Source organism: Facklamia sp. P13055 (genome assembly GCF_050409445.1).
Lineage (GTDB): Bacteria > Bacillota > Bacilli > Lactobacillales > Aerococcaceae > Facklamia.
In genome coordinates this window covers 1-110,602 of record NZ_JBNUPL010000005.1, presented here as the reverse complement: position 1 = coordinate 110,602, position 110,602 = coordinate 1, and the positions used below count along the sequence as shown (strand labels likewise).

Sequence of the window (110,602 nt, the reverse complement as noted above, 5' to 3'; positions counted from 1 at the left end):
TGGTAATCGTAATGGTATGAGTACCATCGCCATTATCTACGACTTCTGCAGTTGGTGATTTTCCATCTTGACCATTTTGACCATTTTGTCCATCAGATCCATCTGGTATAAAGATAGTTTTATCAGATTCATAGACATCAGTGTTTGGATTGTAAATTTTAATGGTAACATAATTACCATTCCGCCCATCTTCTTCACCCGGAGTAATTTCCACAATTGGTTGGGATGGTAAAAGTGGTTTTTCAGGATCAGCAGGTTTTTCAGGCCCTGGTATCACGATAGTCGTTCCATCATTATAATGAATCTCTACCCCACCGTCTTCTTTTTTAATTGTTTCAGTAATCGTTACGAAATTATATTGGAAAATGTCTGGTCTGGCTTCTTGGATCGTCTCACGTGAAACTTCTTGCCAATATTTTCCATTTATTTCTACAAAGTTTTCATAAAAACTTCCATCTGAGTGTGTTGGTATTTCCTCTGGGTTAACATGCTTATATAAAACACGATATCTACCAGATCGACCCTCTTGAACCTTTTTGATAGTTCCAGGAGCTAAGTCTTTATTATATTGGAACACAGAACCAAAACCTTCATCTTCAACTGTCATCTCATAAAGTTCATCTTTGACACTCGGATTAGGATCGGGTTCAGGCGTTGGAGTTTCGTCTTTTTGATACACATAGGTTATTTCAATTGTCTTCTCTGGTTTATAACTTCCTGTAGCAGGGCTACCATCCTCATTATATTTTGGATTGTTAATTAAATTTTTTATCTCAACAAGTTGATAGCCCTCTTTATCTTGTTTTTGCGTTCGATAAAACTCGTTCCATTTACCAGTTTGAGCCGACTTATCATCTTTTAAATCAATCACAATCGAACCGTCTGATTTTTTTGTTTGATAAATATGATGTTCTATGAATGATCCGGTTTCTTCTGTACTTTCACCTGTAGAGGATACACTTGTTTTGCCTATAAATGAACCACCCTGAGCAATAGGGTTGCCGCTTGGATTAGCGTCCTTATGAAGATAAGTGGTTACTCTTGGTTTTTCAAGTACATCAGAAGCACCTGGCGCATCCTCTACAAAAGTCATAGTGACTATGTAACGTTCATTTGCTAACATTGTTCCTAAATGGATACGGCTTTTATTGCCGTCATTCAAAATGTTACCTTTTTCTTTAGTTACCCTATAATTCTCACTATCGCCATTAAGGTCAGGGATTAGGCTATCGCGCATAATTTGAGAAGGATAGGCTGAATTATTTGATTTCTTAGGTTTCACTTTGTGAACTTCCAACGAATCAGGGTCAATATGGAATTTATCAGCTAAAAGTCGAATATCTGAATACCTTCCAACTTCTTCCCCACCATTGTTTAGATAAATAGTATATTTAAATAACTTCCGACCCTGTGAATCTTTCCCTAATTCACTAATTGCTTGAACTACTTTTCTATTCTTATTATTTCCATAATCCACAATTATATCTTGACTCTTGGTTTGATTTCCAATAGTTACTGTAACAGGATACGATTTCTTATCAACTACAGCTGTATCTCGATTGGCCACCAGTTGATCATTAAAAGATCCTTTTATATCCTTGTTATGATCCACATATTGAGTGAATATGTAACGAGTGGTATTGGATTCCGGATCATAAAATGCTTGTGCAATTAAATTGCCTTGACTATCTAGCAAATGAACACTATTTCGAGGTACATCTATGCCTCCAGGCAATACATAATCGCCGTAGTTAACATCAAAAAAATCGCCTGCTTTAATAGCATTGTCTAATTGGTACTTACCAGTAAACGCAATTTTCCCCTGTGAAGTCGGTTGCAATTCATTTGGGTTATCCCCACCAAGTATTTTAAATTGCAAATCACTAAATTGGATTAAATCCTTTACATCTCTTCCTGTGGCATTTTGGATAGCAAACATTTGAAAGCCAGAGTGTTTTTCAGCATAATCAATCCCAGCTTGAGTAATTTTCTCCATCAAAACTTCTGCGGACGCATTTTGAAGGGTCTCTTTATCAACGCCTGAAAGGATTCCTTCAATTTCTTCAGCACTGTATATCTCTGCTAATTGTTGACGGATCACCGCCTCGCGATCAATTTCACCATCAATTAATTGATGAAGTTCACTTAAGTGACCATCTGATTCTCCCAAACTTTTTTCTTCTGAATTAACGATGGAGTCTGACTCATTGACTACACTTTCTTCAATCACAGCGGCTTCTTCATCAATGATTAGCTCTTCCTCTAAAACTATTTCTTCTTCAGCAGATATAGATTCTTCAGTAGAACTCTCAGTTGTCTCTTCAACTAAGCTGCTGACTGTTTCTGGGGTAGAAGTTGAGACGCTCTCCTGCTCTACTGTTTTCTCATCAGTTGATGATTCCACACTCATTTCGGTACTGTTAGTCTCTGCTAACACTTCTTCACTATGAATCTCGTTAGAATCAACTGATTCTACAGTTTCTACAATTGCTGTTGATAAACTATGATCAACAGCCGATATTTCTGCATCATCAATTTTAATGACTGCAGGGGTTTCAACTTGTTTTTTTACCTCAACTGACTTACTTAGAGGTTGAATACCTTGGTCCTTATCATCATATCCTAATTCTTCAATTTGGGAAGTTTCCGTAGTGTTTTCTGCTGCTAAAACACTATTCGAACCCAAAAAGAACATACTTGAAATAGCAACGGATGCTAAGCCTGCACTATATTTTCTTAAACTATAGATTTTTTTCTTTCTAGCATTTTTCTTTTGTAACTCTGTAACGTTATTCTTTCCTAACATATTATTCCTCCTTAAAACATAAAATTAAATAATTTATGTAATCTTATCTTACTCCTAACATTTGATAAAGTCCATATCATTATACTTAATAAAAAATAATATCTCTAAAATATTGAACAACACCGAACTTTTTTAACTTAAGAGAAGAAAAAATCGTTGGATACTTTCCCAAAGTCTTATGTTGCGATTGGATAAATGATAAAGACGCGCCTCTCAAATAAGTAAAATACATTACTTTAAGCGCCCTAACTAGTCCAATCTATCAACCACTTCCAGTCGATAAATCATTTATGAATGTGCGAACGACTGACTTCGTTAAAAGACTCTTTCGTCCTAATTCTCAAACTGCTGAATTAACAAGAACAATGATTGAATCTGCTTATCAAACCAATGTGATTGCCGATCACTCAAAAACTAATAATCAGACCCTATTCACTCATACAGCTACCCTCTTCTTTTGCTGGCTTCTTAGGCAGACTTTATCAAACCAAAAGACCCCCAACCGTTAGACAAAAAGCTAACGGTTGGGGGTCGGTTCCTATTTGCTAGACATAAAACTTATTGATCAGATCGAGCATAGGCATTCTTCATGCCATTGGAAGCAATATCTAATACCTTTTTAAGCGTCTGATGTGTTTCTTCTTGTAACATAGCGACCAGTTTATGATTGGCTTGCTCGCATACTTGCTGACTTTGAGAGCTAGGGCTTGTTGCAAGTTTTTGATCATAGGCTTTAATGATTGCTAAAGCTTGATGGTCCACCTTGGACTGATAAGACTCTATCACTGTTTGCGTTTGATAATAATGTGCGTCCGCTAAAGCAGCAATCATTCTAGCAGACCAATACAGACTGTCCGTTGTGATTTGATCATCTGTCTGAGTGAGATAAGCCGGAAATTCACTCGCTTGAGGATATAGAGGAATCATGGCATTAAAGACATTTGATCCAAAGGCCATCCATTGAAGACTGCGGTTGTTTTCCGGCATATAAGGCCGAATTTGAGTTAGGCCTAAAAAATTATTGCGATTGATTCCAATTGTCCGGTAAGCGCCTCGCATTTCGCTTGAGCCCTTAGTAAGATATGGATCATACGGGGTTCCTTGGTAATGATTGGAAAGGATCTCTTTTATTTCTTGGACAGTAATTTTATGTTCAGGCACAAAGGACCATGGGATATCAAAGGATTGTGGTGTGTAATCTGCCTCTGAGCCTTCCCACTTATAAGTTGTTGGATTGAAAAAGCGTCCCATTACCCAAGCTCGTGGCGTATTATATACTAAATCTGCAGCAGTTCTTGAGCCAAAGGCCAAACGTGGCTGAAATGGACCATCTTTTGATAAATCTAAGTGATTCTCTTGAATAAACTCTTTTAAATCAGCTGAACACATATGCTCTTTTTGTTGACCGAATGCATCTTCTAAATCAAAGGAATCTATTCCAAATTGATTAGGCATCACTACATAGGAATCATCTGGTACCCGTTTAGCTAACCAATGATGACCCCCTATTGTTTCCAACCACCAAATTTCATCGACATCTTGAAAAGCAATCCCATTCATCTCGGAAGTGCCGTATTCTTCTAACAAACTTGCCAACCGCTTTACCCCTTCACGAGCAGACCGTATAAAAGGTAAGACGAGCGATACCATATCTTCTTCTGAGATACCTCCAGGAATTTCTGCTTGATAATTATCGCTCCCCTGCTCACCCCTAGCTTCTTGGTAGGTTACCAATGGATCAGCAGCTAACACTCGCGCATTGGAAGTGATCGTTTCGGTCGCAGTCATGGCAACATTTGCGGCATTGACCCCACACGCTCCCCAAACTCCCTGGTCTCCTACAGCATCAGGGGTCATACTATAAGCTAATGGGTCACTTGGCAACTCAATTTCTAAGTGAGCTAACACCGACCGATAGTGAGACGGATGTCCTTGACTATCGACTTTGACCATTTTTTTAACATTAAATTGTCCCGAAACAGAGTCTTCGTTTCGTGCGACAAGCGTTGACCCATCATAAGAGGCTTTTTTACCTACTAAAATTGTTGTACATCCCATATTAATCCCTCACTTTCATACTCCTATCTTATGCTTCTTACTTCTAAAAATAAAGTCTGAATAATGTATTTATTCTTAAGTATTAAAAAACTCCTCATTAGTTAGGTCGCTGGCTAACTAATGAAGAGCTTATTACAGTGCTATTTTTAGCTTTTAATCTTATCGGAATATATTTTATCAATAAAAACTGCTATGGCATTATCTCCTGAAACATTCGCTGCAGTACCAAAAGAGTCTTGAGTTAAATACAGCGAAATCATTAATTGTTGCATAGCATCTCCAACAATTCCTACCATTGGTAAGAATGGTACAGCTGACATAATAGCTCCTCCAGGTGCTCCTGGAGCTGCTACCATCGCAATACCTAACATGCAGATAAAGCCAAAAATTATACTAAAGCTGTGCGGAAGATCATACATTAATAATAAGGCTGTCGCACAGGAAGTAATAGTAATCATCGAACCTGCTAAATGAATAGTTGCACATAGAGGGACAACGAAATTACGAATTTCTTCAGATACACCATTATTTTCTGCACAATCTAAGTTCACCGGAATAGTTGCAGCAGATGACTGGGTCCCAACTGCCGTCATATAACCTGGAATTTGATTTTTAATGAGTCGTAATGGGTTTTTCCCAGCATAGCTTCCTGCACCAATGAATAATAAACTAACATAAAGTAAATGCATAATGATGACAATAACGAATACTTTCCAGAAGATAGATAGTACTGCAAATACCGATCCAGAATAAGACATATTTGCAAAATTTCCTAGAATATAAATTGGCAACAAGGGAATAATTACCGTTTCTAATACTTTAACTACCACTTCTTCAAACTCAACAGTCAATTGGTAAAGTACCTGTCCAGAATTTCGATTAGCCCGTAACCACGAAATAACAAGCCCCATCATAAAAGCCAGCACAACCGCTGTTGTAACTTCTAAAATAGGCGTTATCGGAACCGTAAAGAATGGAGTAGCTCCTTCTCCTGCTTCAGTAATCTTATTGACTAAATCACTGGTAATAAAACTAGGAAAAATACTTGTTGCCACAAAGTAAGCAAAAGTCCCCCCTATAAGGGTTGATCCATAAGCTGTTAAAGCTGTCATACCTAGTAATTTGCCTGCTCCTTCTGTAAGATCTGCAATTCCTTTAGTTACTAAACCAATAATCATTAAAGGAATAAAGAAACCTAAAAAGGCTGAAAACAGGCTAGATAAAGTAACTAAAATTCTAATAAACCATTCAGGAACAAATGGCAAACGCCCAATCAAAATACCCATTGCAATAGCTATCAGCAACCGACCGACTAAACCCGTTTTGATTTTAATTCTGTCATTTTTATTCTCTGACATTTTTTCCCCTCCATTTGGAATTTTTTAGCAAACTCGAGTTATTACTATGCTTATATTATACACGAAAAAAAGTTATATGAAAGCGTTTTTTAAATTATCTTATTTTTTTACTGTATTTTGGTGAATAGTAATAATTGTAGCTCTTTTTAAGAAATTTTATTTTAAAAACAGTAATAAAATGCTCTTTTTAAAATGTTTCCTATCTCATAAAATTCTTTAAATTATTTTCGCTATTGACACGAACATCCGTTCGTATTAAACTGTTGCTTACAGGAGGAATTTGTAATGACTATTATTGATTATAGCCGTGAACCTAAATCTGATATTGCTTTTATCGATATGAAATCCTTCTATGCGAGCGTAGAGTGTGTTGAGCGTGGCTTGCATCCTCTAAGAACAAGCCTTTGTGTCATGAGTCAAACAGACACTTCTCAAGGTCTGATTTTGGCTTCTTCTCCCATTTTTAAGCAAGTTTTTGGGCGTAGCAATGTGGGACGAACTTATGATTTACCCTTCTCTCTTCATAATCGACGATTCAACTATCGCAACGCTCGACGTAATGGCTTACGAACGGATCCTGCCTATGTTCGTTATATTGAATCTTGGGCCAAACGTTCATTATTTGTGCCACCCAGGATGGACCTTTATATTAAAAAGAATATCGACCTTTTAAAGCTGTTAACCCAGTATGCTTCTGAAGAAGATATTCTCCCCTATTCAATTGATGAAAGCTTTATTGATTTAACGCATGTTTTGAACTACTTTATTCCTGATCGTCAGGTGTCACGTCGAGACAAATTAGAAATGTTAGCTAGTAAAATTCAACTGGATATCTGGCGTAAAACAGGAATCGCTTCAACCATTGGTCTTTCTAATGCCAATCCTTTATTAGCTAAGCTCGCTTTAGATAACGAGGCTAAAAAGAAGCCGACCATGCGAGCAAATTGGTCCTATGAAGATGTTGCAAGCAAAGTATGGGCCATTCCAAATTTAACTGATTTTTGGGGGATTGGTAAGCGCACAGCCAAACGACTCAATCAGTTAGGGATTCATTCCATTTATGATCTAGCCCATGCTAATCCTGAACAATTAAAAAAGGAGTTCGGTGTAATTGGCTTGCAATTATTCTTTCATGCCAATGGGGTCGACGAAAGTAAAGTTAGTGAGCCTTATCGTCCGAAGTCTAAAGCTATCGGTAATTCGCAAATTTTACCACATGATTATACTCAGCAAGCAGATATTGAATTGCTTTTAAGTGAAATGGCAGAACAAGTGGCCATTCGTTTAAGACGGGCTGGCAAAAAAGCACAGCTGGTCTCTGTCTCTGTCGGTTATTCCAAAGCAGTTGACCTATCTCCTCTTCGAGCTCAAACCAAAATCGATCCTAGCCAGCAAACAAAAGTCTTAACAGCCACTGTGATTGAGCTCTTTCGCTCTAAATATAAAAACGGACCCGTTCGCCATATTGGTGTTCGTTATTCGGGCTTGGTAGAAGAAAACATCCATTACTTTTCGCTTTTTGAAGAGCCAAGACAAATATCAAAAGAAGAGCGCCTCGATAAAACAGTAGATGCTATTCGAAAACGTTTTGGCTACGTCTCTGTTTTAAAAGCTAGCGCCTTACTAGAAAGTTCTCGTTCCATTGCTCGAAGCAAGTTGATGGGTGGTCATGCAGCAGGCGGAGCAGGCGGATTGGATGGTTTAGAGTGAGTGTAGATCGGTCTTACTTATCATCTAAAGCTGCACGTCAATATCAAGATCGCAAAATGGCTAAATGGATGGGCTTTTTCTTATCAGAACATAGCTCTGCTCTGTCACACAGCTTTACTGACTCAAGCCCGGCCAGACTGTCTCCTAAGGAGAAATTTCTTCTACTCAGCCAAGCCTATGTTCAAAAACTCTCCATTAGCCTTATTTATCAAGGCAATCATCCAAATAAAGCCCACCAATCATTTACCGGCACTCTTAAAGAGCTAAATCTAGACCATTGTGCGATTGAAGACCCCCTTTCTAGAAACTATCTCCTTTTAGCTTTTGAACAAATTATCGATATTACACTTGCTGAGGAGGTGGAATAATGAAAACCAATGGCTACCACCATAATCAAACACAATTTGATTATTTCAGTGAAAATTATCAACGATTTCAAGAGGATTTCTATCGTTATTCTAAGCTGAAAGTTCCTCTTGCTTTTCTAGAGGATGAGTTATTACGAATGATGTCGGCATCAACCATTAATTATTTTCGTATCCCTCAAAAACACAGTCTCGACCAACGTACTCACACTTTTGTTTTCAAGGTGCGTACCGATAAGCGCAACCATTTAATTCGCATTTACCAATATCAGTATCATTATGTTGATTAAAGTTCTACCCTCAATCCCAGCCTATCAAGCTAGGATTTTAGTGCTATCCATCTTTCTATTCAAAAAGCCCACTCATTTGAGTGAGCTTTTTTCTAAGCTTGATTAGCAAACTGACTTTAATAGCCGTCTGCATAACACCCATTAGCTACTTAAAGCAAATCATGTTTCCTTTTTCACTAATATTACCACTCTTCATCAACAAGATAATATCGGCATTACAAATAGTCGATAAGCGGTAAGGCATTACGAAGGAGGTCCCCCTCCCTTACCTTATCCATACCTTCTTCATTTAATCTTTCTAAAAAACTATCGACTGAAGAACGTACTTCATCCAATGCTAAGATGGCTGGATTAAAGAGCACAGCTCGATCAATGGTATCCATTGCTTTTGAAGCAGGGAAATATTATTAGCTTCTTTATTTATTTCCTTATGTAGCAAGATAAAAACTCGATTAAAAAGGGGCTTCACCTTTCAATCGAGTTCGTTAGATCAGTTAATTACTAATGGTTAATGGTATCTATTTTTGTGTGGACTTTCATAGGAAAAGAAGGTGAATCCTTCGCCAATCACTTGTTGAACGTCTGAAATAGTGACGAAGGCTTTGGGATCAATTTGAGTCACTAATCTTTGTAATTGAACAACCTGATTACGATTCACTATTGCCAGTAAGACTTCCCTTTCTTGCTTAGAATAGTAACCATATGCCCTAAATACAGTGATACCTCGCACCATCTCTTTAATTACTATATCCGCAATTTCTTCTTTCTTAGAGGAGAATATCATCACGGACTTTCGACGGTTGACCCCATCTGTCACAAAGTTTACGGTCTGACTCGCAATAAACATCATCATGATTGTCACAATCGTCATATCTACACCAATGATGAAGCTTGAAGCTAAAATGACTAGCATATCACACATTAACAAACCAGCAGAGAAACTGATTCCTAGATACTGCTGCATAATCATAGCAACAATATCCGTTCCGGCAGTAGTCCCGTTGCCTCTAAGAACTAAACCAATACCTGCTCCCAATAGCACACCACCTGCTACAGCAGGGATAATAATATTTGTTGCAATATAAGGATCGGGTTGGATAAGGTTCAAACAAAAACTTAAACAAGTTGAAGCATAAATTGTATAAAGCAAGGTTCGCCTACTTAGGTATTTCCATCCAACCACTAATAAAATGGCATTAACGATGAAGTTGCTTGTACCGGTTGGTATTTTAAGTAAATAATAGGCCAACATAGAAACACCCGTTACACCACCATTACCAAAATGATTAGGAATGAGGAAATAATTAACCCCATAGGCATAAACAATGCAACCTAAAGTCATTATCAAAACAGAATAAAGAATCCCTTTCGGTGTTATTTCAAAATAGTCCATTACTTTTTTTACCATTGCCACCACTCCTTTACTATCAAGGATATTATACCCTTTTTTGACAAGAATGTAATCACTTTCAAGTAGGTTTTTAAAATCTTAGTAAATTATAATCAATCATTAATTTATTTTATTGTTTCAATAGTTATTGACAGCGCTGAGTTACCATTCCTAATAATTTGCAAAAGTAATGATGGTATATTTTTTCTCTTGTTAAGACTTTTATTTAAGTTAAAAACAATAAATTTTTATAAAACAAATTTAATTATTTATATTTTTTAAAAAAAGGATTGTTATATCTGATTTTTTTGTGTATACTACCAACAATAAATTTTTGAAAGATGGTTGGTGTTGATGTGTGCAAAGAATAAGTTGAGTGTGATAGCAGTAAGTTTAATGATAATAGTAAGTTCTCTCTTTAATTTTGATGTTAATGCCCATGCAAGTACTTCAATAAAGGAAACAGCTAATGTTAATGATAATGTTGTAATGGATTTTTATAAAGAAAATTCAGAGTATTTTGACACTTCGGAAAATGGTGATGAGACAGTTGTAACTATCACAGATGATAAACTTATAAAGTATTTTAATGATCTAGGAATAGATACTTCTAAATTTTCAAATGATAGTACTAGCATGTTAAGAAGACAAAGTAACGGGGTAACAAAGTTGGTATGGCATGGAAAAGCATCAAAAGGTAATGTGGATGTATATAAGTGCGTCAACGTTTAGTATTCTAGGTGGAGCTGGTACGGGAGTTGCAACAAGATTTATACTTATGTTGTTACCTCCACAATTTAAACTTGCAGCAGCGGCTATAGGTGGAGCTATTGGTGCTATCGGTTTTTCTGACTATGCAAGAGTATTTGTTGTAAGAGGATTTCGTTATCAATACAATTATTTACAATAATCGTAACTTAAAAGGATCATTAGGTGAATTTTATGAAGAAACTAAACAAAATAATAAATGAGTTACTTTTTGTAGGAGTATATATTTTGGTAAGCGTATTAATAACATTTTTCCAAGGGAAATTAACGATTTCATATTTTTTTGATAACTTATTGTATAGAATAATAGGATTTGTGTTTGTGTATTCATTATTTTATTTTGTAGATAAAAAACATAGGAAGGAAAATAATTATGAAAAAAAATAATTATATAAAATCAATATTAATTCTAACTATATTTTTAGGTCTATCAACTATATCTGTTTCTGCTGAGGAAAACGATCTAACAAAAGAGGATTATATAACTACATAATCTGTTTCTGTTGAAGATAATGATCTAACAAAAGAGGATTATATTACTACACAATCTGTTTCTACTGAAGATACAGATGTAACAAAAGAGGATTATATATTCAGGTCGAAAGTTTGGCCTCCGCGTACTCTTTTTGTAGAAGTATGGAAAGTGGTACCAACTGTCCCGGGTCCGGTCCCTAGATCCTATAAACAATGGTATGTAGAGTATAGGAACGGCATAAAATATGAAGGATATATATCATGGACAGGTGCTAAAAAAATATATACTGTCGCTCCTGTTAAATTACAATTTTTATTTAGAGGTATCATAAGATTAGCAAAAATTTAGCAATACTAAAAAGCAAGATAAATTATTAATTTAATTCATCTTGCTTTTTTAATATTTATTTTTTCAAAAAATGGCTTTTCGAATTGATACTATATTAAATAGCTTTATTTTCGGTGTTACGACAAACTTCTTTTGTCATTTTTCCCTTTTAATAAATGTATCATAAGCTAATCATTCGTCTTAATCCACTTTTTTAGTTTTACATAATTAGTTTATTTGTTGGAAAAGCCCGCTTACATCGTTGACATCGATAGTAAAAAGGATTCCCTTACCCGGTTGGTCAATATCCATGGCTTTAGAAACTTTTTCAATGATTTCAGGCACTTTTTGTGTCTCAACAATCATTAAGACAAGCTCTTTTTCCGGTTCAATTTGAACATTAAAAATCTTAGGAGCTTTCTTCGAACCTAGTCCTCGACCATGGAGGATAGTTGCTCCACCTGCTCCTTCTTCACGAGCAGTTTCCACTACTTCATCCCCTGAATCACGATCAACAATTGTAGCTACTAATTGATACTTACTCATTTCTTGACCTCCCTCATTAAATTCATGCATTAACTGGTGACTGCCATAGACACTACTTGTATTAATTGAAAAGAGAATGCCCTTTCCTTTTTTAGGTAATTCACACTTTTCGGTTAAGACTTGATGAATTCTTTCTTCATTTGAATGATCAACCAACATCAATAAGGCTTCACGCTTGGAATCATTCAAACCTAATAAATCTAAGAAAGGATTGGCAACTGTTCCTTCTGCTTGAAAGATCGTTCCACCGGTGGCTCCTGCCAGGCGTGCCTGCTCAAGGTAATAGGAGGCTGTACCCTTCTTAACAATTGCAAAAAATAAGACTGTCTGCATAAATACCCTCCTATGCTATTTTTTCTTGTTTTAATTTCCACTTATAGATGATTCCGAGTAATAATATCATGACGATTGGCGCCATTGCAACCGTTGCGATGACACCAAAGCCATCCGTTACCACATCTGCCGTTGGAATCCGATCCGCTGCCCCTTGTGCAAAGGACAGGATGAAAGTTGCCGTCATTGGTCCGGAAGCTACGCCTCCCGCATCAAAAGCAATCCCTCCAAATAAATCATCTACAAAAAAGGATAAACAGATGGCTAAAAGAAAGCCAGGTAATAAATAATACCAGATTTGAATACTAGGCACTAGGATACGAACCAGTGACCCACTGACAGCTAGGCCTACTCCAATAGATAGAAAGACAAGTAAAAGTTTATTCTTAATAAAACCACCCGTTACCGCTTCAACTTGGTCTCCCAATACGTGAACGGCTGGCTCAGCCAAAACAATCACCAAGCCCATAATCAAACCAATTACGGGTAACCATGCCTGATAGTCACGCGCTAACATATTACCTAGAAAACGCCCCATATCCATAAAGCCTTGATTGACACCTATTAGAAAGAGAACCAGTCCAATCAAAGTGTAAGTAACCCCTTTGATAATCCGTTTGAGTTCACGCTTTTTGAGCTTAAATTGTTTCCAATTCATAATCGCAAACAAAATGGCTAAGGGAGCGAGGGCCATTAAAGACTCAAGCAAGGTGTGTCCAATAGCCAAAAAGAATGGGGCAATAATTCCCTCCGTATAACGATAAACTTCTGCTTGCCCTTGGAAACTTACTCCTGTAATAACTGATAATAAAATAACTGCTAAAATTGGCCCGACACTCATGGCACCTACTAAACCAAAAGAATCTTCCTCAGCCATGTGCCCCCCTTTACGAGATGAAACAGCCGCTGACAATGCTAAGATAAAAGGTGTGGTTAAGGCACCTGTCGTGGCACCTGACGCATCGAAAGCAATGGCTATAAAATCATTAGAAACCAATAAGGCCATTAAGGCGATCAACCCATAAGCAATTAAGAAAAAATACTTAATCGAAAAGGAAGACAAAATCCGCACGATACCAAAAGCAATTAAGAAGCCGACACCAAGTGAGACCATTGCAACAATCACCGTTGAAGTAAGAGCTCCTCCCATCGCATCAGCCACCTGTTGGCCTAAAATAAGTAAATCAGGTTCTGCGACCGTGACCGAAAAACCAATTACAAAGGCTAGCCCTGTAATGGCCCAAATATTGGGAGCATCTGCTACACTTTTCCCCATCAAATCTCCTATAGGACTCATACCAACTTCCACACCAAATAAGAAGATCGTTAAACCTATAATTAAAAAGACAGCCCCTATTAAAAAACGAATCATCATATCTGCCGACACATTGACCATGGTCAATGAAATGATCACAACTATAAGTATAATAGGCAGTACAGAAGCTAACACTTCTTTTAATTTATCGACTAATAAATCCATAACATTCCTCCTTCATAAATATTATTTCTCCTTCATCATACCATAGCTTAGCTTGACTTTTGCTTAAATCTTTATCACCATTCATTCCGTTCATCTTTTACTTGCATTTTTACCTTCATACCTTGACTTAAAAGTGTATGGCTCGTATAATACACTTAAACAAGCTGTATTATGATTGTGGGACACATCTTGGAATATAATAAAGCTTTAATGGAGGTAAAATAATGAAACTTGCACCCAATCTACCCATCTATACCCAAATTATTACTTGGGTAAAAGATCAGATCATCACAGGCAAATATACGCCGGGTTATCAATTGCCCTCAAGAAGACAATTAGCAAAGGAATGGAAAGTCAATCCCAATACCGTTCAAAAGGCATTTAAAGAAATGGAGGACTTAGGTATGATTGTTACTCAAGCTCAAAGACCTAGCACCATAACAACTGACACGCAATTAATTTCTCAACTTAAATATGAATCCATTGATCAAGCCATCGAAAACCTAGTCGATGTTTTAATTCCCATGGATTTGCAATTAGAAGATATCATCCAACGCCTTACCCATAGCTATCAAATTAAAAAGGAGACCATTAACCATGATTAAAATCGAAAACCTCAACAAGTCTTTCAGTAAGCATAAGGTCCTTAAAGACATCAATTTAGAAGTTAAACCAGGTGAAATCACTGGATTGATCGGCATTAATGGTACAGGAAAATCGACCCTCATTAACTGTATTGCCAGACTTTTGCCTTATCAAGGGGAAATTTATATTGATGAAATAAAATTGCGAGATGCTAAAGCTAGAATATGGCATGTTCCCGATTACCTCAACTTTCCCCCTTCGATGACGGTTAAAGCATGCAAAGAATTTATGTACAATCTCTATCCTGCTTGGAATCCTACTAGAGCACAAGATATCCAAGATTTTTTCCAATTAGAAGATAGTAAGCGCATTAAAGAACTATCCAAGGGGAATCAAGCAAAACTTAATTTAATGTTAGGCTTATCTTTAGAGGCAGATTATCTTCTGTTAGATGAACCCTTTGCTGGCATCGATGTCTTTAGCCGGGAAGAAATTCTTGAACTCTTTGGTTCATTTATCCAAAAAGACTGTGGTGTCTTAGTAACCACTCATGAACTTTACGATGTCGAACACTTTATCGACCGAGCCGTTTTAATGAGTGAGGGCCAAATCAAACACTCTATCTATTTAGAAGATATGCGTGAAAATGAAGAACTATCCTTAGTTGAATGGTTAAGAAAGGAGTTAAATTAAATGAAAGAAATATTAAGTTTAACTTATTTTGAAATACAAAGACAGAAACTTTACTGGTTATCCATCGCTTTAATCTATCTAATCCTATCCTTAATTTCTATTAATAATAATATACAAAGCAATTTTCAACAAAATATGGTTATTCAGCCAAGTATATTGCTGAATATCATAAATATCGCCTTTATTATCGGAGTTATTAGTACGGCCATTGCGACCCTTTTAGTCTGGTTAAAAGATTGGTTTAGCCAAGGTAAAATGATTTCTCGCTGGTTAGCTGGTCCTTTTAAACGCTCCAGCCTCTACCATGCAAAATTTCTAAGCCTCGTCTTTTATTTTTTCCTGAATATTTTATTCGTTTATTTTACGGTATATGTTTTTCATTTTCTCTTACAAATGATCTTACAAGAGCGGTATTCAAATGATATGCCCCTCTATCTCGTTTTCAACTTTTCTTATTTCACCAATCTTTTCACCGAATCCATCTGGGTATCGCTTGTTAATATCTTAGCCTGGCTTGCCTTGATTCCAATCACCCTTCTATTTGTACTGCTTGAACGCGCCTATTCCTGGAAATGGTCTGTCCTCTACTTGCTCATCCTAGTAGCAGGAACATATCTTACTGGAAAACTCATAGCTTTTGGTATGCTACCTACTAATCTCGAGTTTCATGCGTTTTATCCACTCAGTTTTATCCTTGTAGGAAGTATCACTTACTGGATTGGCAGTCAATATGTCGCAAAAGATCTGCATATTTAAAGGAGGTAGAAAGATGAATTATTATAAACAAATGATTAAATACTTTGCAATCATTGGCATGGGTTTAATCTTATTAGTAGGAAGTCTCTATGGTCTTAACTCGCCGATTATTGGGAAATTAACCTCAATAAAAGGAGATGAAAAACTAACCAATCTACCTGAAGAGTATGTCCGACTAAGTAGTCAAAACAGTTTCTTCTCTCTGCCAGAAGAAATGTTCCAAAATAAAAGTGGAGATTTTCAGTTGAGTCGTTCAAATCTTAGATTCAAAAGCCTTGATTTTGAGGGAAATAAAGAATTAAAAGCATTAGCTAAAGAAGCCCCCAACTTTTTCAAAGGAATAGATTCACTAGAACAAATCTATCAAGGAGATAAGCACTATTTCTGGATTGAAAGTGATTTATTTTCTAATGAAGAAAAACCCATCAAAGTTCACTTTTTAGACTTTACAAATAAAAAGGAGCTTATCAAAGATATTCCTACAATCAAAACTTCAATTAAGGACTCGAATAAAATCTATCTGCAAAATGTTCAAATCCGACAAGTTGATGGTAAATATTATCTAATGTGTCTTTACAATATCGAATCGGGAAACAGCAATAGCGACAAATTTTCCTTTAAAAACAAAATTACAATTTACCAACTTGATGAAGTCAACAAAGAAAACCAATTTAAACTCATTAATGAAGAAGACTATACTGTATATAGTGATGAGGAAACTCTAGCTAAAGATGTTTGGCTCAATAGTCCATTCTTAAGTAGTAACCTCTCTCTTGATGCTCCCTTTATTCAAACTAGCTATAATCTTGAAAATGACGAGAATGGTCCCTTCTTTCTGTTTGATTTTAAAGACCAATCATGGCAAGAAACTAAAGTAACCATTCCAAGTTCAAATAGCTTCGAAATCCTGACTGCTGACTCTAACCATATTTATATCATCGAATATCAAAAAAATAAGCCTCACTTTGGCCGCTACTCAATAAAGGAAGATAATTATATCGGTGAGATTCCGATTGAACATTTTGAATCTTTGGAAGTTGGGCTAGATATTCAAGTGATTGACTATAACAGTAAGGGGCCATCTCTTCTCTCCCTCAATGATTCTGGCAAGAAATATTATGGCTATTACGATTTAAACACCGGACAAAGCCAGTCACTCTTTAGAATCGATTTTCCTAAAGAGTATCAGAATTATTTAGATCTTTTAATTTGGAATTAAAGAATCATACGCACCCATATTGTACTTTAAAGGAGGCTGACTAATGTCACAGCCTCCTTTTATTTTAAAAAAGTTATGCCTTTATTTTTAAAAGAAAACCATTTCCTTTTTATTACTTAAAGTTACATTATAATTAGAAATTTATTTATGCTTCTTAGCTATATTCCCCATCGAATAGTCACTTTAAATTACTGGAAATATTTTAGCCATCAACTATTTAAAGAGGAAGTGAAATGAAAGAGGCTTTTACGGCTGGTGAGCATGATGACCTCGGGTGACACAACTGCTTTGCGCAAGGGAAAAAGAAAGCAGAAAACTAGAGGAAGAAATTTCAAAATTTGAGAAAATACTTCAATCAAAAAAGAGCAATTAAACAGTCAACAGAAGATGAGTTAATAGCCGATAAAAGCAAAGAATCAAAAAGTATTATTTTAATTGATAAGACAGACTTTTATAATATAGCATTCAAAGAAATTGAAATAAACGACCAATGATGACTACGGCTTAACTGTCACTTCAACAAATCATTAGACAAACAAAAAAGCAGTCTTAGTTTAACTAGGACTGCTTTTAAGATGTTAGGCATTTTAAAAACTTCGATTAAGCTTCAACAGCTACTGGGTAAACTGAAACTTTCTTAGCTTTTTTACCCTTGCGTTCGAATTTAACGATTCCATCAATTTTTGCAAATAATGTATCATCGCCACCACGGCCAACATTTTCGCCTGGATGGATTTTTGTTCCACGTTGACGGTAGATAATTGATCCACCTGTTACTTCTTCACCGTCGCCAACTTTAGCGCCTAAACGCTTAGCAATGGAATCACGACCGTTCTGAGTAGAACCTCCACCTTTTTTAGTAGCGAATAGTTGTAAGTCTAATTTCAACATAGAGAGCACCTCCTATAGTATAGTTTGTTTAATCTGGATATATTCGGGATAAGCTTGTTCTGTCACTTCTAAAGCTAAAATTAAATGACGCATCAAAAGTTGCACATCATGTTTTAACTTCTTTTGTTCAATCGATGGTAGTACGAGCTTGAGATAACCACCTTCCATTTCATTAACAGTGGTTTCTACAGGCACTTGCAAGAGTTGGTAAAGAGAGTTTTCTACTGAAATAACTTGGCTAGATACTGCGGCACAGACAATATCTTGTCCATGTTCACCATAACCAGCATGTCCTGTCATTTCGATTGCTTTAACTTCTTGACCCTCTTTTGAAAGGCTGATTTGTACTTGAATCATGATTAAGCCTTAATCGCGTTAACAGTTAATTTAGTGTATGGTTGACGGTGTCCTTGCTTACGGTGAGAATCTTTACGACGTAAATATTTGAAAGTAACCACTTTCTTTTCGCGTCCTTGTTTCTCAACAGTCGCTTCTACACTTGCTCCAGCAACTAATGGTGAACCTACCTTTGTTTCACCTTCACCACCTACTAAAACGACTTCATCAAAAGTCACTTTATCGCCTTCAGCAACGTCTAGCTTCTCAACGAAGATTGTTTGTCCTTCTTCTACCTTAATTTGCTTGCCGCCTGTTTTTATAATTGCGTACATTCAAGCACCTCCTATTATTAGATTTTCGGTATAAATACCTACACTTAGACTCGCCAACTTGAGTGGCTAATGCACTTAAACTCAAGGATGAGCGGTTGCAGTTGTGGTGCTACACAAATACAACATTAGTAGGATATCAGAATTGCTTTAGACTGTCAATAATTCTAAGGAAAGATATTTTTGGTAAATTACCAAATGCGAACGCGCTCCTCTGGAGCTAGCCACATGCCGTCCCCTTCTGACGTTTCAAATGTTTCATGAAATTCATCAAGATTCTTCACTTGGACATTGGCGCGTAATTCTGCCGGTGCATGAACATCTACTTGAAGCAACATTAATTCATACTCTGGACGCGCTTTTTGACACCAAATACGGGCCCAATTGATAAAGAACTCCTTATAATCTGTTTCTCCTTCATTTTTTAAGGCATTTAATGCAGCTGTCAAACCACCTCCATCTGCAATGTTTTCAGAAACGGTTAACTTGCCATTTACTTTCCCTTGGCCAAACGGCATACCATCCCATTGATCAACCATCGCTTGAGCTTTTTGGTTAAAAGCTTCAAAGTCTTGCTCAGCCCACCAGTTATTCAAGTTACCATTTTCATCAATTTTAGCGCCATTATTATCGAAAGCATGCGAAATCTCATGAGCTATGACAGCTCCAATTCCTCCATAATTCGCCGCTCTTGATTGATCCAGACTATAGAAAGGAGCTTGTAAAATAGCGGCTGGGAAACAAATATTGTTTAAAGTGGGATTGTAATAGGCGTTCACTCTATCTGCTGGCATCAACCATTTATCTCGGTCCACCGCTTGCTTGTATTGTGAAAAATGGTCTTTTTGATAAATCCTCTTTAACGATAAACAATTTTTAAAAAGAGAGCTCTCTGCATTCACTTTTAAGTCTTTATAATATTCTGGATAATCGTTTGGAAAGCCAATTAGATAGTTAAATTTTTCTAACTTTCTAATTGCTAATTGAATGGTTTCATCACTTAACCATTGGTTCTTTTCCAATCTTTTTTTGTAAACTTCAATCATCGCTTTGACCATGCTCTCTATATCGCTACGAGCTTCGAATCCTAGATATTTTTTGCCATAATAGGTGCCTATCACTTGATCAAACAGATCCCTTACTAGGTAAAAATAAAATTTTTTCGCTTTCATCGGTTCAGGCGTTCCCGATAGAGCCAATGAAAACTCACTGCCTTTTAAACGAAAATCTTCACCTAACACTCCGGATAGGTCATTAATTGTGCTTACTATTATCCAAGATTTAAGAAGTTCAATATTATCCGACTGAACAATTTCATCTAGATGTTCAAAAAAAGAAGGTTGAGTAACAATAATTTTTTCTGGCACTTCTTTGATAATCTGCTTAATAAAAGAATCAATTGCAATTTCTTGACAATAATCTTTCACTTCAGCAATGGATCGTGCATTATAATTTTGGGTATAGTCCGCTAATTCTTCTTGTGTTTTCTGATAGCTAGCTAATTTACGATCAAATTCTATACAGTTTTTTACCCATTGTTGACTTTGGTCCTTATTATAACCAAGACTTATTAATAATTCTTCGCTTTGTTTTTGGTATATGTTCAAAAGAAATTGTCCTTTTTCATTTTCTTCATCGTAATAAGGAGTGTCTGGCAAAATTAACCTTGGGACATCCATATAAAGGCAATTTTGTTCCGCATTTTTCATGTCTGGTTCAACGGATAAGTTAATTAACGAAGGTAATTTATAGTTTAATAGTTCCACCATTTTAGCTGTAATAGCTTGATAATCTGCTTGTGAAAGGATACTATTTAAAAAGTCTTTAGCTTCTGCCAAATTGTCTTTCTCTTGATGTTCAAAATCAAGTGCTTTTTTATAAAGCTTGATAAACTCTAACATTAAAGGATCCGTAGTAGTTAGTTTGCCTTCAACTAACGCGTTGATATCCTTCAAACAAACTTCTTCAACTTTCTCGGCTAATGACATAAATCCACCTGTAGCTGGTTTGTCTGAAGGAATCACCGCTTCTTCTAGCCATTCCCCATTTACCGCTTGATATAAATCATCTTTTAATAAAGAGTGATTGATCGCCATAATAATTCCTCCTCTTTTGTTGTTTTATTCTCTTAATTATAACATTTTATTTCAAATGCGTAAAAAAACCGGGAAATAGTTCCCGATCTTCTTTTAAAAGATAATATGATCATCATAACCTAACCAACGCACAAGCAACCGATTAGGAAGATACATGAAAAAGGTTAAGGCCATATTAAAGATTAGAGTTGGTCCTAAACGCATCACAACATAGTCTTCAAAAAGAAGCCTACTTAGTCCTACTTGTTGATAGAAAAGATAAACAACGAAATCAATAATAGTTATTGAAACGATAAATAACATCATATGGATAATAGCGTTGCGTGGAAAGTGACGCCTGATTGAAAGAATAAAATATGCGATGAGAAAATAAAGAATGGCGTATAGGCCTAAAATGGTTGAATTATAAGCATCTGCTATTAACCCTATAAAGAAAGCATAGATCATAATTGAAGTATTACGTAAATAAAAGGAAAAGGTTACAATAAAATAGAGCAGTAGATGTGAAACAATGATTTGTTCATTTCCTAAAAAGGCTGTGGGAAAGATAGAGGGCAGGGCTGAATCGATTACTAAGGCAAAGAGTAAGACAAGTGGAACAATACCCACAATGTTTCTTTCTCTTTGATAGCCAAATTTAGTCGAAAAATTATTCATCTTGCTGAGCTCCTTCACGTAAGATCACTGTTACAAATCGAATATCAGTCATCTCTCCAGCCGGTTTTACTCTTACCGTTTGGAATAATCCTTGGGCATCCATTTCTGTTTGGGTAACTTCTCCAACAAAGAGCGAGGATGGTATTACCCCCCCTAAACCAGAAGTAATGACCATATCTCCCGCTTTTACTTTAGCATCTGGCAAAACTTGAGTCATGATGAATTCTTTGTCCTTCGGGTCATAGTCACTGATCACACCAATTGCAGAAGATCCATCTTTATCCGTTTGAACACGAGCCGATACCATACCGTCTTTTGATTGGTTGCTAGTTAATAAAAGAACCTTAGAAGATGAAGGATATACCTCTATAATACGTCCAATCAGACCGTTTCCAGCCATAACAGCCATATTTTCTTCCATACCCTGTTTGGAGCCTAAATTGATAATAAGGGTTTCTGTCCATTGATCAGGATTTCTTGAAATAACAGTACCATGAATACTGGTGAATTTAGAAAGAGTTTCTGACAAGTCAAGTTCTTGTCGTAATTTTTCATTTTCAGTCTCCAAATCGGCAATACGCACTTGCATTTCATAAGATTTATCAATTTTTGATTTGAGTGCTTCATTTTCTTCAAAAGTATTGACTAAATCGTCCACAGAATTCACAAACTGAACCACCATGCTTACTGGTTCAGAAAATACTCTGCCGGTCCAGGAGATTGTTTCATTAACAGCTGTTTTGACCACATTATTCGTTCCATTGAAAAGAGAATAAGCGATTAAACTGCTAATGACAATCCCACCCAGAAGAATTCCAATTAACTTCTTATTATTAAGCATATTTTGCCTTCTTTCTACTAGTAAACAATTATCTTAAACTCCGCTCAATCGCTGATGATTGACGATCCAACTCATTAAACATACGTCCTGCACCCATAGCGACACAGTCGATGGGTAAATCGGCTCTTCGTACAGAAAGACCTAATTCTTTTTCAATTCGTTCTGGTAGATGTTTAAGTAAAGACCCGCCACCAGTCAAAATAATACCTGTTTCCATGATGTCTGCAGATAATTCAGGGGGGGTTAATTCTAACACCTGTTTTATTCCTAAAATAATTTGATGAATTACTACATCAATTGCTTTTGCAACTGTCTGAGTGGATACTTTGGCTTCATTGGGCACGCCGGTTATAACATCTCTACCTTTTACAATTAAATGATCATTTTCTTCTTTAGGATCATACAAGGCTTCCCCTATCACTATTTTTAAAGTCTCTGCCGTATAATTTCCTATAATTAAATTGTGTTCTTGGCGAACTTGAGATTGAATTTCTTCATTCATATTATTACTGGCTGCACTAAGCGTTAAGGAATCTACAATCTCGCCATATGATAAAGTGGCGATATCGGTAGTACCTCCACCGATATCCACAATCATTTTTCCTCTTGCTTCTTCAATTGCTAAATTCGCTCCTAGAGCTGCTACAAAAGCCTCCTCAACAATCATTGCTCGGTTGATTCCTAATGATTTGATTGCATCAATTAGTGCCTTTCTTTCTACTTTAGAAATTTGGCTTGGCGAACTAATGACAACTTCTGGTTTTGAGAAGGAATGACGTAAGGCTTGAGTAATAAAATGGCCCAACATCATTTTGGTCATTGAGAAGTTAGCGATAACGCCCTTACGAATGGGGTAAATCATTTCATAACGGTTTGACGTTCTTCCAACTAGTTTCGATGCTTCTTTTCCATAGGCAACAACTTCTCCTGATTCTTTGTCAATTGCTACTATAGAGGGTTGGCGCAATGCAATACCCTTTCGTGCAATGTAAATGATGGTTGTTGAAGTGCCTAAGTCAATTCCAATTTGCTGTTTGCCAAAAATCCCCATGCATTCATCCGCCTTTCAAATAATAGCAATAGCTTTGTAAATTATAGCAAAAAAAAAGTTTAAAAACTAGCGAACCCTTTCTTTGCTCAACTGAATTTTAAATTTTGGAAATTTCATTTGGTTTTTAAACAACTGCTTGAGCACGATTATAGCTATCAAAAAATACCGCAAGGTTATTTAGTTCCCTTACGGTATTTTTTGATTCGATAGATTAGATTGGTCGAAAGTCTAGGCTAATTTTTCAACATTAACTGCTTGAGGTCCACGAGCGCCTTCCTCAACTTCGAATTGAACTGCTTGTCCTTCTGCTAAAGTTTTGAAGCCTTCACCTTGGATGGCTGAGAAGTGTACAAATACGTCTGAGTCACCCTCACGTTCGATAAAGCCAAAACCTTTAGATTCGTTAAACCATTTTACTGTACCTTGTTCCATTTACAAATATCCTCCTCGTGCCTAAGCACCTGTATTAATTATATTCTTGCTCTTGGTACGAAGTGGAATTCCCAAACTATGATACCCCTTACAAAAACATATCTAAATTCTAACATAGCTGGCTATTCTATTTCAATAGTTTTCAAGTATTTTATCATTTAGCATTTAAAGATAACTAAATAAAACAATCACTCGCTTCACGCAAACTCAAATAGCGATCGTTTCCAATAATCAAATGATCCAAAAGTTCAATCCCCATCATCTCCCCACACGCTATCATTCGCTTGGTAAATAGCAAATCTGCCTGTGAAGGATCTGGATTACCAGAAGGATGGTTGTGAGCAATAATTAGCCTTGCAGTTGGATATTTTACCGCTTCTTTAAAAATTTCTCTTGGGCAAGCTACCGAACTATTGACCGAACCGATAAAGATGGTTTGTTTTTTGATAATTTCATTCTTACTATTTAGAAAAAGAGCGACTAAATGTTCTTGATGAAGGTCTCCCATCTCTTTAATCAACCATTGCCCTGCTTGAGAAGTTGAAGTTAGAACGCCCTGTTTTTTAAATTGGGCATCTTGCACTCTACTCCCAAACTCAATCGCTGCTTTTATCTCAACTGCTTTAGCAGGACCAATTCCTTTAATCGATTGGAGTTCACTAAGTGAGGCAATTTTTAAAGTGTTGAGTGGTTCAAAATGACTAAGCAAACGAATGGCTAAGTTTAAGACATTTTCTTTTTTGCTTCCTGTTCTAAGGAGAATAGCCAACAATTCATGATTGGATAAATTTTTAGCACCGTATTGTCTGAGACGTTCGCGCGGCTGGTCTTGCTGGGTCATTTGACGGATACAAGAGTTATTCGATGACAAAAGAATTCCCCCTTACTGCTAGTATCAATAAATACAAGAAGTAAGGAGGAAAAGTGCTCGCTATTATTCAATAAGTTAAATCATTTGGTGAGCTAAGAGATAGGCTCTAGCTTCTGAGACAAAGTATAGAGAGCCCGTTATTAATAAGAGGGCCTGCTTATTATTTTGATTATTTAATTGATAATCATTCATCCAACTTTTCCAATCATCAACGTAATGGGCTTTATGACGATTGACAATTGATTCGGCTTGTAAAACTTCTGCAAAATCTTTTTCTTTCATAGCTTCGAAATGGTGGAAGGAAGTCAAATAAACTTTTTCGGCATGAAAATTCAACAATAAAGGAACTTGTTCTGCTTGATTTTTCTTCTTTAAACCTCCATAAATAATGGTGATCTCGAAAGCAGAAAAATTCTCATCTACCACACTTTTCAGTGCGGTCAGCCCTTCCATATTATGCGCCCCATCTAAAAAGATGTATGGATTTTCAAAAATCTTTTCTAATCGACCAATCCATTTTGTCTTTTGCAAAGCCTCTCTCGCTTTGGGCCAATCAATCGTTTGCTTTTGGTGAGCCATCCATGAAATAAATACTTGCAAAGAAACGGCCGCATTTCTCACCTGATGATCTCCCACCATATTTATTTCAAAAGCTTCTTGTGGAATTGCTTGACTGTCAGTCCAAAATTGGAATTGAGTCTTAAAAGGGCTTAACTTGTTAATATTTTTGACACCGAAAGTTTGGTCATAAGAGTGGTGGACAGCTGTGCGAGCATTTGCCCATTTATCAATAATGCTTAGAGGACTTTTTTGAATAAGTCCTGTGACAACCTCTTTTTGCGGCTTGATGATGCCCGCTTTTTCAAGAGCAACGGACTCTAAGGTGTCTCCTAACATATCCGCGTGATCCATACCAATAGAAGTAACAACGGCAATCTCTCCGTCTAAAACATTGGTACAATCCGACATGCCTCCGATTCCTGCTTCAATCAAGCAAACATCCGGTTTTTTTTCTTGAAAATATAAGCACATCATAATAGTAAATAGTTCAAAATATATTAAACGACCATAAGGAGAGTAGGCTTCCATGTAATCATTTAATTCAACCAATTGATTGGTTAAACGAATGAGCGCTTCGTCACTAATTTGTTGACCATCAAAAGTAATTCTCTCATTAAACCGCTCAATATGTGGCGAGGTGAAAGATCCTACTTTATAGCCCTGGCTCGACAGTAAATCTCTTAAATAAGCTACCGTTGATCCCTTACCATTAGTCCCGGTGATATGGATAATTGGTAAACCTTTGTGAGGATTTCCCACGTATTCCAAAGCTTGATACATTTTAGTCATATCAGGTCTTGGGATAGGATTGATTTGGTTTAACAACCAATGAGTCGCCTCATCAACATTTGTAAACGTCATTTTGATTCCTCTTTTTCTAACTATTTAGATTAATAGTTTTAATTCTTCAATTCTTTCTTGCACTGCTTTTAACCTTTGTTCATATTCAGCTAATTTAGTGCGTTCACCTTCAACTACTTGAGCAGGTGCTTTAGCAACAAATCCTTCATTCGAAAGTTTCTTCACTAGACGTTCGACTTCTTTTTCTAACTTAGTGACTTCTTGCTCCAAGCGCTTAATCTCATCCTCTATTTTGACTAATCCAGCTAATGGGATGAAAATTTGTGCAAATGAAAGTGTCTGTGTAACCATTTCTCCTTCTATTTCAGGATTAGCAGCAATTTCTAAGTGGTCTGTGTGACAGAAACGATTAATGTATGCCCGGTTACTTTCTAAACTTTCTTCAATACCCTTATCTTGAACTTTAATGATCATTTTTAAAGCTTTAGATAATGGTGTGTTCATTTCATTTCTGATTTGACGCACCGCTGTAATGACTTCAATCAATTCCTGCATTTGTTTTTCAGCAATATCGTTTTTGTATTCTTCTTTAACGGTTGGATAAGCTGCTGTAACGATTGATGCAGCTTGTGGAGCAATTTGCTGCCAAATTTCTTCAGTTACAAAGGGCATAATTGGATGTAATAGACGTAAGAATTGGTCCAAGACATAAACAAGAACTGATTTAGTGGCAAAATGATCATGTTCTTGATCTTGCAACTGTTCTTTAGTCATTTCGATATACCAGTCACAGTAATCATCCCAAATGAAATGATATAAGACCCTACCTGCTTCTCCAAATTCAAAGCGTTCAAATAAACGGCTTACTTCTTCAATTGTTGTTTGTAAACGGGAAAGAATCCACTGATCGGCAAGTGTCAAATCTTGCTTGATTTCTAAATTTTCAATGGTTAAATCACCCACATTCATTAATACATAACGTGAAGCATTCCAGATTTTATTAATAAAGTTCCAAGCTGCTCCCATCTTTTCAGTGGAGTAACGAATATCTTGTCCGGGAGTCGACCCTGTGGCTAAGAACCAGCGAAGGGAATCCACCCCATATTCATCAATAACGTCCATTGGATCAATTCCATTGCCTAGCGATTTTGACATCTTACGCCCCTGGCTATCACGGATTAATCCATGAATTAAAACATTTTGGAAAGGTCGTTTACCCGTAAACTCTAAAGATTGGAAAATCATACGCGACACCCAGAAGAAAATAATATCATAACCGGTCACTAGGGTACTGGTTGGGAAGTAGCGACGATAATCGTGACCTTCTTCTGGCCAACCCATGGTTGAAAATGGCCACAAGGCAGATGAGAACCATGTATCTAAAACATCCGGATCTCTTAACCAATTTTCTTCATCACTGGGGGCTTGTTCGCCAACATAAACTTCACCTGTTTCTTTATGGTACCAGGCTGGAATTTGATGTCCCCACCAAAGTTGACGTGAGATCACCCAATCATGAACATTGTCCATCCAAGTTTGGAAAGTTTGATTAAAGCGTGGTGGGTAAAATTCAACTGCTTGATCGGTTGCTTGATTAGCCAAAGCTTGCTGGGCTAAAGGTTTCATCTTGACAAACCACTGAGTAGATAGATAAGGCTCTACGACCGCCCCAGAACGCTCAGAATGGCCCACTGAATGCGTATGTTCTTCAATCTTAACTAAGTAGCCTTGCTCTTTTAAATCTTTTACAATTTGCTTGCGTGCATCGAAGCGATCCATGCCTGCATATTTTCCACCTAATTCGTTAATAGTGCCATCTTTTTTCATCACATTCATTCGTGGTAGATGATGACGGTTACCGACTTCAAAGTCATTCGGGTCATGAGCTGGGGTAATCTTCACTACACCTGTACCAAATTCTCGATCCACATACTCATCTGCTACGACAGGAATTTCACGATTCATTAATGGTAAGAGTACTTTTTTACCGATCAAATGTTGATAACGCTCATCAGCAGGGTGTACAGCAATCGCTGTGTCGCCTAAAAGTGTTTCAGGACGGGTGGTGGCAATTTGAACCACTTCATCACTACCAACCATTGGATAATTAACATGATAAAAAGCACCTGGTACATCTTTATGGATCACTTCAATATCGGATAGAGCCGTTTGGGCTTTTGGATCCCAGTTAATAATATATTCTCCCCGATAGATAAGTCCTTTTTCATAAAGTTTAACAAAGACTTTATTAACTGCTTTGTTTAAACCGTCATCCAGCGTAAAACGTTCACGCGCATAATCGACTGAAATACCCATTTTCCCCCATTGCTGGCGGATAATGGTTGCATATTCTTCCTTCCAAGACCAAGTTTTTTCTAGGAATTTCTCCCGCCCTAAATCATGACGACTTAAGTTTTCATCTTCTGCTAAACGCTCTTCCACTTTAGCTTGAGTCGCAATTCCAGCATGGTCCATACCAGGTAACCATAAAGTATCATAGCCTTGCATTCTTTTAGAACGGATAATCATATCCTGCAAAGTCACATCCCAAGCGTGACCTAAATGTAATTTACCCGTTACGTTAGGGGGTGGAATTACAATTGAATATGGCTCTGCTTTAGAATCTCCTGAAGGCTTAAATACACCTTGTTCTATCCATTTTTGATATTTACCTGCTTCAACCGTCTGAGGTTGGTACTTACTTGGCATTTGCTTCGTATTTTCTACCATCGTTACACCTTCCTTAATTCATTTTCATAAAAAAAATCCTATGCTTTGCATAGGACGTCAATTACGTGGTACCACCTAAATTTAATCAAGTAAAAAAGTTACTTAATCACTCTTTCTTGTTAACGGAGCAGACTCCGTAAGACACTATTGTTGATTTCTCATGTCTTATGACTCCAAGCTACCTTCATTCATCGAGAAACTTTCAGCGCAAGGTTTCCTCTCTGGATGGTGATGAATTACTCTTCTCTTCTTAGTCAAATTAAAATTTAAGTTGGACTTATTTTATCATTCTTTACAGCTTTGAACAAGGCCTTCGCCATTTAATCATTATTTGCTAAATAATCTTTCACTAACTGAAAAACTGCCTCAATTTTATCTTCAAAAATCAAAGCATTGGGCTTGCTAATTAGAATTGGTGTCTGATTAATGATTACTTGAGAATCTCCTCTAAAATAATGAATAAATGAAGCGGCCGGATAAACATTTAAGGAAGTTCCTGCGATAATCATGAGGTCTGCTTGACTAATGGCTTGGATTGATTGATTAATGGTCTCTTCATTCAAGCTTTCTTCATATAACACCACGTCCGGCTTAATAATCGCTTGATCTTTAGGACAGCGTGGAATGCCCTGAGCATCTTTTTCTAATTGATCCAGAGCATAGTAGCTACCACATTGCGTACAAAAATTATTTAAAACAGACCCATGAAGTTCTAAGACTCGACTTGAACCAGCCTTTTGATGGAGGCCATCGATATTTTGGGTGACAACTGTCACTTCTTTTCCTTTGTTTTCTAATTCTTTTAGAAAAAAATGAGCCAAATTGGGTTGTATTTCTGGATAGACTAAATGCTCAAAATAGTATTCAAAAAAGATTTGAGGATGTTGTTTATAGAAGGAATGCGAGATTATTTCTTCCGCTGAGTATTGGTAATTGGTTTCTTGCATAAACAAACCATCTGCAGAACGAAAATCTGGAATACCAGATGCGGTTGAAACACCGGCTCCACCAAAAAAGACAATCTTGCGACTTTTCTGAATGATTTGAGCAAATTCTTTGATCTGATTTTCGATCATTATTTTCAATCTCCTTTAAATTTTAAAAAAGAACCGTCAACAACCACTTACATCAGTCGTTAGACAGCTCTTTTTAATATCTTATAAATTATAAACTAGCGATTACTTCAATTTCTACTAACACATTCTTAGGTAAGGTCTTAACAGCCACTGCTGAACGAGCTGGTTTGGATGTGAAATATTCAGCATAAATTTCATTAAAAACGGCGAAATCACCCATATCTGCCAAGAAACATGTGGTTTTTACAACATTTTCTGCAGAGTATCCTGCTGCATTTAGTAGAGCATCGATATTAGCAATTACTTGCTTTGTTTGATTTGTTATTTCTTTTGCTTCTATTTCACCTGAGGCTGGATTGATTGGGATTTGACCTGAACAGAAAAGTAGCTCTCCTACTTGTTTTGCTTGAGAGTATGGTCCAATTGCTGCTGGGGCTTTTTTTGTATTGATTGTTTTAATTTCTGTCATAATTACTCCTCTTTCTTAATGAATTCTTGCGACAACAACTTATAATAAATCATTGAAGGCTGTAGCCGCTTCGCTTTGATAACTAGCAGTGATTTCACTTGTCTTGATATTTTCCAAGGCTTCTTTCACTAGTTGGTCAATTGGTAAGAGCGCCTCATACTCTTTAACAGTATGAAGTCTAGGCTTAGTCCAAGGTGACTTTGGTGCAAAGACCGTACAGCAATCTTCATAGGGCTCATTAGAAATATCGTAAGTTCCAATGGTTTCAGCCATTGCTATTATATCATTTTTATCAACTGCAATTAAAGGTCTTAATATTAAAGAATGGGTCACTTCATTAATCACTTGCATCGATTGTAAAGTTTGTGAGGCAACTTGACCTAGCGACTCCCCATTAACAATTGCTCGGGCTTTATGCTCTTTTAACAAAGCATCCATTAGGCGTAACATGATCCGACGCATAATAGTCATGGATAAATTGTCGGGAACATGTTCTCGAATCGCCAACTGAATATGAGCAAAAGGAACCTCGTGAAAAGTAATCGCAGTGGCGTACTGAGCGAGAACTGCTGTTAATCGTTTAGCTTTTTCAAGCGCTTGTAAAGAAGTATAAGGTGGACTGGCAAAATGAACCATTTCCAACTTCATTCCCCTTTTTATCATTTGATAACCAGCAATCGGTGAATCAAAACCACCCGAAAGCATTAATAAGCCTTTCCCACTTGAACCATAAGGTAAGCCACCCATACCTGGATAATTTTTTAAACTAAGATAGGCTATATCTTGATGGATGGATATGACCACTTTGTGTTTAGCTTTTCTCAGATCAACCGTTAATTCCGGATGGGCTTGCAGAATGATGCTCCCTATTTCTCTTTGAATGGCAATACTATCATGCTCAAAGTTCTTATCCGATCGCTTAGCAATTACTTTAAAGCTATCTCCCGGTTGAGCATTTAACTCAGCAAAAAGTTCAAGGGCTTTTTTTCCAATTTCTTGAAGATCCTTTTCAACAGGAAAAACAGGTTCAAACCTTTGAATTCCTGGAATTGTTTTAATGATTTCAATCAGTTCATCGTAAGCTGTTTCGTGCCAATAAAGATGCATGAAATCATGATGTGCATGAATTTTAATTTTCTCTAAATGTTTGGTTTTATAGCGTATATGCTCAGCAATTTTATTTTGAAACATTTTACGGTTACGCCCTTTTGTTGAGAGCTCCCCATAGTGAATTAACATCTCTTTCAATCTTTTAGGCTCCTTTCAAATCTTGCTTAAACTTTGTTGAAATCTCATGGATTGGTTTAATTAATTGATCTACTTCTGCTTGGCTGGTTGTCTGCGATAAAGAAATTCTTATTGAAGAATTAGCTAAATTGTTATCAATGCCCATCGCTTTAAGGGTATGATGGTCATTTTTCTTACGACTTGAGCAAGCAGAAGTTGTCGAAATCATGATATCAGCATTGGAAAAAGCTTGAAGTAATACCTCGCCTGGCACATCTGGAAAGGCCGCACAGATAATATGTGGACTCACTTGCTCCTGGCTACCACCAAAGACTTGCCAATTCATTTTTTTAAGTGCTTGAGTTATTTGAGTGCGATAATGATTTATGTGTTTGATACTTTCTGCTTGGTTTTCCCAAGCTAATCTTAAAGCTTTGGCCGTTGCTACAATCGCTGGTAGGTTTTCAGTAGAAGAGCGCATACCAAACTCTTGACCGCCTCCAAATAATAAAGGTGCTTTCGTAACACGTTGGCGAATGGCTAAGAGTCCCACCCCTCTTACCGAGTGAAATTTATGGCTAGAAAGAGTTAATAAATCAATTCTACTATGATGCATAGCTTTCATCCTACAAGTTATGGCTTGAACAGCGTCAACATGCCAAAGGATTTGTGGATAGTTTTCTAATTTTTGTGCCAATGGTTCAACTGGTAAAAAAGATCCTACCTCATTATTGACTAACATAGTAGAAACAAGTAATACTTGATCACTCAGTAGATTTTCAAAGCTGTTTAAATCCAATTGACCATTATGATCCACCGGTGCTAGGATTACTTCAAAGCCTCTTGTTTTTAAGTGGTCAATTTGCGAGCGAATAGAAGGGTGCTCAATAGCTGATAGGATAATTTGTCGCCTATTAGGATGAAGCTTAGCGTGAGCTGATAATAGACTTTGAAGTGTCCAATTGTTAGATTCAGTCCCTGATGAGGTACAAAAGATTTCATTGCTTTTAAAAAGTAATAAGTCTGCAATTTGTTGCCGAGCATTATTCAACAGACTATTGGCCTCTTGACCTAATTTGTGGGCACTTGAAGGGTTAGCAAAATATTTTTGAGCTACTTGATTGTAGGTGTCTAAAACAGTAGCACGAGCTGGAGTGGTTGCGGCATGATCAAAATATAACATCTGTAATCCTTTCTTACTTCTATTTAGTAACGACAATTGACTCAAGAAAAAACCGAACAGATCCCAAAACCAAGGAATCTATTCGGACTTTACTTTTAATAAAATCGGATTTGTTTTTCTTGATGATACATCCTTCGAACTTGCGTCGGTGCATCTGGATCGACTTGACGAAGGACTTTTTCAATGGTTGCCAAAGCTTCACGGTAACGGAATTCTTGGTGGAAGTAGTATTGCGCTTCTTTAATTGCTTGGTCTACCTCTGGGTAATCGTAGCGAAAACGATTGGAATGTTGAATCATATATTCGGTGAGCATGGCTGAATCGATGGTTTCTTCAGTCATTGCCTCCAATTCATCTAAACCTTGTTCTAAATTACCTTCCATCTCATCAATTTGATTCATATCCACTCGGACACGATTGAGTTGTTGAGAGAGGTTCTCAATATGATCAGTTACCTTATAAAACAATTCATAATAGCTATCATGTAAGCCAGGCAAATGGTTTTTTTCTAACTTACGCTTCATATTTCTAAGGTCTAATTCATATAAATCAAGATTTGATTTAGCTTCTTTCTCTCGACTGGTTAAGCCAGCTATCGATTTTACTAACTGATTTTGTTCATCTGCTATTTCTTCAATAGAACGCTCGATTTTACGCATTTTGCTTTCTATTTGAGTAAATACGGCATGATTTTGTTCAATATCAACTTCCATATCTTTGAATTTTTGATACTCTAAGCGAATTCTTTCGGTTAAGTCATTGACTTGGTCTAATTCATTATTATGTAAGATGTAAGATTGAGAGATCCGATCGACTTCTATTCCTGCATAACGATTGTTTTCAGTTACTGCTTCAATTCGTCCCTTCAATTGATGAAGGTGACTATTCACATATTCTTTAGCCATAATTTCTGATTCTAACTGATCGTATAAGGAATTAATTTCACGCTCTGCTTTGTCCATTAAGGTTTTAGCGTCAGCTAAATCAGCATTTTTAATCTCGTTTTTGGCTTGGTTTAACTGCTCTTGAATTTTATCAATTTCTTCTAAAACATTAATATTATCAAAGTTAAAGCGACTAGCCACCATTTTTTCGTAGCCATCTCTAATATCTTCAAGTGAATCTTCATATTCACTTTGAATCTTATCGTACATACTTGGAATCTTTTGTAAGATTTCTTCAAATGACGATAAGTCAGCCTCTAAGTTATCTAGCATATCTTGAGCATCTAGATGATCACCGTTAGCAGTTAGTTCATTATATTTAGTGAAGTTCAACTCTAAATATTGAAGGTTTTTTTCAAGCGTTTCAATCGCTGGCCCATAATCAAAAGAATGATTCATGACACTTTTGCGAGCAGTTTGATAACGTTCAAGTAAGGCTTCATAACGTTCTTGATTTTCATCCTCTGTTGCCAATAATTCTGTTAATTCCTGGTGCAATTGATGAACTTGAATTTCTGTTTCATCAAGAATTTCACGTGCTTGATTTAGTGCGTTTTTTGCTCTCACTAGATTCATTTGTTCTACAAATTGTTCAGAACCTACCAAAGCGGCTTCTATTTCAGTAAATTGAAAGTTGGTAATGGTTTGCCAAGTAGCCACTAAACTTTCATATTTTCTTTTTGTTTGACCAGATAGATTCATATTCTTCAAAGTAAAGAGCTGGTCAGCAACAGAAATAGACATCATTTCATCTTTACGTTGTTCCAAATCTTTAATTTCTTTCTTTCTCTGTGTACGGAAATAATAAATTAATCCATAGATTAAGAGTATTGCTACAATGATCAAGAACAGGATGTCCGTGAATTTAATACTCATTCCTTTTCGCTCCTCTACTTATTTCTAATCCCCTGCCTATTGGCCTTTTGCATAAATAATCACCATACATTATAACATTTGAAGGCTTTCTTTTAAAGGCATTGTTCAATAAAAAACTTCCTTAGGCTCTAATGGAAAAAAATAAGATTGGGAAAGCTCCCAATCTTATGTAACAATCTCTTTAAGATTTAGCCTAATTTATTGTAGTATTCTACGACTAGGGCTTCATCAATTTCAGCATTTAATTCGCTACGTAATGGTAAACGAACTAAGCTACCTTCTAATTTATCAGCATCAAAGTTCACAAACTCTAAACGAGTAACTGTTGTTTCTAATGCTTCCTTGATAATAGCTAAATTACGTGAGCGTTCACGAACACTAATTACTTGTCCTGGTTCAACAATATATGACGGGATATCTACACGCTTGCCATCAACAGTAATATGGCCGTGGTTTACTAGTTGACGTGCTTGACGACGAGTAGTAGCTAAACCTAATCGATAAACTAAGTTATCTAAACGACGCTCTAACATAACCATGAAGTTTTCACCATGTTTACCTTCGGAGATTTTGCCAGCGCGATTAAATAAAGTGCGGAATTGGCGTTCATTTAATCCATACATAAAGCGTAATTTTTGCTTTTCATTTTTTTGTAAAGCATATTCTGATAATTTTTTACGTTGATTACCGTGTTGTCCTGGTGGGAACGGACGTTTTGATAACTCCTTACCAGTTTCAGTTAATGAAATTCCTAAACGACGAGATTGTTTCCATGAGGGTCCTGTATAACGTGACATTAAAATTCCTCCATAAAATATGTATTGGAGTAAAATAAGTGGTTAGAAAATCGAATGCGTGCAGTTAGTTTTTCACCTTGTGCAGCCGTGGTTACTCATTAACGTTGACGTTACTAACTGTTGACGCGCTTTCTTTTTCTATGCTGCATTATTTTACACTCTTTTTATTATACCGATTAATAAAAGATTAGCAAGTTTTTTTAATCAATTTTACTCAGTAAATCAATTACCATCTCAGCTGATTTGCGTCCGGCCAATAAAATAAATTCATCAAAACTTATTCCAGCTTCTTCATCTGCTTTATCGGAGATTGAACGAATGATAATAAATGGTGTTTTTAGAATATAAGCAGCTTGTGCGATAGCCGCTGATTCCATCTCAACTGCTTTTACGTTAGGAAAAACTTGACGAATATTGTTTACTTGTTGACTGTCACTAATGAATTGATCTCCTGAAGCAATCAGTCCTCTAATTGCGGTTTGTCCTTTCTCTTTAGCCAATCGATAGGCCAATTGACTGGTATCTTCATCTGGTTGATATATTGTCGGCATGCCAGCCATTTGACCTTGGTCGTATCCAAAGACTAAAAGATTTACATCGTGGTGGATTAAACCATCAGCAATCACCAAGTCACCCACTGATAAGTCTGGTGACAGACCTCCGGCACTTCCAGTGTTTATAATTAAATCCACCTCAAAATGATCAACCATTAAAACAGTTGAAAGGCTAGCATTAACTTTTCCAATTCCTGATTGAACTAGGACAACTTCTTTACCACTCAATCTTCCTTGATAAAACTCAAAGCCATAGTAATTATGAACTTCTAAATTTGATAGTTCATTTTTTAAGAGACGAATTTCTTCTTCCATTGCACCAATAATTCCAATTTTTTTCATCTAACCACCCCTCCTATGCCAAAAAAGCGATTAACAAAACTAAGACTAATAGAACACCTACTATGATAATGCCATTATTTAAAAAACGGTCAATTTTAGCTGAATATTTAGCTCTTTTTCTAATAGAACTAATATCTTCCCCCATTGATTGATGGTGATAATCCTCGAGTGAACTTGCTTGGTCTTTATCAACTAATTGCTCATTAAAAGCTTTGTATACTCCATCTCCTTCTGCATCCATCTCATTAGTCATGTCAAAGTCATTCTGACTATCAAATTGTGAAGTCACTTCCTCATAATAATTTGGATAAGGTTGTGAATCATCCATGGCTTCTGCCCGATTAATAAATTCATGGTAGAGCTCACTATCTTCTGAATAGATCGACCGATCAAAGCAATCCACTTGGTTGTTTGAAGAAGGCTGATGATTTAAACGATCATTTCCTTCTTGCTCATAATTTAAATAAGCTTGATAATCGTCGTGTTTTTTCTTTTTGCTTGAAAATAGTCCCATAACTAAACCTCCAAACTATTTAACCAAATGCTTAAAGCATATAAAGTTTTTAAATCAATGATTTCACCATTCTTAATCATTTCCCTCACTTGTTGGGCCGTAAATAAGTAATGCGAAACTTCTTCGTTTTCATCTTGATCTAGCTTTTCTTTTGCCTCTTCAATGGATTTAGCAAAGAAAAGGTATATGGCCTCATCAATATAACCCGGTGAAATATAAAATTTAGAATTAAATATCCACTCTGCTGAAGCGTAACCCGTTTCTTCATTTAACTCACGTTTGGCGGCTATAAGAGGCTCTTCGAGTTGACCTTCTACTTGATCGATAATTCCAGCTGGAATTTCGTAAATTTCATCAGCAATAGCCGGACGATACTGTTTAACCAGGACAACTTCATTATTTTTTGTTTCAGCTAATATACCCACTGCTGGCAGGTGATGAATCAACTCACGTTTTGCCGTTTGACCGTTGGGTAGACGTACTTCATTTTGATAGAGTTGTAAAATGGCCCCATCGTAGATTTGGTTAACAGATAGTGTTTCATTATTTTTGATAAATGAAATTGTCTCTACCTTATCTTTCATAATTTTCACCTCTTAAAACTATTTCCTTAGCTATTAATTCCTACTCAGTTTAGCGACTACTATTCTTTCTTTCAAGTCTTTTCAATGGTTAAGTTTAAGAATAGGCCTCAAGTCCGATAAGACTTTTTTCTAGTTATGGTATTCTAAAATTAAGAAAAGGGAGGTTGCAATCATGTTAGCTTTAATCAATATAATTTTTATATTCTTATTAGCAGGCCCTCTGCTAAATATTGTTCGCAAATTCAATCATTTTGTTAAAAAAGGAAATCATTTATCCGATATTTGGACGGTTACTTTGAAGAAAAATATCCTTGCCTTACTTTCTTTAATTGTGATGGAGCATGTTTTAACATTCATTTTTTATAATAGCTACTATATAATGGCCCTCGTCTATTCCACTTTAGCTATTGTTGCCGGATGGCTTCTCTTAGCCTTTCTCTTTTACTTTATTCGTAAAATAAATTCTGCGGCATGGATTTGGTTTTTCTATTATGTTGGTCAAGTCCTTACCTTATTAGTGGGTCTGGCTATTGCTAGTAGTCAATCCCAATCTTATGGTTATATTGGTTTAGAGAGTTATTTTACTGCTTCTGCCATTAGCTTATATTATCTAAGCATTGCTATTCTATTTTGTTCAGCTGGGGTTGCTTTTTTAGCGCTTATAACAAAACCGAATACATTTAAAACCCACAGGAAGTCATTTTTCCATCCTACTCACAAAAAGCCTAGTCGCAACATGCTAGAGCATTATCAAGCAGCAGGCTTAAGTAAACAAGAAATTGAAGCTTTCAGAAGTCAAATGGCTGATTCGCGTAAACAGATTATTAATATTGAAGCCAACTTTCAAAAAACGGCTAAAATGCGCGCCATTGAAATCCGACACAATATCGTCAAAGTTTCAAAGAATTACTTTAAAGATATCGTTGAAGAGCCCAATCGTCGACTGGATGCTTCTGATTTCCTCATCAATTATCTTCCACAGTTAGACGATCTATTAGAAAAATATAATGAAATTAATTCACATGTGGCAAAAAATAAGCAAAGCTATTTAATTTTAGAAAAAAGTGCCCAAACAATCGATCAGTTGAGTCAAGAAATTGTTGAGGATTATTTGAAATTTCACTCCGAAACCTATCAAGAATTGGAAGATGGCTTGAAACTAGCCGACCGAATGTTACATAATGAATCTAATAATCAAACAAATCGATTCAGCCAAAATTCAAAAAAATCTAAAATGGATAATTTTGATATGGATGACCCTTTTGAAGAGCTTAAAGAACTAGATAATGAAGGAGAATAAAGCGATGAATGAACTAAACTCAAATAATCAGGATTTAACTCAAACCACTTCTTTTGATGAAATTGATGATCTTCTGACGGATCCCTTTGACCAAGAAGAAGATCGGATTGAACCCATTCAATCTTTGCAAAGCGAATTATCAAAAGCTTCAATTCTTTCACAGAAAAAAGTTACCAATGAGAAAACAATTGACCGCTTGAGTAAAAATCGTCAAGCTCAAGCACGTAAACTCGCCCAGCAGATTGACGAGAAAAACCTTTCTGCTGTTATCACCTATGGGGCTAAAGCACAAAAGCGTTTGTCAGAATTCTCCCATTCAATGCTACATAATGTCCAACTTAAAGATACGGGTGAAGTCGGTGATGTTTTAACGGATTTAATGACTACCTTACAACAGTCGAATCCTAAGGAGTTAACCAGTCGACCTAATCTTTTTCAAAAAGTTTTTGGCCAAGTCCGTACCTCCATCTCTGATACCCAAATGAAATATCAAAAAATCGGTAATCAATTAGACAAAGTCGTTATTCGTTTAGAAAGAGAAAAAAACGAATTACTCAATGACAATATGATGTTAGAAACACTCTATCAAAAGAACAAAGACTACTTTGAGGCTTTAAATGTCTATATTGCAGCGGGTGAAGTTAAAATTGAAGAATTACAATCCAAAACGATTCCTCAAGCTATTAAAAAAGCTCAAGAAAGCAATAGCCAAATGGATGTGCAGGAAGTCCATGACCTTAACCAATTTTTAGATCGTTTAGACAAACGCACCCATGATCTAAGACTTACCCGTCAAATGACTATCCAGCAAGCTCCACAAATTCGGATGATTCAAAATACTAACCAAGCCTTGGCTGAAAAAATTCAAGCCTCTGTTCATACCTCTATTCCTCTTTGGGAAAATCAAATTACCATTGCCCTTGCACTTTTGAGACAGCAAGACGCTGCCACTTCTCAAAGAATGGTCTCAGAAACAACCAATGATTTGTTACGTCGCAATTCCGCTATGCTGAAACAATCGGCCATTGATACAGCTAGAGAAACTGAAAGAGGTATTATCGATATCGAAACCTTACAAAAAACGCAGGCTGATTTGATCGAAACGATTGAAACAACATTACAAATTCAAGCTGAAGGACGACAACAAAGACAAGCCGCTCAAATAGAATTAGAATCAATGGAAAGTCAACTGCAAGAACGGTTATTAGCTATTTCAAATGAACAAAAACAACAAGCTATGAATCCTAAAACGTCACAAGATAATTATTTTGATGATTTTTAATTTTTACTTTAAACACTCTTTAGGAGTATTAAAAGAAACTAGGTAAAAAGTCCTAAATACGACAAAAACAGTGGCGAATCTCATATCAATTCGCCACTGTTTTTTAGGGCTTTGGCCCTGTCTTTTTTTATAAAGTTATTCCTTATTCTCAAAATATTCAGGATAGTCCGCTTTCACAATTTCATGGCAGCGATGACAAAGTTCTTCTGCTCCTTCAATTGTGCCGACTTCTGGTCTTACTGCACGACAACGATCACAAACATCTCCTTTTGCAAAATCAACTTTCACGGCATAATCTTCAAACGAATGTGCATCTTGTGGTGCTTGATTAATGGATTGAACGTTTAATTGTGATACAGTAAATAATTGTGCAGGCTGATCACTTAGTAAATCGAAGGCTTTTTGATCTTCTTCATTAATATATAGTGAAACGGCTGCCTCAAAGGATTTCTTAATTGCCTGTTCTGGCTGATTCTTAGCTTCTTCGAGAGCCTTGTTTACTCCTGTTTGTAATTTAAAAAAGACATCCCATTTAGCAACAATCTCTCTAGCTTGCTCAAGCTGTTCTGCCTTAGGCATTTCAGCTAATTGAATAAAACCATCTACCGCTGGTAAATCTTTCCATGCTTCTTCAGCTGTATGTACAATTAATGGTGTCAATAAAATTAACATATCATGAACTATTTGATAAATCACTGTTTGCATAGAACGACGCGCATGGCTATCTTTAGCTTCAATATATACAATATCTTTAGCCACATTTAAATAGAAAGCTGAAAGATCAGAAGAAATAAAGTTCATAGTGCGCTTATAAAGTTCTGGGAACCTATACTTGTCATAAGCTTCTAAGATATCCGCTTTAAACAAGTTAAAGTTAGCATTCATATATTGATCGAGATTGGTGAGTTCTTCCTTAGGAACGGCATTTTCAGCTGGATGATAATCATTCACAAGACCTAACATAAAACGAAGCGTGTTACGAATCTTACGATAGGATTCAGAGACTTGTTTGAGGATTTCATTAGAGACACGTACATCAGCTTCATAGTCCACAGAAGCGACCCACAAACGAATAATATCTGCTCCTAAATCATTCATTACTTCAACTGGATCAATAACATTTCCTAAAGACTTAGACATCTTTTGACCCTTACCGTCATTTACAAAACCTTGTGAAAGAACCGCCTTGTACGGTGGAAAACCATTGACAGCCACAGAGGTAGTGAACGATGAGTTAAACCAACCACGATATTGGTCAGAACCTTCAAGGTATAAATCAGCTGGGAAGTTTAAATCTTCTCGCGCTTGTAAAACGCCAGCATACGATGTACCCGAATCGAACCATACATCCATAATATCCATTTCTTTTGTAAATTGACCATTTGGCGAAGCAGGATGTTGGAAGCCTTCTGGTAAAAGGTCTTTTGCCTCCCACTCAAACCAAATGTTCGTTCCATGTTCTTCTACTAAATCGGCTACATGATTGACAATATCTAATTCTAAAATAGCTTCTCCGTTTTCTGCGTAGAAAATTGGTAAAGGCACTCCCCAAACACGTTGACGAGAAATTACCCAGTCGCCACGGTCACGAATCATATTATAAATACGACGTTTACCCGATGGATGGTGCCAAGTGACTGCATTTTCAACATTATCAAGCAGTTCTTCACGGAATTTATCAATCGAAGCAAACCATTGAGGCGTTGCACGGTAGATAACCGGCTTTTTAGTTCGCCAATCGTGCGGATAAGAGTGAACAAATTCTGAATAATGCAAGAGGCTACCATTTTCTTTTAAGGTCTTAACAATTTGCTTTTGACCTTTCAGATAAAAGACACCTTCCAAACCAGGCGCTTCTTTTGTAAAATGTCCTCTGCCATCTACTGGCGACAAAATATCCAAACCGTACTCTAAACCAATCCAATAGTCATCTTCACCGTGACCAGGAGCCGTATGAACTAATCCCGTACCTGTTTCTAAAGTAACATGATCGCCTACCATTAGTAAGGATTCACGGTCATAGAATGGGTGTTGAGCAGTCAAACGGTCAAAATCTTGCCCCTTATAATGTGCTTCGACTGGATAATTTTCCCATTCAAGCGTCGATGCTACTACTTCTAATAAATCTTCAGCGACAATAAAGTGACGGCCGCCAACTGCGACTTGCACATAATTAGCCTGTCCTAAAACAGAAATCCCTAGGTTAGCAGGTAATGTCCAGGGTGTAGTCGTCCAAATAATAAATTCTGCTTCTTGAGGAAGGATGCCACCACCGTCTTTCACTTTGAAAGCTACATAAATTGAAGGTGAGCTTACGTCTTGATATTCAACTTCAGCTTCAGCTAATGAAGATTCTGACGACCAGGACCAGTATACCGGCTTCGCACCTTTATAGATATAGCCTTTATCAGCCATTTGTCCAAAAATACGTAATTGCTGTGCTTCATATTTAGGTTGCAAAGTTAAGTATGGGTTTTCCCAATCTCCATTAACTCCCAAGCGCATAAAGCTTTCTTTTTGACCTTCAACTTGTTTTAAAGCATAGGCTTCGCAAAGTTTACGAAATTCTGCTGTTGAGTGTTCTTTACGGTTCACACCTTCATTCTTCTGTAAGGCTGACTCAATTGGTAAACCATGAGTATCCCAACCAGGGACATATGGAGAATAATGGCCTGTCATTGAACGAAAACGTGTAATAAAGTCTTTTGAAACTTTATTGAAAGCATGTCCCATATGTACGCGACCATTGGCATATGGCGGACCATCGTGTAGAATCCATGGTTCTGAATCCATATTTTTTTCTAACATTTTGTGATAAACATCAGCTTCTTGCCATTCCTTTTGTAAGCTTACCTCTTTAACAGGAAGATTCGCTCGCATATCAAAGGATGTTTTTCCAAGGTGCAAAGTATCTTTTAATTTCATTAGTTTTCTCCTCTCTATAAAAAAAGCCCCTTCCTAAGAAGGGACGTCAAATACGCGGTACCACCCAATTTAATAGTTAAACTATTCACTCTTCATGATAACGCTTTTGAAGCGGATCTAGCTAGTCAACTTTGACTCACTAGTCATTGAATAGAATGATAAAGAAAGATACAGGGACTCTTGAGCTTGCACCATCCTCAAGTCGCTAATGTATTATATCCATCTTCTTATTTCTATCTCAGCTTTTACCAATAATTTTCTTAATTATATTAGTCTTCTGTTGGAAGGTCAATACGAATTGTTTCACCATGTAAGGCTTCATCAGATTTTTCTGCTTCATCAGAGTCTCTTTCTGATGAATGATTTCGTTCAAAAGCCTCTAATTCTTCACGACTTAAAGGCATAGTTTTCATAGACTCAGAAGAATCTTCATCTTTTTCATCCACATGAATTTCCCTTAAGTCATTCAAATCAAAAACTTGCGTCATAGATAAATCTTCATTTTCTTCACTATCTATGGCTTCAAGCTTAGCATTTTGTTCTAAATCTTCCAGACGATTACTCGTTACTGATCTTTGTTCACGTGTCTGAGCAGGTGTTAAAGCTGTACCATCAAACAAATCTTCAAATGAAGTGTTATTTACAATGGATAATTGATTTTCAATTAAACGACGTAATTCTTGACGATATTTTTTCGTTACACTTCTCAACCTCTCTGCCTCTTCAAAAATTTCATTTGATTGCGCATTCGCTTCATCAATTACTCGTCCTGCTTCACTTTCAGCTTCATAGAGAATTAATTCTGCTTCCTTACGAGCATTTTGTTTTAGACGTTCTGCTGCTTCTTGTGCAATAATAATTGAAGAATTTAAAGATTCTTGTAATTGTGAAAAATAGTCAATTTTATCTTTAGCTTCTGCTAAATCACGCGTTAAATTGTGATTTTCTTCTAGTTTTTTCTCTAACTCTACGCGCACAATATCTAAAAAATCATTTACTTGTTCTGGATCATAGCCACGGAACTTATTATTAAATTCTTTTTCTAAAATATCATTTGGTGTAATTGTCATAAAGATCCTTCCTTTTTTATAAATTTTACGATACTTTTAACAAATCAATGGATAGTCTAAAATTATCTTTTTTCGTTTTACCATCTACTGACTGAATACGAAAGCGCCCAAAATGCCTGAGTGAAACAATATCAGAAATACCAACCAAAGTATCACTTCGATCTATCTCAGTAAAATTAATTTTAACTTGTCCTGCTTTAACTGCATCCTTGGCTCTTTGGCGCGAAATATTATATACCTTAGATATTAAACTATCTAATCTCAGAGAAGATACAATGACTGTTGCTTCTTCCCATTCATCAATCGATTGCAAAAGGTTCCCTCGTTTTATGGGGTTCAAATGGACTCCTACATTGGCTATCTTTTTTACTTCATCCATTAAATAAGTTTGCATTTTTAAATCAACTACTAGCTGCCATGCCTGACTATCAGTGATAATATCTCCTATCCTTCCCCGCTCAATCCCTGTTGAGAGAATGGTTCCAAGTATTTTACCATGAGACAGTTCAGCAAATTTAATAGGGTAAGTAATTTCTAAGAATCCTAATTCTAAATCTGCTAAATCCAATAGATAGTAGTTAGGATAGATTAAGGCTCTCTTACGCTCACTATCTTCATATCCTCCATCTAAATGATAATTCATCTCATCACGGCCGTTAACAATGTTTTTTAGAATAGTTGCTTCTCTCGGCGTTAAAAAAGATGTTAAGACGGGAGTATAAAGACGGTCAACTTGATCGATCCAATCATAAACTTGGTCTACAAAAGGAATTTCTTCCTTACGATAATGCTGATAAATAGACTCTTTCATTTACTAGCCTAAAATGGTAATAATCAGCCAAATGACGCCCTGCTCAATAAAAGTCAATGTGAAGAGAGCGATGATCACATTGATTGAAATAGGACCAATGGGTGGAATATAGCGATCAAAAATATCGAGATATGGACTTGCCAGACAATCAATCATTCGTCCAATCGAACTTTCTCTTGCTCCAGGTAACCAGGAGAGTAAGGCATAGAGTATCAAGACCCATTGATAGACACGAAAAATTGTAGACACAAATTGGATAATTGCATTTATATTCATAATACCTCCGACTTTATTGCTAAAAATTGGTGAAAAGAGGAAACACTGCTGCTTCCTCTAAGAAAATTAATGACGATTTCTTTTACGGAAGAAAGGAGGTGTTTCTAATTCGTCTTGCTCGTCAGATTCCGCTTGACGTACCTTACTTTCTGATTCCGATCTTTCAAAGGTTCTTTCAACCTTTTTTTCCTTAGGTTCAATATCTGCCACATCACGGGTAATTTGTTCGCGTTTAATATCCCAATCACTGAATAAATCACGTTCAGTCTCTTTTTGATTTGCTTGTTTTAAGTTGATTGAGCGGTCAGATGAATTCATCGATGGGGAACTTGATGCAGATGGGGTACTTTCGTTTGTCGAGAAAGTGTTGTTATGAGAGAAATTCGGACGGTTTTGACGCATTGCTTGTTGTTTATTGATGGTATTCTTTTCAGCATCAATTCCGGTAGCAATTACAGTAACAACCACCTCATCACCTAAGCTCTCATTAATTGAAGTACCAAAGATAATATTGACATCTTCGCTAGAAGCAGAAGAAATAATATCACTTGCATCTTGTGCTTCAAATAAGCTTAAGTCCGGTCCACCTGTTACATTCAGTAGAATTTGTTGAGCTCCATCAATTGAAACTTCTAATAATGGAGAAGAAATAGCTTTCTTAGTCGCTTCTGCTGTGCGGTTTTCCCCGGCAGCTGTACCAATTCCCATTAAAGCTGTTCCTTGATCCTTCATAACGGTTTTCACGTCTGCAAAGTCCAAGTTAATAAAACCAGGAGCGACAATCAAATCAGAAATCCCCTGAACACCTTGGCGTAAAACATTATCTGCTTCAGAGAAAGCTTCCATCATTGGTGTTTTTCGATCTACCACTTCTAGCAATCGATTGTTTGAGATGACTACTAAAGTGTCAACAGCTTCCTTGAGGTTTTGTAATCCTTCAGCAGCAAAGCGACCGCGCTTTGGACCTTCAAAAGTGAAAGGACGGGTTACGACTCCAACTGTCAAAGCACCTAATTCTTTTGCAATACGAGCGACAACAGGCGCAGCACCCGTTCCAGTTCCTCCACCCATTCCAGCAGTGACAAAAACAAGGTCTGACCCTTCAAGGACTTGTCGTAATTGCTCTTCTGATTCTTCAGCAGCTCTTAATCCTATTTCAGGAATCGAGCCAGCTCCTAAGCCTTTAGTAACTTTTGGACCTAATTGAATTTTAGTTTCTGCTTGAGAACTTTTTAAAGCCTGTGTGTCAGTGTTAGCGACGATGAATTCAACTCCTTGAACATCTTCGGAAATCATTCGGTTGACAGCATTGCCACCCGCTCCCCCTACACCAATAACTTTGATAACTGCTCCTTCAGGATTAACCGTTGGATCAAATGATAATTCCATTAATAAATTCCTCCTCTTGTGCTGTCTTAATTAGTCAAAAAACGTTTGAAAATATGCTCTTAATTTATTTACAAAACCACCCTCGTTAGTTGATGGGTTTTTAGTCGAAGCATCCATCCATTCTTCTTCAGAATATTGGTCTTCTGATGGATAATTATTATAAGATTGCGCTTGGCTATCGTTGTAGACATAATAATCTGAGTGACTGGAATTATTTGAAAAAGCTTGACCATTAGGATGGGGTTGCGATAATGAAGGACTTTTAGGTTTTTGTCGAGCTTGACTTTGATTGCTAAATCCTCCTTGAAGCCCTCCTCGTTGTCCGCCGCCATTACGAGCTTGATAATATGAGTTATCTGACTCACCATAAGGACGACCTTGGCCCCCGTCATACGAATTGGAAATTAGTGGACCAGCATCCCTAGCTGCAGCGTGCTGAACCCTTTGTGCTCGGAAAGTTGCCTGAGCGATTTGATGCACTTCATCTAATTTTGACACATATTCAACCATCCCCATACTGGTCGTATAGACAGGGTTGCGCAGTCCCATTTGTTCTGGGATATATACACGAACTTGTGGCCCAAAGTACTTTTTGGCCAATTCTAATACGCCTGGTAAGGAAGAAGCGCCCCCAGTCAAGACAAAGCCTCCCGGTAAATCCAAAGCATCAACAGCTTCAAGATCCTCATGAATAGTTTCAAAAATTTGAACTAAGCGAGCTTCAATGATTTCAGATAAATAGCGCTCGTCTACACGAACAGGTTCTTTACGGCCGACTGTTTCAACCGGGAAATACTCTTCTGGTGAAGTTTGACTAGAAATGGCATAGCCGTATTCACGTTTTATGCGTTCAGCAGAATCTAGTGAAGTATTTAAAATAACCGATATATCCTTAGTGACATAGTCTCCGCCTTCTTGATCTACAAAGGAATATTTCAATTGATTATCGTAAATAATTGAAGCTGAAGTTTGGCCGCCCCCCATATCAATAATCACTGTACCAAATTCTCGCTCATCTTGATTTAAAGCGGTGGTTGCAATTGCTTGCGGCTGAATAACAAACTCAGAAATTGAAAGACCTGCTTTTTCAACACACCGTCTAATATTATGAATAATGGTACGTGGCCCTGTCATTAACCGGGCATAAAGTTCTAAACGAACGCCAATCATTCCGCGAGGATCACGAATACCATTGAAACCATCAACAATGAACTCTTCTGGTAGAATGGCAATTACTTCTCGCTCAGGTGGAACAGAACGTACTTTTGCTGCCGAAATAACATTATCTACATCGCGCGAGGTTATTTCGCGGTTTTCACTTGCTACAGCTATCATGCCATGACAGTCATCAATAGCTAACTTGTTACTAGGCACCCCAACGACCACTTCATTAATTTTAACATTGGCTTTACGCTCTGCTTGCTCAATAGCTTTTTGAATCGAAAGAACTGTCTCATCGATATCGACAATAACTCCACGACTTAAGCCACGTGATTTTTCATTACCTACACCAATTATATTTACATGTCCGTTCATATACTCAGCAACAACAACTTTAATCGATGTTGTTCCGATATCTAAACTAACAATTATCTCTTGATTTCTCATCCAGGTGATGAACCCCCTTCATTTGCACAAAACATGAGTTTTTATCACATTATAGTACTTTTATATTAACACACCCATAAAGCCAATGAAATTAAAAGAAGTCCTTGTTATCAATTCGTAATCATACTTATCTTAATTATTATTAAGCTTGACTGAATTAGTTTCATTTGCCATAGGCGTAAAATAAGCTCCCACTTCAAGATCAATAATTCCTTTACGATTGTTGAGTTGTTCTAACATTTTAGGATAATAATTTATTTTTTCCACTACTGTTGAACTCACTGCTTTTATGAGATTACCATCCTTCATCTTGATTTCGATATATCCCTCTTTACCTGGTTTGGAAGAAGGTGTTATTTTCTCAACCCTTTCTAAAATGCTTGTGTCGAACTGATCTAAAGCAATAGCAAGTTGTTTAAGTGCTGTTTCTGAAAACTCCCCTTCAATTAGAGGAAGTTGAGCCATTTGTTCAGCAATTAATTGATTTTGAATAACAGCTTCATCTGAAGTATAACCTTTACTCATCAGCGCATAATTTTTACCATTGCTAGAGTAAATACCAACAATTTTTTGTTCTTTAACAATAATGTTTATTGCCTTCCAATCGTCGCGCTGAATACGAACATCCTCCAATAAAGGATTGTTAGTGAGTATATGGTCTTCAATTTCTTTGCGCCATTTTAAAATATCTTTTGCCTTATCCATCGAATGAATCTTAACTCCATTGAGAATTGACTCACTCTGAAGGATTTGATTGCCCGAAACACTTAGTGTATTAACATTATCATAAGGTAATATTTGCCATCCAGACCAAACCATTAAACTGTAAATAATTAAATAGAGAATAAAAATTTTTCTCTTTCCTTTAGGAAACCCTTTTAACAATACTTCTTTACTTGGTAATCCATCTAACCAATAGCTAGGAGTGGGATTATGAGGGGTTATTCTTTGACCATCTTGTCTATTTTTAAAAACAAATGACTCTTGAGAATTAGCGTCTATACGATAATTTTGTGAAGACCTTACTCGATAATAAGGCTCATTCATCGAGCTATTGTAATAATCAAGCTGTTGACTATCTCGATAATCATTTAAGGAATATATATTGGATCGATTTAAACGCTCTTGATTAAGCGAATGTTCAAAAGAAGTCGGAAGAATAGGTTTACCTTGAGAATCCAAACGATAATTCCCCATAGGGGCTGTTACTGGCTGATTATTTCTTTCTGAAATTGTCCTTTTATTCTGCCGATTCTGGTTCTTATCTGGTAACCGGTAATTAACCATCCCTATTCCTCCTCTCTTTTAAAATAGTTATACCATCTCGTTCATCATTTGAATGATTCGATCACTTGCATCCGTAATTCCCATGCTTTTAGCCGCCTGACCCATTACTTTTAAATCTTCAGGGGCCACCATTAATTGGCTAACTTCTTGATATAAAGACTGTCCACTAAGCTTTGACTCCTTTATCATAACAGCCGCCTTGTTATTTACTAAAGATAAGGCATTATGTTCTTGGTGATTATCTGTTACATAGGGACTAGGTATTAAAATACTTGGCAAGCCAAGAGCTGTTAACTCAGTTAAAGTTGTTGCTCCAGCTCGACAAACAACCAAATTAATAGCTTGAAAAACACTTGGCATATTATCGATATATGGAACGATTCGAACATTATTACTCTGATTAATTTCTTCAACCATCTCTTCATTCAGTTCTTGGAAGTGATTTTGTCCCGTTGCAATAATCACTTGATAATTAGCGCTTAACCATTTATCCAGCGACTCAATTCCTGCTTGATTAATAGCTGGTGCTCCACGAGAGCCTCCAAAAATTAAGACTGTCGGTTGATTATCTTTTAACTCAAATTGTTCAGACAAACAGTGAGGCATTGCCGGTGTCGATATCACTTCTTGCCCTCTAGGGTTTCCTGTTAAAACTACTTTATTTTGGTTTTTGCCAAATTGATGGCTCGCTTCTTCAAAACAAACAGCAATTTTATTAACAAAACGAGCTAAAAATTTATTCGTAATTCCTGCTACTGAATTTTGCTCATGAATAATAGTCGGAACTTTAAGCATACTGGCAGCTAATAAAACAGGTCCACACACATACCCACCTGTTCCAAGTACAATGTCCGGTTGGAAATCACGGATCATTTGCTTTGCCTTATGAGTAGAATGAAACATTTTAAAGATTAATTTTAAATTATCTATACTAATTGACCTTTTTAAACCTGTAATTTCGACTGCTTTAAAAGGTATTCCCGCTCGAGGAACAATTTTCGACTCCAATCCTCTTTGTGTTCCAATATAAAGCACTTCCACATCGGATCGTTCTTTCAATACTCGATACAAAGCTAATGCTGGATAAATGTGCCCTCCGGTTCCACCACCCGAAAGAACAATTCGTTTCACTTTATTCATTTCTTTCTCCTTTATTTTGATGCACTTTTAAAAGACTCGACCTGCTCGATAAACCGATCACCTCTAATTTCATAATTCTTAAATTGATCCCAAGAAGCACATGCTGGTGAAAACAAAACAATTTGTCCTTCTTTAGCATAAGCAAACGCTGCTTGACTCGCTTGGTCTAAATTTTCAAATAAATTGATTGTTTCGATTTTAGCTTGTCTAAAATCTTTTGCCATTTTTTCTCTCGATTCACCGTATAAAAAGGCTGCTTTCACTTTGTTTAAATAAGGTATTAAGTCCTGAAAATCATTTCCACGATCTAGACCCCCACCAATATAAATGATGTCTTGGTCAAAACTTTTAAGGGCTGTAATGGTTGCAGCCGTATTGGTTGCTTTGGAGTCATTATAAAATTCAATCCCCTTGATTGTACCCAGAGCTTGGATACGATGACGAATACCAGTAAAGTTTGCTAATTTTTCTTGAATAGCTGTATTATCTACCCCTTGAATTTTTGCAATAGCAATTGCGGCTAGCGCGTTTTCTAAATTATGCTGGCCAGGCAGATTAAACTGCTCGATTAAAGCGACTTCTTGACCTCGAAAATAAAAAGAATGATTTTTTATATAGGCACCCGCTTTTACTTGTTTGTGACGAGAAAACGGAACCTTTATCGCTGGAGAATGCTTCAACCATTCTTCAAGTTCAGCTTGATCGGCATTATAAATTAAATAATCTCTCTCGGTCATTTGCTGAATCAGTTTTAATTTTGCTGCAATATAGTCTTGCCTGGTTCCGTGGTAATCTAAATGTGCTGAATGAATATTGGTAAAAACCGCAATATGTGGATGAAATGAATGGATACCCATTAATTGGAAAGAAGATAGTTCCATTACGATTAAGTCCGTTTCATTTACTTCTTGAGCCACTTCAATTGACGGTACGCCCACGTTTCCTGCTAATTCAACTTTACCTTTCCATGAACCTTCTAGAAGATGGTGGGCTAAGCGAGTCGTGGTTGTTTTTCCATTAGAGCCTGTAATGCCGATAATAGGCGCTAGACTTTCACGATATGCTAGCTCAACATCCGTATAAATAGGTATCCCACGATGCTCAGCTTCTTGAATAAGCTCTAATGAATAAGGTATCCCAGGTGTCTTAACGATAAGGTCAATTCCTTCTAATATTTCGAGCGGGTGTCCCTTATCCACTACTCTAACTCCTGACTTTAATAGCAAATTAACCGACGGGTCCTGAGAAAGGTCCCCTCGGTCATTGAGCGTAATTTTTGCGTTTTCTTTTTGTAAGTAATTCACAACACTCTTGCCAGTTAGGGCATAACCCATAACTAGAATATGTTGGCCAGCGTATTTGTTTGTCATTTGTTTTCACACTTTCTCGCTTATTATGCCTATTATAAAATGAAATAGAGTAAGCTAGCAAGTAATCCTACTGTCCAAAAAACAAGCACGACTAGCTCTTCAGACCAGCCAATCATTTCAAAGTGATGGTGAATGGGTGACATCTTAAAGATCCGCTTTCCTCTGGTCTTGAAAGAAGCAACTTGTAAGATAACAGATAAAGTTTCTATTACAAAAACCATGCCGATGATTAATAGGGACCATGGGTTGTTTAAAAGTATTGAAATAATTGCTAATCCTGCCCCTAAAGCTAGCGAACCCACATCCCCCATGAAAATTTGAGCAGGTTTGCGATTAAATATTAAAAAAGATAAAAGGCTTGCTGTAACAATTAAGCAAGCCATAGCAACGGATGCTTGCTCTAGGCGAATAGCCAACATAAAGTAGGCTCCATAGGCAATGATATTTAACCCTGTGGCTAAACCGTCTAATCCATCGGTTAAGTTAACAGCATTGGAAAAACCAGTAATCCAAAAGAAGGCAAAAGCTATTACAACTATTAAATAGTTAATTTCCAAAGAGAAAATAGGCAATACAAATCTTTTACCTAAAACATAACCCGCTAGAACGACGATACCAGAAAATAAAAGCTGTAATAGAAATTTTTGTTTAGCAGTTAGCCCTTCATTTTTACCGGTGAAAATAGATATAAAATCATCGGCAAACCCAATGCCACCAAAAAATAACCAAGTTAGCACAATCATCAAGAGATTGGCATCTAGTAGATTAAATAGCCAGCCAAACATCAAAGTAATCATTATAGATACTGCAATAAACACCGTTCCTCCCATAGTGGGAGTACCTGTTTTTACTTGGTGCCATGAAGGGCCTTCTTGCCGAATAGCTTGTCCCATTTTCTTATTTAAGAATAAACGGATAAAAAGGGGCACTAAAGCCAGGGTTAAGAGGCCTGAACTAATAAAAGCCATTAATAACTGCATCATCTTTTCCATTTGTTTTCTAACTCCTCTTCTACAATCGCAACCTCATCATAAGGTATATAATCATCACCAATTACTTGATAAGCCTCTCCTCCCTTACCAGCAAAAAGAAGTGTATCATTAGCTTCGGCATGATTTACTAAATAATGAATGGCTTTTTTTCGATCTTCAATTAAATCATAAGGAACTTCTTGATGATCTCTTACCATTTCAGAAACAATCTTTTTAATGGGTTCATTTCGAGGATTATCTGCCGTAAATACAATATGATCCGCCCACTTAAATAAAATATCGCCCAAATCAGGTCGAGCAGCCGAATCTCTATTACCTCCGGAATGCCCAAACATTACTCTTAATTTTCCGTTTGAGGTTTCTTTTAATTCACTTAAGACATTTTCTAAAGCATCTGGTGTATGTGCAAAATCAATCACCACTCGATAATCTTGACCCTTATCAATAACTTGCATTCTTCCAGTGATACCTTTTAATCTAGGTGTCAAATCAACTATTTGTTCAGCTGAATAGCCATAATAAACTACCAGACACAAAAAGGCTGCTAAATAATTCATAACATTATAAGCACCAATCATCGATAAAGCAACTGGATAAGTTCTAGCTTGATAGTGAAGCTTGAATTTTTGTATTGAAGCTTCTGTCGTCAGCTCATCCACATAAACTGTGGCCTGAGGATCTTTCATACTATAAGTAATTACAACCGCCCCAGTAGCTCGACTCATTACATCTGCATAAGGATCATCTTGATTAATAATCGCTAGTCTTGGTTTTTGATGGTGAAAACTCTGTCCCAATTGTGCAAAGAGCAAACTCTTAGCATAAGCATAATTGTCCATAGTTTTATGAAAATCCAAGTGTTCTCGAGTTAGGTTAGTAAAAATTGCACAGTCCACATCGGTATACCAAAGACGGCCTAAGGACAAAGCGTGAGAAGAGGCCTCAATTATGATATCACTGCAACCCTCCTCGACCATCGACTTATAATACTTTTGTAAACTAACTGCTTCTGGCGTTGTATTAATAGCCGGAAGCAGACGCTCGCCAATTTTGTAATGCAGGGTGCCTATCACACCTGTCTTATGATTCAATAATTCTAAAAATTGAGAAATCAAATGTGTGGTGGTCGTTTTTCCGTTAGTCCCAGTAACCGCTACTAGAGGAAGCTGGCTAGATGGTTGACCGAAAAATTGATGAGATAGTATTGCTTGCGCTCGATAAGTTGAAGGGACTTTGACTAGCGTTATTTTTTTATTCAAAGCCTTTTCTATTTGTTTAGAAGAGAATTCTTCGGCTACTATCAGTGAAATGTTTTCTTTCATCAGCTGATCAATTACTGAATGGCCATCAAACCTTTCACCTTTTATAGCGATAAAGGCAGCATTTTCAGTTAGCTTTCGACTGTCATTGGTCAGATCGTATATTTCTTTATTAAGATCTAAATCACCTAAAAGTTCGTAGTTAATTAAAACTGATATTAGTTTATTTAATCGCATTTCATTTCCTTCTCTCTACTGCTTGATTAATATAGACTCTAACATTGGATGAAAAACTTCGGACAGCATCTGAGTTCCATAAATACCATAGTCATTTTGTGGCCTTTTAATAAATAAATATAACATGTATTTAGGTTCTTCAGCAGGAAAGAAACTGATGACTGAATAAAAATAGTCGTTTTGTCCCGTTAGATAGCCTGTTCCCTCTTCATTAGCAATTTGAGCCGTTCCGGTTTTTGCCGCCACTCTGACTATGTCAGATTTAAAAGGTCTTGAAGTCCCATTTTGATCCTCAACCGCTTTAGTCATCAAGTCAATAATATAGAAAGTTACTTCAGGTTCAATAACTTGCCCTAAGTTTTGTTTTTGATAGCTTTGTCCGCTTTTATCAATATGATCAATATATTGAATTTTCATCATTTGCCCTTTGTTAGCAACCGCACTATAAGCTTGTAAAAGTTGCATCGGTGTAGCTGAAAATGCTTGGCCAAAGCCAGACATTATTCGTGATGTAGGGTTAGTGAAATCGAGTGAACCCGGATTTTCATTCGCTAGTTTACTATTTGTGCTAACGCCAAAACCAAATTTTTTTAATTCTTCAGTCCAAACTTGGTCTCCCATACGATTCACTAATTCGACCATTGCCACATTTGAAGAGCGAATGAAGCCATCTTCAAATGAAATTTGTCCCCAACCGAATTGGTTATGGTCTCTTACTTCACGATCAAACACTTTTACCATACCCGATAAGAACGTTTCTCCCGGTTGATAAACACCCATTTCTTTTGCTTTAGCCATGGTCAAAATCTTAACAGTTGATCCTGGTTCGTTAGCTGTTTCAACTAACAAATTCTGCCAAAGAGAGTCGATTCCTTCTCTGGTATTTAAATTAAATGAAGGTCTTTGAGCTGAGGTTAATAATTTACCAGTTTCTAATTCAACCAAGTAAGCCCCCATTGACTCAGGTTGATATTTCTTAAAAATCTTATCTAGAATAGTCTCGGTCTGATTTTGGATACGACTATCTAAAGTTAAATAGATATCATTAGCCAATTGAAGGTCAGTTGAATTTTTGCTTGATTTCCCACTCGATAATATATCATCAAATGCCGCTTCAATACCCATGGCTCCAACTAAACTTGATTGAGAACCTTCTTGGTTACTTTCATTAACTTCTGCATAACCTATTAAGTGAGAGGCAAAGTAGTCATTGAAATAATAACGGCTCACCTGACTAGTGAAAAAGATTCCCGGTAAGTTTTCAGCTTCAATTGCTAATTTTGTCTGTGCTGATATGTTTTTAGAAGCTGAGCCAAACTCAACTTGATTGACATTATCACTATTTAATTGCGTCCATATTTTTTCTTTCGGCATATCGATATATTTAGCAAGAATGGTCGCCGTATAATCAATGTCTTTAACCGTTTCACCTTCTGCCCAATCAGCATCTAGAACAGCGTACATAGAATAAGAAGTAGTATCCATTGCAATAGGCTGACCAAACTGATCATAAATTGTGCCTCTTTTTGCTTTAGCAATACTACTTCTATTGTCTACTTGCATTTCTAGTTTAGTTAAATTAACACCATTTACTTGTTTGAATAAAGCTATTTGTGCCATTCGACCAATCATTACTAAACCGATTAAAATTACAATGATAGCTAAAAAAAACAAATTCATCCCTTGATTATTATTCGCATTATTATTAGTCATTTTGATCGATATCCTTTACGCGATCCATTTCTGCTTTCATACCGTTGGCTTCTGCTACAAGCTCAATATTTTTATACTTTAAGTTTTCAGCCTTTTCGACCATTAACATTTCTGTTTCTTTGACAAGCTCAGCCTCTTCCAACTGGATCTCTTGAATCCTTTGGTTAACCTGGTTGACTTGCCAATGAATATAAAGACTCGCAAAGCAACAGCTAACCATTATAAAAATACCTAGCAATGCTAAGTTTCGATTCGTTATAATCGTTTGCCTTTTTGATCTCCTATCTTCATTATCAAACCAATCAGATTGATGGGAAAGTTCCCACTCTTCAATCTTTCGGACTGCTGAGCCATCAAACGTATCAGTAGATTGACCGACTAGCGATTGGGCTTGGTCTTTATTATAATAATTTCTTCTTTGATAACTTTCAGTCACAATCGCTATCCTCCTCAATACTACATACTAATTCTTTCAATAATTCTTAATTTTGCTGATCTTGAACGATTGTTATTCTTTAACTCTTCTTTTGAAGGTAGTATCGGTTTTCGATTAACTATTCGATAATCTGCTTGTTGATTACTTAAAACAGGTAAATTTCTAGGTGTTTCTGGTAAGGTGGATACTTGCTTAAACATTTGTTTAACCAATCGATCTTCTAAGGAATGGAAGGTAATAACTGCCATCCTGCCACCTACTTTTAACAGTTTTAACCCCTGTTCAATTGAACTTTCGACTGCGCCAAGCTCATCGTTAACAGCTATTCGAATGGCTTGAAAAGCTCGCTTAGCTGGATGTCCACCGGTCCGACGTGTCGCGGCAGGAATCGCTTCTTTAATAATCTCTGCTAATTGAGTAGTTGTTTCAATTGCTTGTTTTTTACGACTTTGTTCAATATTTCTTGCAATTCTTTTAGCAAACTTTTCTTCACCATACCGGAAGATAATACGCACCAAATCATTATAATCCCAAGTATTTACTACTTCATAAGCATCGAGCTCTTGCCTTTGGTCCATTCGCATATCTAGCCTTGCTTCTTGATGATAGGAGAACCCTCTTTCCGCAATATCTAATTGTGGTGAAGATACTCCCAAATCATAGTAAATCCCATCAATTAGGTGAATTGATTGCTCCGATAAGGCGACTTCTAAATCACGAAAATTTCTTTCAAAAAAAGTTATTTTTCCTTGGGATAATTGCTCTTTTAAAGTTACTTTAGCATTATTAATTGCCATAAGATCTTGGTCAAATGCCAATAATTTTCCACGGTCTGAAAGAAGGCTTAATAAGTATTGAGCATGCCCAGCGCCACCCAATGTACAATCAACATAAATTCCATTGGAATTCACTTCTAAACCATCAATTGTTTCCTTTAGTAAAACTGTTTCGTGCTCAAAGGACATATTGTCACCTCGTTATTTTAAAATCCAAAATCAATCATTTCTTCTGCAATATTTTCAAAATTTTCCTCAGCATCCTCTGCAAAATCTTCCCAAAGCTCACTGCTCCAAATCTCGATACGGTCTGATACGCCAATCACACGACATTCCTTATCAATCTTAGCGAACTCTATAAGATTTTTTGGTAAATTTATCCGTCCTTGCTTATCGATTTCTACTTCGGTGGCAGCCGAATAGAAAAAACGAGTAAACTTACGTGCGTCTTTTTTAGCTAGAGGTAATTGTTTTAATTTTTCTTCAATTGTTTCCCATGCATTCATGGGGTAGCCAAATAAACAGCCATCCAGACCTCTAGTTACTATAAAAGTCGAACCTAGTTCTGGACGAAACTTAGCAGGCATGATCAAGCGGCCTTTGGAATCGATATTATGTTGATATTCTCCCATTAACACGACTTGTTCACACTCCTCTCCTAAGTTAGATTAATTTTACCACATACTCCCACTTTTCACCACCTTATAGACAAAATTGAATAAAAAAACAGGTTTTGCTAGAAAGCAAAACCTGTTAAAGCTTGATATTATGATCATTTAAAGCTATTAAAAAAGTGGTGGGGTAATTAGAAAAAAATCGTCCACCATCTTAAAATAATCATTCCCACTAAATAAAAAACCAAGAAATAAAAAAGTAATTCACTTGCAGGCAAATAAAATTGCTTAAAATAGAAATGGTCGATTTCTTGTATATACTTATGTAATTGAACACCGATTGCAAAAGAAGAAAATAAAATAATAAATGGTAGCACATTAAAACCAAAAATTAGCCAGCCAAAACCGTAAATTAAAACCAATAAAGTGGGTAATAAACAAATGGCTAATGTTATAGGCCAATTTTTAAAATAGGTTAAATAAGGTCTCCCATATTTTTTAATTAAAAAAATCATAGTTAGAGGAATGATATAAAGCAATAGCTCAAATACAGAAAAATCACTTGTCTGCAAAGTATCCCTTCTTTCCTCTAATGAATATTTCCTTTTAATATTATTCAATAAATGTCAATAAATGCAACCAAGTATCTTGATTAAATACTTCCCAATAATTTCCGTCTCCTAAAACAGCGTAACCGATAACTAAACCCATTCCAAAGACAATAATTAAAAGGATGATAAAGAAAAAAACTTTGAAGATCCCTTTCATAACTTGTTTAAATAGTGGATATTCTAAATATTTTAACTTCTCTGCCATTTATTCACCCCTAGTTTATTTCCAAATGGATTGCCACAATCTCATAAAGAAATTTGGCTTACTTGGTTTTTTATTATTTTTGTTTGGATCAATTAAACCGGATTCGACCCAATCCATCATTATACCAGTTCCTAATGCTACAGCATTCATGGGTTGATCAGAAGGAATAGCTGAGACTTTTATCTGCTCAGTGATTAACAAATCTAGATCTTGGATCATCGCGCCCCCGCCTGTAATAACCAGTCCTTGATCATGGATATCTGCGATTATTTCTGGAGAAGCTTGTTCAATCACTCTGCGTATTGTTCTCACTATTTGATCTAATAAATCTTTTAATGCCCGATGTAAATCGTTAGAGTCAACATTAATTGCTTTTGGTAATCCTGTAACAAGATCGCGCCCCTTTAACTCTTGGTTATGAACATCTCTTCCATCCACCTTTTTAGCACAGGCAAGTTGCATTTTTATCCTCTCAGCTGATTGGATCCCAATGAGTAGTTGGTAATGGTCCTTAAAATACTGGATAATTGCTTCATCAAAGTCATCACCAGCTATCTTAATCGATTCTGCGTGAAGAATTTCACCTGAAGCAATAATTGCTATATCCGTCGTTCCTCCACCAATATCTACAATCATACTTCCTTTGGCTGATAAAACATCTAGGCCCGAACCGATAGCCGCTACCATCGGTTCAACTTCTACTCGAACCCTACCCGAAGTAACTTTTTGAACTGCCTCGAATAGTGAAAGTTGTTCGATTTCACTTACATTGGTTGGCGTTGAAATTAAAACATTTGCCTTTCTCAAGCCACGTCGAATGTGTGCGCGCTTGAAAAAGTGAAGAAGCATGGCTTCGGTTAAGTCATAGTCTGATACCACTCCACCTTTTAAAGGTTGTATAACTTCAAGAGACTTTGGCACTCTACCCCGCATTTCATAAGCTTCTCGTCCCACTGCCATTACTTCTTGAGTCGATTGATCTACAGCAATCACTGCGGGCTCATTTAAAATGATTCCTCGGCCTTTAAGATGGATTAATACATTGGTTGTTCCTAAATCAATACCTATATCTCTAGCCATTATACTCATCCTTTCTGGATGATAATTAAGCAAACACAGCTTTTACAGCTGGTTTATTTTGAATGGATGGAATTGGCTGGATATTAACACGTTCGATGTTTGCTCCTAAGCGAGCTAGCTTTTCATGGAAGAGGTAATAACCACGATCAAGATATTTCAACTCAGAAACCCTTGTCAATCCTTTAGCAGTAAGTCCTGCAATAATAAGAGCAGCTGCCGCACGAAGGTCTGTCGCTTTAACCTGGGCACCTGATAATTCTGCAGGTCCGTACATTACAACTGTTTGGCGTTCAATTTTGAAATCAGCGCTCATTCGACGCAATTCTTCAAAGTGCATGAATCGATTTTCAAAAACGGTTTCAGAAAGTGCTGAGTCTCCCTTAGCTAATAATTGAGCAATCGACATTTGTGCCTGCATATCCGTTGGAAAGCCTGGATAAGGCATGGTTTTAATGTCTGTGGGTTTCAAAACCTTGGGACCAATTACCCTTAGCGAAGAATCAAACACTTCAAAAACAACGCCCATTTCTTGCAACTTACTAATTAGCGGTTTGTTGTGATGAGCAATCGCTCCTTCAATCATGACATCTCCATTAGTCACAGCAGCCGCTACCATAAAAGTACCGGCTTCGATACGATCTGGCATAACTTCATAGTCCGTAGCCAAAAGTTCTGAAACACCTTCGATACGTATTGTCTCCGTTCCAGCACCTGAAACTTTAGCACCCATTTTATTTAAAAAGTTAGCTAAGTCAACAATCTCTGGTTCTCTAGCAACATTTTCAATCACTGTTTCGCCTTTAGCTAAAACAGCAGCCATCATAATATTTTCAGTGGCTCCCACCGAAGGGAAATCCAGGTAAATATTGGCTCCGATTAACTGGTCTGCTTTTGCTTCAACATATCCTGCTGCATTTTCAATAGTAGCTCCTAATGCTTCAAATCCTTTTAGGTGCAAATCAATGGGACGTGTACCGATTGCACAACCGCCTGGCATGGCCACACGCGCATGACCAAAACGTGCTAACATTGGTCCCATTACAACGATCGAAGCGCGCATTTTACTAACAAAGTCATAGTCCGCCATAGTTTTAACCCGACCTGTCGCATCGAGCGTCATCTGATTATTCGCTTGATTGAATTTAGTCTCTAGGTCAATATTCTTTAGCAATTCGTTCATTGTTAAAACGTCTGATAAAACAGGCACATTACTTAGTCGTGTAATTCCTTTCGACGCCAAAATAGAAGCTGCCAGAATTGGTAAAACTGCATTCTTAGCACCTTCAACCTTGACTGTACCCTCCAAACGGTTGCCACCTTGTACAATAATTTCTTCCATTTTAAATGAATCCCCTTTTGAAGACTATCGCTTTGGAGTAGGCGAGAGACTTATACACATGATTAGAGAAACGCTGACATCAATAGTAGACGTAAGGTTTCAATGATTGTTATAAAAAACGAACTTGTCAAATAGCCCAAGCCAATACTACATAAAATACATAGGTATCGGTCCATTGCTTGGTGTTGAGGCTGTAAAACACTCCTCCAATTAACTTTTGACAGAGCCATATAGGCTAGGATGACAAAGAAAATGCGAAAAAACAGTACTGCCATACCATTTATAATTGCATACATTTAAATCACCCTTTCATGTTCGTAATCATCATAGCATAAATAAGAAGTAAGTAAAATGACTATAAAGCAAAAATACTATCAAAAAGAAATAGGGCTTAACTTTTCACAATAAAAAAGCTATCCTGCTAATCTTTGACAGTATGAAATCTATTTATTACTTTTTAAAGTCATTTTGATGACTAGCATTTTGTAGATAATAACGTCGATGGTTATCAATCTTAGCCAAATAAAACTCTCCTTCATGAACACTTGGATCAAATTCAATTATTTCGTCACTAGGCTCAATGGCTTCTAAGTATAGCTTTTCATATTCCTCAATGCTTAACTTTCGACGTTTCTGGAACATTGCTTCAATTTCATTCAAGAGTATAGCCTCTCTAAAACCTGGCTGTAATGCTCCAAAAAAACATTCAGCAACCGCACCTGAACCATAAGAAAATAGGGAAATCTTATCGCCTTTTTTAAGACTTTGATCATGAACTAAAAGTGAAATTAAGCCTAGATAAAGCGAGCCAGTATAAATGTTGCCAATATGTCTTGAATATTGAACAGCGTGATCGTAATGTTTATCAAAACGGTCTAAAGCCTTCAACTTCTGATCTACATCTTTGAGTGTATTTGTTGAATCATTTAAATACTGACGATAGTTTTTAATCGCCTTACGACCCATTTTGGTAAATGGTAAATGGAACAATTGTACTTGATAAGCATCCCAAAAATCCGGTTTACGCTTACCTACTTCTTCCATAATATTCAAAAAGGTCTGATTATATAGATTGGTAGAAAACTTACCGTCTACACGTGGATATATGTCGTATTGTGGTCGCCAAAAATCAAATTGATTGTCAGTATAAGCAATGCTTTCTTCTTCAATAGCTAAAATCGCTGGATCAGCAGTTATTAACATAGCCACTGCTCCTGCTCCTTGAGTCGCTTCTCCAGAAGACGCTAGACCATATCGAGCAATATCGGTTGTAACGACTAACACCTTTCTTTCGGGTCTTAAGCGCACATAGTCAACAGCCGCTTGTAAAGCTGCCGTTCCTGCATAACATGCCTCTTTGATTTCATAGGAGCGTGCAAAACGGTTAATCTTTAATGCTTGGTGCAAATATATTGAAGCTGCTTTAGAATAATCAAAAGACGATTCAGTAGCTACAATCACTTGGTCAATTAAGTCCCGATCTTCTTTTGAAATAATTGGTAACGCTGCATTAATGGCCAATGTAACAATATCTTGTTTGTAATCCGTGACAGCCATTTGACTTTGGCCGATTCCAATTGTAAATTTTGCTGGATCAATATCTCTTGCTTGAGCTAATTCCTCCATGTCTACATATTGGGGTGGTATATAAAAATGAATACGGTCGATTCCAACTTTTGTTTTCATTAATTCCCTCCTCAGTTTTTTCAATCATAATAGACATTATCTTACGAATTTCTCATTTTGTCTAGTAAATCCCTTGCAATCTGAGAGTTAAAGCTTTCTCTTACTTTTAACAATTTAACTAATAGGTCGATTTCATCGGCTTTGGCTCCCACTTGTATCGCTAAGCTACGAGCCTGCAATCCCATATGACCCTTTTGTATACCTTCGGATACGATGGCTTTTAAGGCTGCAAAGTTTTGGGCTAAACCGACAGAAGCAACAACTTGAGCTAACTCTAAAGCATTAGGATTTCCCATTAAATTTAAAGACCACTTTGCCATTGGATGAATGGATAAGGTCCCCCCCACCGTAGCGACTGGAAGAGGAATGTCCATATGTCCGCTCAATTCAGCCTTCTTAGAATCATAAAACCACTGACTTAAACCTCGATATTTTCCTTCTTTACATGCAAAGGCATGAACACTCGCTTCTACCGCACGCCAATCATTTCCTGTAGCAATCAAAACCGCATCCACTCCATTCATAATCCCTTTATTATGAGTTGTGGCACGGTAAGGATCCAATTGGGCATAGTCACTAGCCATAGCAATTTTTTGGGCAATAGGATGGGCTCTATCTAAATTTATATCTATACGCTCAATAGAAAGAGTCGCTTCCACCTTAACAAAATTTTGTGGATTGTAATTTGAAAGAATTGCCATTAAAACCTTGCCACCAATATCTTTTTTTATCTCAAAGGCTAATGCTTCCAAAACAGTATTTAAAGAGTTGGCTCCCATAGCTTCACAAGGGTCAAATAGTAGATAATAGGAATGGTAGAGCGTCTGATTGCTGCGATAAGCCGAATACTCAATATCTAAAGGTCCCCCTCCTCTTTCTACCATCCGATAAGCTACTTTTTTAGCAAAGCTCAACCACCCCTCTTTATGCTTGTTAAGAGCTTGTTTCGCTTCAGCTTCTGTCCAATCAGTTAAAACAATTTGTCCTTTAATTGTTTTACGGTCTAAATGCGCTTTAATATTACCCAGATGTTTGGCGCCATTGGATGCCGCAGCTATTACCGATGGTTCTTCTGTTACCATCGGAACTATGTAGTCCTTTTCGTTCACTTGAATAGTCGGTAATATCCCCATTGGAAGGCCATAAGTGTAGAGATAGTTTTCAATCATCTGATTGGCTCTTTTTTCATCTAATATAGGAAAATCCATCTTATTTTCTAAATAAGGGGAAATATTTAAACGTCTTTCCTGTAATGATTGACGGTAAAATTTCTTAAGTGTCATTAAATGCTCCTCATAAAAAAACACAGGTAGAAAAATCTACCTGTGCAAGTAATTTAAAAATTATTTAGTCCCGAAGATACGGTCACCAGCATCACCAAGTCCTGGTAGAATATAGGAATTCTCATTTAAGCGCTCATCCAAGGCAGCTGTGAAGATATCAACAGTTGGAAAAGCTTCTTGCAAAGCCTTCACTCCTTCAGGAGCAGCCACTAAACATACGAATGTAATGTGCTGCTTATCAACGCCATATTTCTCAGTTAATTGTTTAAGAGCCGAAATGGCAGATCCTCCTGTAGCTAACATTGGATCGACTACAAATACTTGGCGATCTTTAATATCAAGAGGAAGCTTAGCAAAATATTCAACAATCTCTAATGTATCATGCTCACGATACAAACCAATGTGACCCACGCGAGCAGCGGGGACCAAAGATAAAATTCCGTCTACCATACCTAATCCTGCACGAAGAATTGGAACAATAGCCATTTTCTTACCAGCAATTTGTTTTTGCTTAGTAACAGCTAGTGGTGTTTCAATTTCAACTTCTTCAAGCGGTAGGTCGCGTGTGATTTCATAAGCCATCAACATAGCAATCTCATTGGTTACTTCACGAAACACTTTAGTTGAAGCGTTCTTATCGCGAATAATGGTTAGTTTATGTTGAATTAAGGGATGATCAACTACCGTAAATTTTGCCATTCTTTTTCCTCCTAATCTAAAGTATCTTAGTGATAAGCGTTAAGAGGCTTGTCAGCTACAATTGCTTCTGCTTGCTTACGTAGTTCAGCAAGTTCAGACTCTTCGGCTTTAAGAGCCTTAACAATAATTTCAGCAATTTCACGTGCTTGATCTTCTTTAATACCTCTTGAAGTAATTGCTGGTGTTCCCACACGGATACCTGATGTTTCAACAAATGAACGTTGGTCATTTGGAATAGAGTTCTTATTAACAGTGATTGCAACTTCTTCTAAGCGGTTTTGTGCCCACTTACCAGAAACATCAAAGCTTGTTAAGTCTAATAACATTAAGTGGTTATCTGTACCACCTGAGATAACGCGTAAGCCACTCTCGTTAAATACTTCTGCCATAGCAGCGGCATTCTTAATAACTTGTTGTGCATACTCTTTAAATTCAGGTTGTAAAGCTTCACCAAAAGCAACTGCTTTAGCTGCAATAACGTGCTCTAAAGGTCCTCCTTGGATTCCTGGGAAGATAGCAGAGTTTAATTTCTTACCATATTCTTCTTTAGCAGTTAAGATCATGCCACCACGAGGACCTCTTAAAGTCTTGTGAGTAGTAGTTGTAACTACATCCGCGTAAGGAAGTGGATTTGGATGTAAACCAGCCGCTACTAAACCAGCGATATGCGCCATATCAACCATTAAAATAGCGCCAACTTCTTTAGCAATCTTTGCAAATCTTTCAAAGTCGATTGTACGTGAGTAGGCAGAAGCACCCGCAATAATCATTTTTGGCTTCTCTTCACGCGCAATTTTTTCTAAAGTGTCATAGTCTAGCTGTTCATTTTCATCAAGACCATAAGCTAACATATGATATGATTGACCAGAGAAGTTAACTGGTGAACCGTGAGTCAAGTGCCCACCTTGAGATAAGTCCATACCTAATACTTTATCTCCTGGTTCTAAGAAGGCACGGTAAACAGCTAAGTTAGCTGAAGAACCTGAGTGAGGTTGAACGTTAACATAAGTTGCGCCAAATAATTCTTTGGCACGATCAATTGCTAATTGTTCTAGGATGTCTACGTATTCACACCCACCATAATAACGACGTCCTGGATATCCTTCAGCATATTTATTGGTTAGGATTGACCCTTGAACCTTCATAACATCTTCAGATACAAAGTTTTCTGAAGCAATTAATTCGATACCATGCGTTTGACGTTGGCGTTCTTTTTCAATTACCTCAAAAACTTCTGCATTAATATTTGACATATATACACCCTCCAAAAAAATAGTTACAACATTTAGTTGTAGTTTAATTATAACATAAATGACGACGCTTTCGTAACCCTATTCATGAAAGCAAGTGTTTTCTCATCATTTTCTAATCCTTGAACATAAATTTTCTCTGCCGGACCTTTTTCTAGAGCCCTAAGTCCAGAAAATAAATGTTGTGAAGCGTTCTGCCAGTCATTCGGTTGACCCAATGAATAACTATCGACAACCTGGGGCCGTTCTTTCAAACCATCAATAATAGCATTATCAGCCAAAATGCCTATCTTCATCGATTCTTTATTGACTAATTCAACCCATTCTTCTATTTTTCTCGGAAATGCTATCAGGTAAACCGGTTGTTTGGGACTATAATGACGATATTTGACTCCTGGGGAAGCTACATTTAAATTAGCCAATTGCATTTTTTCAGAAACAATCTGAACAGGACAGGCTGTTTTAGCTTGAATCTGACTAGGCGTGATATGGCCTGGTCGTAAAACATCCACTCTATCCTCATGGGGATAGACAACTGTCGACTCAATACCCACCTCCGTTAAAGCTTGGCCATTATTTAGAATTCCAGCAATTACACCTCTAAAATCATGTAGTACATGCGCCAAGCTCGTCGGACTTGGTTTGCCAGATAGATTTGCTGACGGACCTACTAGTGGGGTTCCCACTAAGCCAATTAATTCTAAGGTGAGAGACTGATTAGGCATCCGAATAGCTACACTTTGCTTACCGCCAGTCACGTTATCAGCTACTTTGCCTTTTTTAAGTGGAAAAATAATCGTTAAAGGTCCCGGCCAGAAACTATCCATCAATGATTGAGCGATGGGGGAGATTTCATTCACTAGTTCTTCAACTTGATCTTGATTGGCAACATGCACGATTAAGGGGTTGTCATTAGGACGGCCCTTTGCTTTAAAGACTTTTGCCACAGCTACTGGATTTGTGGCAATAGCCCCTAATCCATAAACCGTTTCGGTTGGAAAAGCGATTAATTCCCCCTTTTTTAGTAGTTCTGCTGCTTGAGGCAAGCTTTGCTTATCAAAAATTAGAGTCTTCATTTAAATCCTCCTCTCGCATCAAAGATACATATCGATCTTTACCCGCAAAATCACGTCCAATTTGAATAAAAGCCGCTGGAAAAGCGTCTTGCAATATCGTCTTAACAGCCAGACCTTGGGCAAAACCTATTTCCAAAAAAACACCGGCTCTTGGTTTTAAGTGTGAAGGTAATTGCTTAGCTAAAGCTTTATAAATGGCTAAACCTTCATCTTCCGCAAACAAGGCGGATTGTGGTTCATATTTTTTTACAGAAGCATCCATTAAATCCAACTCACTTTGAGCAATATATGGCGGATTAGAAACGAATACATCAAATTGAAAATCTGGCTTAAAGGCTTGCATCAAGTCTGAATGGACAAATTGAATATTCACTTGATGGTCATTAGCATTTTTCTTAGCTAGTTGAAGGGTTGCTTGTGAGAAATCACTAGCATATACCTCCCAAGTTGGTAAAGCTTTCTTTAATTCAATAGCAATTATGCCTGAACCGGTTCCTAAATCGATTACTTTGCCTGGAGGCAGCTGACGCATATAAGCCAGCGCTTTTTCAACTAAACCAGCCGTTTCTTCTCGTGGGATCAAGCAAACCGGACTTACCTGATATTTGTGGTCCATAAAATAAGTGTAGCCGCTAATATACTGTATCGGTTCATCATTTACTATCCGGTGGAGAGCAGAATCAAATTGGCTGGCTAGACCTTGTGAAATCGGTTGATTTAAAAACTTGACGGTCTGACTTAAATCCCAATCAAACAACTGCATCCAATAATAGCGCGCCAAATTTGCATCGTGGCCGTGTTGATTCAAAAAAAATGAAGCCTTTTGGAGGGCTTCATTTAAAGTTAGTTCTTTATGCTCCTTGACCATTGAGCTCCTCCAACTTTTGCGTTTGGTCATATACAACAAGGGCATCAATGATTTCATCGATATTGCCTTGCATAATAGAATCGAGTTGCTGAATGGTTAAGCCAATCCGATGGTCGGTCACACGGTTTTGTGGATAATTATATGTGCGAATTCGTTCAGATCGGTCTCCAGTACCTACTGCCAACTTTCTTTCAGAATCAAAAGCTTCTTGCTTTTCAGACTGCAGAATATCGTAAACACGTGTTCTTAATACTTTCATGGCTTTTTCTCTATTTTTTAATTGTGATCGCTCATCTTGCATAGCTACCACAACTCCTGTTGGGATATGGGTCATTCGAACAGCTGAAGCTGTCTTGTTAACGTGCTGTCCACCAGCACCAGAAGCATGATAAATATCCACACGGATATCATTTTCATCTAAATCAAAATCGATTTCCTCTTGTTCAGGCATTACCACTACTGTAGCAGTGGATGTATGAACCCGACCTTGCGATTCGGTTTCTGGTACACGTTGCACTCTATGTGCACCGTTTTCGAATTTTAGTTTGGAGTAGACTTTTTCGCCTGTAATCATTAAGGTTACTTCTTTGTATCCTCCAATGCCTGTAATATTGGCTGACATTAGTTCGACTTTCCAGCCCTGGGCTTCAGCAAACTTGGAGTACATAGTTAAAAGATCCCCTGCAAATAGTTGTGCTTCATCCCCACCGGCTGCTCCTCGAATTTCCATGATAATGTTTTTGCCATCATTAGGATCTTCTGGCAACATCATCAATTTAATTTCTTCTTCTAATTGATCTTTTTCTTCCTTCAAATCAGAAAGTTCTAACTTGGCTAATTCTGCCATATCAGGGTCTAAATCGCTCGCTAACATTTCTTCTGTATCTGATAGTTCTTCATTGACTTGTTTATAACGACGAATTTTAGCTACCTTGGGTCTTAAATCGGATTCCTCAATCGATAACTTTCTTAATCGATCCGAATCAGATATAATTTCTGGATCACTCATCATTTCGATTACTTCCTCAAAACGGAAGATTAATTGATCTAATTGTTCAAACATGACATTCTCCTCAATCTACTTATTAAAGTCTTTTTTTAAATTTTTCCAGGGTTTTTATAACATTTACGACAAACAGGTAAATAAGCTTCATTGCCCCCTATTTGAATTTGGTCTCCTTCATAAACTGGTTGACCATCAAGAAACCTTAAATTCATAGTGGCTTTTTTATGACAGAACCAACAAATTGTTTTAATTTCTTCGATTTTATCAGCATAAAGGAGCAAATATTTTGACCCTTCAAATAGTTCATTGGTAAAATCATTTTTCAAACCAAAGGCCATGACCGGAATATTTAACTCATCGACAACCTTAGCTAATTCAATGATATGGTGTTTCTTTAAGAATTGTGCCTCATCAACCAAGACACAAAAAAGGCGGTCTTTTTGGTGAGAAGCCTTAATCTTTTCATAAAAGTTATCCTCATCAGAAATCGGAATAGCTTGTCGATTGAAACCTGTTCGTGAAGAAACAATCCCTACCCCCTCACGGTTATCTATTGCTGAAGTATAGATTTGCACAGCTTTGTTTTGTTCTTCATAGTTATGAGCAACTTTAATAATTTCTATTGATTTACCTGAATTCATTGCTCCATATTTAAAATAAAACTTAGCCATTACCATGCTCCTCTTGTCTGTAGTTTAATTCAACCTATTCATAATAGGTTATTTTTATTTAGAAAGTCAATCCTTCACACACTATTCTATTCTATCACATCCTATCACTTGTCAAAAGAGATTCTTTCTTCCAAATTTACTTGAGGACTGATAGAATAATATTACTTGTATATTATGAAAAGTTGAGGTGGTAGCATGCCATTACGTAGCCAAATCGCTCGTATTATTGGAAAGACAAGCCGTTATTTATTAACTAAATTCACTCAAGGAGGGTCCTCCTTACCTGGAAAAATTGCCCTTACTATAGAACCCGATCTCTTAAAAGAATTAGCCAACAATTATCAAGTTGTGGTTGTTACTGGCACAAACGGAAAAACGCTAACAACCTCTTTAATTGTTGAAATTTTAAAAGAAGTAGAGCCCTTAGTCATTACCAATCCCTCCGGATCAAATATGCATCAAGGAATAGTAACTACGTTTTTACAAGCCCCTCGCTTAAAAGATGGCCAAAAAGGAATAGCCATTTTAGAAGTCGATGAAGGCTCTTTAAGCCATGTGGTTAAAGCCATCCAACCGGAGTATTTTGTTTTTACAAATATTTTCCGCGACCAGTTGGATCGTTTTGGTGAGCTTCATACTATTTTTGATTTATTAAAAAATGCTGCTAAAAGTGTGCCTACAGCCAAAATTATTGCCAACGGCGATCTACCAATGTTTAATTCATTAGAAATAGAAAATGAGAAAATTTTCTTTGGTTTTGATCATCAAAAGGATGAACGGATTGTTCCGCATCATAATACCGATGGTTTACTTTGCCCAATATGCGATCATATCCTAACCTATAAAATGATTACTTATGCTAATTTAGGTAAATATTATTGCGAACATTGTGGTTTTAAACGTCCCAAATTAACTTATACCGTCGATCAAATTAATGAGCTGGCGCTTACCCACTCCCAATTTTCGATTAATGGCCAGTCCTTCACTTTACCAGTTGCTGGTAAGTATAATATTTATAATGCTTTAGCCGCTTATTCATTGACTAGAGAGTTAGGGTTAGATGATAGTGAGATTCGACAAGCTTTTGAAAAAGCTAAGAAAGTATTTGGTCGACAAGAAAGTATTCAAATAAAAGACAAAAAGGTTCTACTTAATTTGGTGAAAAATCCGGTTGGTTTAGATCAAGTACTAGAACTGATTACTTTTGATCATCAACCCTTCACTTTAGTCAATATTCTAAATAATCAATATGCTGATGGGACAGATGTTTCATGGATTTGGGACGGTAATTATGAACGATTAAAGACCATGCCAGTCGCTGAAATCATCACCGCTGGTGATAAAGTAGATGATTTGACCAAGCGAATTATTGTTGCGGGAATTGATGAAAATCAAATTAAAAAAGCTCACTCAATAGAAGAAATTTTCCAGCTGATTGAGCAAGCCAACACAGAAAACATTCATGTTTTAGCAACTTATACTGCCATGCTTCAATTAAGAGAAGAACTAAAAAAGCAGGGCTATCTAAATCATTGAGAGGAAGAAGTGAATGAGAACTTTTAGAATTTGTCACTTATATGGTAATTTACTTAATACATATGGTGATAATGGAAATTTACTGATGCTTCAATACCATGCCCAAAAAAGAGGGATGGATGTATTAACTGAAGTGGTAACAATTGATGACCCTTTTGATCCTACTGCCTATGATTTAGTCTTTTTTGGTGGTGGACAAGATTACGAGCAAAAGGTAATTGCTAAACAGATCCAATCCATCCGACCTGGTTTGCAAGAATTCATTGAAAAAGATGGTGTCGTTCTAGCAATTTGTGGTGGTTATCAACTCTTAGGTCATTATTATGTTAATGCTAAAGGAGAAAAATTACCGGGACTTGGTATTCTTGACCATTTTACTGAAAGACAAATTAACCACCGCTTTACCGGTGATACCAAAATCTATTCTGACTATTTTAAGCGCGAACTCATCGGGTTCGAGAACCACAATGGTGTGACTCATTTAGGAAAAAATCAAAAAGCTTTCGGAAAAGTCATTCAAGGATATGGGAATAATGGTAAAGACCAAACTGAAGGGACCCATTACCGCAATACTTTTGGCAGTTATTTTCACGGTCCCTTATTAGTTAAAAACGATTGGTTGACTGATGAGTTAATTGATTTAGCTCTTTCTAATCAACAGACTCCTAAAGTTGAAGCCTTAGGCAATTAAAGCCAAAGGCTTCAACTTTTTTCTAGTTAGCTTTAATAAGAGTCACCCTCATGTTAAAATAAATGATAATGATTCTAAAAAGGAGTATATTATGTCAAATATTCTTGCAGTCAAAGATCTTACTATTCAAAGTTCAAAGAAAACAATTATTTCTGACTTGTCTTTTAAGATTGAAAAAGGGGATTTTGTTTCTATCAATGGCCCTTCTGGATCAGGAAAATCAACCCTCTTAAAAGAAATTGTTTACTTAAATGCCCCTAACCTAAGCCGATCAGGATCTATTTTTTTTGAAGAGAAAGAAATTGACCAGTATCCACCCATTGAACTGAGACAAAAAATTTCCTACTGCTTCCAAACAGCTCAATTGTTTGGTCGAGATGTATGGGATAATTTGTCCTTCCCTTATGAAATTCGCGATTTACCCGCTGATAAAGATCGTATTGTTCAATTATTGCAAGAAGTAGAACTTTCAAGCGATTATTTAAGCAAAGAAATTAATAGTTTATCTGGAGGAGAAAAACAACGGGTTGCTCTTATTCGAAATTTAATTTTTCCGCCGGAAATTTTATTATTAGATGAAATTACCTCTGCTCTTGATCAAAGAACCAGAGAAATACTATGGCGTTGGCTACTCAACTATATTGACAAAGAAGGAATTACTACTCTTTTAATTAGTCATTTAGACAAGGACCACCAGCTTGCTAATCGCGAAGTTTATATATCGAAAAATATCGATGAAAGCGAGGAAGAATAATGACTCAGAATCTTCAAGTTAGTCCGCTTACTTTAGCCCTTTCTTTTTCCCTTGTTTTAATAACCTTTTATATTTCATATAAAGAACAACTGGACCTTTGGAAAGATTTATTGATTGCCATAGTAAGAGTTATTTTACAATTATTAATTGTAGGCTATGTCTTAGAACAAGTCTTCTCTATCGATAACGCTTTGCTTACTGTAGCCATGGTTGCGGTTATTATTTTCAATGCCGCTTGGAATGCTTCTAAGCACGGTAAAGGAATAAATAAAGCCTTCGCCATTTCTTTATCAGCAATCGGAATTGGATCACTCACTAGTTTAGCAATATTAGTCTTATCTGGTTCTCTAAAATTTACCCCTTCCCAAGTGGTTCCAATCACAGGGATGATTTCTGGGACGGCCATGACGGCTCTCGGTTTAACCTATAGAAATTTGAAACAGCTTTTTGAAGATCATAGACAGGCATTTCTAGAAATGCTAGCCTTAGGAGCAAGTCCACAGCAAGCTAGCACGCATATTAAAAAACTGGCCGTTAAATCTGGTATTCAGCCAACCATCGATAGCGTGAAAACTACAGGAGTTGTCACCTTGCCGGGTATGATGTCGGGTTTAATTTTTGCCGGTGTCGATCCAACCAAGGCAATTATGTATCAAATGATGATCTCCTTTACTTTATTAGGTACCACTTCACTGGTCTCAGCAACTTCCGCTCATTTAGCTATTCGTACTTTTTTCAATGATCGCTATCAATTAACCTTCATGCCAGAAAATGATAAAAAATAAAGTAAAATAAAATCCCCAAGAGGGGTTTCTTGGGGATTATTCTATACTCGATATCTTAATTGGCCATCTAAGTAGGTTGCTTGTAAGTCAGCATTTTGATTAAGAACAATAAAATCAGCTGCTATATCTTTTCTTATTGAGCCACATTCAGCTTGAATTCCGACAGAACGCGCTGGATTTAGACTCGCCATCCGAATTGCTTGGTCGACTGTTGCTAGTTCCCATTTAATCATGTTTTGAACGCCTTGTATCAGTTCTAGAATAGAGCCCGCGAGGCTTCCTCCTTCAACTAATCGCGCTGTTCCTTCGCTTACCATTACATCAAACTCACCTAAACGGGAGATGCCTTCTCCCATGCCACCGGCTCGCATACAATCAGTAATTAAAACTGTCTCTTCTAGTCCTCTAGCTTTAAGTGCAATTTCAATAGCAGCTGGGTGAACATGGTGGCCGTCGGCTATGATTTCAGCAAAAACATCTTTCAAGCTAAGTGCCGCGCCAACCATACCAGGATTGCGATGGTGCAAACCTGACATACCATTGTATAAATGAATAAAAATATCAGCACCTGCCTCTACTGCAGCTTTTGCTTGATCATAACTAGCATCTGAATGGGCAAGTGCAGTATGGACTCCTTGGGCTTTGGCATATTCAATAAATGGAATGACTCCTTGACGTTCTGGTGCAATTGCAATTTTATTGACTAAACCCCCTGACAATTTTATCCATTCACTTAATGCATCAATCGAGGGATCACTCATGTATTTGGGATTTTGTGCCCCTTTATATTTTTCTGTAAAGAAAGGTCCTTCTAAAAAGATTCCTCGGACTTTAGCTCCCTGACAGGTTTGATAATTTGTTTTGATCATCGAACATACTGCATTTAAACGCTCAATCGAATCGGTTAAAGTTGTTGGCAAAAAGGAGGTCACTCCGCAAGTCAATAATTGGTCAGAAATATGGCGCAGACCTTCAGGATCATTATCCATAATATCGTAACCTTGATAGCCGTGGATATGTGTATCCACTAAACCAGGAGCAATTATCAGATTCTCATAATCTTTTATTCGCTCAACATTTGCTGGCAAATCACTCACAATTTCGCCAAACTTACCCTCATCTGTTACTTCAAGAAAGGCTTCCTCAACTACTGAACTATCTAATATAATTTGCTTTGCTTTATAGTATTTACTCATACCATCACTCCTCTTACTACATATTATACTTGTTTTTGAAAATTATAGAATAATTTTGCTAATAACTATGCTGTGATGAGATAGATAAGTTTATATAGGAGTTTAAAATTGATTAAAGCAATAGGTTTTGACTTAGATGATACACTCTATGATCGAAGTGCCATTTATCAGTAGGTATATGAAGCCTTTCAATCAGACAACCCTTATAACATCCCCTTTGATTCTTTTAATCCTGTCTACCAGCATTATTCGAAAAATCTTTACCAATCCTTTATTGCCGATAACTGTAGTAAACTTCATTATCAATTGCAGCGGACTATTGATGCTTTTAGCACTTTCGAGCATGAAATTCACTTAGATCCAGCTCATAGTTTTCTTGATCTATACAAGGATTGCAAAAAATATCTAACGCTTCGTCCAAATTTTCATGAATGCTTGCTCCACCTTAAAGAAAGTTCTGTAGAACTCTTTATACTGACTAAAGGAGCCAATGCTGGTCAAAGGAGTAAAATTGAAGTGCTCGGCTTAAGGCAATACTTTGATGAGGATCAAAATTTCATATCGGAAAACTTAGCTTATTCGAAAGCTGATGTTGAAATTTTCAATAAAATTACTAACTCACTTGCTTGCGCAAAAGATGAAATTATTTATAGTGGAGTTGATTGGACCAATGACATCGAAGGATCTTTAAATAGTGGTTGGCAAGCTATTTACTTTAATGTCCATAACAAACCTGGTAGGAATAATCATCCCTATCTTAAAGCAATCCAATTTAAAAAGGACCTTTGTAATTTACTATCCAATCTTTAAAAAAATCCGAGCAAATTGCTCGGACTTTTTTTTACGTCTATTCATATAAAATTATTGTTCAGAAGTTGTTTCTTCATTTTCTTCTGTTGTATCTGAATCTTCATTTTCATCAGATTCTTCTGTAGTTGTTTCTTCATGTCCTTCAGATTCCTCTGTAGTTGTTTCTTCATGTCCTTCAGATTCCTCTGTAGTTGTTTCTTCGTTAGAAGGAGCATCTTGACCACCATTGTTTGACTCTTGGGGACTAGTTACTGCATTCCCTTCACTATCTACCGCTTCTTCAACTTCACTGCCTTCAACTTTTAGAACTTCTAAAGTTGTAGCATCTAAAGTAATGGTCATCATTTTTCCTTCGGTTGGTTCTTCAGTGTTTTCATAAACAAATACGGCCACTTCAGTGACATCTGTTTCTTCATTAACTGAATAAACAAATTCTAATGCTTCACCCATGCCAGCTTCTTCTTCAGCGGCTTCTTTAATTTCGTCAAAACCAGCAAGATCTTCAAAATCAATAGTAGCTAAAGGCTCATCAGACATTTCCTCTTCAGTATCAGATTCGCTTTCTTCATTGTCTGACATCATATCATCCATTGCATCTTCTGCATCTGACATCATGTCATCCATTGCATCTTCTGCATCTGACATCATGTCATCCATAGTATCTTCAGCTTCAGACATCCTATCTTCAACTTCGTTTTCGTCTTCAGGGATTTCTTCTTTCGTACGAGCATCATAAGAAACAGTTACATCTTCCATTGCTTCTTCATCTGTACCTTCAATCGTAATTTCAAATGGATCTACCTCATCCATTTCGTCTTCAGTCATTTCTTCATCTGACATTTCATCTTGGGTCATTTCTTCTTCAGATTCGTCATCAGCCATTCCCATTTCTGACTCGACTTTGACAGATAGATCATCTTCTTCATCTTCTTCTAAAGGTTGGATGATAATACGATTAATTCCAACTTCTGGATAATCTTCTTGATACTTTTTAACGATTTCTTCCAAAGCTTTCTGCATTGGACTTACTTCTTCTTCATCTTCTTCAACTGTTGTTTCTTCCATAGAATCTTCAATCATTGAGTCCACAGTTGTTTCACTATCTTCTTGAGCAAAGATAGATACAGTTGGAGCTATAGCTCCTAAGGTGATAGCGCTCATTGAAATTAAAACTAATTTTTTAAAAGATTTTTTCATTATAAAATCGCTCCTTTGTTCTTCTAGTATGTCTTCATCATACATCCTATATTCTATTTATGCTAGTAATTTGCTTAGAAATAATGATGATTTTTTTAAGAATATTATTCCCATCCCTATTGTAGATGCTTTTATATCAGTGTTTGTCGGAGTTTACTTTTTAATCCACAAACGAACACTCTTCTAATTTTGTTCACAATTTATTCATAATTATTATTTATGAATGAAAAATAGCGTTGGCAAACAAGCCAACGCTATTAAGTCAAAAATTATTGTTTAGCTTTTAATTTCTCAAGCATATCCACTGTCATCTTATCTAAATCATACTCTGCTTTAAAGTTCCATTCTTCTTTAGCAGCTGAAATATCCATTTCATCTGGCCAAGATTTCGCAATGCGCTCTAAAGTTGGATTCACATCGTAAGTCATTTCGAAGTCTGGCATGACTTTACGGATTGATGCCGCAATTTCTTCAGGCTCGAATGACATACCTGAAATATTGAAAGCATTGCGATGAACCAATTTATCAGCATCAGCTTCCATTAAATCAATGATTGCTTGAATAGCATCTGGCATGTACATCATGTCCATTTTTACACCTTGAGGAATATTGCAGACATATTTACCATACTTAATCGCATCATAATAGATTTGCACTGCGTAGTCAGTTGTTCCACCTCCTGGAGGTGTTACGTAAGATATTAAACCAGGGAAACGCACGCCACGAGTATCCACACCAAAGCGAGTATAGTAATAATCACACAGTAACTCACCTGCTACCTTAGTAATTCCATACATTGTTGTTGGGCGTTGAATAGTATCTTGAGGAGTACCAACTTTTGGTGTGTCTGGACCAAACGCACCAATAGATGAAGGTGTAAAAAATTGAAGCTCTAATGAACGAGCAACTTCTAATCCATTTACTAAACCTTGCATGTTAATATCCCATGCTAATAAATGCTTTTCTTCTGCAACAGCTGATAATAAAGCAGCCATATGAATTAATGTGTCTACTTCGTGATTTTTAGCAATAGCCATAAATGCGTCCATATCCATTACATCTAAAATAGCGAAGTTAGGATGATTACAGACTTCATTTCCCTCTACTACACGGATATCTGTAGGTACGACATTTTCTTCACCATACATATCATTTAACTTAACAACTAATTCCGAACCGATTTGGCCTAATGCACCAGTAATTAAGATTTTTTTCATGATTCCCTCCTAGATTACGCCTAATTCTTTACCAACTTTTTCGTAGATGGTAATTGCTTGGTCTAACATCTCTTTAGTATGTGCAGCTGTTGGCATATTTCTCACACGACCAGTTCCGAGTGGTACTGTAGGAAAGACAATTGATTTAGCATAGACTCCTTCTTCTCTTAACCGTTTAGAGAAGGCTTGAGCTAATTTTTCTTCACCTAAAATAACTGGTGTAATTGGTGTTTCCGAGTTGCCAATATCAAAGCCTAATGCTTTTAATTCAGCTTTAAGATAGTTACCATTCTCCCATAGGCGATCGTGTAATTCTGATGATTCCATTAAGATATTAATCGATTCAGTAGCAGCTGCAGCATCCCCCGGTGTTAATGAAGTTGAGAATAGGAATGGACGTCCAGCTACTTTTAACCAGTCGATTAATTCTTGTGAACCCGCAACATATCCACCTACTACACCAAGAGCTTTTGAAAGGGTTCCAATTTGTAAGTCAATCTTATCCGATAGACCGAAATGCTTAACTGTACCCGCACCTTTACCCATTACTCCTGAGCCGTGCGCATCATCAACATAAGTAATTAAGTTGAATTCTTCTGCAATTTCAACAATTTCTGGAATATTAGCTACGTCGCCATCCATTGAGAAAACACCGTCTGTAATGTACATTACTTTTTTGTATAAGCCTGATTCTGTTGCCTCTTTAGCTTTTGCACGTAAATCATCCATGTCTTGATGTTTCACTGGAATGATTTTAGCACGTGATAAACGGCAGCCGTCAATGATTGAAGCGTGGTTTAATGCATCTGAAAGAATAGCGTCTTCTTTGTTCATGATGGCAGAAATAGCAGCCATATTACAATTGAAGCCTGATTGAAAAGCTATTGCAGCTTCTGTTTTCTTAAATTCTGCAATTTTCTTTTCTAGAATATTGTGGACATCCATCGTACCATTAATCGTACGAACCGCACCTGCTCCCACTCCATACTTATCAATAGTTTTTTTAGCTACCTCTTTTAAACGTTCGGAAGTTGCTAAACCAAGATAGTTGTTTGATGATAAATTAATGAGCTCTTGTCCGTTAATTTCGATGATTGGGCCGTTTGCAGAAGATAAGGCTTCGATTTCATTATAGAGATTCTTTTCTTTCTTTTCTGCAATTGCTGCTGATAAAAATTCATGTAAGCTTTGTACCACTTATAGTTCCCCCTTAATACTTTTACTATATTATAAAACGCTTCCAGGTTTAAAGCAAATACAATCGTAATTATGATTAAATCCTTATTGATTTCTCATTATTTTCTTATTCTAAAGCTAAATTAAACTAGTTCCGCTTGTTACTAAAATGTCGCGTCGACTGAACAGCCCTTCTCCAACCTTCATATAAATCTTCACTGCGATTTATTGACATTTTCGGTTTAAAAGTTATAGCGGGTTTAACTAAGCTTTGGATTTCTTCAATAGACTGCCAATAGTCTACTGCTAAGCCTGCTAGAAAAGCAGCCCCCAATGCCGTGGACTCAAGATTGGATAAGCGTGTTACTGCCGTATTTAAAATATCTGCTTGAAACTGCATCAAGTAATTATTTTTACAAGCGCCTCCATCGACTTTTAATTCTGGAATGACGACCCCCATTTCATCCTTTATTACATCAATGATGTCGCGCACTTGATAAGCTAAAGATTGCAAGGTCGCTTTAACGAAGTCAGCTTTATCAGTGCCACGAGTTAAGCCAAACACAGCTCCTCTAGCCTGAGAATCCCAATAAGGAGCTCCTAATCCCGTGAAAGCTGGCACCACATATACTTCATCTTCGTTTTTTGAATGTTGGGCGAGTTCCTCAGATTCAGAAGATTCTTCAATCATCCTTAATCCATCTCGTAACCATTGAATAGCTGAACCCGCTACGAATATAGAGCCCTCAATACAGTATACTGGAGATTGGTTAGGAAATTTATAAGCGATAGAAGTAGATAGCGCATGCTTAGACAGCTTTAGCTCATTCCCAATGTTCATCAATATAAAGGCACCTGTTCCATAAGTTGATTTAACTTGCCCTTTATCAAAGGCGAGTTGACCAATCAATGCTGCTTGTTGATCTCCAGCCATACCAGCTAATGGTATTTCGTGACCGTAAAAATGATAGGTGGCTGTTTTTCCGTATATTTCAGAATTTGATACCACTTGGGGTAATAGTTGAGCAGGTATATTGAATATGTCTAAAAGCTCTCGATCCCATTCCAGAGTTTCAATATTAAATAAAAGGGTACGCGAAGCATTAGAATAGTCCGTAATATGGTGTCTGCCACCTGACAATTTCCACATCAACCAAGAATCTATTGTGCCAAAGGCTAAGTCGCCAGCTTCTGCTCTTATTTGAGAAGTTGGAAGATGGTCTAAAATCCAACGAATTTTACTCGCTGAAAAATAAGGGTCAAGCGGTAAGCCTGTCTTTTTCTTAATAATATCTTCATAGCCACTCTTTTTAAGCGCTTGGCATATTTCGCTTGATTGCCGCGATTGCCAGACAATCGCGTGATAGATAGGCTCTCCGCTTTCACGGTCCCAAATGACTGTCGTCTCTCTTTGATTAGTGACTCCAATTGCTACTATCTGCTTAGGTTGAATATTACCATTAATCAAAGCTTGAGAAATGACGGACTGAACGGATTGCCAAATCTCATTAGCATCTTGTTCTACCCAACCAGATTGAGGAAAAAATTGTTGAAATTCTTTTTGAGCACTGGCTATAAATTCACCTTGATGGTTCACTATGACTGCTCTAGTAGATGTCGTTCCTTGATCGATTGCCATTATATATCGGTCGTTTAACAAAATAAAGCCCCTCTCTTTAATCGCTTAATTGAGTGATTGTATTATAGTTCTTGTCAATATACTTCTCAAGTTTCGTTTAAATAAGACTTGTATTCTATTAATTTAAAGGTATAATTAAGACAAGAATCTTAAATAAGGACAATTGTTGTCAGTGGGAGGTATTATCATCAGACTCAACTCAAATGAAAAGCGTGTTTTGGATTTAATTAAGCAAGACCCTTTTCTTACTCAAACTAAACTTGCTGAAATTTTGAGTATTAATCGATCTACTCTAGCTAATATTGTGTCATCACTTACGCAAAAGCGCTACCTGCAAGGTAGAGCCTATATTGTCAATGAACCAGCTGATATTTTTTGTATCGGAGCTATGAATATTGACCGTATCTTTCAGTTAAAAACACCTTTACTCAAATCCACCTCTAATCCTGTTAACTCAACAGTGACTGTTGGAGGAGTTGCACGAAATGTAGCAGAAAACCTCGGAAGGATGGAACTCTCAGTGAGTTTACTATCTTTAGCAGGTATCGATGCTGATTTTGAAGAAATTAAGGCTATTACTCAGCCCTTTGTGAATTTAGACCATGTGAAATCCTTAGAAAATCACAATACGTCCTCCTACACAGCCATTCTCGATGAAACAGGTCAAATGGAAGTAGCCTTTGCTGATATGGAAATCTGTGATCAAATGAATGCTGAATGGATTACTAGTTTCCATTTACAAATTGAAAATTGTCAATTCATTGCTATGGATCTGAATCTCACTCAATCTGCCGTTGAACAAGTGATGAATATAGCAAAAAAACAGCAAATACCTCTGGTGGTTATTCCAGTTTCCGGACCGAAAATGAACCATCTGCCAGAGAATTTAAAAGGAATTACATGGCTAATTGTCAATCAGGATGAATCTGAAGAATACTTTAATCACAAAGTTAAGACGGAAGATGATTTTATATATCTCGCTGAGCTATGGATTGATCGAGGAGTGGAAAATGTCATTATCACTCGTGGTACTAAACCATTGCTATACTCGAATCAAAAGAAAGAGTTTCTATATTTTCAACCTCCTAATAACCCTCGATTAGTTGATGTGACAGGGGCTGGCGATTCTTTTGTAGCGGGATTAATATACGGGCTCAAAAAAGAATATGCTCCAAGTGAAGCCATTCATTATGGTATTACTAACTCTTATTACACTGTACAATCTCCTTCCACAGTTAGAAAAAATCTTAATGCGAAACTGTTTGAAGAAGAACGTCAATTGATTGGAAATTGTCAAATATTTTAAAGAAAGAGGAATATAACTATGAATCAACCATATAATAAAGAAACAGCTAACGCTATGAATCATCCCCTATTATCCATCTCTAAAGAGGTTCAAGCAGCAATCATTCAACAAAAACCGATTGTAGCCTTAGAATCAACTATCGTTTCACACGGAATGCCTTATCCACAAAATGTTAAAATGGCACAAGAAACGGAACAAATTATTCGTGACCACGGAGCTGTTCCAGCAACCATAGCCATCATGAACGGGCAGTTTAAAATTGGCTTAGAAGAAGAAGACTTGGAAATCTTAGCTACAGCAAAAGATGTGGTCAAAGTATCCAGACGAGACTTAGCCGAAGTAATTGCCAATAAGCAATTAGGAGCCACTACCGTGGCTACAACCATGATTGGCGCTCATCTAGCCGGGATTAAAGTGTTTGTAACCGGTGGAATTGGTGGGGTTCATCGTGGATATACTGAACACATGGATGTATCTGCTGACCTTGAAGAGTTAGCCCAAACTCCTGTTACCGTGGTATGTGCGGGAGCTAAAGCTATTTTAGACTTACCAAGAACCTTGGAATACTTAGAAACTAAAGGGGTTCCGGTTACTGGTTATCAAACCGATTACCTGCCAGCCTTTTATTCTTCAACCTCACCTTACCGCTTGACTAGTAGGGCAGATTCTGCTGAAGAAATTGCCCAGCGAATGGTAGCCGCTGATCAACTAGATTTACAAGCTGGTTTATTGATTGCAAACCCAATCCCTAAAGAATACGAAATCCCTAACGATGAAATCAATGCTATCATTGATCAAGCTTTAATTGAAGAAAAAGAAGCTGGCGTTCATGGTAAGGAATCCACCCCCTTCTTATTAGCAAAAATTGTTGAATTGACTGAAGGACGCTCATTAGAAACTAATATCCAATTGGTTTATAATAATGCAAAATTAGGTGCAGAAATTGCGGTTCAATACCAATTGAAAAACTAATGTGTCTTCCAAAAATATTTTTAGCCTCTAGTTTGGGTTGTTCCTGAATTGGAGGCTTTTATATGTGATCATGAGTGATTAACTTAGAAAGCAAACGCTTGCTTTATCGACCTTATAAAGGTATATTATAGTTAAAACAAATGGAGGTATTCTATGAAAAAATTATTAACACTATCGGCAGCTGCCTTAACACTAGGTGCAGCTACATTACCTTTAGCAACTGTTGTTGCTCAAGAACAAATTTCACCAGTAATCATTACTGACGTTGGTGGAGTGGACGATAAATCATTCAACCAATCTGCTTGGGAAGGTTTACAAGCTTACGGTGAAGAAAATGAATTAGAAGAAGGCCCTGGTGGCTACTTCTATCTTGAATCTAAGTCAGATTCAGATTATGTAACAAACATCAATGCAGCTATCCAAGGTGGATCAAACCTTATTTTTGGTATTGGTTATAAGTTACAACCGGCTATTGATGAAGCAGCTGAACAAAACCCAGATGGACATTTTGTTATCGTAGACTCTGTTGTTGAAAAAGACAACGTAGCTTCTATTACCTTTAAAGACAACGAAGCAGCTTTCTTAGCAGGTGTTGCTGCAGCTATGACTACTAAGACAGACCACATCGGTTTTATCGGTGGAGTTGAATCTGAAGTAATTGACCGTTTCGAAGCTGGTTTTGTAGCTGGTGCTAAAACAGTTAACCCTGATATCGAAATATCAATCGAGTATGCTGGTCACTTTGCAGATGCTCCTAAAGGAAAGCAACTAGCAGCTTCAATCTACTCTAGTGGCGCAGACATCATTTATCATGCTGCTGGTGGAACTGGCCAAGGTGTATTCTCAGAAGCTAAAGACCGTGTATCAAACGATCCTTCTCAAGAATTATACGTAATTGGTGTAGACTTAGACCAAGACGCTGAAGGTTTAATTGAAATTGATGGTGAAGAGCGTCACTTAACATTAACATCTACATTGAAACAAGTTGGTGAATCAGTGAAAGCATTTGCTGAAAAAACACAAGCTGAAGGCTTTGAAGGTGGCGTTCAAACTTTAGGTTTAGCTGATGGTGGTGTAGACCTTACAACTGAATTCTTAACTGACGAAGTTAAGAAAGCTGTTGAAGACTACAAACAACAAATCATCAATGGCGAAATCGTTGTCCCTGAAAAACCAGGTGAAGAGATGACCTCTAATGAAGATGCTGATGCAGAAAAAGCTGAAGACGAAACAGAAGAAGAAACTGCTGAAGAAACTGAAGCAGAATAATAATTTAAAATTAATTACAAAAAAGAGCAAGCTTGAGATAAATCAAGCTTGCTCTTTTTTCTATTTAGAACTACTTAACGTATATAATAGAAAGTCTTTTGATTGGATTAATTATATTCGACTATTACTTCTAGAAACAATTAGGATAATGTTTTTTCAACTATTGACTTATATTTCAAAATTGCGTAAGATATATGTGTATTTCTATATTGGGGGCGTAGCTCAGTTGGGAGAGCGCTACAATGGCATTGTAGAGGTCGTCGGTTCGAGACCGATCGTCTCCATTTACAGTAATAAAGGGAATTAACTACTGATAAAAAGCTTGATATTATAAGCTTTCTAGAGGTGGTTATTTTATTTTGTTTCAAATAGTAGTAATCAACCCACGTAAAAAACCACGTAAGATTTAAAATAAACCCCGACTAATTAAAAAACCTCCTTCTCGAATGAGTGGGAGGTTTTTAAATAATTACCTTGGTTTTAATGAGCATAAATAGCTTTTTTAAAAGTTTCTGATGAGCTCGGTAGTTTAACCCATTCATAAACTAATTTGAAAGGCGAAGATTTTCTTTTTATTTTCTTGCTCTCACATAAAATTGGTGAATATCCAGTCGCTTCTAACTGCGCAGCATTTTCTAATAATAATTCACTGAAGAATATCAGACTTTGTTTGTAATTTATAAAATAGAGACCTATAAATTTTAACTTTTTTGACCAAGCGTTACTGAATCTGTTAGCAACTTTTATATGTAATTGTAATATTATTAAAGGAAATACTAGATATGATAGAAGATTTGCAAAAACTATGCCATCTCTTTTGAACCGATAAAAAGTAATAACTGATAAATATGAAAACCATAATACAATAGTACTTAGCAGAGCTATTATTATCATAAATCATCGCCCCTTTCTATATTTGTAGGTTTTTTCTTTTATAAACTCTTTACTTTTTTCCTTATAGAATTCTTCTCTATCACGTTGAAGTTGAAGACTATTTCCATAAGATTCTCTGATAATATTTCTAGAAATTTCCTCATTTTCAATATCTTGATCAGTTTTTTCGAGGCCATCAAGTTTCCCACTTAAATAAACTGTATAAAGTCCTAACATAACTACTATACTTTTTAAAATTACATCTATTAATATTATATTAGGTTCTAAAAATTTAAGTTTATGTGAATAACTCACGTATATAAATATGATAGCTATTAAAATAAAATCAGCTTTAATTGTTAAAATCCTCTTGTTTTCTGTACTTAATATTTCTTGGAATTTCTCATTTTCTTTATCTGGATTTTTGTTAATATTTTTAACTTCTTTAAGAATCTCTCTATCGGATAGAGTAACAATGTTGTTCAAAATATACATTATTATTGTGGCTGAAAAAGAGACTCTTTCGACAGATAAATACATTGATATGCAGAAAATTATTAATGAACTCACGCTTAATAGTTGCATAAAAAAGACTTGTTCGGCATTTTCTCTCCTACAAAAGGTTTATTAACTACATCATAAAACAACCAATTTATAAATACAATAGATTCGATGAAGAATTTCCGTCAACGCTCTAGAGTTGTCAAACATATATTACACAAGCTGCTTGATTACTAAAACAAAACCTACTATTGCAACTATTGTTAGAGCAATCGGAGCTATAGTAGCTAACGAGGCTTTGATAAAGCCAAAAATCGATAGTTGAGCCGCAGTTGCTACGGCTAATAACACCATAAACACCGGGGCTATGACCCCTAAGGCGGTCACCAGCAATCCCATGACAATGGCAAACTCTTTTGCGGGCTTAGGAAGCTTAAAAAACTATTCTCTAATTGATTGTAAGATATCAGCTACAACTTGCAATATCAGAGCTAGTACTTTGCCTATTTCATCTCCAAAGTCACTCATTAATAATTATAGTTTGTTTTGAGCTTTATTTAATTCACTTATTGAATCAAGTGTATCTTCATAAGTAGATTTAAGTTCCCTGCTGCCTCATGCTGGCCTCTCGATAGGTTTCTCGCTAATCTTCAAGCTGCTTAGAAAACAATAAAATAAGAGAGACAAGCACATAAAACATGTACTCATCTCTCTGGTCCAACTTCTTGGGTCACTATAATCAGTAGACTCTTTATTAGTTTAATATTGTAAATTACAGGCTAAATTATTTAATAACAACTTGATCTTGCTCTAATTCTTTTTCTGCACCCATCTTACCAGCGTAGGCAGAAATTACTAATCCCAAAACAGATCCAATGAAAGCATAGATAGAATATTTAGAAGCTTCATTCATAACATCATTTGTTGTTTCGACACCTTCGTCAATTGCTTGTTTTGTTCCACTTTCTAAGCGATTCATTTCAGTTTCAGCGCTAGCAAGTAAATATTTCGCTTGAGCTTGAGCTTCTTCATATGATTTCATAATGTGAGCTGTAGCTTCTTCTGCTTCTTCATCATTTAAATCAGTATTATCAGCAATAGCATTCGATAAAGCATCTTCATCTAAACCTTCGTCAATTGTAGCCATACGATCTTCAATGTTTGTATAAACATCTTTCATCGCTTGCTCAACAGGTTTTCCATCAACTACAACGCTTTTAGCTGCATTTTGAATATCAGTTACCGTTTCATCTAACTGATTTTGTAAATAACCTGGTTGCAACTGTTCAATTTCAGTGTCTTCTAGTAAATCTTGTACTTCTTGGTCTAAGTTCGATGTATCAAGCTGTAAGTTATCTGTTACAGCATTAAATGCTTCTTCAGATAAATTACCTGCAGCTTTTGAAACATTTCCTATTGCATCTCCAGCAGCACTAGTTGTCGCACCAAACATAGCACCAATTGTATTGAAAGTTCCTGTCACTGCTGATGAAGCCAATACTACTGCTACAATTAGGCCTGTAGCCCATGTCAGGAAACCATGAACCATACCAGCTCGGTGTGCAGTGTATCCTGCGATAAATCCTCCGCCGGCTAAACTTAAAATTAATGACACAATCGTCCAAATGATTAAGCCCATTCCAACTCCATCTAATGGATTAACAGCGGTTAAGTCAGTAGCTCCAAGTCCGATAGCTGCCCCAATTAAAGAGAACAACATGCTTAAAGCGACGAAAGTCACTAATCCAGCGAAAACAGCACGCCACGATAAGTTTTCTCCTATCCGATGATGATGTCCTATATGGTGATCATGATGTGAGGTATAAGTGTGGTTGCCAGTATCCTTAGTAGGATCCTTTACAACGACTTTACCCTGACCTCCAACAGTAGGCTCAACATTGTGCTTATCTCGTTCATTATTCATATAAATCCCTCTTTCTTAAAGTTTTAACACTCAAGGTGCTTTAAGGTACAATTTATCTTTATAGTGGTGATAAATACTATAAAATAATTGCTTTAGACAAATCGTTCTTTTAGAACTTTCCTTATCCTTAGCATACTAACTTATTTGTAAAAATTCAAATATAACGCTTCTAAAGACCAATTTAATCATAGCAATAGCGTCAGTCAATGGCTTGATGACCCAATCTAAGGTTGGATGATCGCTAAGATTCCAAGCGATCATTTCAGAGTTAAATAAATCCATAATAGGGCTTAAATAAGCAGAATTTTTCCCTAATTTAACTTTCAGTTGCCATTCATTTTACACTAAAGCGACGATTGAGGTGGTTGGGAGCATTTGTTCCCACAGTGCCTTCGTAAGAGCTATAGCGACGTGACTCCGCCAGAATTTTGTACGTTTCAAGCTGAGCTTACCCCTGATTCGTAAAACTTTTCTTAGGGCTAATTTTTTGATGGCATGTTTTGTATAATTAAGCTTTAATTCATCGATAACCAAGAGTATATGTGTCAAAAAGAAAAGAAAAGGAGACCAAGCAACCATTAGTGGCTTAATCTCCTTGGATAGCATCAACCCTATTGGACATAGAGCCAATTTATATAAAATCACTCACCAGTAACTTCTTTTGATAACTCAATTGCGATATCGGTAGTGTCTTCAATCTCATGTTTTAAATTGGCGAAACTTTCAAGAATTTCTTCAAATGATTGTCCAATTTCTTCTTTTAATTCATTAGCTGAATGAGCTAAAACTTCTTTAAAATCAGAATCATCATTTTGATTAGCAAGAGAATGCTGCGTTTCTTCAATTGAACTAAATAATTGATTTTTCAAGTTTGTTAGAGAAAATTTTAATTCTTCTGCCGTTTCTGAAAAAGATACTTTAGCATCTTCACTTGCTAAAGCAGCAACATCAGATAACTCTTGACCCTTTTTAAGAGCAAGCTCTTTATAAGAAGCCAATTGATCGCGCGCTTCCACACTCGATTCTGATAATTTCTTACGATACTCCTCTGTTTTTTCAGGGTATAGATAATTAACTACCGCATAGGCACCTGCAAGACCTGCTACCATACCGATAACTGTTTTTAATTTGGTCATATTTTTTCCACTCCTTAAATCTTTTTTAAGAAGAATTCATTTTAAAGACCTTCTTAATACATAAATATTAACAGATAAAGCCTTTTCACTCAAGAAATCTGCTTAAAAATACACCCCTAAACTACCTAAGGGATGCAGGATGTCTGAAAATAAGCTTAACGCTTATTTTTATTGCCTTTGTATACCATTGCAATACCACCGATTAAAGCAATCGCTGCGATCACGATCAAAAACCAAGTAGCCATTTCGCCTGTTTGTGGTAACATTTTTCTACCTCATTTCTAAATGATATATTAATTTTACACTAACTTATAATAAAAGAAAAGCCGAGATTAAAACCTCGACTTAAACTCTCAATGATACATTTCCTGATATTTAGCCAATTCAGCTTCATTACAATAAATGTAGTGTTCTGGGAGTACTTCACGTACTTTTGGTATATCAGTTGAATAATCATGCATTTCAGGATCATAAACTTTCAATTTAACTTTACGAGCAAGCTCTGGGTCTGGAATAGGTACAGCAGAAAGTAAAGCTTGTGTATAAGGATGAATTGGATTACGGAATAATTCTTCAGTTTCCGCAACTTCAAGAATACGACCATTACGAATTACTGCTATTCTATCAGAAATATAACGTACGACTGATAAGTCATGAGCAATAAAAATATAAGTTAAGCCATTCTCACGTTGGAATTTACGGAGTAAGTTAAGAACTTGCGCCCGAACAGAAACATCTAAAGATGAGATCGGCTCATCTGCAATAACAAGTTCTGGTTCCATAATAAGAGCTCGAGCAATCCCAATACGTTGACGTTGTCCACCTGAGAACTCATGAGGATAACGATACATATGCTCAGATAAAAGTCCAACTTCTTTAAGCATATTCTCAACTTTTTGTAAGCGATCTTCTTCATCTTTAAATAAATTAAAGTTATAAAGGCCTTCTGAGATAATATACTCTACTGTTGCACGGTCATTCAAAGAGGCAGAGGGATCTTGAAAGACCATTTGAATGCTTCCAATTAGCTCTTTACGCTCTTTTTCAGATAATTTAGTATTAATTCTTTTACCTTTAAAGAGAATTTCTCCTCCTGAAGTCTTATTAATACCATTAATTGCACGACCAATAGTTGTTTTACCAGATCCAGACTCACCTACTAATGATAAGGTTTCTCCTTTAAATACATGGAAAGTGGCATCTTTAACAGCAACGAACTTGTCTTTGCCTTCACCAAAAGTGATTTCAAGGTCGTTTACTTCAACTAATTTTTCTCTATTTTTCTCCATTTGCTAACTCCTCTCTAAGAGCTGCATCTGCACCATGAACTTTCTTCAATTTTTCATGAAGGTTATGAATAACAGATGGTTTTTCAGCTTCCGGTGCTCGAGGATCTAGTAACCATGTTTTAGCGTAGTGAGTGTCTGAAACTTTAAACATAGGTGGTTCAGCTTCATAGTCAATTTGCATTGCATAAGGACTACGTGGAGCAAAAGCATCTCCTTCAATTTTTGTATAAAGAGAAGGTGGTGTACCTGCAATTGAGAATAGATCTTCTTCCGGATTTGATAATTGTGGTAATGATGATAAAAGTGCCCATGTGTAAGGATGTCTTGGGTCATAGAAGATATCTTCTACTGTTCCTGTTTCAATGACTTGTCCCGCATACATTACTGCAACACGGTCTGCAATTTGAGCCACTACACCCAAGTCATGAGTAATAAATATAGTTGTAAATTCATATTCTTTTTGTAATTCTTTTAGTAATCTTAGAATTTGAGCTTGAATAGTAACATCCAAAGCAGTCGTTGGTTCATCACAAATCAATACTTTAGGACGACATGCCAATGCAATTGCAATGACAATACGTTGACGCATTCCACCTGAATATTCAAACGGATAATCATCAAAACGTTTTTCAGCGTCACGAATACCAACACGCTCCATTAAATCAATCGCTACCTCTTTTGCTTCTTTTTGCGAAGCATTACGATGCTTAGTAATAACCTCTGTTATTTGAGTTCCAATTGTTAAGACTGGATTCAAAGAAGTCATTGGATCTTGGAAAATTGTTGCCATTTCTTTACCACGATATTTTAACCATTGTTTATCTGAAGTAAAATTTTGTAACTCATCGCCTTTATAGATAACTTTACCTTCTGGAATACTACCATTTTTTTCAAGCATTCCTGTAAATGTTTTCGTTAAAACTGACTTTCCTGATCCAGATTCCCCTACTAAAGCAAGAACCTCACCTTCATAAAGGTCTTAATCGATACCACGAATAGCAGTCAATTCAGAGTCACGCACCTGGAATTTAACAACCAGATCTCTTATTTCTAATATCTTTTTCTTTTCTGTCATTTCAATTGCCTCCTATATGTGATTCTTAGGATCAGTTGCATCAGCTAATGCTTGACCCACAATGTAAAGAGAAACTGAAATCAAAGCAAGAACAGATACAGGAATCCAGAATAAGTACGGTTTTGAAGCGATATTTGTGGAATACTTCTGAATTAATCCACCTAAAGAAACAATATCAGCTGATAAACCAACTCCAATAAAGGATAGGAAAGTTTCAGTCGCAATAAATCCTGGTAAAACTCTGGAAACGTCTGTAGTAATGATTGATGTTAAATAAGGCAAAATGTTTTTAAAAATCATTCGTCTTGCTGGTGTTCCGAGAGTTCTTGATGCTAAATTATACTCTCGATCACGCATAATCATTACTTGTACACGAATAAAGTATGCCGTAAAAATCCATGAAGTGAGGGTCATTGCAAAAAGTAAATTCCAAAAACCATTCCCTAATGAATAGGCTAATACCATAATAATTAATAACGGTGGAATATTAGCAAAAACATTATAAACCTCTAGCATGAAAACGTCTATTTTTTGTGACATTCCCCAGAATGCACCAACTACTACACCAACCGTCGTAGTGACCAAAGTCGCTAAAACTGTGATTGAAATGGATGTTTTTGCTCCAGACCAAGTAGCATCAAATAATGATTGTCCATTAGCATCTGTACCAAACCAGTGCTTTGCACTCGGTTCAATATAGCGTGCTGATAAATCATTAATTTTAGCAGTATCCATTGGATCATAACCAGAGAAAATAGGTTGGATAAATGACATTAAAATGATTGCTGTCATAAGAAATAAGAAGAAAATAGCAATCTTATTTTTACCAAAAGTTCTCCAAACCGATTGCCAATAAGAGTATTTTGGTGAATTAATTTTTTCAGCTTCTTTTTCATTTGTTTCTACAAAACGAAAAGAAGCATCATTAATATTAGGTTGTACTTCCATTATTTATCCTCCTTCACTTCTAGGCGGATACGTGGATCCACAAGAGTCATCGCAATATCGCCTAACATGATAGAGACAACCCCTAAAACTGAGAATATAAAGATTAATCCAACAGTGATTGGGTTATTATGAGAAAGAATTGCATCTGGCAACATTTTACCCATTCCAGGAATGGCAAATACTTGTTCAGTGATTGTGGCTCCAGCAATTGAGAAAATAATTGCTCCAGGAACACCGTTCACAATTGGTATAATCGCGTTCCTAAATATATGTTTGCGAGATATTTCTGATTGACTTAAACCTTTCGCTTTAGCAAATTTAACATAATCAGATGACTGCTGATCGACCATATAGCGTCGAATCCACATTACAGAACCAGATAGAGCTAATAAAGCTAAAACAATAACAGGCATTATATAGGATTTAATATTCCCAGGTCCAAAAATTGGGAATAAATCAGGTAGCCCAAAGAACTTATTACCAATATATCGTCCAAAGAAAATGAAAGCAACTGAAGGTACTGAGATTAAGAGTGTGATAATTGCAGTTCCTAACTTATCTACCAATTGACCTTTGTATCTTGCCATAGCCATAGCCATTGGTATAGCAATAGTATACATTAAAATAATTGAGGCAATGCCGTTTCTAAATGAAATCATCATCATAGATGGATCTTCGTTATTAGAATCAGCCCCTGCATAGTTTGAACCTTCAAACATACGTTTTTCTGTTAAAGAAAGTTCAGCTGTTGGTTTGTAGTAACGTGTGTAAGGATTAATGGCAGATTTAAAGGTTTTACCATCTGGCATAGTAATTTCTTCTGTTACTGAACGACCTTGTTTGTCCGTAATAACATCCACAACAGGCTTCCCTGCAAAAGTAGGGTATGAAACTCCTAAATTAATTTTAAGGAAATTTTGGTGGATAAATGGGAATTTATTATTGAAGTAGATTTGGTAGTAATATTTTGTACCTGAACCAGTTAATGCCCAACCAGCTGTTGCGTCGTGAGTGATTTGATATCCACGCTTTAGATCAGGATTTTCCGGGTCTTTAATACGCCAAGGGTGATCAAACTCAATCAAATTTTTATAAAAATTTAAGACCCTTGCACCAATTGAAACTTCATCGGTAGCAAAATAGCCTCCGCTTATCGGAAGTTGACCTACTTCCCAATTTTGGTTATTTTCTTGCCATTTGTCTATAATTGCTTGATTCTCGGGACTTTCTTGATTTGTAAATTCTGGATAGTCTTTTTGAACTTCCTTTTGAAAGTCACGTTGATTTAAATAATTAATATACCCCATTCGGTCAAAAGCGCTATTTTGATACTCTAAAAGTTGATCGGGTTGTGACTTTAATTTAGCAATTGCAGGGTCATCTTTGAAGATTGAATTTCTCGGCACCAGTGAAAAAATGGCTAAATACACTAAAGTAGTAACCATAAAAATCGAAAATAGTGACCGAAGAATTCTTTTGAATAAGTATTTTTTCATTTGAATCCTCCTATAATAAATGAAAAAGGCCAATTTCTCAGCCTTTTTCATCTAAGATTACATTTTCTTTTGACTATTCAGCCGCTTCTTCAGTTTCTTCAGCTGATTCATCTTTCATTTCTTCAGTTTCTTCAGTTTCTTCAGCTGACTCGTCCATCATTTCTTCTTCAGTTTCTTCTTTAGAAGCAGACTCATCAGTTTTGCTTCCACCAACTTCACTTGAAACACTTGATCCGTCTAACTTATTAGCTGACCAATTATCGTAAGCCGCTTGCCATTGTTCATATGAAACAGGTTCAGATTGAACTTTCAAGAACTTGAATCTACGTTGACCAGTACCTGCAAATGAGTAAGGACCAGAGAACGGAACAATATTAGTAACTCGTAGGTGTGATCCTAAAGTGTTAAATGGAATTGCGATTGCAGAATCTGTTAACCAAGCTTGTGCCTTAGCATAAGCATCGTAACGAGCATCTAAATCATCATTAATAGCATCAGCTGCTTTGACCAATTCAGCATATTCGTATAATCCTGAAGCTTCACGTGCTTCTGCATATGGATCTTCTTGTCCTTCTTTAAGAATTGGATCAAAACCAATTGGAACTAAGAAAGTACCATTAGTAGGTAAATAAATATCTAAGAATGTTGATGGGTCTAAGTAGTCAGGAATCCAACCAGATTCATTAGTCATATCATAATCAACTTCTGCAGCAACAGTAGCGTTGAATGTTGCGTTTAAATATGTATCTTGGTTTAGAAGAACTGGATTAACTACAACATTTTCAGAACCTAAAACTTCTTCAAAAGAAGCTTTTAAAGACTTAGCAAAGTTGACAGCCACAGGAACTGTTTCTAGAACTGGAATATCTAATTGAATTGGGTAGTCTACGCCTTCTAATTCAGATTTTGCTTGTTCAATTAATTTTTGAGCTTTTTCTGGATTGAAGAATGCATCTTGTCCATCTTCCAAATTGATTCCTTCATAAAGTTCCGGATTCATTTCTTCAAGGTGACGTGCTACTGCTTCTCCAAATGACTCTTCTTCTAACATAACAAATTCTGGTGCAACTAATAAGTTACGAATATCTGTATCAGCAAATTCTTCACCGAATTTTTGTGTCATGTAAGTGTGTTTATCGAAAGCAAACATAATTGCTTGACGGAAAGCTTTATTTAAAAGTGCTTGGTGAGTGTCTTCATGTTGCTTTTCAGTAGTTTTACCAGTTGCTTCATGCTTCAAACGGTTTAAGTTAAACTGTAATAAGAATGAAGATCCTTGACGTTGTTGTTGTGTGATATAACCGTCGAATTCTGCTTTAACATCGTCATAGATTGGTAAAGTAGGATTTACTGTAAAGAACGATACAGCTCCATCTTTGTATAGACGGTAGAATACTTCTGGATCAGAACCATCATTGTAAGTAAATTGAACTGTGTCTAAGAATACATTATCAGCATCCCAATAATTTTCGTTCTTAGTGTATTCAATTTCAGATTTAGCAGTTAAGTTAGAAAGTAGGAAAGCTCCATTGTATAAAATTGAGTCTGGAGTTAATGAACCGAAATCATCTCCAACAGAATCTAGAAACTCTTGATTGATTGGATATAAAATACCATAAGTTGTTTTTGAGTTGAAATATGGTTCTGGTTCTTCGAGAGTATATTCAAGGGTATAATCATCAATCGCTTTGACCCCTACTTCAGCAAAATCAGTAATTTTACCATTTACATAGTCGTTAAGACCTTTAATAGATGATTGTACGATTGGTAACATTTCTGATTGAACCTCTACAGCGTGTTTTAAACCAGTAACAAAATCGTGAGCAGTTGTCTCAGCCACTTCGTTACCGTTGTTATCAAACCACATAACTCCTGGACGGATTTTATAAGTATAGACTAAGCCATCTTCTGAAACTTCATGAGACTCTGCAACTGATGGGATGTAGTTACCGAATTGGTCGTTTTCGTATAATCCATCGATGAAGTTAACTGTATGACTTGTATTTGAATCACGCATAGAGAATGTATAGTCCAGTGAAGTAGGATCCCCTAAATAAGTAGCTTTATATTCTGGAACTAAATCACCAACAATTTCATCTTGTGCTGAAGCCAATAATGGTGATACTGCGGAACCTAGCGTCAAAGCAGTTACAAAAGAAACAACTACTTTTCTTAACGATTTCTTCATTAATTTTCCTCCTTAAAAATGTACAAAGCGACAAACAATAAAGTTTTTCTGAGTATACTTCCCTCACTTTCAAAAACTGTAATTGCTTACATTTTACCAATTAGTGAAAACGCTGTCAAGCCATTTGATTTTAAAGTTTAAGTCTTGCAGCGATTGTAAGTCAGTTTACTTTGTTTTAGTATGAAATAGAAAGAGCAAAACTAGAACGGTTGATTCTTTCTAATCATTCCTAAGAGGGTGTAGAAAATGTTATCGTTTTCTCACTCCTGTCCTTAATATTAAACAATCTTCCAAACAATTTCCATATTAGTTTGATTAGAATTTGATTTGAAAAGCGCTGCATCTTCTAATAATCTCAACTAAGATTAGCGATGGTTAGCGATTAATCAAACTTTACTATCTATATATTCTCACAAAGCAATAAACTAATAACTATAATTATATAATTTATCAAAATTTAGTTAATAATATACCTATTGGGTTATTACCCCTTCTTTAATTGACGGGTGTAGTTTAGTAAAAAGGCTGATACTATACTACCTATTAACCAAGATAGAATATACATGATTGGGTTGCTTACCCCACCTGCTGCTATCGCAAAAACACCTCCATGAGGAACTAAGCTAACACATTCAAAAGCCATTGAAAGTGCACCGGCTAAACCTGCACCTAAGGCTAGACAAGGAATAACGCGTAAAGGGTCAGCCGCTGCAAAAGGTATTGCTCCCTCGGTAATAAAGCTAGCTCCCATGGCATAATTCACATAGGCCGAAGATCTTTCTTGTTTTGACCACACTTTTGGTTTAATCGTAGCGGCTAAGGCAATAGCCATAGGCGGAACCATTCCACCAACCATTACTGCCGCCATAACATCTGAACCCGCCCCTTGAGCTTGAGTGACTAGAGCTGTTCCTGTAACATAAGCAGCCTTATTAATGGGGCCTCCCATATCAATAGACATCATAGCTGCTACTGCAAATCCTAATACAATGCCCCATTCTCTTGGAATTGATTCAATCGCATTCATTAATCCCGTCATCACCGCACCCATCGGACCATTCACTACAAATAGCATTAGCAGACCTATCATTAGAATACCCAGAACTGGGAATATGAAGATTGCCTTCATACCCTCAAGGGTTTTAGGCATCCACTTGAAGGCAATTTGCAGTCCTCTTATAATAGCGCCTGCTAAGAAACCCGCTATCAGAGCGCCAAGAAAACCGGAGGGTACTAGATTTTCAAAAATGCCTTGTGGTGCATAAGCAGCTAAAACACCAGGATTAGCAAAAATCCCACCCATTATTCCAACTATTAGTCCTGGACGATCTGCAATTGATTGACCGATAAATCCAGATAAAATTGGTAGCATCATGGCAAAAGACATTCCACCAATTGTTTTTAGTATTTGAGCAAATACATTATAGTCTGAACTGCTTGGGTCAGCAGAATTTATACCCCAGAAGAAAGAAAGTGCAATCAAAATCCCACCGGCCACAACGAATGGAAGCATATGAGAAACGCCATTCATTAAATGTTTGTAGAATTGACGACCGATTGATTCTTTCTCACCAGAATCTTCTATCTCATTTACCTTTTCTCCCTTAGCGTGAAAGATAGGAGCGTCGAGACGAACGGCCCTATTTATTAATTCATCGGCCTTATTAATTCCATCTGAAACTTTAGTAATGATAACCGGCTTGCCATCAAATCGATTCATTTCAACCTGTTTATCTGCTGCTACGATAATTGCATCGGCCTTTTTAATATCCCCTTGATTAAGTTTGTTACCGATACCGGCTTGCCCGTTTGTTTCCACTTTAATACTGATCCCAGCTTTTTTAGCTGCTTCTTTTAACTTTTCTTCAGCCATAAAGGTGTGTGCTATCCCTGTTGGACAAGCGGTAACTGCTAAAATATAAGTATCTGATGATTCAGAAATTATATTTTTTTCACTTTTAGCTTGAGCTGTTTCTTTTAAATCTGCTTCTTCAGAAAATAAATCAACCACTTCATGAGCATTCTTAACAGACATCAGTTGATCAATCATTCCTTCTTCCATCAATTTTTTTGACAAGGAAGCAATTGCCTTCAGATGCTCATTTGATGAGTTTTTTGGCATTAAAATCATAAAAATTAAGTGAACATCTTTTTCATCTAAAGCTTGCCAATTAATGCCTGCTTGGGAACGCGCAAAAATAATAATTGGCGTTTTTACCGTTGATGATTGAGCATGCGGCATGGCCACACCGTTACCAACTCCAGTGGTTGAGAGTTGCTCTCTTGCTTGTAGCGATTGAAATAATTCTTTTGGATCCATTACTCCTCCGACTTGATCGAAATTATTAACAAGACTCTTTAAAGCCTCTGATTTATTACGAACAATTAGATCAAGATCCATCACTTCAATATTTAATAATTCTGATAGCTGCATAACTTTTCCTCCTAAAGTTCTTGTATTTTGATTTTATCCACTAAAGAGTCCATTAACTTTCGCTCAGCTATACCTAAAGAAAAAGCTGTTGCCGCACCAGCAGCCGTTCCCACCTTTAAGGCATTCTTAAACGACTTTGAAGATTGGTATTCAGCCATAAAGCCTGCTAACATCGAATCGCCTGCTCCCACAGAATTAACCAATTTTCCTGGAGCTGACTTGGATCGATAAATTTTACTATCGCTAGTTAACAATATAGCTCCGTCAGCCCCTAGGGATACTAATACATTTTGAGCACCTTGTTGCTGTAAACGTTTGGCATATTTTATGACATCCTTGTCCGTGTGAATAACTGAATTGAAAATATCAGCCAATTCTTGTTGATTGGGTTTAATTAAAAAGGGACGATAGGTTAAGCATGATGTTACTAATTCCCGGTTTGAATCTAATATGAAATTGACCTGGGTTTTTTGGCACAGTTCGCCTATCCTTTCGTAATCTTTCGCTTCCATACCTGGAGCTAAATTCCCTGATAAAAATACGGTATCACCTTTTTTTAATTTTTGCTTTAATTGACTAAAGAACGCCTCATATTGAGGTCTCAATATTTTAGGACCTTTGGCATTTAGTTCTGTTTCTTTCTTACTTTTCAGCTTCACATTGATACGTGTTTGACCATTCACTTCAATAAAATCATGTGCAATCGAATGTTTTTTTAATAAATTGGTTAAATAATTCCCAGTGAACCCACCCATAAATCCCAAGGCACAAGAAGCTATTCCAAACTCTGACAATAATAGTGAGACATTTAAACCCTTACCTCCAATAAGATAGGTTTCTGAATCTATACGATTTAATGCTCCTTCCTTGAAGTCCCTGGTCTCTATAAAATAATCGAGGGCTGGATTAAAGGTTATAGTGTAATTCATAGACTCCCCCCTTAAAAATATATTAGTTAACGAACAAAATTTTAAAGTTGCTTTAAGTAAGCGTTTCCTGATTAATGTTTACATTATAGAAAAACTTTACCTTTGTTTCAATATTTCATATAAATTTTATTTATAAAGCTAGACAAAAAAGCAACTAGCCTATGCTAGTTGCAAAAAGAATTATTGACAGTGATTCTGACGTAATTGTTGAGCGGCTTTAGACATATTTGTTAATTTGGCTTCGATTATTTCTTCAGGATTTAACGGACGATTGGCAAATGTTGCAAAGCCACAATCCGGATTCAGCCAAATTCTCTCTGGTGGCAAGAACTCTAACGCTTCTTCAGCTAGAGCCATAATTTTTTCAACTGATTCAACCTCATCTGATCGCGGATTAATGACACCTAAGCCTAGTATAATTTTCTCATCTAAAAAGTTATTATAAAATAACTTGGATATTTCACCAGCTCTTGGGGTTGAAAACTCAAGAGCCAACATATCGACAGTTAATTTATTAAAGAAGCTACCTAATTTATCGTACGCTCCCTCTAATAATACACTCTCATCTTTTGTCCAATTTCCTCGACAAACATGGACAGCTGATAAGCAACCTTCCAAACTATTTATTTCATCTAGAACAGGTTGAATAAGAGACTGAGCAAACATTAATTCTTGGTCAACCTTGACCTTTGCAGATAAGGTTCCTCAGTAGAAGGAGGTATCCCCTTGGGCTCTTTGAAAAACTACCTCTGAAAGAATCGGTTCATCAATTTGGATGACGCGCGCCCCATTATCATATAAACGATGAATGGTGTTTTTCAATAATTCAACAACATCTTTACCCAATTGACGTCTACTCGCATAAGCTTGATCACTTACTCCTTCTACCCACATTGATCGGGTTAAAAGGTATGGACTAGGAAGAGTGATTTTATAAGGTTTATTAGTTAAGCTTTTAATTAACTCCTGCTCTTGAGTACATAAATCGGCTTCCAAATCGAGCTTACCGACACAGACTGGACTATTCATTGAGTTATCTGAAGCATCCATCTCTTCTAAGGATTGCACATAATCCTCATTATTTCCAAGCAAGTCATTAATTTCCTCTGTAGAAAAAAGTTCGATACCTTCAACTTTTTCAGCAACATAAGACATAAAATTATCTCTTGAAATTTCTCCACTTACAACTACATCAATGCCCGCACGCTTAAAGAGGTCCATGACCTCTTTAGTTTCGTCATGAACCAGCTGATTGTATTTATCACACTCACCAAAATGTTGACAAGCTTCCTTGGCAGCGAGTAATTGAGGCGACCGTGGCATCGATCCAATTAATGTCGTTGTAAACGGCTTAAAGGTCGTTTCCATTATTTTACCTCACATTCTTTTTTAAGGTTCAATTACTAATTCACTTTCAGTTAAAATATCAACAACTTCACGCATTGTTGTAATTTGACCAACCATAATATACTTTTCTACTTCATAGTACTCAGTGCAAATACCGCATGAAAGAACTTTGGTTCCTTTATCTTCCATTGCTTTCAAATCTTCAATTGAGTCTGAGCCCTTGCAAGCTAACTTAACAGCTTCACCATATAAAAGGATATGCTTTGGCGCTTTATCAGTGTTAGCTAGCGTATTTAAAAAACCTTTCATCAAATTTTCTGTTAGAGGTTTTTCACCTTCACCCATACCAGTACCACGTAGAACGATATCATAAGCTTTTGACATGTGATTAATCTCCTTTTTGTTTATTTATAAACTTAGTATACTCGATAAAATTTTAAATATTAAATTAGATTATTAAATAAATAACCGTCATTTATGAAAAATTTATATATATAATTTTTTTGAACATACTTTCATATAAAAAAGCTATACTAATAGAGAATAACTTTGCAGAAGGAATCTTTATAGGACTGATTATCGTAAAGGTTTAGAAGAAGTGGGTGCCAATACACAATTTTTAACAGAACTTAATCCTGAATACCTTCAACATTATAGTCAGCTTGCTGCCATCTTAGCAAAGCCCTCGGCTCCAGATGCAGTTACTAAAGAGTTAATTATTCTTGCTGTTGCTATTAATCAACGCTGTGAGCCATGTATTGCTGTTCATGTTGATCAATACATAAAAGCAGGAGGAAATTACGAGCAATTATCGGATTTAGACAATATTGCTATTCTTGTGGATGGTGATCCAGGTATGGCCTTTGCCGGTAAGGTGTTAGATTGCTTCGATCGGTTTTTAAAATATATTAAAAAGCCAGAGGCATTTGCTCTGGCTTTTTAAGCATAATGAAAATTTATTGAAAAATAGTTTGAACCAATACCATATACAAAACTGTTCCTCCCAAAATGGAAAAGACAGTAGAATGTCGCCATTTATGTAAAACGAATACCAAAAAGCAAGATATTATAGCCGCTATCGTTCGCTGAGAAGTATAGGCAATATCTTTAAATGAATAAATCAATAAGATTGTCATAATGGCATAAGGAAAAACTTGCCCCAAATAAATAATCCAAATAGGAGTTTTCCTTTTGAAAATAATAAAGGGAGTAGCTCTAATAGTGATTGTCACAATGACCATAACGACAATCAACATGATAGAATGAAGGTTAGACATAATCTGGTTGGCCTCCTTTAAGTCTATTTTCAATTAGTAGAAAAGCAATGACAACAAGCATTGACGGCAGCATAAAATTATCTGGTCCAAATATTATGAAAAATATAAACCCAACAGTCATCCCTAAAAGAGCAGGCTTGTGATTATTGGTAGCTTCCCACTGATTGAGAACGACGACAAAAAACAATGCTGTTAGAGCAAAATCAATGCCCTCCGTTGAAAAAGGTAAGAGATTTCCTACTAAACTACCCGCTACACTACCAAGAGTCCAATACATATGATTGAGTACTGTGACATAAAGGGAATACTTCTCACGTTCAATTCCTTCAGGTAAGTGGTCTGTACATACCAAAGAAAAAGTTTCATCCGTAAGGCCATGAATTAAATAGAGTTTGCGCCAACCTTTTATCTTTTTGTATCTTTCCAACTGACTAATACCATAAAATAATAAGCGAAAATTAACCATAAAGGTTAAAATAACTGTAGCAAATAAGCCAGTGGATGAAGAAAGAATGACTGGTGCTAAAAACTGGATAGACCCTGAGTAGACAAAAAAGCTCAAGCATAATGCCCAAATCCAACCAAAGCCTTTAGCCTGCATCATAATACCAAAACCTAAGGCTAGCATGAGATAAACGATACCAATTGGCAATGTCTTTTCAAAGGCATATCTCCAATGTTTTTTATCCATTTTCTAACTCCTTTAACTTAATGACGTAAAGTAGCTTTAATACGCTCAGGCTTAAGCAAGATGTTAAGCGCTGAATGAATATTAGGTGCAATAATATCGGCATTACGAATACTAACAGTGGATAGCCCTTCATTTCCTATAACAGCTATTGATAAAGCAGCTACACTCATCATTTCTCCATCGTTATAGCCATTGCCTATACAGGCACAGCTTTTAGAATCTAATTCTTCAAGCAGTAGTTTCTTGGAGATAGCTGCTTTACTCGAAGGAAAGGTAGCCAGTTCAACTGGAAGTTTTTGACACTGTTGTTTAACAGTTCCATAGGTATCAGCAGTGGCGATAAAAATTTTAACATTTTCTGAAAGACTCGAAAGAAGTTCTTCCACTCCTTCAATTAATTTCCCGTCTTCAGCGATGGTGCCGTTAAAATCAATAATCACATTAGATATTTTGATCACTCCATTACCTGGAATTTCGTATTTTATCATCTTTATCTCCTTAAACACATCTTTATTTGAGACCGAAACGCAGAGCGTTTGTAAGCGTTTTCTCGAATGCTTTTAAAAATAAGATTACGTATTAAAAATACTAAAACGCGCTCACTTATAAGTATACTATTATTTAATCAAATATCTCTTAAATTTGAATGAAAAGTCCCTAAGAAAGTTCTCATATACTTTCACTAGACAAATTAAAACGACCTCTATTAAAAATAGAGGTAGATTTAGTTCTCGATACTCATTTAGTGGTTTTCAATTTTTAAATTGAATAAGTTCGCGTTAAAGCGTATTCGACGACTAAATAAAAAGTGAATAAGCTTATTACAATAATAGCTCCCTTTTTAAGTACAATTTTCACTTCAGGATCCGTTCTATAATAACGCGCTCGACTAACTATCCCTTTCTCTATATTATTTAATTTATTCTCTGGCAATTGTTCCATATAATCTAATTTTGAATCAATATCATCTTCACCCTCATAACCATGTATTTTAGACAGCACAGACACGGTTGAATAATCGTTCTCCTTATAAATAATATAAGAATCATATATCGGTTTTACTAGTAAATACGCAAGTGTACTGATTATTATAAAAAAGAATAAAGCTCGAATCTTAAAATTTGAAAAATATTTCATTTTTCTCCTCCTTATTGCTACTCTTTCATATTTTCAAACAGCTATTAGAATAAAAAGCCCGATTTACTTATTATAAACTCAAAAAGCAGATATGGAATTATTAACATTGATATAAGAATCCCACCACGTTTCAAAATAATTTGTTCTTTGGAGACCCCATGAAAATAATGAGCCAAATCAATTTTAGCTTCTTGATCATAGGTGAAATTTTTTGACGGTTGCTTATCAATAAACTCTAGTACAGGATCTGATTCCTCTTCTCCGTCATAACCATAAGCCCTAGCAATTAAAGTAACCGTTTCTAAATTATTTCGTCTCTGTTCGTCCATCTGCTGCAAGTATCGATCCACATTTTGATAGGCAAATAAGAAAATTAAGATTGAGATTAAAGCTATTCTTATTCTTGTGTCTTTTAACAATTTCATAAAAGCACCTCCGAAGCATTTAATGCTATCCTACCAGTTTTGTAAACGTTTTTCCATTAAAATTTTTCTTTCTTATTATCTTTTAATAAAAATATTTTATTCATTAAATCGTTCTGTCATTATTTATTATTTTTTCTAATAAATTTAAAGCTAATCTTGCTAAATCATTGATACAAATGTATTAATAAAGACTATAAATAAATTTTTAAGATTGTTTTTCAATTTGAATAGCGAGGTAAGCTTACGTAAAATAGGGATGTTGAACAATATTTAATGTTACAAACTTATAAGAGAGGATTATCCAATATGTTAATCGACCTACATATGCATGAGAAGACATTTTCACCCGATAGCTTTATGAAAATTGAGCAGATTGTCGAAAGAGCCAAACTAATCGGACTTGATGCCGTTTGTATTACAGACCACGACTCAATTGGTTTCATGACTTTAGTTGAAGAGGCTCAACAACGTCTCGATTTTCCAATCTTTGTGGGGGTGGAATATTAACTACTGAAGGCGATGTCTTAGCCTATGGAATTGACGAATTGCCTGAGCCGGGCCTATCAGCTCAAGAATTCATTGATTACGTGAATAAAAAAGGTGGAGCTTGTACAGCCGCTCATCCCTATCGTAATAATAACCGAGGCCTTGGTGACCATATTTATAAAGTTAAAGGCCTTCATGCAGTTGAAGTGTTAAATGGCAATTCAACTTTAGAAGAAAATCAACAAGCCTTTATTACAGCCAAAGAACACGATCTACAATGTGTTGGTGGAAGTGATTCTCATCATTTTGGCCAAGTAGGCGTTTACGCGACATATTTTCCTAACCAGGTTTCAACTATCCATGAACTTGCTCAAGAATTAAAAAAAGGAAACTGTCAACCAGTTATGGTTAAGGGCCATCAAATTATCGAAACAGTCACTGCATAAGCAGAAAAAGAGCTAGCTCAATGTACTGACCCCCTAAAGTTGGATTTCATGGTCCAACTTTAGGGGGTCAGTACATTATGCAGATCTTTTTTTGTTAGTTTTTTTATGTATGGCTGGCATGAAAATTTCTCCTCCTCTGTCTTCAAATTAAACGAAAGCCAAAAAGGCTGGACTTAAAAAGAGGGATAAAATAATTGATACAAAAGTTAGTTTAGAAGCCAAAGCGACATCTAAATCGTATTTAGCCGCTAAAATAGGCGTGGTAGCCCCGGCGGGCATGGTCGCCATCACCACACACATACCTGCTATTTGCTCATCTACTTGCAGAAATTTTAAGCTCAGTAAAACGATTAAGGGTATAAGTAGCATTCTAACACCTACAAACCGTATAACCGCTTTCTCAAAAAGAGCCTCCATTTTAACCGAACCAATAATTGAACCGATGGTAATCATGGATAAAGGAGTAACTGTGCGACTCAAACCATCAAAACTATTCATGATAAAGCTTGGTATAGAAATTTGGCTTAAGCCCAGCACCAATCCAAAGATAACTGCCAAAATCATTGGGTTTTTTATAAAAGAAAGAAGCGTCTCTTTAAAACTCTTTTCTTGTTTTACTAATAAAGAAATACCAATTGTATAGGTAAAAATGCGGTGAGGTATTAAATAAACGGCGGCTAAAATAGCGCCTAATTCACCAAATAAGGATGTAACGATGGGTAATCCAGCAAAACCGGCACTGTTACAAAGGGTCGCATAATGTAAAATTTTAGCTTGTTTTTCCGGCAAATCCCGAAAAAAGAAGCCGCCGAAAAGGGTTATCGTTGTATAAATAATAGTAGCAATGATTAAAGTTTGAAAGCTTAGCTCAATAATGTTCCAAGTTATATTAAAAAACGACTTAAAAATAAGTGCGGGAACAAGTATCTCAACAATTAATTTAATTAAAGCTGGACGATTCTGATCCGTAATCATTCTTTTTCTATAGGCTAGCACACCTGCTAAGACATAAACAATTAGAACTAATTGGATGCTCAGCATCTCAAAAAAAGTTGCCATTAATGATCCTCCCTATACCTTTTTATTAACCCCCTCATCTTAACATAGTTGGTTTGCAAACTGAATATCTTTCAAACACTTTCAAGGCATCGATCAATGAAAATATTATTTCTTAAGCTTTGCCATAAAACGCTCGATATTCACAACAATTCTTTGATGAGTTGCTTGACCAATTAATTGTTCTTTATCATAAGCTTCCATATCTAAAGTGAATACTCTTCCTTCTCTTTTACATTTTGTAATAATAATCTCAATTTCGCTCATAGTCGAACTCGCTTTTAAATGTTTGACTTCAAGAAAGATACCTACTGTGGTTTCTAAAGTTGTATCTTCAATATTTTTCTGACAAAGCTCATAAGCTGCATTTTCCATATAAGCAATCATCGAAGGTGTCGATAAGACTTCTAAAGCACCTGATCCAATTTTAGCAGCTGAATGTTCATTCTTTACAGAATATTTTTTGGAAAATTTTGCTTTCATTTTTATCCTCCTAAATTATTTTCAGTAAAATTATAGCATACAGATAGGGCTAGTTGTTTTTCCTAAAGAATTAATAGAGGATTCCTGTATTATATTTGCATCCAGCCTCATTTATGGTAATCTTTTAAAGATTCTATTTTTACAAAAATAAGCGAAAGGAGTCCTAAACTATGCCACAAAACTTCTGGCAAAACTTACCCAAACCCTTTTTTGTTTTAGCCCCTATGGAAGATGTAACCGATGTTGCTTTCCGACATGTTATTGCTAAAGCTGGAAGACCTGATGTTTTCTTCACTGAATTTACTAATTCTGAATCCTACTGCCATCCTCTAGGCAAAGAATCCGTACGAGGTCGTTTAATCAAAACTGAAGATGAACAACCCATAGTAGCCCATATATGGGGTGACCGGCCTGAATTCTTTGAACAAATGGCGCATGGAATGGAAGAAGAAGGCTTCGCAGGTATCGATATTAATATGGGCTGTCCAGCACCTAACGTCTTTAAACATGGTCGTGGGTCTGGTTTAATTTTAAGACCACAACTAGCTGCTCAATTAATCCAAGCCAGTAAAAAAGCAAACCTTCCTATTTCAGTCAAAACGCGTTTAGGCCATCATCAAGTGGAAGAATATAAAGAATGGCTGAAGCATTTATTTGAACAAGGTATTGCCAACCTCTCCATACACTTAAGAACAAAAACAGAAATGTCTAAAGTGCCCGCTCATTGGGAACTAATTGGAGAGATTAAAAATTTGCGTGACCAATACGCCCCACATACCCTCTTAACTGTAAATGGGGATATTGCTGATCGGCAACAAGGAATGGAGTTATACAATACTTATGAGATGGACGGTATTATGATTGGCCGTGGTGTTTTTCAAAATCCATTTGCTTTTGAAAAAGAACCACGTCATCATTCTGCTAAAGAATTGATTGATCTTTTTCGCTATCATTTGGATCTCTTTGATTATTACGATCTCCACCCTTTCCCTGCTTTAAGAAGGTCTTTTAAAATCTATTTAAGAGAATTCAAAGGAGCACACGAATTAAGAGTCCAACTAATGGAAGCAGAGGATTCCATTCAAGCGCGTGAAATACTCATTGCTTTTGAAAAACAACACTTATTATAGAAAACACCTAACTAACAGCTTTTTATAGTTATAAACAGCTTATCATTCCAAACCGACATTAAAAATGTTAAACTAAACTCAAAGGAAGGTGGCTTATATGTCAAAAAAAAAATGGATAGTAATCGCTTTTGCACTTGTTTTAATTGTCGCTTCTAGCTTATCGAAAGTTTATAATGAACCCGCTGATATTACCTACAGTGAAAAATGGGCGAATGAAAGACTAAACTCCTTGCTAGGCATTGGACAAGATTATATAGAAGAAATTCGAGAAGATGGCTCTGTAGATCAACGTATTCTAGTTATCCCAATTGAAGGAGTGATTGGAATAGCGTCTCCTACTTATGATCAACAACTTATTATGGATACCATCGAACAGATTCGAACGGATGAATCTATTAAGGCTGTTTTATTCGAATTAAATACTCCAGGTGGAGGAGTATACGAAACCCGTGAAGCTTATGACTTATTTAAGGAAGTGATTGACGAAAGAAAGATTCCTGTTTATGCTTCTATGGGGCAAGTAGCCGCATCAGGTGGCTTCTATTATGCCATGTTAGCCGATAAAGTTTATGCTACTCCTGAAACAATCACTGGCTCAATTGGAGTAATTATGTCTGGTTACAATATGAGAGAGCTTTATGACAAAATAGGTGTTGAACCCTATGTTTTTAAATCTGGAAAAATGAAGGATTTAGGCTCGAGTGCACGTAAAATGACTAAGGAAGAAGAAGAAGTATTCCAAGAATATATTGATGAAGCCTTTGATCGTTTCGTTCAAGTGGTTGTCGATGGTCGTGATATGTCAGAAGAACGGGTGCGTGAGCTAGCAGATGGTCGTATTTATACCGCCAAGCAAGCTAAAGAAAACGGCTTGGTTGATGATATTCTATACTATCGTCAAGTAATCGATCTTATTCGCGAAGAAAATGACTTAGCAAATGCTCAAGTTTTTGAAAAAGCAGCCCCTCAAGACCAATTTGCCTCATTCTTCCCTACATTTATGAAATCAGAAGATAATTATGCAAAACAATTTGATCAAGTTCTTAACCGTGTAAAAGAAGAAGTTCTTCCTCAGATTGAGTACCGCTGGGAAGGTGGTAAGTAATATGACATCAGTTAAATTAGATAAAGAAGAACTTAAGACGCTTTTAAATCATTCAAAAGAAGAAAAAAAAGATTCAACTAAAGTTATTGAAGAAGTTCCCCAAGATAGTACAGTCATTATTGAAGAGCAAACGGACCACTCTAAGGACAACAATATAACAAAAAATAACTCGTCTTCTTTAAATTCTAGTCAAGCAAATCATTCCGGACTCAATCCATTCAGCAATCATGCAGCAAGAGAGGAAGCTTTCAAAGAGACTAAGCAGTCTGACATTGATCCTATTCAAATGAAAATTGCTGACCAACAACTGAGAGAAAATGGCTACGACTATCTTCCTAAGGAGGTTTATGCTGGGTTCTGGCTTCGTTTAGCAGCTTATATGGTAGATTACCTATTCATTCTTCTCCTGACTAACCTTATAACGAACATTGTAGGAGAAATGAATACAGACTTATTGTGGGGTGTTTTACCTATGTTCTTTAACTTAGCTGTATTTTGCCTTTACTTTTTCCTAATGACTTTCGGTCTGAATGGCCAAACACCCGGAAAAATTTTATTTAATTTAAGAGTTGTGCCGATTAATACCCAATCGAATAAATTAAATATATCCACTTTATTAATGCGTGAATTTTTTGGTCGTGTTATTTTCTACTATGTACCATTTATTGCTGTCATCCTTATCTTCACAAGCAAACATCAGCACCCTTTAGATATGCTGACTGATACGACAGTGATTAATGAACGTTATCTAACTGCCTTTGCTAAGTGGAAACTCGTTTAAAACAAATAAAAGGGGCTGTATCATAAGTCTCAAACCGAAAAACCACTATAAACGTTGTTTAAACAATGTTTATAGTGGTTTTTATGGTATAATAAAGATATAAAAAAGCAGAAAGTTGACGCTTTCTGCTTCGTCAATGCCTCTCCTCTAACACAAAAGAAAGGACATAAAAAATGCACTTTCATTATAACACCAATCAATTAGCTTTGGAAATCTCTTATGCCTATATTCCTGAAGAAGCACATGTTGTCCACTTTATTGATGGCTTGGTCAACCAATTAGCCATTGATCATCCTTATGTGTTTGGTCGCCCGAGAGAATACCCTTTATCTGCCGTCTTAAAGCTCATTCTCTTTGCCTATACTCGAGAGATATTTACCAGTCGGAAGATTGAACGCTTTGCGGCTGAAAACTTACCGGCTCAATGGTTAACACAAGGTAGAGTCCCTTCACATACCACGATCTGCCGATGCCGAGTGGATGAGAGCATTCAAGACATTCTAGATGCTGGGTTTGATGGACTTGTAAACTATTTAATGGAACAACGTCTGATAGACGATGCTTTATTTATTGATGGAACAAAAATTTTAGCGAATGCGAATAAATATACCTTCGTCTGGAAAAAGAACATCATCCGTTTTGATGAAGCCAATGAAGCACAAATCAAAGAGCTGTTAAAAGAAACCAAAGTAGCCTATCAAGACATGACACTTCCTGAGGGAACAGACTTAACGATGGATCAGCTGGAAGAAGTGATGACACAGTTAGAGAGCTGTCTCGAAGCTTTAGAAAAAGAAGTGGAAGAAACAAAGAAACAATCGCCTAATCCGACCAAGCAATCACGTCGTCGCTTAAAATCTCTCAAGCACCCACTCAATGAACGCATTGAAAAGAAACAAAACTATGAAAAACATCGTCATCTTTTAGGTGACCGTCATTCTTATTCTAAAACGGATACTGACGCGACCTTTATGCGGATGAAAGAAGATCCAATGCGAAACGGTCAAACTAAACCTGGCTATAACCTACAAATCGCCACCAGTAATCAATATGTATTAGCTTATGACATCTATCCCAATCCAACCGACACACGAACGCTTCAACCATTCTTTGAGACCCACCGTGCACTCATTGATTCGATGACTTATGTTTCGATGGACGCTGGGTATGGTTCCGAGTCCAACTATGCCTACTTAGAAGACCATCATCCCGATACCATCGCCATCATCCCCTATAGCACGATGTTAAAAGAACAGACAAAAAAATGGCAATCCGATGAAAAGAAAGTCTTCAATTGGACTTATCATGAAGCAG

General features: G+C 36.5%; 107 protein-coding genes, 1 tRNA gene, 1 pseudogene and 2 other annotated features. Of the genes and pseudogenes, 28 read left to right on the top strand and 81 right to left on the bottom strand.

Annotated elements, in window-relative coordinates:
- Positions 1-2,806, bottom strand: a 2,806-nt coding sequence (locus tag ACQV2O_RS03510; RefSeq protein ID WP_428875003.1) for an Ig-like domain-containing protein, incomplete at its 3' end; no start/stop codon positions are given.
- A gap of 230 nt (positions 2,807-3,036) precedes the next feature.
- Between ACQV2O_RS03510 and ACQV2O_RS03505 the strand changes: the two genes are divergently transcribed.
- Entirely contained in the window at positions 3,037-3,315 is a 279-nt protein-coding gene (locus tag ACQV2O_RS03505) for a hypothetical protein (protein ID WP_428875005.1), read from the top strand.
- A gap of 49 nt (positions 3,316-3,364) precedes the next feature.
- Here the strand turns inward: ACQV2O_RS03505 and ACQV2O_RS03500 are convergent, their stop codons facing one another.
- Positions 3,365-4,864 carry a C69 family dipeptidase gene (locus tag ACQV2O_RS03500; RefSeq protein ID WP_428875002.1) on the bottom strand — a complete coding sequence of 500 codons (1,500 nt, stop codon included), beginning with the start codon at positions 4,862-4,864 and terminating at the stop codon, positions 3,365-3,367.
- Positions 4,865-5,010: 146 nt separating this feature from the next.
- Positions 5,011-6,222, bottom strand: coding sequence for a dicarboxylate/amino acid:cation symporter (locus ACQV2O_RS03495; protein WP_428874403.1), 1,212 nt, complete (start codon positions 6,220-6,222; stop codon positions 5,011-5,013).
- A 285-nt stretch (positions 6,223-6,507) separates the two neighbouring features.
- Here ACQV2O_RS03495 and ACQV2O_RS03490 point away from each other — a divergent pair, with 285 nt between their 5' ends.
- The 3 genes from ACQV2O_RS03490 to ACQV2O_RS03480 are packed head-to-tail and all read left to right on the top strand — an operon-like array spanning position 6,508 to position 8,587.
- The gene (locus ACQV2O_RS03490) at positions 6,508-7,932 is read left to right on the top strand and encodes a Y-family DNA polymerase (RefSeq protein ID WP_428875001.1); all 1,425 of its coding nucleotides are present in this window, start codon (positions 6,508-6,510) and stop codon (positions 7,930-7,932) included.
- Complete coding sequence (locus tag ACQV2O_RS03485) at positions 7,929-8,300, top strand: hypothetical protein (RefSeq protein WP_428874405.1); 372 nt, start codon at positions 7,929-7,931, stop codon at positions 8,298-8,300. Before ACQV2O_RS03490 ends, ACQV2O_RS03485 begins: the two co-directional genes overlap by 4 nt.
- Positions 8,300-8,587 (top strand): DUF5960 family protein, encoded by a 288-nt coding sequence (locus ACQV2O_RS03480; RefSeq protein ID WP_428875000.1) that lies wholly within the window; start codon positions 8,300-8,302, stop codon positions 8,585-8,587. Before ACQV2O_RS03485 ends, ACQV2O_RS03480 begins: the two co-directional genes overlap by 1 nt.
- A 215-nt stretch (positions 8,588-8,802) precedes the next feature.
- Here the strand turns inward: ACQV2O_RS03480 and ACQV2O_RS03475 are convergent, their stop codons facing one another.
- On the bottom strand, positions 8,803-8,970 hold the full coding sequence (locus ACQV2O_RS03475) for a hypothetical protein (protein ID WP_428874999.1): 168 nt from the start codon (positions 8,968-8,970) through the stop codon (positions 8,803-8,805).
- 125 nt (positions 8,971-9,095) lie between these two features.
- Positions 9,096-9,995, bottom strand: a complete 900-nt coding sequence (locus ACQV2O_RS03470; protein ID WP_428874998.1) for a YitT family protein — start codon at positions 9,993-9,995, stop codon at positions 9,096-9,098.
- 378 nt (positions 9,996-10,373) lie between these two features.
- Here ACQV2O_RS03470 and ACQV2O_RS03465 point away from each other — a divergent pair, with 378 nt between their 5' ends.
- Positions 10,374-10,709 (top strand): hypothetical protein, encoded by a 336-nt coding sequence (locus ACQV2O_RS03465; protein WP_428874997.1) that lies wholly within the window; start codon positions 10,374-10,376, stop codon positions 10,707-10,709.
- Positions 10,710-10,755: 46 nt separating this feature from the next.
- Positions 10,756-10,887, top strand: a complete 132-nt coding sequence (locus ACQV2O_RS03460) for a hypothetical protein (RefSeq protein WP_428874996.1) — start codon at positions 10,756-10,758, stop codon at positions 10,885-10,887.
- 888 nt (positions 10,888-11,775) lie between these two features.
- Here the strand turns inward: ACQV2O_RS03460 and ACQV2O_RS03455 are convergent.
- Positions 11,776-12,426 carry a P-II family nitrogen regulator gene (locus ACQV2O_RS03455; protein WP_428874413.1) on the bottom strand — a complete coding sequence of 217 codons (651 nt, stop codon included), beginning with the start codon at positions 12,424-12,426 and terminating at the stop codon, positions 11,776-11,778.
- A 10-nt stretch (positions 12,427-12,436) separates the two neighbouring features.
- Complete coding sequence (locus ACQV2O_RS03450) at positions 12,437-13,906, bottom strand: DUF1538 domain-containing protein (RefSeq protein ID WP_428874995.1); 1,470 nt, start codon at positions 13,904-13,906, stop codon at positions 12,437-12,439.
- Positions 13,907-14,130: 224 nt separating this feature from the next.
- Between ACQV2O_RS03450 and ACQV2O_RS03445 the strand changes: the two genes are divergently transcribed.
- From ACQV2O_RS03445 to ACQV2O_RS03430, 4 genes are read left to right on the top strand one after another with little or no spacing between them, the layout of a single operon-like run.
- Complete coding sequence (locus tag ACQV2O_RS03445) at positions 14,131-14,511, top strand: GntR family transcriptional regulator (RefSeq protein ID WP_428874994.1); 381 nt, start codon at positions 14,131-14,133, stop codon at positions 14,509-14,511.
- Positions 14,504-15,184 (top strand): ABC transporter ATP-binding protein, encoded by a 681-nt coding sequence (locus ACQV2O_RS03440; protein WP_428874418.1) that lies wholly within the window; start codon positions 14,504-14,506, stop codon positions 15,182-15,184. Before ACQV2O_RS03445 ends, ACQV2O_RS03440 begins: the two co-directional genes overlap by 8 nt.
- The gene (locus ACQV2O_RS03435; RefSeq protein WP_428874993.1) at positions 15,185-15,940 is read left to right on the top strand and encodes a hypothetical protein; all 756 of its coding nucleotides are present in this window, start codon (positions 15,185-15,187) and stop codon (positions 15,938-15,940) included.
- Positions 15,941-15,953: 13 nt separating this feature from the next.
- The gene (locus ACQV2O_RS03430; protein WP_428874992.1) at positions 15,954-17,159 is read left to right on the top strand and encodes a hypothetical protein; all 1,206 of its coding nucleotides are present in this window, start codon (positions 15,954-15,956) and stop codon (positions 17,157-17,159) included.
- A gap of 600 nt (positions 17,160-17,759) precedes the next feature.
- Here the strand turns inward: ACQV2O_RS03430 and rpmA are convergent.
- The 20 genes from rpmA to ACQV2O_RS03330 form a co-directional block, all read right to left on the bottom strand.
- Entirely contained in the window at positions 17,760-18,050 is a 291-nt protein-coding gene (gene rpmA / locus ACQV2O_RS03425) for a 50S ribosomal protein L27 (protein WP_090290150.1), read from the bottom strand.
- Positions 18,051-18,062: 12 nt separating this feature from the next.
- Positions 18,063-18,407 (bottom strand): ribosomal-processing cysteine protease Prp, encoded by a 345-nt coding sequence (locus ACQV2O_RS03420; RefSeq protein ID WP_428874991.1) that lies wholly within the window; start codon positions 18,405-18,407, stop codon positions 18,063-18,065.
- Positions 18,408-18,409: 2 nt separating this feature from the next.
- Complete coding sequence (gene rplU / locus ACQV2O_RS03415) at positions 18,410-18,721, bottom strand: 50S ribosomal protein L21 (RefSeq protein WP_258436143.1); 312 nt, start codon at positions 18,719-18,721, stop codon at positions 18,410-18,412.
- Positions 18,722-18,757: 36 nt separating this feature from the next.
- Positions 18,758-18,828, bottom strand: a sequence feature (ribosomal protein L21 leader region).
- A gap of 81 nt (positions 18,829-18,909) precedes the next feature.
- Positions 18,910-20,814: a M13 family metallopeptidase gene (locus tag ACQV2O_RS03410; RefSeq protein ID WP_428874990.1), complete on the bottom strand. Its 1,905-nt coding sequence runs from the start codon at positions 20,812-20,814 to the stop codon at positions 18,910-18,912.
- Between the two features lie 93 nt (positions 20,815-20,907).
- Positions 20,908-21,471 (bottom strand): rod shape-determining protein MreD, encoded by a 564-nt coding sequence (gene mreD / locus ACQV2O_RS03405; RefSeq protein ID WP_428873893.1) that lies wholly within the window; start codon positions 21,469-21,471, stop codon positions 20,908-20,910.
- A complete protein-coding gene (gene mreC, locus ACQV2O_RS03400; RefSeq protein WP_428874989.1) occupies positions 21,464-22,312 on the bottom strand; it encodes a rod shape-determining protein MreC in 849 nt (282 codons plus the stop codon). Before mreC ends, mreD begins: the two co-directional genes overlap by 8 nt.
- A 28-nt stretch (positions 22,313-22,340) precedes the next feature.
- Positions 22,341-23,363: a rod shape-determining protein gene (locus ACQV2O_RS03395; RefSeq protein WP_428873891.1), complete on the bottom strand. Its 1,023-nt coding sequence runs from the start codon at positions 23,361-23,363 to the stop codon at positions 22,341-22,343.
- A gap of 228 nt (positions 23,364-23,591) precedes the next feature.
- The gene (locus ACQV2O_RS03390; RefSeq protein ID WP_428873890.1) at positions 23,592-23,795 is read right to left on the bottom strand and encodes a cold-shock protein; all 204 of its coding nucleotides are present in this window, start codon (positions 23,793-23,795) and stop codon (positions 23,592-23,594) included.
- Positions 23,796-23,970: 175 nt separating this feature from the next.
- Complete coding sequence (gene radC / locus ACQV2O_RS03385; RefSeq protein ID WP_428873899.1) at positions 23,971-24,636, bottom strand: RadC family protein; 666 nt, start codon at positions 24,634-24,636, stop codon at positions 23,971-23,973.
- Positions 24,637-24,741: 105 nt separating this feature from the next.
- Positions 24,742-26,088, bottom strand: a complete 1,347-nt coding sequence (locus tag ACQV2O_RS03380) for a bifunctional folylpolyglutamate synthase/dihydrofolate synthase (RefSeq protein WP_428874988.1) — start codon at positions 26,086-26,088, stop codon at positions 24,742-24,744.
- A gap of 24 nt (positions 26,089-26,112) precedes the next feature.
- Positions 26,113-28,758 carry a valine--tRNA ligase gene (locus tag ACQV2O_RS03375; RefSeq protein ID WP_428874987.1) on the bottom strand — a complete coding sequence of 882 codons (2,646 nt, stop codon included), beginning with the start codon at positions 28,756-28,758 and terminating at the stop codon, positions 26,113-26,115.
- Between the two features lie 47 nt (positions 28,759-28,805).
- Positions 28,806-29,019 (bottom strand) — a binding site (T-box leader).
- A gap of 59 nt (positions 29,020-29,078) precedes the next feature.
- Positions 29,079-29,834 carry an NAD-dependent protein deacylase gene (locus tag ACQV2O_RS03370; RefSeq protein WP_428873887.1) on the bottom strand — a complete coding sequence of 252 codons (756 nt, stop codon included), beginning with the start codon at positions 29,832-29,834 and terminating at the stop codon, positions 29,079-29,081.
- Between the two features lie 88 nt (positions 29,835-29,922).
- Positions 29,923-30,303: a RidA family protein gene (locus ACQV2O_RS03365; protein WP_428873886.1), complete on the bottom strand. Its 381-nt coding sequence runs from the start codon at positions 30,301-30,303 to the stop codon at positions 29,923-29,925.
- Between the two features lie 39 nt (positions 30,304-30,342).
- Positions 30,343-31,542 (bottom strand): tRNA uracil 4-sulfurtransferase ThiI, encoded by a 1,200-nt coding sequence (thiI, locus tag ACQV2O_RS03360; protein ID WP_428875004.1) that lies wholly within the window; start codon positions 31,540-31,542, stop codon positions 30,343-30,345.
- Between the two features lie 13 nt (positions 31,543-31,555).
- On the bottom strand, positions 31,556-32,713 hold the full coding sequence (locus ACQV2O_RS03355) for a cysteine desulfurase family protein (RefSeq protein WP_428874985.1): 1,158 nt from the start codon (positions 32,711-32,713) through the stop codon (positions 31,556-31,558).
- Between the two features lie 95 nt (positions 32,714-32,808).
- On the bottom strand, positions 32,809-34,533 hold the full coding sequence (locus tag ACQV2O_RS03350; protein WP_428873884.1) for a septation ring formation regulator EzrA: 1,725 nt from the start codon (positions 34,531-34,533) through the stop codon (positions 32,809-32,811).
- A gap of 188 nt (positions 34,534-34,721) precedes the next feature.
- Positions 34,722-35,330 (bottom strand): 30S ribosomal protein S4, encoded by a 609-nt coding sequence (gene rpsD, locus ACQV2O_RS03345; RefSeq protein ID WP_428873883.1) that lies wholly within the window; start codon positions 35,328-35,330, stop codon positions 34,722-34,724.
- Between the two features lie 200 nt (positions 35,331-35,530).
- On the bottom strand, positions 35,531-36,226 hold the full coding sequence (locus tag ACQV2O_RS03340; RefSeq protein ID WP_428873882.1) for a 5'-methylthioadenosine/adenosylhomocysteine nucleosidase: 696 nt from the start codon (positions 36,224-36,226) through the stop codon (positions 35,531-35,533).
- Positions 36,227-36,239: 13 nt separating this feature from the next.
- Positions 36,240-36,740 (bottom strand): hypothetical protein, encoded by a 501-nt coding sequence (locus ACQV2O_RS03335; RefSeq protein ID WP_428874984.1) that lies wholly within the window; start codon positions 36,738-36,740, stop codon positions 36,240-36,242.
- 2 nt (positions 36,741-36,742) lie between these two features.
- The gene (locus tag ACQV2O_RS03330) at positions 36,743-37,324 is read right to left on the bottom strand and encodes an NUDIX hydrolase (protein WP_428874983.1); all 582 of its coding nucleotides are present in this window, start codon (positions 37,322-37,324) and stop codon (positions 36,743-36,745) included.
- Between the two features lie 172 nt (positions 37,325-37,496).
- Between ACQV2O_RS03330 and ACQV2O_RS03325 the strand changes: the two genes are divergently transcribed.
- Entirely contained in the window at positions 37,497-38,624 is a 1,128-nt protein-coding gene (locus tag ACQV2O_RS03325) for a 5-bromo-4-chloroindolyl phosphate hydrolysis family protein (RefSeq protein ID WP_428874982.1), read from the top strand.
- 4 nt (positions 38,625-38,628) lie between these two features.
- The gene (locus ACQV2O_RS03320) at positions 38,629-39,906 is read left to right on the top strand and encodes a toxic anion resistance protein (RefSeq protein WP_428874981.1); all 1,278 of its coding nucleotides are present in this window, start codon (positions 38,629-38,631) and stop codon (positions 39,904-39,906) included.
- Positions 39,907-40,041: 135 nt separating this feature from the next.
- Here ACQV2O_RS03320 and ileS read toward each other — a convergent pair whose 3' ends face one another.
- The 28 genes from ileS to ACQV2O_RS03180 form a co-directional block, all read right to left on the bottom strand.
- Positions 40,042-42,831 (bottom strand): isoleucine--tRNA ligase, encoded by a 2,790-nt coding sequence (gene ileS / locus ACQV2O_RS03315; protein ID WP_428873877.1) that lies wholly within the window; start codon positions 42,829-42,831, stop codon positions 40,042-40,044.
- A 269-nt stretch (positions 42,832-43,100) separates the two neighbouring features.
- A complete protein-coding gene (locus tag ACQV2O_RS03310) occupies positions 43,101-43,901 on the bottom strand; it encodes a DivIVA domain-containing protein (RefSeq protein WP_428874980.1) in 801 nt (266 codons plus the stop codon).
- Between the two features lie 25 nt (positions 43,902-43,926).
- Positions 43,927-44,712, bottom strand: a complete 786-nt coding sequence (locus ACQV2O_RS03305) for an RNA-binding protein (RefSeq protein ID WP_428874979.1) — start codon at positions 44,710-44,712, stop codon at positions 43,927-43,929.
- 3 nt (positions 44,713-44,715) lie between these two features.
- Positions 44,716-44,988, bottom strand: a complete 273-nt coding sequence (locus ACQV2O_RS03300) for a YggT family protein (RefSeq protein ID WP_428874978.1) — start codon at positions 44,986-44,988, stop codon at positions 44,716-44,718.
- Positions 44,989-45,054: 66 nt separating this feature from the next.
- Positions 45,055-46,377 (bottom strand): cell division protein FtsZ, encoded by a 1,323-nt coding sequence (ftsZ, locus tag ACQV2O_RS03295; protein WP_428873873.1) that lies wholly within the window; start codon positions 46,375-46,377, stop codon positions 45,055-45,057.
- A gap of 30 nt (positions 46,378-46,407) precedes the next feature.
- Positions 46,408-47,985 carry a cell division protein FtsA gene (gene ftsA / locus ACQV2O_RS03290; protein ID WP_428874977.1) on the bottom strand — a complete coding sequence of 526 codons (1,578 nt, stop codon included), beginning with the start codon at positions 47,983-47,985 and terminating at the stop codon, positions 46,408-46,410.
- 132 nt (positions 47,986-48,117) lie between these two features.
- A complete protein-coding gene (locus ACQV2O_RS03285) occupies positions 48,118-49,272 on the bottom strand; it encodes a cell division protein FtsQ/DivIB (RefSeq protein WP_428874976.1) in 1,155 nt (384 codons plus the stop codon).
- Positions 49,273-49,299: 27 nt separating this feature from the next.
- Positions 49,300-50,412 carry an undecaprenyldiphospho-muramoylpentapeptide beta-N-acetylglucosaminyltransferase gene (gene murG, locus ACQV2O_RS03280; RefSeq protein ID WP_428873870.1) on the bottom strand — a complete coding sequence of 371 codons (1,113 nt, stop codon included), beginning with the start codon at positions 50,410-50,412 and terminating at the stop codon, positions 49,300-49,302.
- Positions 50,413-50,423: 11 nt separating this feature from the next.
- Entirely contained in the window at positions 50,424-51,782 is a 1,359-nt protein-coding gene (gene murD, locus ACQV2O_RS03275; protein ID WP_428874975.1) for a UDP-N-acetylmuramoyl-L-alanine--D-glutamate ligase, read from the bottom strand.
- A 32-nt stretch (positions 51,783-51,814) separates the two neighbouring features.
- A complete protein-coding gene (mraY, locus tag ACQV2O_RS03270) occupies positions 51,815-52,774 on the bottom strand; it encodes a phospho-N-acetylmuramoyl-pentapeptide-transferase (protein ID WP_428873868.1) in 960 nt (319 codons plus the stop codon).
- Entirely contained in the window at positions 52,762-54,270 is a 1,509-nt protein-coding gene (locus tag ACQV2O_RS03265) for a UDP-N-acetylmuramoyl-L-alanyl-D-glutamate--2,6-diaminopimelate ligase (RefSeq protein WP_428873867.1), read from the bottom strand. Before ACQV2O_RS03265 ends, mraY begins: the two co-directional genes overlap by 13 nt.
- A 15-nt stretch (positions 54,271-54,285) precedes the next feature.
- Positions 54,286-55,983 carry a peptidoglycan D,D-transpeptidase FtsI family protein gene (locus ACQV2O_RS03260; RefSeq protein WP_428873866.1) on the bottom strand — a complete coding sequence of 566 codons (1,698 nt, stop codon included), beginning with the start codon at positions 55,981-55,983 and terminating at the stop codon, positions 54,286-54,288.
- Positions 55,976-56,419: a hypothetical protein gene (locus ACQV2O_RS03255; RefSeq protein ID WP_428874974.1), complete on the bottom strand. Its 444-nt coding sequence runs from the start codon at positions 56,417-56,419 to the stop codon at positions 55,976-55,978. Before ACQV2O_RS03255 ends, ACQV2O_RS03260 begins: the two co-directional genes overlap by 8 nt.
- 20 nt (positions 56,420-56,439) lie before the next feature.
- Positions 56,440-57,384, bottom strand: a complete 945-nt coding sequence (gene rsmH, locus ACQV2O_RS03250) for a 16S rRNA (cytosine(1402)-N(4))-methyltransferase RsmH (RefSeq protein ID WP_428874973.1) — start codon at positions 57,382-57,384, stop codon at positions 56,440-56,442.
- 17 nt (positions 57,385-57,401) lie between these two features.
- Positions 57,402-57,827 carry a division/cell wall cluster transcriptional repressor MraZ gene (gene mraZ / locus ACQV2O_RS03245; RefSeq protein ID WP_428873897.1) on the bottom strand — a complete coding sequence of 142 codons (426 nt, stop codon included), beginning with the start codon at positions 57,825-57,827 and terminating at the stop codon, positions 57,402-57,404.
- 173 nt (positions 57,828-58,000) lie between these two features.
- Positions 58,001-58,381, bottom strand: a complete 381-nt coding sequence (locus ACQV2O_RS03240; RefSeq protein WP_428874972.1) for a hypothetical protein — start codon at positions 58,379-58,381, stop codon at positions 58,001-58,003.
- A 40-nt stretch (positions 58,382-58,421) separates the two neighbouring features.
- A complete protein-coding gene (locus ACQV2O_RS03235; protein WP_428874971.1) occupies positions 58,422-58,625 on the bottom strand; it encodes a DNA-directed RNA polymerase subunit beta in 204 nt (67 codons plus the stop codon).
- 15 nt (positions 58,626-58,640) lie between these two features.
- On the bottom strand, positions 58,641-59,705 hold the full coding sequence (locus ACQV2O_RS03230; protein ID WP_428873861.1) for a rod shape-determining protein: 1,065 nt from the start codon (positions 59,703-59,705) through the stop codon (positions 58,641-58,643).
- A gap of 25 nt (positions 59,706-59,730) precedes the next feature.
- Positions 59,731-61,044: a UDP-N-acetylglucosamine 1-carboxyvinyltransferase gene (murA, locus tag ACQV2O_RS03225; RefSeq protein WP_428873860.1), complete on the bottom strand. Its 1,314-nt coding sequence runs from the start codon at positions 61,042-61,044 to the stop codon at positions 59,731-59,733.
- 62 nt (positions 61,045-61,106) lie between these two features.
- Positions 61,107-61,274, bottom strand: a complete 168-nt coding sequence (locus ACQV2O_RS03220; RefSeq protein ID WP_428873896.1) for a DUF1146 family protein — start codon at positions 61,272-61,274, stop codon at positions 61,107-61,109.
- Between the two features lie 220 nt (positions 61,275-61,494).
- The gene (locus tag ACQV2O_RS03215) at positions 61,495-62,730 is read right to left on the bottom strand and encodes a hydroxymethylglutaryl-CoA synthase (protein ID WP_428873859.1); all 1,236 of its coding nucleotides are present in this window, start codon (positions 62,728-62,730) and stop codon (positions 61,495-61,497) included.
- A gap of 41 nt (positions 62,731-62,771) precedes the next feature.
- Positions 62,772-64,013 carry a hydroxymethylglutaryl-CoA reductase, degradative gene (locus ACQV2O_RS03210; protein WP_428873858.1) on the bottom strand — a complete coding sequence of 414 codons (1,242 nt, stop codon included), beginning with the start codon at positions 64,011-64,013 and terminating at the stop codon, positions 62,772-62,774.
- Between the two features lie 60 nt (positions 64,014-64,073).
- On the bottom strand, positions 64,074-64,712 hold the full coding sequence (gene upp, locus ACQV2O_RS03205) for a uracil phosphoribosyltransferase (protein WP_428873857.1): 639 nt from the start codon (positions 64,710-64,712) through the stop codon (positions 64,074-64,076).
- Between the two features lie 26 nt (positions 64,713-64,738).
- Positions 64,739-65,965 (bottom strand): serine hydroxymethyltransferase, encoded by a 1,227-nt coding sequence (gene glyA / locus ACQV2O_RS03200; RefSeq protein WP_428873856.1) that lies wholly within the window; start codon positions 65,963-65,965, stop codon positions 64,739-64,741.
- Positions 65,966-66,012: 47 nt separating this feature from the next.
- Positions 66,013-67,038 carry an L-threonylcarbamoyladenylate synthase gene (locus ACQV2O_RS03195; RefSeq protein WP_428874970.1) on the bottom strand — a complete coding sequence of 342 codons (1,026 nt, stop codon included), beginning with the start codon at positions 67,036-67,038 and terminating at the stop codon, positions 66,013-66,015.
- Positions 67,019-67,906 (bottom strand): peptide chain release factor N(5)-glutamine methyltransferase, encoded by an 888-nt coding sequence (prmC, locus tag ACQV2O_RS03190; protein WP_428874969.1) that lies wholly within the window; start codon positions 67,904-67,906, stop codon positions 67,019-67,021. The genes ACQV2O_RS03195 and prmC overlap by 20 nt, the downstream gene beginning before the upstream one ends.
- Positions 67,890-68,969: a peptide chain release factor 1 gene (gene prfA / locus ACQV2O_RS03185; RefSeq protein ID WP_428874968.1), complete on the bottom strand. Its 1,080-nt coding sequence runs from the start codon at positions 68,967-68,969 to the stop codon at positions 67,890-67,892. Before prfA ends, prmC begins: the two co-directional genes overlap by 17 nt.
- Before the next feature lie 35 nt (positions 68,970-69,004).
- Positions 69,005-69,583 (bottom strand): thymidine kinase, encoded by a 579-nt coding sequence (locus ACQV2O_RS03180; protein WP_428874967.1) that lies wholly within the window; start codon positions 69,581-69,583, stop codon positions 69,005-69,007.
- A gap of 195 nt (positions 69,584-69,778) precedes the next feature.
- Here ACQV2O_RS03180 and ACQV2O_RS03175 point away from each other — a divergent pair, with 195 nt between their 5' ends.
- The 4 genes from ACQV2O_RS03175 (at position 69,779) to ACQV2O_RS03160 (ending at position 73,349) form a co-directional block, all read left to right on the top strand.
- Positions 69,779-71,119, top strand: coding sequence for a MurT ligase domain-containing protein (locus ACQV2O_RS03175; protein ID WP_428874966.1), 1,341 nt, complete (start codon positions 69,779-69,781; stop codon positions 71,117-71,119).
- A 13-nt stretch (positions 71,120-71,132) separates the two neighbouring features.
- On the top strand, positions 71,133-71,810 hold the full coding sequence (locus ACQV2O_RS03170) for a type 1 glutamine amidotransferase (protein WP_428874965.1): 678 nt from the start codon (positions 71,133-71,135) through the stop codon (positions 71,808-71,810).
- Positions 71,811-71,901: 91 nt separating this feature from the next.
- On the top strand, positions 71,902-72,564 hold the full coding sequence (locus ACQV2O_RS03165; RefSeq protein ID WP_428874964.1) for an ABC transporter ATP-binding protein: 663 nt from the start codon (positions 71,902-71,904) through the stop codon (positions 72,562-72,564).
- Positions 72,564-73,349, top strand: coding sequence for an ABC transporter permease (locus ACQV2O_RS03160; RefSeq protein ID WP_428873848.1), 786 nt, complete (start codon positions 72,564-72,566; stop codon positions 73,347-73,349). The genes ACQV2O_RS03165 and ACQV2O_RS03160 overlap by 1 nt, the downstream gene beginning before the upstream one ends.
- Before the next feature lie 41 nt (positions 73,350-73,390).
- Here the strand turns inward: ACQV2O_RS03160 and nagA are convergent, their stop codons facing one another.
- Complete coding sequence (nagA, locus tag ACQV2O_RS03155; protein WP_428873847.1) at positions 73,391-74,545, bottom strand: N-acetylglucosamine-6-phosphate deacetylase; 1,155 nt, start codon at positions 74,543-74,545, stop codon at positions 73,391-73,393.
- A 306-nt stretch (positions 74,546-74,851) separates the two neighbouring features.
- Here nagA and ACQV2O_RS03150 point away from each other — a divergent pair, with 306 nt between their 5' ends.
- A complete protein-coding gene (locus ACQV2O_RS03150; RefSeq protein ID WP_428874963.1) occupies positions 74,852-75,355 on the top strand; it encodes an HAD hydrolase-like protein in 504 nt (167 codons plus the stop codon).
- 51 nt (positions 75,356-75,406) lie between these two features.
- Here the strand turns inward: ACQV2O_RS03150 and ACQV2O_RS03145 are convergent, their stop codons facing one another.
- From ACQV2O_RS03145 to glpK, 4 genes are all read right to left on the bottom strand, one after another.
- The gene (locus ACQV2O_RS03145) at positions 75,407-76,552 is read right to left on the bottom strand and encodes a hypothetical protein (protein WP_428874962.1); all 1,146 of its coding nucleotides are present in this window, start codon (positions 76,550-76,552) and stop codon (positions 75,407-75,409) included.
- A gap of 269 nt (positions 76,553-76,821) precedes the next feature.
- A complete protein-coding gene (locus ACQV2O_RS03140; RefSeq protein WP_428873844.1) occupies positions 76,822-77,769 on the bottom strand; it encodes an L-threonine 3-dehydrogenase in 948 nt (315 codons plus the stop codon).
- A 9-nt stretch (positions 77,770-77,778) separates the two neighbouring features.
- Positions 77,779-78,966: a glycine C-acetyltransferase gene (locus ACQV2O_RS03135; RefSeq protein ID WP_428873843.1), complete on the bottom strand. Its 1,188-nt coding sequence runs from the start codon at positions 78,964-78,966 to the stop codon at positions 77,779-77,781.
- Between the two features lie 127 nt (positions 78,967-79,093).
- Positions 79,094-80,605, bottom strand: a complete 1,512-nt coding sequence (gene glpK / locus ACQV2O_RS03130; RefSeq protein WP_428873842.1) for a glycerol kinase GlpK — start codon at positions 80,603-80,605, stop codon at positions 79,094-79,096.
- Between the two features lie 151 nt (positions 80,606-80,756).
- On the opposite strand from glpK, the gene ACQV2O_RS03125 reads away from it, so the two are divergent.
- The 4 genes from ACQV2O_RS03125 to ACQV2O_RS03110 all read left to right on the top strand — a co-directional run bounded on the left by ACQV2O_RS03125 (position 80,757) and on the right by ACQV2O_RS03110 (position 84,415).
- Positions 80,757-81,890 carry a PfkB family carbohydrate kinase gene (locus ACQV2O_RS03125; protein ID WP_428873841.1) on the top strand — a complete coding sequence of 378 codons (1,134 nt, stop codon included), beginning with the start codon at positions 80,757-80,759 and terminating at the stop codon, positions 81,888-81,890.
- Positions 81,891-81,944: 54 nt separating this feature from the next.
- The gene (locus ACQV2O_RS03120; RefSeq protein WP_428873895.1) at positions 81,945-82,862 is read left to right on the top strand and encodes a pseudouridine-5'-phosphate glycosidase; all 918 of its coding nucleotides are present in this window, start codon (positions 81,945-81,947) and stop codon (positions 82,860-82,862) included.
- 153 nt (positions 82,863-83,015) lie between these two features.
- Complete coding sequence (locus ACQV2O_RS03115) at positions 83,016-84,131, top strand: BMP family lipoprotein (RefSeq protein ID WP_428873840.1); 1,116 nt, start codon at positions 83,016-83,018, stop codon at positions 84,129-84,131.
- 211 nt (positions 84,132-84,342) lie between these two features.
- A tRNA-Ala gene (locus ACQV2O_RS03110) sits at positions 84,343-84,415 on the top strand.
- 196 nt (positions 84,416-84,611) lie between these two features.
- On the opposite strand, the gene ACQV2O_RS03105 is transcribed toward ACQV2O_RS03110, so the two are convergent.
- The 14 genes and pseudogenes from ACQV2O_RS03105 to yedF all read right to left on the bottom strand — a co-directional run bounded on the left by ACQV2O_RS03105 (position 84,612) and on the right by yedF (position 100,655).
- Entirely contained in the window at positions 84,612-85,025 is a 414-nt protein-coding gene (locus ACQV2O_RS03105) for a hypothetical protein (protein ID WP_428874961.1), read from the bottom strand.
- 3 nt (positions 85,026-85,028) lie between these two features.
- The gene (locus ACQV2O_RS03100; RefSeq protein WP_428874960.1) at positions 85,029-85,490 is read right to left on the bottom strand and encodes a hypothetical protein; all 462 of its coding nucleotides are present in this window, start codon (positions 85,488-85,490) and stop codon (positions 85,029-85,031) included.
- 799 nt (positions 85,491-86,289) lie between these two features.
- Positions 86,290-87,429, bottom strand: a complete 1,140-nt coding sequence (locus tag ACQV2O_RS03095; RefSeq protein WP_428874959.1) for a hypothetical protein — start codon at positions 87,427-87,429, stop codon at positions 86,290-86,292.
- Positions 87,430-88,070: 641 nt separating this feature from the next.
- Positions 88,071-88,565: a hypothetical protein gene (locus ACQV2O_RS03090; protein WP_428874436.1), complete on the bottom strand. Its 495-nt coding sequence runs from the start codon at positions 88,563-88,565 to the stop codon at positions 88,071-88,073.
- Positions 88,566-88,720: 155 nt separating this feature from the next.
- On the bottom strand, positions 88,721-88,831 hold the full coding sequence (locus tag ACQV2O_RS03085) for an LPXTG cell wall anchor domain-containing protein (protein ID WP_428874437.1): 111 nt from the start codon (positions 88,829-88,831) through the stop codon (positions 88,721-88,723).
- A gap of 87 nt (positions 88,832-88,918) precedes the next feature.
- Positions 88,919-89,854 carry an ATP-binding cassette domain-containing protein gene (locus tag ACQV2O_RS03080; protein ID WP_428874958.1) on the bottom strand — a complete coding sequence of 312 codons (936 nt, stop codon included), beginning with the start codon at positions 89,852-89,854 and terminating at the stop codon, positions 88,919-88,921.
- Positions 89,841-90,929 (bottom strand): annotated as a pseudogene (locus ACQV2O_RS03075) (ABC transporter ATP-binding protein). The gene ACQV2O_RS03080 and the pseudogene ACQV2O_RS03075 overlap by 14 nt, the downstream one beginning before the upstream one ends.
- A gap of 12 nt (positions 90,930-90,941) precedes the next feature.
- On the bottom strand, positions 90,942-91,877 hold the full coding sequence (gene oppC, locus ACQV2O_RS03070) for an oligopeptide ABC transporter permease OppC (protein WP_428874957.1): 936 nt from the start codon (positions 91,875-91,877) through the stop codon (positions 90,942-90,944).
- Positions 91,877-93,373, bottom strand: coding sequence for an ABC transporter permease (locus ACQV2O_RS03065; protein ID WP_428874956.1), 1,497 nt, complete (start codon positions 93,371-93,373; stop codon positions 91,877-91,879). Before ACQV2O_RS03065 ends, oppC begins: the two co-directional genes overlap by 1 nt.
- Positions 93,374-93,446: 73 nt before the next feature.
- The gene (locus ACQV2O_RS03060) at positions 93,447-95,561 is read right to left on the bottom strand and encodes a peptide ABC transporter substrate-binding protein (protein WP_428874955.1); all 2,115 of its coding nucleotides are present in this window, start codon (positions 95,559-95,561) and stop codon (positions 93,447-93,449) included.
- Positions 95,562-96,045: 484 nt separating this feature from the next.
- Positions 96,046-97,995 (bottom strand): PTS fructose transporter subunit IIABC, encoded by a 1,950-nt coding sequence (locus ACQV2O_RS03055; RefSeq protein ID WP_428874954.1) that lies wholly within the window; start codon positions 97,993-97,995, stop codon positions 96,046-96,048.
- Positions 97,996-98,006: 11 nt separating this feature from the next.
- On the bottom strand, positions 98,007-98,924 hold the full coding sequence (gene pfkB / locus ACQV2O_RS03050; protein WP_428874444.1) for a 1-phosphofructokinase: 918 nt from the start codon (positions 98,922-98,924) through the stop codon (positions 98,007-98,009).
- Positions 98,925-99,104: 180 nt separating this feature from the next.
- Positions 99,105-100,292 carry a cobalamin-independent methionine synthase II family protein gene (locus ACQV2O_RS03045; protein WP_428874536.1) on the bottom strand — a complete coding sequence of 396 codons (1,188 nt, stop codon included), beginning with the start codon at positions 100,290-100,292 and terminating at the stop codon, positions 99,105-99,107.
- Between the two features lie 21 nt (positions 100,293-100,313).
- The gene (gene yedF / locus ACQV2O_RS03040) at positions 100,314-100,655 is read right to left on the bottom strand and encodes a sulfurtransferase-like selenium metabolism protein YedF (protein ID WP_428874535.1); all 342 of its coding nucleotides are present in this window, start codon (positions 100,653-100,655) and stop codon (positions 100,314-100,316) included.
- Positions 100,656-100,869: 214 nt separating this feature from the next.
- On the opposite strand from yedF, the gene ACQV2O_RS03035 reads away from it, so the two are divergent.
- The gene (locus ACQV2O_RS03035) at positions 100,870-101,214 is read left to right on the top strand and encodes a carboxymuconolactone decarboxylase family protein (protein ID WP_428874953.1); all 345 of its coding nucleotides are present in this window, start codon (positions 100,870-100,872) and stop codon (positions 101,212-101,214) included.
- Positions 101,215-101,227: 13 nt separating this feature from the next.
- On the opposite strand, the gene ACQV2O_RS03030 is transcribed toward ACQV2O_RS03035, so the two are convergent.
- From ACQV2O_RS03030 to ACQV2O_RS03010, 5 genes are all read right to left on the bottom strand, one after another.
- A complete protein-coding gene (locus ACQV2O_RS03030) occupies positions 101,228-101,548 on the bottom strand; it encodes a branched-chain amino acid transporter permease (RefSeq protein WP_428874533.1) in 321 nt (106 codons plus the stop codon).
- The gene (locus ACQV2O_RS03025) at positions 101,541-102,239 is read right to left on the bottom strand and encodes an AzlC family ABC transporter permease (protein ID WP_428874532.1); all 699 of its coding nucleotides are present in this window, start codon (positions 102,237-102,239) and stop codon (positions 101,541-101,543) included. Before ACQV2O_RS03025 ends, ACQV2O_RS03030 begins: the two co-directional genes overlap by 8 nt.
- A 17-nt stretch (positions 102,240-102,256) precedes the next feature.
- A complete protein-coding gene (locus ACQV2O_RS03020) occupies positions 102,257-102,727 on the bottom strand; it encodes an HAD family hydrolase (protein ID WP_428874531.1) in 471 nt (156 codons plus the stop codon).
- A 271-nt stretch (positions 102,728-102,998) separates the two neighbouring features.
- Positions 102,999-103,376: a hypothetical protein gene (locus ACQV2O_RS03015; RefSeq protein WP_428874952.1), complete on the bottom strand. Its 378-nt coding sequence runs from the start codon at positions 103,374-103,376 to the stop codon at positions 102,999-103,001.
- Positions 103,377-103,420: 44 nt separating this feature from the next.
- A complete protein-coding gene (locus ACQV2O_RS03010) occupies positions 103,421-103,801 on the bottom strand; it encodes a hypothetical protein (protein WP_428874951.1) in 381 nt (126 codons plus the stop codon).
- Between the two features lie 306 nt (positions 103,802-104,107).
- Between ACQV2O_RS03010 and ACQV2O_RS03005 the strand changes: the two genes are divergently transcribed.
- Positions 104,108-104,308 (top strand): PHP domain-containing protein, encoded by a 201-nt coding sequence (locus ACQV2O_RS03005; RefSeq protein ID WP_428874950.1) that lies wholly within the window; start codon positions 104,108-104,110, stop codon positions 104,306-104,308.
- A gap of 38 nt (positions 104,309-104,346) precedes the next feature.
- Complete coding sequence (locus ACQV2O_RS03000) at positions 104,347-104,733, top strand: PHP domain-containing protein (protein WP_428874949.1); 387 nt, start codon at positions 104,347-104,349, stop codon at positions 104,731-104,733.
- A gap of 147 nt (positions 104,734-104,880) precedes the next feature.
- Here ACQV2O_RS03000 and ACQV2O_RS02995 read toward each other — a convergent pair whose 3' ends face one another.
- Together ACQV2O_RS02995 and ACQV2O_RS02990 are read right to left on the bottom strand one after the other, a co-directional pair.
- The gene (locus ACQV2O_RS02995) at positions 104,881-105,792 is read right to left on the bottom strand and encodes an AEC family transporter (protein WP_428874948.1); all 912 of its coding nucleotides are present in this window, start codon (positions 105,790-105,792) and stop codon (positions 104,881-104,883) included.
- 105 nt (positions 105,793-105,897) lie between these two features.
- Positions 105,898-106,272: a thioesterase family protein gene (locus ACQV2O_RS02990; RefSeq protein WP_428874947.1), complete on the bottom strand. Its 375-nt coding sequence runs from the start codon at positions 106,270-106,272 to the stop codon at positions 105,898-105,900.
- Positions 106,273-106,442: 170 nt separating this feature from the next.
- Here ACQV2O_RS02990 and ACQV2O_RS02985 point away from each other — a divergent pair, with 170 nt between their 5' ends.
- The 4 genes from ACQV2O_RS02985 to ACQV2O_RS02970 form a co-directional block, all read left to right on the top strand.
- Positions 106,443-107,402: a tRNA dihydrouridine synthase gene (locus tag ACQV2O_RS02985; RefSeq protein WP_428874946.1), complete on the top strand. Its 960-nt coding sequence runs from the start codon at positions 106,443-106,445 to the stop codon at positions 107,400-107,402.
- Between the two features lie 97 nt (positions 107,403-107,499).
- Entirely contained in the window at positions 107,500-108,507 is a 1,008-nt protein-coding gene (sppA, locus tag ACQV2O_RS02980; protein WP_428874945.1) for a signal peptide peptidase SppA, read from the top strand.
- A 1-nt stretch (position 108,508) separates the two neighbouring features.
- Positions 108,509-109,288, top strand: coding sequence for an RDD family protein (locus ACQV2O_RS02975; RefSeq protein WP_428874944.1), 780 nt, complete (start codon positions 108,509-108,511; stop codon positions 109,286-109,288).
- A 173-nt stretch (positions 109,289-109,461) separates the two neighbouring features.
- On the top strand, positions 109,462-110,602 hold a 1,141-nt coding region (locus ACQV2O_RS02970; RefSeq protein WP_428874943.1), incomplete at its 3' end, for a transposase.

Bases quoted from the DNA above. Each gene is read 5' to 3' on its own strand.
- oppC (WP_428874957.1), bottom strand. From the start codon at position 91,877: ATGGAAGTACAACCTAATATTAATGATGCTTCTTTTCGTTTTGTAGAA.
- ACQV2O_RS03465 (WP_428874997.1), top strand. From the start codon at position 10,374: ATGATAATAGTAAGTTCTCTCTTTAATTTTGATGTTAATGCCCATGCA.
- rsmH (WP_428874973.1), bottom strand. From the start codon at position 57,384: ATGTCCTTTGAGCACGAAACAGTTTTACTAAAGGAAACAATTGATGGT.
- yedF (WP_428874535.1), bottom strand. From the start codon at position 100,655: ATGTCAAAAGCTTATGATATCGTTCTACGTGGTACTGGTATGGGTGAA.
- ACQV2O_RS03285 (WP_428874976.1), bottom strand. From the start codon at position 49,272: ATGGTTAATTACCGGTTACCAGATAAGAACCAGAATCGGCAGAATAAA.
- glyA (WP_428873856.1), bottom strand. From the start codon at position 65,965: ATGTCAAATATTAATGCAGAAGTTTTTGAGGTAATTGAAAAAGAACGC.
- ACQV2O_RS03020 (WP_428874531.1), bottom strand. From the start codon at position 102,727: ATGATAAAATACGAAATTCCAGGTAATGGAGTGATCAAAATATCTAAT.
- ACQV2O_RS03475 (WP_428874999.1), bottom strand. From the start codon at position 8,970: ATGGATACCATTGATCGAGCTGTGCTCTTTAATCCAGCCATCTTAGCA.
- mraZ (WP_428873897.1), bottom strand. From the start codon at position 57,827: ATGGGAGAATATCAACATAATATCGATTCCAAAGGCCGCTTGATCATG.
- ACQV2O_RS03310 (WP_428874980.1), bottom strand. From the start codon at position 43,901: ATGACAATTACACCAAATGATATTTTAGAAAAAGAATTTAATAATAAG.
- ACQV2O_RS03265 (WP_428873867.1), bottom strand. From the start codon at position 54,270: ATGCGATTAAATAAACTAATATCAGTTTTAATTAACTACGAACTTTTA.
- nagA (WP_428873847.1), bottom strand. From the start codon at position 74,545: ATGAGTAAATACTATAAAGCAAAGCAAATTATATTAGATAGTTCAGTA.
- ACQV2O_RS03335 (WP_428874984.1), bottom strand. From the start codon at position 36,740: ATGGGACTATTTTCAAGCAAAAAGAAAAAACACGACGATTATCAAGCT.
- rpsD (WP_428873883.1), bottom strand. From the start codon at position 35,330: ATGTCACGTTATACAGGACCCTCATGGAAACAATCTCGTCGTTTAGGA.
- ACQV2O_RS03325 (WP_428874982.1), top strand. From the start codon at position 37,497: ATGTTAGCTTTAATCAATATAATTTTTATATTCTTATTAGCAGGCCCT.
- ACQV2O_RS03445 (WP_428874994.1), top strand. From the start codon at position 14,131: ATGAAACTTGCACCCAATCTACCCATCTATACCCAAATTATTACTTGG.
- mraY (WP_428873868.1), bottom strand. From the start codon at position 52,774: ATGGAAAAGATGATGCAGTTATTAATGGCTTTTATTAGTTCAGGCCTC.
- murA (WP_428873860.1), bottom strand. From the start codon at position 61,044: ATGGAAGAAATTATTGTACAAGGTGGCAACCGTTTGGAGGGTACAGTC.
- ACQV2O_RS03410 (WP_428874990.1), bottom strand. From the start codon at position 20,814: ATGGCGATCAATCACTCTTTATTAAAAGATGATTTATATCAAGCGGTA.
- ACQV2O_RS03390 (WP_428873890.1), bottom strand. From the start codon at position 23,795: ATGGAACAAGGTACAGTAAAATGGTTTAACGAATCTAAAGGTTTTGGC.
- ACQV2O_RS03420 (WP_428874991.1), bottom strand. From the start codon at position 18,407: ATGATTCAAGTACAAATCAGCCTTTCAAAAGAGGGTCAAGAAGTTAAA.
- ACQV2O_RS03195 (WP_428874970.1), bottom strand. From the start codon at position 67,038: ATGAAGACTCTAATTTTTGATAAGCAAAGCTTGCCTCAAGCAGCAGAA.
- ACQV2O_RS03010 (WP_428874951.1), bottom strand. From the start codon at position 103,801: ATGAAATTGTTAAAAGACACAAGAATAAGAATAGCTTTAATCTCAATC.
- sppA (WP_428874945.1), top strand. From the start codon at position 107,500: ATGTCAAAAAAAAAATGGATAGTAATCGCTTTTGCACTTGTTTTAATT.
- rpmA (WP_090290150.1), bottom strand. From the start codon at position 18,050: ATGTTGAAATTAGACTTACAACTATTCGCTACTAAAAAAGGTGGAGGT.
- prfA (WP_428874968.1), bottom strand. From the start codon at position 68,969: ATGTTTGAACAATTAGATCAATTAATCTTCCGTTTTGAGGAAGTAATC.
- ACQV2O_RS03115 (WP_428873840.1), top strand. From the start codon at position 83,016: ATGAAAAAATTATTAACACTATCGGCAGCTGCCTTAACACTAGGTGCA.
- ACQV2O_RS03340 (WP_428873882.1), bottom strand. From the start codon at position 36,226: ATGAAAAAAATTGGAATTATTGGTGCAATGGAAGAAGAAATTCGTCTC.
- ACQV2O_RS03180 (WP_428874967.1), bottom strand. From the start codon at position 69,583: ATGGCTAAGTTTTATTTTAAATATGGAGCAATGAATTCAGGTAAATCA.
- ACQV2O_RS03260 (WP_428873866.1), bottom strand. From the start codon at position 55,983: ATGACTAATAATAATGCGAATAATAATCAAGGGATGAATTTGTTTTTT.
- ACQV2O_RS03165 (WP_428874964.1), top strand. From the start codon at position 71,902: ATGTCAAATATTCTTGCAGTCAAAGATCTTACTATTCAAAGTTCAAAG.
- prmC (WP_428874969.1), bottom strand. From the start codon at position 67,906: ATGGTCAAGGAGCATAAAGAACTAACTTTAAATGAAGCCCTCCAAAAG.
- ACQV2O_RS03215 (WP_428873859.1), bottom strand. From the start codon at position 62,730: ATGAAAACAAAAGTTGGAATCGACCGTATTCATTTTTATATACCACCC.
- ACQV2O_RS03025 (WP_428874532.1), bottom strand. From the start codon at position 102,239: ATGGATAAAAAACATTGGAGATATGCCTTTGAAAAGACATTGCCAATT.
- ftsZ (WP_428873873.1), bottom strand. From the start codon at position 46,377: ATGGAATTATCATTTGATCCAACGGTTAATCCTGAAGGAGCAGTTATC.
- pfkB (WP_428874444.1), bottom strand. From the start codon at position 98,924: ATGAATTACACTATAACCTTTAATCCAGCCCTCGATTATTTTATAGAG.
- ACQV2O_RS03435 (WP_428874993.1), top strand. From the start codon at position 15,185: ATGAAAGAAATATTAAGTTTAACTTATTTTGAAATACAAAGACAGAAA.
- ACQV2O_RS03160 (WP_428873848.1), top strand. From the start codon at position 72,564: ATGACTCAGAATCTTCAAGTTAGTCCGCTTACTTTAGCCCTTTCTTTT.
- ACQV2O_RS03170 (WP_428874965.1), top strand. From the start codon at position 71,133: ATGAGAACTTTTAGAATTTGTCACTTATATGGTAATTTACTTAATACA.
- ACQV2O_RS03450 (WP_428874995.1), bottom strand. From the start codon at position 13,906: ATGGATTTATTAGTCGATAAATTAAAAGAAGTGTTAGCTTCTGTACTG.
- ACQV2O_RS03210 (WP_428873858.1), bottom strand. From the start codon at position 64,013: ATGACACTTAAGAAATTTTACCGTCAATCATTACAGGAAAGACGTTTA.
- murG (WP_428873870.1), bottom strand. From the start codon at position 50,412: ATGAATAAAGTGAAACGAATTGTTCTTTCGGGTGGTGGAACCGGAGGG.
- ACQV2O_RS03460 (WP_428874996.1), top strand. From the start codon at position 10,756: ATGTTGTTACCTCCACAATTTAAACTTGCAGCAGCGGCTATAGGTGGA.
- ACQV2O_RS03350 (WP_428873884.1), bottom strand. From the start codon at position 34,533: ATGAGTATTAAATTCACGGACATCCTGTTCTTGATCATTGTAGCAATA.
- ACQV2O_RS02985 (WP_428874946.1), top strand. From the start codon at position 106,443: ATGCCACAAAACTTCTGGCAAAACTTACCCAAACCCTTTTTTGTTTTA.
- ACQV2O_RS03480 (WP_428875000.1), top strand. From the start codon at position 8,300: ATGAAAACCAATGGCTACCACCATAATCAAACACAATTTGATTATTTC.
- ACQV2O_RS03015 (WP_428874952.1), bottom strand. From the start codon at position 103,376: ATGAAATATTTTTCAAATTTTAAGATTCGAGCTTTATTCTTTTTTATA.
- ACQV2O_RS03430 (WP_428874992.1), top strand. From the start codon at position 15,954: ATGAATTATTATAAACAAATGATTAAATACTTTGCAATCATTGGCATG.
- ACQV2O_RS03235 (WP_428874971.1), bottom strand. From the start codon at position 58,625: ATGGCAGAGAAGTTAAAATATTTAGAATATCCACTATTTAAACAAGTT.
- ACQV2O_RS03080 (WP_428874958.1), bottom strand. From the start codon at position 89,854: ATGGAGAAAAATAGAGAAAAATTAGTTGAAGTAAACGACCTTGAAATC.
- ACQV2O_RS03380 (WP_428874988.1), bottom strand. From the start codon at position 26,088: ATGACGTTTACAAATGTTGATGAGGCGACTCATTGGTTGTTAAACCAA.
- ACQV2O_RS03005 (WP_428874950.1), top strand. From the start codon at position 104,108: ATGTTAATCGACCTACATATGCATGAGAAGACATTTTCACCCGATAGC.
- ACQV2O_RS03230 (WP_428873861.1), bottom strand. From the start codon at position 59,705: ATGGCTAGAGATATAGGTATTGATTTAGGAACAACCAATGTATTAATC.
- ACQV2O_RS03220 (WP_428873896.1), bottom strand. From the start codon at position 61,274: ATGGCTCTGTCAAAAGTTAATTGGAGGAGTGTTTTACAGCCTCAACAC.
- ACQV2O_RS03395 (WP_428873891.1), bottom strand. From the start codon at position 23,363: ATGGGGATTTTTGGCAAACAGCAAATTGGAATTGACTTAGGCACTTCA.
- ACQV2O_RS03055 (WP_428874954.1), bottom strand. From the start codon at position 97,995: ATGCAGCTATCAGAATTATTAAATATTGAAGTGATGGATCTTGATCTA.
- ACQV2O_RS03370 (WP_428873887.1), bottom strand. From the start codon at position 29,834: ATGATCGAAAATCAGATCAAAGAATTTGCTCAAATCATTCAGAAAAGT.
- ACQV2O_RS03065 (WP_428874956.1), bottom strand. From the start codon at position 93,373: ATGAAAAAATACTTATTCAAAAGAATTCTTCGGTCACTATTTTCGATT.
- ACQV2O_RS03090 (WP_428874436.1), bottom strand. From the start codon at position 88,565: ATGACCAAATTAAAAACAGTTATCGGTATGGTAGCAGGTCTTGCAGGT.
- radC (WP_428873899.1), bottom strand. From the start codon at position 24,636: ATGACCCAGCAAGACCAGCCGCGCGAACGTCTCAGACAATACGGTGCT.
- ACQV2O_RS03300 (WP_428874978.1), bottom strand. From the start codon at position 44,988: ATGAATATAAATGCAATTATCCAATTTGTGTCTACAATTTTTCGTGTC.
- murD (WP_428874975.1), bottom strand. From the start codon at position 51,782: ATGACAAACAAATACGCTGGCCAACATATTCTAGTTATGGGTTATGCC.
- ACQV2O_RS03145 (WP_428874962.1), bottom strand. From the start codon at position 76,552: ATGAAAAAATCTTTTAAAAAATTAGTTTTAATTTCAATGAGCGCTATC.
- ACQV2O_RS03490 (WP_428875001.1), top strand. From the start codon at position 6,508: ATGACTATTATTGATTATAGCCGTGAACCTAAATCTGATATTGCTTTT.
- ACQV2O_RS02975 (WP_428874944.1), top strand. From the start codon at position 108,509: ATGACATCAGTTAAATTAGATAAAGAAGAACTTAAGACGCTTTTAAAT.
- ACQV2O_RS02995 (WP_428874948.1), bottom strand. From the start codon at position 105,792: ATGGCAACTTTTTTTGAGATGCTGAGCATCCAATTAGTTCTAATTGTT.
- ACQV2O_RS03030 (WP_428874533.1), bottom strand. From the start codon at position 101,548: ATGTCTAACCTTCATTCTATCATGTTGATTGTCGTTATGGTCATTGTG.
- ACQV2O_RS03455 (WP_428874413.1), bottom strand. From the start codon at position 12,426: ATGCAGACAGTCTTATTTTTTGCAATTGTTAAGAAGGGTACAGCCTCC.
- ACQV2O_RS03470 (WP_428874998.1), bottom strand. From the start codon at position 9,995: ATGGTAAAAAAAGTAATGGACTATTTTGAAATAACACCGAAAGGGATT.
- mreD (WP_428873893.1), bottom strand. From the start codon at position 21,471: ATGAATAATTTTTCGACTAAATTTGGCTATCAAAGAGAAAGAAACATT.
- ACQV2O_RS03330 (WP_428874983.1), bottom strand. From the start codon at position 37,324: ATGAAAGATAAGGTAGAGACAATTTCATTTATCAAAAATAATGAAACA.
- ACQV2O_RS03355 (WP_428874985.1), bottom strand. From the start codon at position 32,713: ATGTTATATTTTGATCATGCCGCAACCACTCCAGCTCGTGCTACTGTT.
- mreC (WP_428874989.1), bottom strand. From the start codon at position 22,312: ATGCTTAATAATAAGAAGTTAATTGGAATTCTTCTGGGTGGGATTGTC.
- ACQV2O_RS03500 (WP_428875002.1), bottom strand. From the start codon at position 4,864: ATGGGATGTACAACAATTTTAGTAGGTAAAAAAGCCTCTTATGATGGG.
- ACQV2O_RS03365 (WP_428873886.1), bottom strand. From the start codon at position 30,303: ATGACAGAAATTAAAACAATCAATACAAAAAAAGCCCCAGCAGCAATT.
- ACQV2O_RS03060 (WP_428874955.1), bottom strand. From the start codon at position 95,561: ATGAAGAAATCGTTAAGAAAAGTAGTTGTTTCTTTTGTAACTGCTTTG.
- ACQV2O_RS03320 (WP_428874981.1), top strand. From the start codon at position 38,629: ATGAATGAACTAAACTCAAATAATCAGGATTTAACTCAAACCACTTCT.
- ACQV2O_RS03105 (WP_428874961.1), bottom strand. From the start codon at position 85,025: ATGATAATAATAGCTCTGCTAAGTACTATTGTATTATGGTTTTCATAT.
- ACQV2O_RS03175 (WP_428874966.1), top strand. From the start codon at position 69,779: ATGCCATTACGTAGCCAAATCGCTCGTATTATTGGAAAGACAAGCCGT.
- upp (WP_428873857.1), bottom strand. From the start codon at position 64,712: ATGGCAAAATTTACGGTAGTTGATCATCCCTTAATTCAACATAAACTA.
- thiI (WP_428875004.1), bottom strand. From the start codon at position 31,542: ATGTTAATTCACTATGGGGAGCTCTCAACAAAAGGGCGTAACCGTAAA.
- ACQV2O_RS02990 (WP_428874947.1), bottom strand. From the start codon at position 106,272: ATGAAAGCAAAATTTTCCAAAAAATATTCTGTAAAGAATGAACATTCA.
- ACQV2O_RS03305 (WP_428874979.1), bottom strand. From the start codon at position 44,712: ATGAAAGAGTCTATTTATCAGCATTATCGTAAGGAAGAAATTCCTTTT.
- ACQV2O_RS03085 (WP_428874437.1), bottom strand. From the start codon at position 88,831: ATGTTACCACAAACAGGCGAAATGGCTACTTGGTTTTTGATCGTGATC.
- rplU (WP_258436143.1), bottom strand. From the start codon at position 18,721: ATGTACGCAATTATAAAAACAGGCGGCAAGCAAATTAAGGTAGAAGAA.
- ileS (WP_428873877.1), bottom strand. From the start codon at position 42,831: ATGAAATTAAAAGATACTTTGCACCTTGGAAAAACATCCTTTGATATG.
- ACQV2O_RS03375 (WP_428874987.1), bottom strand. From the start codon at position 28,758: ATGGTAGAAAATACGAAGCAAATGCCAAGTAAGTACCAACCTCAGACG.
- ACQV2O_RS03440 (WP_428874418.1), top strand. From the start codon at position 14,504: ATGATTAAAATCGAAAACCTCAACAAGTCTTTCAGTAAGCATAAGGTC.
- ftsA (WP_428874977.1), bottom strand. From the start codon at position 47,985: ATGAGAAATCAAGAGATAATTGTTAGTTTAGATATCGGAACAACATCG.
- ACQV2O_RS03120 (WP_428873895.1), top strand. From the start codon at position 81,945: ATGAATCATCCCCTATTATCCATCTCTAAAGAGGTTCAAGCAGCAATC.
- ACQV2O_RS03095 (WP_428874959.1), bottom strand. From the start codon at position 87,429: ATGAATAATGAACGAGATAAGCACAATGTTGAGCCTACTGTTGGAGGT.
- ACQV2O_RS03495 (WP_428874403.1), bottom strand. From the start codon at position 6,222: ATGTCAGAGAATAAAAATGACAGAATTAAAATCAAAACGGGTTTAGTC.
- ACQV2O_RS03140 (WP_428873844.1), bottom strand. From the start codon at position 77,769: ATGAAAAAAATCTTAATTACTGGTGCATTAGGCCAAATCGGTTCGGAA.